This is a genomic window from Rhodoferax sp. GW821-FHT02C08 (assembly GCF_059421805.1).
In genome coordinates, this window is record NZ_JBWKVR010000020.1 from 1 (window position 1) to 110,544 (window position 110,544).

Annotated in this window: 92 protein-coding genes, 1 tRNA gene and 2 pseudogenes; 55 read left to right on the forward strand and 40 right to left on the reverse strand. The window is 61.4% G+C overall.

The features are described from left to right. Positions 1-94: 94 nt before the first annotated feature. A complete protein-coding gene (locus AC07VY_RS20365) occupies positions 95-1,525 on the reverse strand; it encodes a hypothetical protein (protein WP_495099054.1) in 1,431 nt (476 codons plus the stop codon). A 302-nt stretch (positions 1,526-1,827) separates the two neighbouring features. Between AC07VY_RS20365 and AC07VY_RS20370 the strand changes: the two genes are divergently transcribed. Next, complete coding sequence (locus AC07VY_RS20370) at positions 1,828-2,043, forward strand: hypothetical protein (protein ID WP_495099055.1); 216 nt, start codon at positions 1,828-1,830, stop codon at positions 2,041-2,043. A 22-nt stretch (positions 2,044-2,065) separates the two neighbouring features. On the opposite strand, the gene ppsR is transcribed toward AC07VY_RS20370, so the two are convergent. Next, positions 2,066-2,887 (reverse strand): posphoenolpyruvate synthetase regulatory kinase/phosphorylase PpsR, encoded by an 822-nt coding sequence (ppsR, locus tag AC07VY_RS20375; protein WP_495099056.1) that lies wholly within the window; start codon positions 2,885-2,887, stop codon positions 2,066-2,068. Then, on the reverse strand, positions 2,884-3,825 hold the full coding sequence (locus AC07VY_RS20380) for a LysR family transcriptional regulator (RefSeq protein WP_495099057.1): 942 nt from the start codon (positions 3,823-3,825) through the stop codon (positions 2,884-2,886). Before AC07VY_RS20380 ends, ppsR begins: the two co-directional genes overlap by 4 nt. 122 nt (positions 3,826-3,947) lie before the next feature. On the opposite strand from AC07VY_RS20380, the gene AC07VY_RS20385 reads away from it, so the two are divergent. Together AC07VY_RS20385 and AC07VY_RS20390 are read left to right on the forward strand one after the other, a co-directional pair. Continuing rightward, positions 3,948-4,319, forward strand: coding sequence for a DoxX family protein (locus tag AC07VY_RS20385; protein ID WP_495099058.1), 372 nt, complete (start codon positions 3,948-3,950; stop codon positions 4,317-4,319). Then, a complete protein-coding gene (locus AC07VY_RS20390; RefSeq protein ID WP_495099059.1) occupies positions 4,316-5,149 on the forward strand; it encodes a pirin family protein in 834 nt (277 codons plus the stop codon). The genes AC07VY_RS20385 and AC07VY_RS20390 overlap by 4 nt, the downstream gene beginning before the upstream one ends. On the opposite strand, the gene AC07VY_RS20395 is transcribed toward AC07VY_RS20390, so the two are convergent. Then, positions 5,146-5,814 carry a transaldolase family protein gene (locus AC07VY_RS20395; RefSeq protein ID WP_495099060.1) on the reverse strand — a complete coding sequence of 223 codons (669 nt, stop codon included), beginning with the start codon at positions 5,812-5,814 and terminating at the stop codon, positions 5,146-5,148. The genes AC07VY_RS20390 and AC07VY_RS20395 overlap by 4 nt on opposite strands. A gap of 14 nt (positions 5,815-5,828) precedes the next feature. Next, a complete protein-coding gene (locus AC07VY_RS20400) occupies positions 5,829-6,773 on the reverse strand; it encodes a carbohydrate kinase family protein (RefSeq protein ID WP_495099128.1) in 945 nt (314 codons plus the stop codon). Between the two features lie 376 nt (positions 6,774-7,149). Here AC07VY_RS20400 and AC07VY_RS20405 point away from each other — a divergent pair, with 376 nt between their 5' ends. Beyond that, positions 7,150-9,315: a sensor histidine kinase gene (locus AC07VY_RS20405; protein WP_495099061.1), complete on the forward strand. Its 2,166-nt coding sequence runs from the start codon at positions 7,150-7,152 to the stop codon at positions 9,313-9,315. 32 nt (positions 9,316-9,347) lie between these two features. On the opposite strand, the gene AC07VY_RS20410 is transcribed toward AC07VY_RS20405, so the two are convergent. Then, positions 9,348-9,980 carry a LysE family translocator gene (locus tag AC07VY_RS20410; protein ID WP_495099129.1) on the reverse strand — a complete coding sequence of 211 codons (633 nt, stop codon included), beginning with the start codon at positions 9,978-9,980 and terminating at the stop codon, positions 9,348-9,350. A 237-nt stretch (positions 9,981-10,217) separates the two neighbouring features. Here AC07VY_RS20410 and AC07VY_RS20415 point away from each other — a divergent pair, with 237 nt between their 5' ends. Together AC07VY_RS20415 and AC07VY_RS20420 are read left to right on the forward strand one after the other, a co-directional pair. After that, entirely contained in the window at positions 10,218-10,838 is a 621-nt protein-coding gene (locus AC07VY_RS20415; protein WP_495099062.1) for a response regulator transcription factor, read from the forward strand. A 122-nt stretch (positions 10,839-10,960) separates the two neighbouring features. After that, complete coding sequence (locus tag AC07VY_RS20420; protein WP_495099063.1) at positions 10,961-12,259, forward strand: MFS family transporter; 1,299 nt, start codon at positions 10,961-10,963, stop codon at positions 12,257-12,259. 58 nt (positions 12,260-12,317) lie between these two features. Here AC07VY_RS20420 and AC07VY_RS20425 read toward each other — a convergent pair whose 3' ends face one another. Beyond that, positions 12,318-13,235, reverse strand: coding sequence for a LysR substrate-binding domain-containing protein (locus tag AC07VY_RS20425; protein WP_495099064.1), 918 nt, complete (start codon positions 13,233-13,235; stop codon positions 12,318-12,320). A 104-nt stretch (positions 13,236-13,339) separates the two neighbouring features. Between AC07VY_RS20425 and AC07VY_RS20430 the strand changes: the two genes are divergently transcribed. The 6 genes from AC07VY_RS20430 (at position 13,340) to AC07VY_RS20455 (ending at position 19,865) form a co-directional block, all read left to right on the forward strand. Next, positions 13,340-13,984, forward strand: coding sequence for an NAD(P)-dependent oxidoreductase (locus AC07VY_RS20430; RefSeq protein ID WP_495099065.1), 645 nt, complete (start codon positions 13,340-13,342; stop codon positions 13,982-13,984). A gap of 209 nt (positions 13,985-14,193) precedes the next feature. Beyond that, on the forward strand, positions 14,194-15,147 hold the full coding sequence (locus AC07VY_RS20435; protein ID WP_495099066.1) for an ABC transporter substrate-binding protein: 954 nt from the start codon (positions 14,194-14,196) through the stop codon (positions 15,145-15,147). A 35-nt stretch (positions 15,148-15,182) separates the two neighbouring features. Then, positions 15,183-17,558 carry a putative bifunctional diguanylate cyclase/phosphodiesterase gene (locus AC07VY_RS20440; protein ID WP_495099067.1) on the forward strand — a complete coding sequence of 792 codons (2,376 nt, stop codon included), beginning with the start codon at positions 15,183-15,185 and terminating at the stop codon, positions 17,556-17,558. A 44-nt stretch (positions 17,559-17,602) separates the two neighbouring features. Beyond that, positions 17,603-18,091, forward strand: coding sequence for a hypothetical protein (locus AC07VY_RS20445; protein WP_495099068.1), 489 nt, complete (start codon positions 17,603-17,605; stop codon positions 18,089-18,091). A 429-nt stretch (positions 18,092-18,520) separates the two neighbouring features. After that, a complete protein-coding gene (locus tag AC07VY_RS20450; RefSeq protein WP_495099069.1) occupies positions 18,521-18,727 on the forward strand; it encodes a hypothetical protein in 207 nt (68 codons plus the stop codon). After that, a complete protein-coding gene (locus tag AC07VY_RS20455; RefSeq protein WP_495099070.1) occupies positions 18,711-19,865 on the forward strand; it encodes an HD-GYP domain-containing protein in 1,155 nt (384 codons plus the stop codon). The genes AC07VY_RS20450 and AC07VY_RS20455 overlap by 17 nt, the downstream gene beginning before the upstream one ends. A 26-nt stretch (positions 19,866-19,891) precedes the next feature. On the opposite strand, the gene AC07VY_RS20460 is transcribed toward AC07VY_RS20455, so the two are convergent. The 3 genes from AC07VY_RS20460 to AC07VY_RS20470 form a co-directional block, all read right to left on the reverse strand. Next, a complete protein-coding gene (locus AC07VY_RS20460; RefSeq protein WP_495099071.1) occupies positions 19,892-20,404 on the reverse strand; it encodes a hypothetical protein in 513 nt (170 codons plus the stop codon). Positions 20,405-20,479: 75 nt separating this feature from the next. Continuing rightward, a complete protein-coding gene (locus tag AC07VY_RS20465) occupies positions 20,480-21,163 on the reverse strand; it encodes an alpha/beta hydrolase (RefSeq protein WP_495076331.1) in 684 nt (227 codons plus the stop codon). A gap of 21 nt (positions 21,164-21,184) precedes the next feature. Beyond that, a complete protein-coding gene (locus AC07VY_RS20470) occupies positions 21,185-22,036 on the reverse strand; it encodes a dioxygenase family protein (RefSeq protein WP_495099072.1) in 852 nt (283 codons plus the stop codon). 96 nt (positions 22,037-22,132) lie between these two features. On the opposite strand from AC07VY_RS20470, the gene AC07VY_RS20475 reads away from it, so the two are divergent. Continuing rightward, the gene (locus AC07VY_RS20475) at positions 22,133-23,029 is read left to right on the forward strand and encodes a LysR family transcriptional regulator (RefSeq protein ID WP_495099073.1); all 897 of its coding nucleotides are present in this window, start codon (positions 22,133-22,135) and stop codon (positions 23,027-23,029) included. Positions 23,030-23,173: 144 nt separating this feature from the next. Here the strand turns inward: AC07VY_RS20475 and AC07VY_RS20480 are convergent, their stop codons facing one another. Next, positions 23,174-23,785 carry a DUF4142 domain-containing protein gene (locus AC07VY_RS20480; protein ID WP_495076334.1) on the reverse strand — a complete coding sequence of 204 codons (612 nt, stop codon included), beginning with the start codon at positions 23,783-23,785 and terminating at the stop codon, positions 23,174-23,176. 170 nt (positions 23,786-23,955) lie between these two features. After that, positions 23,956-25,602 carry a sensor domain-containing protein gene (locus tag AC07VY_RS20485; RefSeq protein ID WP_495099074.1) on the reverse strand — a complete coding sequence of 549 codons (1,647 nt, stop codon included), beginning with the start codon at positions 25,600-25,602 and terminating at the stop codon, positions 23,956-23,958. 478 nt (positions 25,603-26,080) lie between these two features. Between AC07VY_RS20485 and AC07VY_RS20490 the strand changes: the two genes are divergently transcribed. Together AC07VY_RS20490 and AC07VY_RS20495 are read left to right on the forward strand one after the other, a co-directional pair. Continuing rightward, positions 26,081-27,037: a diguanylate cyclase domain-containing protein gene (locus AC07VY_RS20490; RefSeq protein ID WP_495119502.1), complete on the forward strand. Its 957-nt coding sequence runs from the start codon at positions 26,081-26,083 to the stop codon at positions 27,035-27,037. 2 nt (positions 27,038-27,039) lie between these two features. Continuing rightward, a complete protein-coding gene (locus AC07VY_RS20495) occupies positions 27,040-32,652 on the forward strand; it encodes a PAS domain S-box protein (protein WP_495099076.1) in 5,613 nt (1,870 codons plus the stop codon). Positions 32,653-32,675: 23 nt separating this feature from the next. Here AC07VY_RS20495 and AC07VY_RS20500 read toward each other — a convergent pair whose 3' ends face one another. The 3 genes from AC07VY_RS20500 to AC07VY_RS20510 all read right to left on the reverse strand — a co-directional run bounded on the left by AC07VY_RS20500 (position 32,676) and on the right by AC07VY_RS20510 (position 36,156). Continuing rightward, a complete protein-coding gene (locus AC07VY_RS20500) occupies positions 32,676-34,085 on the reverse strand; it encodes a 3'-5' exonuclease family protein (protein WP_495099077.1) in 1,410 nt (469 codons plus the stop codon). A 75-nt stretch (positions 34,086-34,160) separates the two neighbouring features. Continuing rightward, complete coding sequence (locus AC07VY_RS20505; RefSeq protein ID WP_495099078.1) at positions 34,161-35,303, reverse strand: YncE family protein; 1,143 nt, start codon at positions 35,301-35,303, stop codon at positions 34,161-34,163. A gap of 40 nt (positions 35,304-35,343) precedes the next feature. Continuing rightward, complete coding sequence (locus AC07VY_RS20510; protein WP_495099079.1) at positions 35,344-36,156, reverse strand: creatininase family protein; 813 nt, start codon at positions 36,154-36,156, stop codon at positions 35,344-35,346. Positions 36,157-36,401: 245 nt separating this feature from the next. Between AC07VY_RS20510 and AC07VY_RS20515 the strand changes: the two genes are divergently transcribed. After that, complete coding sequence (locus tag AC07VY_RS20515; RefSeq protein WP_495099080.1) at positions 36,402-37,223, forward strand: HDOD domain-containing protein; 822 nt, start codon at positions 36,402-36,404, stop codon at positions 37,221-37,223. Positions 37,224-37,258: 35 nt separating this feature from the next. Here the strand turns inward: AC07VY_RS20515 and chrA are convergent, their stop codons facing one another. Then, positions 37,259-38,605, reverse strand: a complete 1,347-nt coding sequence (gene chrA, locus AC07VY_RS20520) for a chromate efflux transporter (protein WP_495099081.1) — start codon at positions 38,603-38,605, stop codon at positions 37,259-37,261. Continuing rightward, positions 38,602-39,546, reverse strand: coding sequence for a chromate resistance protein ChrB domain-containing protein (locus AC07VY_RS20525; protein WP_495099082.1), 945 nt, complete (start codon positions 39,544-39,546; stop codon positions 38,602-38,604). Before AC07VY_RS20525 ends, chrA begins: the two co-directional genes overlap by 4 nt. 71 nt (positions 39,547-39,617) lie before the next feature. Between AC07VY_RS20525 and AC07VY_RS20530 the strand changes: the two genes are divergently transcribed. Further along, the gene (locus AC07VY_RS20530; protein WP_495099083.1) at positions 39,618-40,664 is read left to right on the forward strand and encodes a DMT family transporter; all 1,047 of its coding nucleotides are present in this window, start codon (positions 39,618-39,620) and stop codon (positions 40,662-40,664) included. 66 nt (positions 40,665-40,730) lie between these two features. On the opposite strand, the gene AC07VY_RS20535 is transcribed toward AC07VY_RS20530, so the two are convergent. The 6 genes from AC07VY_RS20535 to AC07VY_RS20560 form a co-directional block, all read right to left on the reverse strand. Continuing rightward, positions 40,731-41,864: a HupE/UreJ family protein gene (locus tag AC07VY_RS20535; protein ID WP_495099084.1), complete on the reverse strand. Its 1,134-nt coding sequence runs from the start codon at positions 41,862-41,864 to the stop codon at positions 40,731-40,733. Next, on the reverse strand, positions 41,861-43,006 hold the full coding sequence (locus AC07VY_RS20540; RefSeq protein WP_495099085.1) for a tetratricopeptide repeat protein: 1,146 nt from the start codon (positions 43,004-43,006) through the stop codon (positions 41,861-41,863). Before AC07VY_RS20540 ends, AC07VY_RS20535 begins: the two co-directional genes overlap by 4 nt. A 140-nt stretch (positions 43,007-43,146) precedes the next feature. Further along, complete coding sequence (locus tag AC07VY_RS20545) at positions 43,147-43,404, reverse strand: hypothetical protein (protein ID WP_495099086.1); 258 nt, start codon at positions 43,402-43,404, stop codon at positions 43,147-43,149. 27 nt (positions 43,405-43,431) lie between these two features. Beyond that, the gene (locus AC07VY_RS20550) at positions 43,432-45,057 is read right to left on the reverse strand and encodes a DUF4331 domain-containing protein (RefSeq protein ID WP_495099087.1); all 1,626 of its coding nucleotides are present in this window, start codon (positions 45,055-45,057) and stop codon (positions 43,432-43,434) included. 238 nt (positions 45,058-45,295) lie between these two features. After that, positions 45,296-46,141 (reverse strand): HDOD domain-containing protein, encoded by an 846-nt coding sequence (locus AC07VY_RS20555; RefSeq protein WP_495099088.1) that lies wholly within the window; start codon positions 46,139-46,141, stop codon positions 45,296-45,298. 117 nt (positions 46,142-46,258) lie between these two features. After that, the gene (locus AC07VY_RS20560; RefSeq protein ID WP_495099089.1) at positions 46,259-46,879 is read right to left on the reverse strand and encodes a flavin reductase family protein; all 621 of its coding nucleotides are present in this window, start codon (positions 46,877-46,879) and stop codon (positions 46,259-46,261) included. Between the two features lie 285 nt (positions 46,880-47,164). Here AC07VY_RS20560 and AC07VY_RS20565 point away from each other — a divergent pair, with 285 nt between their 5' ends. The 16 genes from AC07VY_RS20565 (at position 47,165) to AC07VY_RS20640 (ending at position 65,046) form a co-directional block, all read left to right on the forward strand. Further along, positions 47,165-48,433 carry an ABC transporter substrate-binding protein gene (locus tag AC07VY_RS20565; protein ID WP_495099090.1) on the forward strand — a complete coding sequence of 423 codons (1,269 nt, stop codon included), beginning with the start codon at positions 47,165-47,167 and terminating at the stop codon, positions 48,431-48,433. Between the two features lie 63 nt (positions 48,434-48,496). Next, positions 48,497-49,390: a carbohydrate ABC transporter permease gene (locus AC07VY_RS20570; protein WP_495099091.1), complete on the forward strand. Its 894-nt coding sequence runs from the start codon at positions 48,497-48,499 to the stop codon at positions 49,388-49,390. Then, entirely contained in the window at positions 49,387-50,205 is an 819-nt protein-coding gene (locus AC07VY_RS20575) for a carbohydrate ABC transporter permease (protein ID WP_495076353.1), read from the forward strand. Before AC07VY_RS20570 ends, AC07VY_RS20575 begins: the two co-directional genes overlap by 4 nt. 20 nt (positions 50,206-50,225) lie before the next feature. Then, a complete protein-coding gene (locus AC07VY_RS20580) occupies positions 50,226-52,463 on the forward strand; it encodes a glycoside hydrolase family 2 protein (RefSeq protein WP_495099092.1) in 2,238 nt (745 codons plus the stop codon). A 41-nt stretch (positions 52,464-52,504) separates the two neighbouring features. Then, positions 52,505-53,587 carry an ABC transporter ATP-binding protein gene (locus tag AC07VY_RS20585; protein ID WP_495076355.1) on the forward strand — a complete coding sequence of 361 codons (1,083 nt, stop codon included), beginning with the start codon at positions 52,505-52,507 and terminating at the stop codon, positions 53,585-53,587. A gap of 76 nt (positions 53,588-53,663) precedes the next feature. Then, positions 53,664-54,359 carry a FadR/GntR family transcriptional regulator gene (locus AC07VY_RS20590; RefSeq protein ID WP_495076356.1) on the forward strand — a complete coding sequence of 232 codons (696 nt, stop codon included), beginning with the start codon at positions 53,664-53,666 and terminating at the stop codon, positions 54,357-54,359. 312 nt (positions 54,360-54,671) lie between these two features. Next, positions 54,672-57,065: a phosphoenolpyruvate synthase gene (ppsA, locus tag AC07VY_RS20595; protein WP_495099093.1), complete on the forward strand. Its 2,394-nt coding sequence runs from the start codon at positions 54,672-54,674 to the stop codon at positions 57,063-57,065. 100 nt (positions 57,066-57,165) lie between these two features. Beyond that, positions 57,166-59,469, forward strand: coding sequence for a VC_2705 family sodium/solute symporter (locus AC07VY_RS20600; RefSeq protein WP_495099094.1), 2,304 nt, complete (start codon positions 57,166-57,168; stop codon positions 59,467-59,469). A 67-nt stretch (positions 59,470-59,536) separates the two neighbouring features. Beyond that, entirely contained in the window at positions 59,537-59,905 is a 369-nt protein-coding gene (gene rpsF, locus AC07VY_RS20605) for a 30S ribosomal protein S6 (protein ID WP_092761765.1), read from the forward strand. Between the two features lie 32 nt (positions 59,906-59,937). Continuing rightward, positions 59,938-60,225: a primosomal replication protein N gene (gene priB, locus AC07VY_RS20610; protein ID WP_495076359.1), complete on the forward strand. Its 288-nt coding sequence runs from the start codon at positions 59,938-59,940 to the stop codon at positions 60,223-60,225. A 14-nt stretch (positions 60,226-60,239) separates the two neighbouring features. Then, positions 60,240-60,524, forward strand: a complete 285-nt coding sequence (rpsR, locus tag AC07VY_RS20615; RefSeq protein ID WP_092761761.1) for a 30S ribosomal protein S18 — start codon at positions 60,240-60,242, stop codon at positions 60,522-60,524. A 12-nt stretch (positions 60,525-60,536) separates the two neighbouring features. Beyond that, the gene (gene rplI / locus AC07VY_RS20620) at positions 60,537-60,989 is read left to right on the forward strand and encodes a 50S ribosomal protein L9 (protein ID WP_495099095.1); all 453 of its coding nucleotides are present in this window, start codon (positions 60,537-60,539) and stop codon (positions 60,987-60,989) included. Positions 60,990-61,164: 175 nt separating this feature from the next. Continuing rightward, complete coding sequence (gene dnaB / locus AC07VY_RS20625; RefSeq protein WP_495099096.1) at positions 61,165-62,580, forward strand: replicative DNA helicase; 1,416 nt, start codon at positions 61,165-61,167, stop codon at positions 62,578-62,580. 1 nt (position 62,581) lies between these two features. Next, positions 62,582-63,520: a threonine/serine dehydratase gene (locus AC07VY_RS20630; RefSeq protein ID WP_495099097.1), complete on the forward strand. Its 939-nt coding sequence runs from the start codon at positions 62,582-62,584 to the stop codon at positions 63,518-63,520. A gap of 15 nt (positions 63,521-63,535) precedes the next feature. After that, positions 63,536-64,876: a serine--tRNA ligase gene (serS, locus tag AC07VY_RS20635; protein ID WP_495099098.1), complete on the forward strand. Its 1,341-nt coding sequence runs from the start codon at positions 63,536-63,538 to the stop codon at positions 64,874-64,876. An 82-nt stretch (positions 64,877-64,958) separates the two neighbouring features. Then, positions 64,959-65,046, forward strand: a tRNA-Ser gene (locus AC07VY_RS20640). A gap of 830 nt (positions 65,047-65,876) precedes the next feature. Here AC07VY_RS20640 and AC07VY_RS20645 read toward each other — a convergent pair. Further along, complete coding sequence (locus AC07VY_RS20645; protein ID WP_495099099.1) at positions 65,877-66,188, reverse strand: hypothetical protein; 312 nt, start codon at positions 66,186-66,188, stop codon at positions 65,877-65,879. Between the two features lie 147 nt (positions 66,189-66,335). On the opposite strand from AC07VY_RS20645, the gene AC07VY_RS20650 reads away from it, so the two are divergent. Further along, positions 66,336-66,815: a low molecular weight protein-tyrosine-phosphatase gene (locus AC07VY_RS20650; protein WP_495099100.1), complete on the forward strand. Its 480-nt coding sequence runs from the start codon at positions 66,336-66,338 to the stop codon at positions 66,813-66,815. A 44-nt stretch (positions 66,816-66,859) separates the two neighbouring features. Here AC07VY_RS20650 and AC07VY_RS20655 read toward each other — a convergent pair whose 3' ends face one another. After that, positions 66,860-68,152: a lytic murein transglycosylase gene (locus AC07VY_RS20655; RefSeq protein WP_495099101.1), complete on the reverse strand. Its 1,293-nt coding sequence runs from the start codon at positions 68,150-68,152 to the stop codon at positions 66,860-66,862. A gap of 58 nt (positions 68,153-68,210) precedes the next feature. Between AC07VY_RS20655 and AC07VY_RS20660 the strand changes: the two genes are divergently transcribed. Beyond that, positions 68,211-68,450: a 4Fe-4S dicluster domain-containing protein gene (locus tag AC07VY_RS20660; RefSeq protein ID WP_495077064.1), complete on the forward strand. Its 240-nt coding sequence runs from the start codon at positions 68,211-68,213 to the stop codon at positions 68,448-68,450. Positions 68,451-68,460: 10 nt separating this feature from the next. Here the strand turns inward: AC07VY_RS20660 and AC07VY_RS20665 are convergent, their stop codons facing one another. After that, a complete protein-coding gene (locus tag AC07VY_RS20665; RefSeq protein ID WP_495099102.1) occupies positions 68,461-68,859 on the reverse strand; it encodes an OB-fold protein in 399 nt (132 codons plus the stop codon). A 297-nt stretch (positions 68,860-69,156) separates the two neighbouring features. On the opposite strand from AC07VY_RS20665, the gene AC07VY_RS20670 reads away from it, so the two are divergent. Together AC07VY_RS20670 and AC07VY_RS20675 are read left to right on the forward strand one after the other, a co-directional pair. After that, on the forward strand, positions 69,157-69,942 hold the full coding sequence (locus AC07VY_RS20670; protein WP_495077066.1) for a ParA family protein: 786 nt from the start codon (positions 69,157-69,159) through the stop codon (positions 69,940-69,942). Between the two features lie 229 nt (positions 69,943-70,171). Continuing rightward, a complete protein-coding gene (locus AC07VY_RS20675; RefSeq protein ID WP_495099103.1) occupies positions 70,172-70,978 on the forward strand; it encodes an SDR family NAD(P)-dependent oxidoreductase in 807 nt (268 codons plus the stop codon). Positions 70,979-70,988: 10 nt separating this feature from the next. Here AC07VY_RS20675 and AC07VY_RS20680 read toward each other — a convergent pair whose 3' ends face one another. Then, positions 70,989-71,948 carry a LysR family transcriptional regulator gene (locus AC07VY_RS20680; RefSeq protein WP_495099104.1) on the reverse strand — a complete coding sequence of 320 codons (960 nt, stop codon included), beginning with the start codon at positions 71,946-71,948 and terminating at the stop codon, positions 70,989-70,991. Positions 71,949-72,053: 105 nt separating this feature from the next. On the opposite strand from AC07VY_RS20680, the gene AC07VY_RS20685 reads away from it, so the two are divergent. From AC07VY_RS20685 to AC07VY_RS20715, 7 genes and pseudogenes are all read left to right on the forward strand, one after another. Continuing rightward, complete coding sequence (locus AC07VY_RS20685; RefSeq protein ID WP_495099105.1) at positions 72,054-73,505, forward strand: aldehyde dehydrogenase family protein; 1,452 nt, start codon at positions 72,054-72,056, stop codon at positions 73,503-73,505. Positions 73,506-73,547: 42 nt separating this feature from the next. Then, positions 73,548-74,229 (forward strand): annotated as a pseudogene (locus AC07VY_RS20690) (type 1 periplasmic-binding domain-containing protein). A gap of 16 nt (positions 74,230-74,245) precedes the next feature. After that, positions 74,246-75,316, forward strand: coding sequence for a multiple monosaccharide ABC transporter substrate-binding protein (chvE, locus tag AC07VY_RS20695; RefSeq protein WP_495077071.1), 1,071 nt, complete (start codon positions 74,246-74,248; stop codon positions 75,314-75,316). Positions 75,317-75,490: 174 nt separating this feature from the next. Further along, on the forward strand, positions 75,491-76,996 hold the full coding sequence (mmsA, locus tag AC07VY_RS20700) for a multiple monosaccharide ABC transporter ATP-binding protein (RefSeq protein WP_495077196.1): 1,506 nt from the start codon (positions 75,491-75,493) through the stop codon (positions 76,994-76,996). 23 nt (positions 76,997-77,019) lie between these two features. After that, the gene (gene mmsB, locus AC07VY_RS20705; RefSeq protein WP_495099106.1) at positions 77,020-78,222 is read left to right on the forward strand and encodes a multiple monosaccharide ABC transporter permease; all 1,203 of its coding nucleotides are present in this window, start codon (positions 77,020-77,022) and stop codon (positions 78,220-78,222) included. 47 nt (positions 78,223-78,269) lie between these two features. Further along, positions 78,270-78,808 (forward strand): annotated as a pseudogene (locus tag AC07VY_RS20710) (ABC transporter permease subunit); the annotation flags it as partial. Positions 78,809-78,818: 10 nt separating this feature from the next. Beyond that, positions 78,819-80,555, forward strand: coding sequence for an IlvD/Edd family dehydratase (locus tag AC07VY_RS20715; RefSeq protein ID WP_495077076.1), 1,737 nt, complete (start codon positions 78,819-78,821; stop codon positions 80,553-80,555). A 90-nt stretch (positions 80,556-80,645) separates the two neighbouring features. Here AC07VY_RS20715 and AC07VY_RS20720 read toward each other — a convergent pair whose 3' ends face one another. Then, positions 80,646-81,170: a hypothetical protein gene (locus tag AC07VY_RS20720; RefSeq protein ID WP_495077077.1), complete on the reverse strand. Its 525-nt coding sequence runs from the start codon at positions 81,168-81,170 to the stop codon at positions 80,646-80,648. 115 nt (positions 81,171-81,285) lie between these two features. Between AC07VY_RS20720 and queC the strand changes: the two genes are divergently transcribed. From queC to xdp1, 3 genes are all read left to right on the forward strand, one after another. After that, positions 81,286-81,984 carry a 7-cyano-7-deazaguanine synthase QueC gene (queC, locus tag AC07VY_RS20725; protein WP_495077078.1) on the forward strand — a complete coding sequence of 233 codons (699 nt, stop codon included), beginning with the start codon at positions 81,286-81,288 and terminating at the stop codon, positions 81,982-81,984. 178 nt (positions 81,985-82,162) lie between these two features. After that, complete coding sequence (gene prsT, locus AC07VY_RS20730) at positions 82,163-84,985, forward strand: XrtA/PEP-CTERM system TPR-repeat protein PrsT (RefSeq protein WP_495099107.1); 2,823 nt, start codon at positions 82,163-82,165, stop codon at positions 84,983-84,985. Positions 84,986-85,177: 192 nt separating this feature from the next. Beyond that, positions 85,178-86,035, forward strand: coding sequence for an exosortase-dependent surface protein XDP1 (gene xdp1 / locus AC07VY_RS20735; protein ID WP_495099108.1), 858 nt, complete (start codon positions 85,178-85,180; stop codon positions 86,033-86,035). Between the two features lie 707 nt (positions 86,036-86,742). Here xdp1 and AC07VY_RS20740 read toward each other — a convergent pair. The 5 genes from AC07VY_RS20740 to AC07VY_RS20760 all read right to left on the reverse strand — a co-directional run bounded on the left by AC07VY_RS20740 (position 86,743) and on the right by AC07VY_RS20760 (position 93,094). Then, a complete protein-coding gene (locus tag AC07VY_RS20740) occupies positions 86,743-88,419 on the reverse strand; it encodes a methyl-accepting chemotaxis protein (RefSeq protein ID WP_495099109.1) in 1,677 nt (558 codons plus the stop codon). Positions 88,420-88,484: 65 nt separating this feature from the next. Continuing rightward, positions 88,485-89,450 (reverse strand): galactofuranose ABC transporter, permease protein YjfF, encoded by a 966-nt coding sequence (yjfF, locus tag AC07VY_RS20745; RefSeq protein ID WP_495099110.1) that lies wholly within the window; start codon positions 89,448-89,450, stop codon positions 88,485-88,487. Further along, positions 89,447-90,508, reverse strand: coding sequence for an ABC transporter permease (locus AC07VY_RS20750; RefSeq protein ID WP_495099111.1), 1,062 nt, complete (start codon positions 90,506-90,508; stop codon positions 89,447-89,449). Before AC07VY_RS20750 ends, yjfF begins: the two co-directional genes overlap by 4 nt. 2 nt (positions 90,509-90,510) lie before the next feature. Continuing rightward, positions 90,511-92,052: a sugar ABC transporter ATP-binding protein gene (locus AC07VY_RS20755; RefSeq protein WP_495099112.1), complete on the reverse strand. Its 1,542-nt coding sequence runs from the start codon at positions 92,050-92,052 to the stop codon at positions 90,511-90,513. A gap of 76 nt (positions 92,053-92,128) precedes the next feature. Beyond that, on the reverse strand, positions 92,129-93,094 hold the full coding sequence (locus AC07VY_RS20760) for an ABC transporter substrate-binding protein (RefSeq protein WP_495099113.1): 966 nt from the start codon (positions 93,092-93,094) through the stop codon (positions 92,129-92,131). Positions 93,095-93,669: 575 nt separating this feature from the next. Here AC07VY_RS20760 and AC07VY_RS20765 point away from each other — a divergent pair. Then, the gene (locus AC07VY_RS20765) at positions 93,670-93,792 is read left to right on the forward strand and encodes a hypothetical protein (RefSeq protein ID WP_495099114.1); all 123 of its coding nucleotides are present in this window, start codon (positions 93,670-93,672) and stop codon (positions 93,790-93,792) included. A 103-nt stretch (positions 93,793-93,895) separates the two neighbouring features. After that, on the forward strand, positions 93,896-95,455 hold the full coding sequence (locus tag AC07VY_RS20770) for a DHA2 family efflux MFS transporter permease subunit (protein ID WP_495099115.1): 1,560 nt from the start codon (positions 93,896-93,898) through the stop codon (positions 95,453-95,455). Positions 95,456-95,503: 48 nt separating this feature from the next. Here the strand turns inward: AC07VY_RS20770 and AC07VY_RS20775 are convergent, their stop codons facing one another. Together AC07VY_RS20775 and AC07VY_RS20780 are read right to left on the reverse strand one after the other, a co-directional pair. Then, positions 95,504-96,289, reverse strand: a complete 786-nt coding sequence (locus AC07VY_RS20775) for a carbon-nitrogen hydrolase family protein (protein WP_495099116.1) — start codon at positions 96,287-96,289, stop codon at positions 95,504-95,506. Further along, on the reverse strand, positions 96,286-97,980 hold the full coding sequence (locus AC07VY_RS20780) for a flavin monoamine oxidase family protein (RefSeq protein ID WP_495099117.1): 1,695 nt from the start codon (positions 97,978-97,980) through the stop codon (positions 96,286-96,288). The genes AC07VY_RS20775 and AC07VY_RS20780 overlap by 4 nt, the downstream gene beginning before the upstream one ends. Positions 97,981-98,059: 79 nt before the next feature. Here AC07VY_RS20780 and AC07VY_RS20785 point away from each other — a divergent pair, with 79 nt between their 5' ends. From AC07VY_RS20785 to AC07VY_RS20800, 4 genes are all read left to right on the forward strand, one after another. Then, positions 98,060-98,650, forward strand: coding sequence for a cupin domain-containing protein (locus AC07VY_RS20785; RefSeq protein ID WP_495099118.1), 591 nt, complete (start codon positions 98,060-98,062; stop codon positions 98,648-98,650). Positions 98,651-99,005: 355 nt separating this feature from the next. Next, a complete protein-coding gene (locus AC07VY_RS20790) occupies positions 99,006-100,850 on the forward strand; it encodes a PAS domain-containing sensor histidine kinase (protein ID WP_495099119.1) in 1,845 nt (614 codons plus the stop codon). Between the two features lie 3 nt (positions 100,851-100,853). Next, a complete protein-coding gene (locus tag AC07VY_RS20795; protein WP_495099120.1) occupies positions 100,854-101,252 on the forward strand; it encodes a response regulator in 399 nt (132 codons plus the stop codon). Between the two features lie 17 nt (positions 101,253-101,269). Beyond that, positions 101,270-104,518: an EAL domain-containing protein gene (locus AC07VY_RS20800; protein ID WP_495099121.1), complete on the forward strand. Its 3,249-nt coding sequence runs from the start codon at positions 101,270-101,272 to the stop codon at positions 104,516-104,518. Positions 104,519-104,547: 29 nt separating this feature from the next. Here AC07VY_RS20800 and AC07VY_RS20805 read toward each other — a convergent pair whose 3' ends face one another. The 5 genes from AC07VY_RS20805 to AC07VY_RS20825 form a co-directional block, all read right to left on the reverse strand. Then, positions 104,548-105,354, reverse strand: coding sequence for a LytR/AlgR family response regulator transcription factor (locus AC07VY_RS20805; protein ID WP_495099122.1), 807 nt, complete (start codon positions 105,352-105,354; stop codon positions 104,548-104,550). 3 nt (positions 105,355-105,357) lie between these two features. Next, entirely contained in the window at positions 105,358-106,410 is a 1,053-nt protein-coding gene (locus AC07VY_RS20810) for a sensor histidine kinase (protein ID WP_495099123.1), read from the reverse strand. Beyond that, complete coding sequence (locus AC07VY_RS20815; protein ID WP_495099124.1) at positions 106,394-106,684, reverse strand: 2TM domain-containing protein; 291 nt, start codon at positions 106,682-106,684, stop codon at positions 106,394-106,396. The genes AC07VY_RS20810 and AC07VY_RS20815 overlap by 17 nt, the downstream gene beginning before the upstream one ends. A 33-nt stretch (positions 106,685-106,717) precedes the next feature. Further along, on the reverse strand, positions 106,718-107,140 hold the full coding sequence (locus tag AC07VY_RS20820; RefSeq protein WP_495099125.1) for a DUF2306 domain-containing protein: 423 nt from the start codon (positions 107,138-107,140) through the stop codon (positions 106,718-106,720). Between the two features lie 82 nt (positions 107,141-107,222). After that, positions 107,223-108,590, reverse strand: a complete 1,368-nt coding sequence (locus AC07VY_RS20825; protein WP_495099126.1) for a chloride channel protein — start codon at positions 108,588-108,590, stop codon at positions 107,223-107,225. Positions 108,591-108,647: 57 nt separating this feature from the next. Between AC07VY_RS20825 and AC07VY_RS20830 the strand changes: the two genes are divergently transcribed. Then, positions 108,648-109,136, forward strand: coding sequence for a MarR family winged helix-turn-helix transcriptional regulator (locus AC07VY_RS20830; RefSeq protein ID WP_490593281.1), 489 nt, complete (start codon positions 108,648-108,650; stop codon positions 109,134-109,136). A gap of 28 nt (positions 109,137-109,164) precedes the next feature. Further along, a complete protein-coding gene (locus AC07VY_RS20835) occupies positions 109,165-110,418 on the forward strand; it encodes a putative Na+/H+ antiporter (protein ID WP_495099127.1) in 1,254 nt (417 codons plus the stop codon). Positions 110,419-110,544 lie beyond the last annotated feature (126 nt).

The following is a 110,544-nucleotide window of genomic DNA, read 5'->3' on the forward strand; positions in this document are numbered from 1 at the left end:
CCTACCATCAAACCCGCCATGGGCAAGCTCAGCGCCCCCAAGGCCGCCAGCACCAACGACGACGACTGGACCAGCTTTTAAGCCGAGCCTGCCGTCAGGGCGTGCTGCGGTCTTCGACCAGCATGCCCATTTCGTAGTGCTGGACCCGGGCGGAGGTTTTCGCCGATTTGTCCACCACCACCTGCATACTTTGGTCCAGCTGCCGGGTCAGTGTCACCGTCAGGCTGTCCTGGTCGTCGATGCGGGTGTAAAGGTAGCTTTGCGATTTCTTTTCGCTGGTGAGCTCCAGCTTCGCGGAGGCGTTTAGCGCGCTGTGGTAGTTGGCCTTGAGCCGGGATGTCTGCCGCTGCTGGATGCTGTCGGGCTTGTCGGCCGGGCCAGTGGTGCTGGTGGTCTGCAGCAAACTGAAGTCAAAGCGGTCGGTTTCGTCCAGACGCATGGGGTTGGTGGCCTGGGTCATGCCGGTGATGCGCAGCGCAAAATCAGCCAGGCCAGATAACAAAGCACTGTCCTTGATGGTCGGTGTGCCGGTACTGGCCGGCACTTGGGGGCTGTCGTTGGCATCGACGCCGTAGGACCGCTGCATGGACGCAAATGCGTCCTGGACAATGCCTATCCATTCGGCATTGCCATGGCCGCGGCTGCCGGCCTGGCTTATCTTCTGCAATTGTTGGGCGATGGCCTGCTCCCGCTGGGCCGGGCTGCCCCATAAAGCTGGGTTTTGCAGATTGACTTTCATATCCACCTGGTCGGTGGGAGAGCTCATTTTTAGGCTGCGCTGGCTGGCGTCGGCATGGAAGTCCAGGCGGTAGCTGTCGCCGTTGCGCAGCATCTGGCCCTTCAGGTCGATGCTGGACAGGACCGTGCTGTCGTAGTCGCCCAGGCCCGCAATATCCACCGTGGGCGGGTCCGCAGTGAAGCCTTGCACCGCTCTTTCAAAGCTGGCGGATAACTGCGCAATGGCCTGGCTTTCGGTGGCGCTCAAGGGGCCATTGCTGTGTATTTCCACGCCCAGGCCATCGTTCTGGTTGGTCAGGGTCAGATTCACCACGGTGCCAGAGCGGGTGCGTATGCTTAAAGACACTTTGGCCAATGCGTTGTTGCCGATGCTGGACAGCGCGGTTTTGGCTGCGGCATCGACGCTGGTGTTGCTGCTGGGAACATAGTTCGCCACGGCTTGCTGGTAGTCACCCGGCGTGGTTTTGAAGCGCTCCAGCAAGGCGCCTGCAAGGCCATTGAAGCGGTTTGCATTGCCCGTGGACGAGAAATTACGTGCCATGAGCTTGCTGACCGTGTCCTCGGATCGGCTTTGCCAAGCCTGCATGCTGGCAGGCACATAGCGTGTGGGCGCCATGTAGGTCCAGCTGGCGGCATGGGCTTCCAGCGCAGTGGAGTTGCTGACAATGGTAGACGGAACCTCGGCCGTAGCCAGTGCGGGGCCATCCGTCTCTGCCGATGCCGCGCCCCTCAGGCTGGTGACCGGCGTGGGCAGTGTGCTGGTGATCAGGTCGGAGCGTACAAGCATGGGATAGGGCCGGCAGTGAATGTATCTACTTTGTTATCGGTTTGTATACATTTAAATTAAATGGAAAGCATGAAAACGCGTAGACAGAATTGATGATGAAATAAGCCTGCAGCGCTTATTTATTCTGTGCAGTCCGCTACTAAATGGATAGCAATTGAGGTGTGAACATATACGCCTAAGCGCAAGCAGCACTACCCTTGGCGCGATAGCTGTGGCAAGATGGTTTCATGAGCCAAACCTTCGGAATGGAAGCGCCGCGAGGCAACCTTCAGACGTCATACCGACTGCCTGTGCGTTACCTCATGCTCATCGATTCGGGCGGCTCCATGGTGGCGCGCCTGTTTCTGGAGAACCGTGAATTGGCCGCCGAGTTCGATGCCACTGCGGAAGAGGTCACTGCCATGACGCAGGGCTTGCCGCCGCAGCGTGGCGCCCAGGGCCGCGAGTGGGATGTCGCGCTGCAGGGCCACAACGCCGACGAGCGCGCCAGCGCCATGCTCTACACCATTGCGGTGTAGGCGCCAAGCACCTGCCCAAGCCTCAGTACACCAGCCGTTCCGGCCGGATTTCCTGCAGGATGGTGGTGGCAATTTCTTCGATGGATTTGGTGGTGCTGGACAGCCAGCGGATGCCGCTGCGGCGCATCATGGCTTCGGCTTCGCTCACCTCCATACGGCAGTTCTCCAGCGAGGCGTATTTGGAGTTGGGGCGCCGCTCGTTGCGGATCTCGCTTAGGCGCTCAGGCTGGATCGACAGGCCAAAGATCTTTTTGCGGTATTCCACCAGGGCCGGTGGTAGCTGGCGGCGCTCGAAGTCTTCGGGGATTAGCGGGTAGTTGGCAGCCTTCAGGCCGTACTGCATGGCCAGGTACAGGGTGGTCGGGGTCTTGCCGCTGCGGCTGACGCCGACCAGGATCACATCGGCTTGGGCCAGATCGCGGTGGGTCTGGCCGTCGTCATGCTCCAGGCTGAAGTTGATGGCTTCGATACGGTCGTGGTAGGCCTGGCTTTTGCTCACGTCGCTGAAGCGGCCGATGCGGTGGTTGGACTTGATGCCCAGCTCGTTTTCCAGCGGATTCACAAAGGTGCCGAACATGTCCAGCAGCATGCCCTTACAGTTGTCCGTGACCACCTTCAGCACCTCCATGTTCACCAGGGTGCTGAACACAATGGGCCTCTTGCCTTCCAGCTCCGCTGTGTGGTTGATCTGGCGTACCGCCTGGTGGGCCTTGTCTACCGTATCCGTGAAGGGCAGGCGCACATGGCGCGGCGCCATGGAGAACTGCGCCAGGATGGCGTTGCCAAAGGTTTCGGCGGTAATGCCGGTGCCATCGGAGATGAAAAAGACGGTGCGGTCGGTCATATGGGCATTCTGCAGGTGGATGGGGCTGGCTGGACGGTCATGGTGTAGTTCTGGACTTTGTCCATCGTAAACGCAATGAAGCTGGCTACAGCGCGCGGCAGGTGGTGCCGGCTCAAGTAGACCAGGTGGATGCCCACGCCGCGCACCCCGTAGGCGGGCAGCACGGGCAGCAAGCGGCCGCTGTCTAGCAGCGGCTGGGCCATCATTGCTGGCAGCAGCGCCACCCCCAGGCCGGCTAGCGTGGCCTTGATCACTGCGTCCATACTGTTGGCGCAAAACCGCCCGTTGACGCTGATGTCGACGCTGCCGTCTGGGCCGTCCAGCCGCCAGCTGCTTTGGCCGCTGGCGGACTGTCGGGACACCCGGGTCACGCAATCGTGCCGAGCCAGGTCGCTGGGCTGCTCGGGCATGCCGCGTAGCGCCAGGTAGGACGGGCTGGCCACCAGTATGGTGTTGCTGACGCCGATCTGGCGGGCCACCAGGTTCGGTTCCAGCACCGTGCCGGCGCGCAGGGCGATGTCAATGCCTTCCCCAATCAGGTCGGCGCGGGCATCGTTCAGTACGAACTCCAGCCGTACCCGTGGGTGTGTTGCCAGGAACTCGGCCACCCAGTCCATCTGGAACCAGTTGAAGAAATCCGCCGGGGCGGCCACACGCACCGCGCCTTGTGGCTGCTGGCTGCCATCGACCAGCTCCTGGGCGGCTTGCGCCAAGGTCCGCACCTGGTCGGCGCAGCGCGCGTGGAAGCCGCGTCCGGCATCGGTGAGGGTCAGTTTGCGGGTCGAGCGCTGCATCAGACGCGCACCCAGGTGCTGTTCCAGACCCTGTATTCGCCGGCTCACGCTGTTGGCGGGCATGCCTAGGCGCCGGGCCGCAGCGGCAAAGCTGCCGGCTTCGACTACCTGCACGAACAAAGCCACGTCATTCAGGTCCAGCATGCAATTACTTCAAATTTTGGATGAGTGAAATCAAATTCTACCGACTAGTCGCCGTATTCATGCCTGGCTACGCTTGCGGCATACGGCGGAAGAGCCGGTCTTCAACTTTCAAAGGATTGTGTATGGCTTCATCGGTAAAAAAACAGGGGCATATCGTCTGGGCGGTGCGGTTGTTATTGGCTCTGGCATTTGGTGCGGCCGGTGTGGCCAAGCTGGCGGGCGTACCTATGATGGTGCAGAACTTCGAGCAGATTGGCCTGGGCCAGTGGTTTCGCTATGTAACTGGCCTGGTCGAGATCACTGGCGTGCTGCTGTTGCTGGTGCCGCGCACCGGCTTCTGGGGCGGGCTGCTACTTGGTCTGACCATGTTGTGTGCAATTGCTGCACATCTGCTGGTGCTCGGCGGCACGGCGGTGCCGGCCCTGGTGTTGGCGCTGCTTAGCGGCTTTGTTGCCTACCGGCTGCGGCCGCGCACCATGGTGGTGGCGGTATGAACGCGGTCGCAAGCACCTTGCGCCGCATCGTGCACCGCACGTATGACCAGCGCCACGGGCCTATCACCCGGTTGATGAGCCCGTCCGACCTGGGGCAGTACCTGAAGCCATTTGTGTTTCTGGACTTGTTTGATGCCGATGCAAGCGCCTTCCAGGGCTTTGGCCTGCATCCGCACTCCGGCATTGCCACGCTGACGTGGAGCTTGCAGGGCGACATGGGCTTTGAAGACACGTCGGGGCGCAAGGGTGTGCTGGCCGAGGGCGGTGTGGAGTGGATGCAGGCTGGTGGCGGCGCCTGGCATGCGGGTGGCCCTGGTGGTTCGGACCGCATGCGGGGCTTCCAGCTGTGGGTGGCTTTGCCAGCGGCGCTGGAGCTGGCACCTGCGTTCAGTAGCTACGTCACGCCGGATGATATTGCGCAAGATGGACCGGCCAAGGTCTTATTGGGCGCCTACGGTGCAGCCCGCAGCAGCCTGCAAGCACCATCGCACATCAACTACCTGTCGGTGCGTTTGCAGGCCGGGCAGCACTGGGAATACCAGCCACCGACCGGCCACAGCGTGGCCTGGGTGGCCTTGGGCGAAGGGGGCTTGCGATTGCCAGACACGCTACGCCATGGCGAGATGGCGGTGTTTGATGCATCCGAAGACACCATTGTCTTCCAGGCCGAAACCGATTGCGTGTTTGTGCTGGGTTCTGCGGTACCGCACCCGCATGATTTGGTGCTGGGCCGTTATTCGGTGCACACCAGCCAGGCCGCGCTGCAAAATGGCCAGGAGCGCATCCGCCAGATTGGTCAGCGCTTGCGCGCCGAAGGCCGCTTAGTCTAACTGCCCAGTGCTGCCGCGTCGGCCAGGAAGCCGCGCTCGGCATCCAACGTGGCGCTGTGGTCGAACAGCTCGCTGAACAGCTTGGGTGGGATGGTGATGGAGCCCACGCCCAGTTCCAGCAAGGCCAGGTAGGCTGCGCGCGAACGCACGCTGGCCACCAGCAGCCGGGTGTTGGCGCCACTGCGGCTGACCAGGGACTGCATTTGGCCGATCAGGGCCAGACCGTCTACGCCCGAATCCTCCAGCCGGCCCAGGTAGGGCGCGGCATAGGCGGCACCCAGCTGGGCTGCGAAGTGGGCTTGCTCGGGCGCGTACACGGCGGTGTAAGTGACCGGAATGCCTTCCGCACTCAACTCGGCGCCTGCGCGCAGGCCGTCGCGGGTGGCGGGGATCTTCACCACCAGTTGGCTGGGGTTGAATTCACGCACCAGCTGGTGCGCGTCGGCCAGGATGCCCTCGGTATCGGCGGCATGCACCTGGGCCTGCACCTGGCGTGCGCCCAGCTTGATGCAGGTGTTCAGCAATTTGGGCAGCGTGGCGCGGGTGATGCCGGCGCGGCGCAGCAGCGTGGGGTTGGTGGTCACGCCGTGGACGGCGGGGTGGGGCAGGCAGGTTTGCAGATCGGCCAGATCGGCGCTGTCGAGGTAGAGATGAAAGGCTTGCATGGTGTTCGGTCGGCTCAGGAGGCGGCGTCCAGCGCCACTTGCAGCTCGGCGCGGGTGGGTGGGTTGGCACCTTCGCGGGTGCAGTTGATGGCAGCGGCACAGGCGGCGAAGCGCAGCACGGCCAGCCAGGTAGCGTCGGGTAGGCTGTCGAGCTGGGCCACCTGCTCCACGCCGTGCTCCAGCAGGCCAACCGTCAGGCCGGCATCAAAAGTGTCGCCCGCGCCTATGGTGTCGGCCACGGTGATCTTGGGGGCGGTGATCTCCAGCGGCGCCTTGCCACGGCGGAACAGCGTGGCGCCGTCACCACCACGGGTGATGACCACGGCGCGCGGGCCGCTGGCATCGGCCATGAAGCTGGCGGCCACCTCGGCCAGGCTGAGGCCGGGCGCCAGCGCGGCAGCGTCTTCGTCGCTGAACTTCATCAGGTTGCTGGCGGCGGCCCAGCGCTGTACGTTGGCACGGTAGGCCGGCAAATCCTTGATCAGGCTGAGGCGCACATTCGGGTCGAACAAGACGATGCGTTGGCCTTGCTGCGCCAGCACCAGATCGGTGATGCGGCTGGCCGCTGGCTCGTGCAGCAGCGCGATGGAGCCAAATTGCAGAAAGCGGCAGCTATCGGGCAGGGCGGGCAGCACGGCGGGGGCCCATTGCGTATCGGCCGTGCCCTGGGTGTAGAAGGCGTAGCGGTTGGTCTGCGGCGTACGTTCGACAAAGGCCAGCGTCGATGGCGCATCGCTGCGCAGCACCCAGTCGGTGTTCACGCCATTGCTTTGCAGATGCTGCAGCAGGCGTTCGCCAAACAGGTCGGTGGACAGCTGGCTGATGAAACCTATGGGCTGGCCCAGGCGGGCGGTAGCGATGGCGCTATTGGTCGGGGCGCCACCTTCATGGCCTTCAAAGTTCAGGCCGCTGATGGCGGTGAAGTCGATCAGGGACTCACCGACGATGGCGATGCGGATGGCTTGCATGGTGTGTTCTTGCCTCTTGTTGTACGTCAAGATGGTGTGGTGTATCGGGTGCTTGCAATGGCGGCCGGCGGGGCTGCGCGCATGGCCATCTTACCGTGCTGAGGGGGCCCTTGACAGGCTGCCAGGCTCTTTCGGGTTACATGGTGTTTTATGCCTCTCGTGCAGAGAATACTTGCGCTATAAGCTATAAAAATAATAGTAAATTGCCTGGGCGGACTAGCCCGCGTGGCGCACAAAAAATACGCTTGTTGTTTGGCTGCACGTGGGACTGGTACGCAGTTGCGCAAAGCCAATACTTTGTGACGGTGCGCAGGGCTGCGATGTTGCTCATGCACAATGATTCGGCCCTTTTTCCTGTTCTGCATCCATGCCCTCCGCTCCATCTGCACCTATCGCTGCCGTGCCCGCATACCGGGCGTGGTGGGCGTGGTGGGCGTGGGCCGTAGCGGCCGTGCTGGGCCTAGCCTTGATCGCCGCTGCCGGCCAGTGGGCGGCGCGGCGTGAGGCCAGCTTCCAGCTGGACTCCATCCACCGGGCCATTGAGGTGCATGCGCTGGGCTTGCGGGGTGCGGCGGCCAAGTACAGCTACCTGCCGTTTACCGCCGCGCAGCACCCGGACGTGCTGGCGGCGCTGGCCCAGCCGCAAGACCCGGTGGCCCAGCAGCGTGCCAACCACTACATCGAAGAGGTGAACCGCCGTGCCGGCTCGGATGCGCTCTACCTGATCGACCTACAGGGCATGACCCTGGCCGCCAGCAACTGGCAGACGGCGCAGAGTTTCGTCGGCCAGTCGTATGCGAACCGGCCGTATTTTCTGGATGCGCGGGCTGGCCGCAACGGCCAGTTCTACGGTGTGGGCCAGACCACCGGGGAGCCGGGGCTGTTCATCTCCGCGCCGGTGCAGCAGGGCGGGGCGGTGCGCGGCGTGCTCACCGTCAAGGTCAGCCTGCGCCAGATCCAGGACACCTGGGCCTATGTGCGTGACCCCATTTTGCTGGCCGATGCGCGCGGTATCGTGTTCCTGGGCTCGGTACCTTCCTGGATATACCAGGCTAAGCGCGCGCTGGGCGAGGACGACCTGGCCTGGGTGCAGCGGCACCAGCAGTACGGCGCGCGCCACAGCTTTGCGCAGCTGCCCTGGCAGCGCGATGCGACGCCGGATGCCGAGGGCTACCGCGTGCGCACCAGCCTGGCCGGCCAGCCGCGCGAATTTCTGGCGGTGGACGAGGTCCTGCCAGACCTGGGCTGGACGCTGACCGTGATGGCCGACTATGCCGCCGTCACTCATGCCCGCGAACGTAGCTGGATGCTGGGTCTGCTGTGCGCCGGCCTGCTGCTGCTGGGCAGCCTGTACTGGCGCCTGCGCGAGCGCCGCTTTGCCGAGCAGCGCGATGCCCGCCGAGACCTGGAAGTGCGCGTGCGCGAGCGCACGCTGGAGCTGGACCAGGCCCACGCCTTCCGCAAGGCCATGGAAGATTCGCTGCTGGTCGGCATGCGCGCGCGCGACCTGGAAGGCCACATCATCTACGTCAACCCCGCTCTGTGCGATATGACCGGCTACCGCGCCGACGAACTGCTGGGCCGCCTGCCGCCATACCCTTACTGGCACCCGGATGATGTGGAACAGCACTGGCAGAACAACGAGGCCACCATGAGCGGCCAGGCCGCCATGTCCGGCTTCGAGTCGCGTATCCGCCACCGAGACGGGCATGACGTATTCACCATGGTCTATACCGCCAGGCTGATCGACGCCCACGGCCAGCACAGCGGCTGGATGAGTTCGGTGGTGGACATCACCGCGCAAAAGCGCGCCGAGCTGCGCCAGCGCCAGAACGATGAGCAGCTGCAACACGCCCAGCGCCTGGCCAGCCTGGGCGAGATGGCGTCCACCCTGGCGCATGAGTTGAACCAGCCACTGATGGCCCTGAGCAATTTCGCCAGCGCGGCCAAGGCCTTTGCTGAGCAAGGCAACCAGGCACTGCTGGGCAGCAGCCTTGATGAGACCATGGCCCAGGCCCAGCGCAGTGCCGAGATCGTGCAGCGCATACGCGGCTTTGTGCGCCAGCGCACCGCTGGGGCCGAGGACTGCGCCGTGCCGGCCCTGGTGGCGAATGTGCTGGCCCTGCTGCAGGGCGAGATGCGGGCACAGCAGGCGCGCGCCGTGCTGCGTGTGCCGGCCGACCTGCCCATGGTGCGCGGCGACCGCGTGCTGTTGGAGCAGGTGCTGCTGAACCTGCTGCTGAATAGCTTGCAGGCCATGCATGCCACCGCACCGGAACGCCGGGTGGTGGAGATCGACGCGGCTGTGGTCGCCGGCCGCATGCAGATCCGCGTGGCGGACCGTGGGCCTGGCATTGATGCTGCAATTGCGGAGCAGGTGTTCGCGCCGTTCTTCACCACCAAGGACGGCGGCTTGGGCCTGGGTCTGAACATCTGCCGCACGATTGTCGAAAGCCACCGTGGGCGATTGACGTTTGCCAACCGGGCGGATGGGGGGACGGTTTTTACGTTGGAGCTGGAAGTCTCAGTGTGAACGGTCTTCTGGATGGCGGTTCCATCAGGAAATCACCGCCGACTCTCCATGGCCATGCGCGTAGCCAGTCCGCCCAATACGGTTCCCATGAGCCAGCGTTGAACAGTCTGCCAGGAGGGATGGGACGCGAGAAAAATCGCAATGGAACCCGCCAGCACGGTTATTACGGCATTGACGCTAACGCTGACAAAAATTTGCGTCAGGCCCAATAGGAGGGATTGCACCAGAACACTGCCATGGTCGGGATCAATGAATTGTGGCAACAACGACAGATACATGATCGCGATCTTGGGATTGAGTAAATTGGTGATGAACCCCATCGTGAAAAGTTTTTTAGGGCTGTCCTTGGGCAAATTACGCACTTCAAACGGCGAGCGTCCGCCGGGCTTAACAGCTTGCCAAGCCAGATAGAACAGATAGGCCGCACCTCCGAGGCGCAGTACGTCATATGCGTACGGCACGGCCATCACCAAAGCAGTGATGCCAAATGCAGCGCATAGCATGTAGACAACGAACCCGAGTGCCACCCCGCCCAGAGAAATCAGTCCGGCCGTTCTCCCTTGACAAATCGAACGCGAAATGAGGTAGACCATGTTCGGCCCGGGGGTGAGCACCATGCCGAGCGAGACAAGGCCAAAGGCAAGCAAACTGGGGATTTCTGGCATGGGATCAGTCATGTAAATGGGAAATGAGCCCAAGCATATGCAAGCTGGGGACATCCGAATAGATACAGATCTATCCAGTTTTAAACGCTACAGCGAGCCGATTCCTTGTTTCAGATTGGCTACCGGCCATGAACGGGTATCGTATCTACCTCATTCTCGTCAGATACCTGTTCTGCAATGTCTGTGCGTTGGTCTCGGTTAGTCTCTGCGAACTCCGTTCCCTGTCTCCTGCCCCCCATGAAGCCAAACCCTCTTCCCCTGAACCTGTACGTCGTCGACGACGACGAGGCGGTGCGCCGCTCATTGGGCCTGTTGCTGTTGTCGCGCGGCCATGCGGTGCAGGCTTTTGCTTCCGGCGAGGCGTTTCTGGCCGGCATTGATCTGCAGCGCCCCGGCTGCGCCATCCTCGACCTGCGGCTGGGCGGCATCAGCGGGCTGCAGGTGTTCGAGGCGCTGCGTGCGCAGCAGAGCCCGCTGGTGGTGGTGTTTTTGTCAGGCCACGGTGATATTGCGATGGCGGTGGAGGCCGTGCAGCAGGGCGCGTTTGGCTGGCTGGAGAAGCCCTGCAACGACGAGCGCCTGCTGAACACGGTGGCCCAGGCTTTGCAGAAGGCCAGCGCCATCGCCGCCGAGCAGCAAGCCCGGCAGGCCGCGCAGGCCCTATGGGCCAAGCTGACGCCGCGCGAGATGCAGGTGGCCCGCCTGGTGGCCGAGGGCAAGCCGAACAAGCGCATCGCGCTGGATCTGGCGCCGCTGGAACTGCGCACCGTGGAGACGCACCGCGCCCATGTGTTTGCCAAGCTGGGCCTTTCGAACAGCCACGAGCTGGAGCGATTTTTGCGTGAGAATGCGCTCTAGCCATCCCTAGGTAATTACCCTTGCGTAGAGCTACGCAGACGCCGGGGCGGATTGCTACGGACGACAGAAGCACGGCATTGCAAGACACTGCCGACTACAAGTTCACCGAGACAAGGACGCCCATGACTGCCGTACTGCCCCTTCCCTATACCTTTGAAGAAAAGCGCAAGCGCATCTTCGCCATCGTGGCCGCCTCGTCGGGCAATTTGGTGGAGTGGTTTGACTTCTACATCTACGCCTTCTGCGCCATCTACTTTGCGCCGGCGTTCTTTCCCAAGTCCGACCCCACGGCCCAGTTGCTGAACACGGCCGGCGTGTTTGCCGCGGGCTTTTTGATGCGCCCCATCGGCGGTTGGATCTTCGGTCGTCTGGCCGATCGCAAGGGGCGCAAGACCTCGATGGTGGTGTCGGTGATGATGATGTGCGGCGGCTCGATGCTGATTGCCTGCCTGCCCACCTATGCCAGCATTGGGGCACTGGCTCCGGTGTTGTTGCTGACGGCGCGCCTGTTGCAGGGCCTGTCGGTGGGCGGCGAATACGGCACCACCGCCACCTATATGAGCGAGGTGGCGATGCGCGGTCAGCGCGGCTTTTACTCATCTTTCCAGTACGTCACGCTGATCGGCGGCCAACTGCTGGCGGTGCTGGTGGTCGTGGTGTTGCAGCAGTTGCTGGACGAGGCTGAGCTGAAGAGCTGGGGCTGGCGCATTCCCTTCGTACTTGGTGCGTTGACTGCCGTGGTCGCGCTGATGCTGCGCCGCACCTTGCATGAAACCACCACCGCGCAGACGCGCAGTTCCAAAGCTGCTGGCAGCGTGGCCGAGCTACTGAAAAACCATAAGCGTGCTTTGTTGGTGGTGCTGGGCTATACCGCCGGCGGCTCGCTGATCTTCTACACCTTCACCACCTACATGCAGAAGTACTTGGTGAACTCGGCCGGCATGTCGATCAAGACCGCCAGCAACGTGATGACCGCCTGCCTGTTCCTCTACATGTGCATGCAGCCGCTGTTTGGTGCCTTGTCGGACCGCATCGGCCGGCGCAACAACATGCTGCTGTTTGGCGCGTTGGGCACGCTCATGGTGGTACCGATTCTGACCACGCTGCAAAGCGTGACCAGCCCGCTGCTGGCCGGGGTTTTGATCACCGTCGCGCTGGCGGTCGTCAGCTTCTACACCTCGGTAGGCGGCATCGTGAAGGCCGAGATGTTTCCGCCCGAAGTGCGTGCGCTGGGAGTCGGCCTGTCGTATGCGGTGGGCAACGCCATCTTTGGCGGCAGCGCCGAGTACGTGGCGCTGGGCCTGAAGTCGATGGGCCACGAGTCTTACTTTTACTGGTACGTCACGGGGATGATGGTTCTGGCCTTCGGAGTCAGCCTGCTGCTGCCGCGCCAGGCCACGTATCTGCACGACGATCATTAAGAACGAAAAGTGCCGCTGGCGCAGGTAATACCTGCGCAGGCTGCTATCAAAATAGGAATTAGTCTGCCACCACACCCGGGTACACCCGGTCAAAGTAGGTGGCCAGCAGGTCCAGCGTGTGCCGCACCTTGGCGGGTTGGGCATCGCGCCGCGGGGTGACGGCGTAGACCGGCATGGGGCTTTGCCGCCATTGAGGCAGCACGGGCACCAGCCGGCCGTCGGCCAGGGCCTGGAAGTCTTCCTGCCGCACGGCCACGCAAATGCCCCAGCCCTCCACGCACATTGCGTGCAAGGCCGATACCTGGCTGGCCTGCACCCGGCCGCGCAGCTGCACCGTGCAGTGCTCGCCTTTCAGTCCGTTCAGCCCGTGCAGCTCCAGCGTGTCGAAAGTGGTGTTGTCGGATGCGCTGCCCAGCCATACATGCTGTGGCAAATCCTGCGGATGGCCTGGCCAGCCGTGTTCGGCCAGGTAGGCTGGGGCGGCGCAGAGCTGGCGCTCCATGCTGCCCAGCTTGCGTGCTACCAGGCTGGAGCTGGGCATGGCGCCCACGCGCAGCGCAATGTCTACCCGGGCTTCGATCAGGTCGATCACGGTGTCGTCCAGCAGCAGGTTCAGCGTCAACTTGGGGTGGCCGCGCAGCGGCGCCAGCGCGCTGGCCAGCAGGCTGGCAAAGCCTATGGGCGCGGCCAGGCGCAGCTCGCCCTCGGGTTCGTCGCGCAGCCGGGCTAGAGCCGATTCGGCCGAGCGCGCGGCCGCCACCATGGCCGCGCAGCCCACGTGGTAGCGGGCGCCGGCCTCGGTCAGCGTCAGCTTACGGGTGGAGCGGTGCAGCAGGGCCAGGCCCAGGGCTTTTTCAAGCTGGCGCAGATGCTGGCTGACGGCCGAGGGCGTCATGTCCAGCTGCCGGGCGGCCGCCGTGAGCGAGCCGCTGGCCACCACCTCTGCAAAGATGGCCATGCGTTTGAGTTGATCCATAGGCTTGATTGTGTAGCAGAGCTTCAGAGTAATAGCGAATTAAACCGTCTATTCATATCTTGGTGAAGAAATCACACTAGAGCCCTTTTCCACAGGAGCTTGATATGAAGATTGCACTGATTGGCGGCACCGGCTTTGTCGGCAGCGCCGTGTTGACCGAACTGCTCAGCCGTGGCCACCAGGTGACCGCGTTGGCACGCAACCCTGGCAAGTTCAGCCCCCAGCCCGGCCTGACCGTGGTGCCCGCCGATGTGCTGGACCCTGCCCAGGTGGCCAAGGCCGTGGCCGGTGTGGATGCCGTCATCAGCGCCTACAACCCCGGCTGGACCGAGCCGCAGATCCATGACCTGTTCCTGCAGGGCAGCCAGGCGATTCTGGACGGCGTGAAGCAGGCGGGCGGCAAGCGCGTGCTGGTGGTGGGCGGCGCGGGCAGCCTGTATGTGGCGCCCGGTTTGCAGCTGGTAGACACACCACAGTTCCCTGCCGAATGGAAGCAGGGCGCGCTGGCGGCCCGCGAGCTGTTGAACCGCATCAAGCTGGAAACCACGCTGGACTGGACCTTCCTGTCGCCCCCCATCCTGCTGGCGCCCGGCGAGCGCACCGGCAAGTACCGTGTGGGTGCCGACACGCCGCTGCCCGGCGTGGGTGACGCACCTTCGGGTATTTCGGCTGCCGACTTGGCAGTGGCCATGGTGGACGAGATCGAGACGCCCAAGCATGTGCAAAAGCGCTTCACGGTTGCCAACTGAGTAGCCAGCAGTTTTTAGTGAAATTTGGCACTAGCGCAGGTAGTACCTGCGCTAGTTGCTATCAAATCAGGAGTTTCGGCTAGCGCTTGCCAGAGCTTGCTGTTGGCCGCGCAACAAGGGTATGCCCGTTTCGCTTGTATGCAGGGATAGCGTATCTTGTTACCTATAGCATGTGTCGCTATGGCGTAAGAACTCAAGCTGGAACGCATATGAAATCCCTACTCATCCTGCTATGGGCCTGCTGCGCAATGGGTCTGCCTGCTGCGCAGCCGGCGGTGAAAGATGTGCACCTGGTCTTCATCCCCAAGGCCAGTGACCAGGTCTTTTGGGACGTGATGCGCACCGGCGTGGACAAGGCGGTGCAAGAGGACGGGCATATCCAGCTGACCTGGCGCGGGCCTGCGCACAATGACGACATCGATTCGCAGATCAAGATACTGCAGCTCTACAGCAAGTCCGGGGTGGACGCCATCCTGATCGCTGCCACCGACAGGGCGCGCCTGGTGGCGCCGGTGCGGCGTGCAGTGGCCATGGGCATCCCGGTAGTGGCCGTCGATTCGGGGCTGGACGGCAACCAGCACAGCAATTTTGTGACCTCTAACAACTATGCCGGCGGCCAGCTGGCGGCCAAGTCCCTGGCCGATCTGCTGGATAAAAAAGGCCGGGTCGTGGTGTTGCGCACGGTGGCGGGCAGCGCATCCACGGATGACCGGGCCAAGGGTTTCCTGGACTATATGAAGGCCAATGCGCCAGCGATCACCGTGGTGGCGGACGTGTACGGTGGCGGCTCGACGGGCCGGTCACGGCAGAGTGCGGTCGCCTTGCTGGGGGGGCACCAACCTCTGGACGGGGTTTTCGCGGTGAATGAAACTTCGACCGATGGCATGCTGCGCGCGTTGCGCGACACGGGGCAGGCCGGCAAGTTGCGTTTCGTCGGGTTTGACGCGACCGATTTTCTGCTGGAGGGGCTGAAGAAGCAGGAGATCAGCGGCCTGGTGATCCAAAACCCTGCGCAAATGGGCTACAAGGGCGTGCAGGCGGCGGTCGCTGCGGCCAGGGGTCAGGCTCTCAAAGAGGCCACCATCTTCACCGACACCACTCTGGTGACGCGTGCAAATTTCCAGAATCCTGAAATCCAGAAAATGATGTGTAGCAAATGCTAAGCACGTAAACACCTTCCGCGGTTAATCTTTGGTCCATGCATTTCTTGCAACCCACCAAGCAACGCTTGCCTCCGTTGAAAACCCGGGACAGATTGCGCAGCCTGAGCGTGGGCATTGTGATTGCCATGGCGGCGGGGCTGTTTGTGCCTGCCCTGATTGGCGTGATGACGCTCACGGATTTGCGCCAGGCACAGATCAACAAGGAGCTGGAGCGCTACCTGGACGACAAGATTCTGCTGCTGTCCAACAGCCTGTCGGCACCGGTATGGAACTACAACACCGCCAGCGTGAGCACCATTGGGCATGCCACCTTGCTGGACCCCCAGGTGGTGCGCATCGTCATCCGTGATTCCGACAAGGTGCCCATGCTGACGCTGGAGCAGCCCGAGCGGCGGCGGGGCAGCTCGCGGGTGGTCCAGTGGCCACTGACGTTCCAGGAGGCGGGCAATAGCCGCCAGGAGGTTGCAGGTTTTATTGAGATGGAAGTCGATAACAGCCTGAAGCAGCAGGAGTTTGAAAGCGACCGCCGGGCCTATTCCTTCATTTTGTTGGGCCAGTTCGTGCTGTCGCTGGGCTTTATCCTGCTGGCGCTGCATGTGCGCGTATTGCGGCCCTTGAACCAGTTGGCCTTGTTTTCCAACCGACTGGCCGGCGGCGATTTTGACCAGGCTGTGGGCTGGCAACGGCCGGATGAAATAGGCCGGCTGGCGATGCAGATGGACCATATGCGCAGCGACCTGAAGGCCGCGTTTGCCGAACAGCAGGTGATACTGGGCAATGTGCCGGTGGGCGTTGTGTTTGTGCGCGACGGGGTGGTCCATCTGGCCAATCACTATGCCCAGGACATTTTTGGCTATAGCCAGTCGGACATGGCGGGCTTGTCCGCCGCATTGCTGTATCCGCCCGGCGCGTCCTCCCGCGCGCCGGAGCATGGACCTTCCGACGATGTGCTGTTCTTGCAGCGCCAGGACGGTTCGCAGTTCTGGGCCCATCTGCGTAGCCGCAGCCTGTACCCCGAAGCACCACAAGCCGGGTCCATCTGGGTCATTGAAGACTTTACCGAGCGCAAGGCCATCGAAGACGAGGTCAAGAGCCTGGCCTTTTACGACCCCCTGACCCAGTTGCCGAACCGGCGCCTGCTGCTGGACCGGCTGAAGCAGGCACTGATGGCCAGCATGCGCAGCGGCAGCCTGGGGGCCTTGCTGTTCATAGACCTGGACCACTTCAAGACCCTGAACGACACGCTGGGCCATGACAAGGGCGACCTGCTGCTGCAACAGGTCGCCCGGCGCCTGACCAGCTGCGTGCGCGAGGGGGACACCGTGGCGCGCTTCGGCGGCGACGAGTTCGTGGTCATCCTGGAGGGCCTGGGCGGCCATGTCGACGAGGCCGCCGCCCACTGCCGGGCTGTGGGTGGGAAGATATTCGACGTGCTGAACCAGCCCTATGTACTGGACGGCCATGAGCGCCGTAGCTCGCCCAGTATCGGCATTGCCTTGTTCGATGGACGACACAACGCCGTGGAGGAATTGCTCAAACAGGCGGACCTGGCCATGTACCAGGCCAAGACCTCGGGTCGCAATACCTTGCGCTTTTTTGATGCCGCCATGCAGGCCGTGGTGACCTTGCGCGCGGCGCTGGAGGCGGACCTGCGCGAAGCCCTGCTGCAGCAGCAGTTCAGCCTGTACTACCAGCCGCAGGTGCTGGGTACAGGGCGGGTCACCGGGGCCGAGGCCCTGCTGCGCTGGCAACATCCGCTGCGCGGTATGGTGAGCCCGTCCGAGTTCATTCCGTTGGCCGAGGAAACCGACCTCATCGTGCCGTTGGGCCAGTGGGTGCTGGAGACGGCCTGCCAGCAGCTGGTGGCCTGGGCGCAGCAGCCCGGCACGGCCGGCTTGTCGATTGCGGTGAATGTCAGTGCCCGGCAAATGCAGCGCGATGACTTTGTGGATCAGGTGCTGGCGGCCGTGCGCCGTACCGGCGCCCAACCGCAGCGCCTCAAGCTGGAGCTGACCGAGAGCCTGCTGGTGAACGATGTGGAGACCACCATCGCCAAAATGGATGCGCTGAAGGCCGAGGGCGTGGGCTTTTCGCTGGACGATTTCGGTACGGGCTATTCATCGCTGACCTATCTGAAGCGACTGCCGCTGGACCAGCTGAAGATCGACCAGGGCTTCATCAAAGACATTCTGGAAGACCCGAACGACGCGGCCATAGCCAAGATGATCATCGCACTGGCGGCCACTCTGGGGCTGGCGGTGATCGCCGAAGGTGTGGAGCGCGAGGAACAACGCCTGTTTTTGGCCCGCAACGGCTGCGATGCCTACCAGGGCTATCTGATGAGCCGCCCGCTGCCGATCGCTGAATTTGAGGCCGTGCTGGAGCGCAGTCTTCGCGTCATGGCCGAGTAACAAATACTTGCTCCAATCGCTCTTTGTCTTCAACGGGCGGACACATGGGGCTTCAAAAAACCGATAAGGCGCGTGCCGAACTGCAACCCGGATGCCGCAGTCTGGGCCAGCGGGAGCGTGCACTGCTGCTGTTGGCAGATGGGCGTAAGACCGTGCAGGAGGTGGCCGCGTATTTTGGCCACGAGGGCAAACAGCTGGTGTTGCAGCTCTTGCGCGACGGCTATCTGAGCCAGGACGTATCGGCTGTTGCCGCGGCGGTTCAATCCGCGGCGGTAGATCCGTTTGACGGCAAACGATCGCTGGCCACGACCCGTATGTTTCTGTTCGATATTTGCGAGCGCATGTTTGCCAAACGTGACCCGGCCCAGGCGGAGTTCTTTCGTGAGGCCTTGCGCAAGGCCCGCGATCGCGCGTCCATGCTGGAAGTAGGCCGCGCGATGCTGGACGAGGTGGAAAACACCGCAGGAGCCGAGCGCGCCGACTCCATCCGCGATCGCATCGCCATGCTGCTGCCGGAGGAGCTGGCGGTCTGAGGGTATTGCTGGGGTTGAGATTGAAGCGGTGGCATTGGATGGCTGAGTATTTGGCCCCAGGTCGCGTGCGCATCGCACCGCATGCCATCACGTAGTAGGCGGCGGTGTTCGGGTTGTGTAGCTGCTTGCTGCGCGTAGCAACCCTTGGCGTGTCTAGCTCCGGATGCTATGGATGCTTGCCAATAGAAGCTTGGCTACGCCACTGGCTGTTAAATAGGGTTTCCCCGTGGCTTCTCTACAGGCATCAGGTTCATACTAAAAGTTGACGATGCTTGTGTGCTGGTTGATTTTTTTGCTGGAATGGCATGGTGTTTTTGGGTGTTCGTTTGATATAAATTGATTGCGCGAAGCTGGCCAACGCGAAAGCCTGAGCCAGGGTCTGCGGACCACCGCCACGGGATTGAAAACTTCAACGCGCAGGGGTTATCCATGAGGCGAAATCTACCGGTTACGCAGCACGAGTACGTCTTTCCTGCTGAGCAGACCTCGGGCATTTCCCAGATCAACGAGGCGGTTTCTCAGATGGACTCTCTGACCCAGCAAAACACGGCCACGGTGGAAGAACTTGCCGCCACGGCCAAGTCGCTGCGTGGGCAGGTGGATGCGGCTTCACTGTGTTGTGAACATAAGAATTGATGTTCGTACCATGAGCCCAGTCCACTACTCACTGATGTCAGTTCAGCAGGATGAATTCAATATTTCAGTGCATCTGAAAACGATTCACTCTGCCATCGCTGCCAGATATCCTGCGATTGATCGTGTGTCGCTCGCCACCTACGATGAGACATCCGACATGCTGAAGACATTTGTCAGCAGCAGCATGGATGGCGTAGTGCTGGAGCACTACGAATCCAAGCTAGCCAATGTGCCCGCCTTGCGCTCGATTGCGCAGAATCGACAAATCCGTGTGGTGGACGACATTGCCCAGGAATTTACGTCCTCGAACCGGCACACTGAGTGGCTGAAGTCGCGTGGATACCGGTCCAGCCTGACGGTTCCTTTTTTTCTGGGTAGCAAGCTGGCGGGCTTCCTGTTTTTTGATTCCAAGCGGGTCCGCTCTTTTGACCCGGACATGACGGAGTTCTTGACGCTGTTCTCCAATCTGATTTCGCAGCTTTATCTACTCCAGCTGCAGGTGGTGCATGGCATCGTGGGCAGCGTGCACATCGCCAGTGGCTTGGCACGTATCCGCGACCTGGAAACCGGGGCACATCTGGACCGCATGGCGGCCTATTCCCGGCTGATAGCGCGCCAGCTGGCACAGTCGCATCAACTCAGTGATGAATTCATTGAATACATCTTTTTGTTTGCGCCACTCCATGATGTGGGCAAAGTGGGTGTGCCCGACAGCATATTGCTCAAACCAGGTCGGCTGGATGCCGACGAGTGGGTGTTGATGCGCAGGCACGTGGAAATTGGCGAGTCCATCGTTGTGCAAATGGGTATGGACTTGGGACTGGGCGATAGCATGGCTTTCGAAATCATGCGCAATATCGTGGCCTGCCACCATGAGCGGGGCGATGGGTCCGGCTATCCCAGGGGACACCTGATGGCGGACATTCCCTTGGAAGCGCGCATTGTCGCGGTAGCAGATGTCTATGACGCCCTGTCCAACAAGCGCCCCTACAAAAGTGCGTGGACCGAAGAGGCCGTCGTCGCCGAGATGCAAAAGGAGGCCGCTAGCGGAAGGCTGGATGCAGATTGCGTGGATGCATTGCTGAGTCTCCAAGCAGAGAGGCATGCCATCATGCAGCGTTGCAGTGATGAGGCATAGGGCTTAGCCGTCGGCGGCTTCAGTGGCTACCAGCGGATTTCCGCAAATCCCAGGTGGTGCATGAACTCCCGCAGTATCAGCAGCGTGGCGGCAAAGCTCGGGGTGTCTGGAATGCCCGCGCTTGCCACGGGCCGGCCCTGGGATAGGGCAGCGAGCAGATCGAACAGGCGTTCGATCGTATCGATCGACATGCTGCGACCACGTACGCCAACCAGGTCGGCCATGGCTTGCAGGGCTGGGTCGGCGCTGAACAATGCCATGTTGCCGGCAACGATGCTGCGGGCCAGGGTGACTTCATCCTCCACGACCATGATGGCGTTCTCGATTTCACCGGGCGTGGGCGGCGTGTGCTTGAAGAACGCGGCCGCCGTTTTCTGCGACCCGATGGCCAGCGACAGCACTGCGCTCGGCATTGCGTCGCGGCCTACGGCCAGCGCCGTGGCGGCCTTGCCGATATGCAGCACGGTGATCGCTGCACCCGGGGGGAGTTGGAGGCGTGCGGCGGCGTAGTCGCGCTGGATGGTGGTGTCGGCGTCCATGGTTTTCTTAAAGGAAATATGCCGCTGGTGCAGGTAATACGTGCGCTGGTAGCTATCAAATCAGGAGTATTCACCTCATTGCGCGGGCAACACCTTGTGCAACCAGGCCAGAAAGTCGGCATGCGTGGCCGCGCTGATACCGTGGTCCATGGGATAGAGCCGGGTCTCGTGGGCCACACCCAGCATGGTCAGCAGCTCGTCGGCGCGCTCGGCCCAGGCGACGGGCAGCTTGCTGTCGGCCGTGCCGTGGGCCACAAAGGCTTGCAGCTGGTGCAGGCGCGCTGGCGCGGCCAGGTGCGGCTCCAGCTCGGGCAGGATGCGCCCGGACAGCAGGCCGAAGCCCGCCACCCGCTCGGGCGTGCTCAGGGCCAGGCTGGCCGACATGATGCCGCCTTGGCTGAAGCCGGCCACCACGGTGCGCTGCGGGCTGACGCCATAGGCGGTTTGCAATTGTTCGACAAAGCGGATCAAGGTCAGCCGGCTGCTCTCGGCTTCGGCCGCATCGATGCGCGGCCCCTGCGCGCCAAAGGCCACGCGGAACCAGGCGAATTGCTCCGGGCCCAGCGTCAACGGGCCGCGCGCCAGCACCACCAGGGTATTGGGCGGCAGGTCGCTGGCCAGGTCCGCCAGGTTGGTTTCGGAGCCGCCCACGCCGTGCAGCAGTACTAGGCAGGCCTGGGGCTGGGCGGGGGCGGGTTGCAGCAGGCGGAATGCCAGGCTGAAGTCGGGACTGGTCTGCAGGGGGCTCAGGGTGGGCATGGCGGATGTTCCAGGTTGCATTCAGTGGGTGGTTTCAGTGCTGGCTGCGGGCAGACCCCAAGCATAAGACTCCATGGCCAGCACGTGGTAGGTGGTACCCCCATCCAGCACCTGCACGGGTTCGGCATGGCCGCGTGCGCCCATGGCCACCAGCAGCGGTAAAAAGTGTTCTTCGGTGGGGTGCGCCCGTTGTGCGTGCGGGGCTTGCTGGCGGTAGTCCACCAGCTTCTGCGTATCGTTCTGGCTCACGGCCTGGCGCACCCAGCGGGTGAAGTCTGTGACGTACTCGGCAGAGACGCTGTCCGGGCCGGCCTGGAAGTCCACCTCGTACAGGTTGTGCGTCATGCTGCCTGTGGTCACCACGGCCACGCCCAGGGTACGCACGGCGGCCAGTGCCTCACCCAGCTGCAGGGCGGTGCCAGCGTTCAGACCCAAGGGCAGGGACACCTGGAACACCGGCACATTGCCGGCGGGCAACAGGTGGCGCAGCGGAACCCAGGCGCCGTGGTCCAGACCGCGCTGCCCGTCCATGCTGGTGGGCCAGCCGGCGGCAGCCAGCAGCTCGGCCACCTGGGCCGCCAGGGCGGGGTGGCCGGCCACGGGGTAGTGCAGCGCGTACAGCGGCGCGGGGAAGCCACCGAAGTCGTGCACCGTCTCGGGCGCGGGGCTGGTGGACACGCGCACGCCACGGGTTTGCCAGTGTGGCGACACCACCAGCACGGCTTTGACGCCCTGCAACTGCTGGCCTGCGGCCTGCAGCAAGGGGCCGAGCCGGCCAGGCTCTAGCGCAAACGTGGGGGCGCCGTGGGAGATGAAGAAAACCGGGGCCAGGCTGGCGGTGGCAACGGCGCTGATAGGGGTGGCTGAGGTCATGGTGGTGTCCGGTGAAAGCATGGACTCCACTGTATCTATGGCTGTTGCGGAGATAAATGACCTGAAATAAGATTCATTGTTTCAGTGAGTAAGACAATGGACCGTTTCCTGGAGATGCAAACCTTCGCGGCTGTGGTGGATGCCGGCAGCTTTGTGAAGGCGGCTGACAGCCTGGGCTTGTCCAAGGCGGCGGTGTCGCGCTATGTGGCGGACCTGGAGGCCCGCCTGGGTGTACGCCTGCTGCAGCGCACCACCCGGCGCCTGTCGCTGACCGAGGCGGGCCAGGTGTTTTACGCACGCAGCAAGGAGCTGCTGGCCAGTGTGGACGAGGCCGAGGCGGAACTCACCTCGCGCAGCGGCGCGGCCAGCGGCCTGCTGCGCATCAATGCGCCGGTCACCTTTGGCATCCTGCACCTGGCGCCGCTGTGGGGGCTGTTCCGCAGCCAGTACCCGGATGTGGCGCTGGACCTGACGCTGGCCGACCGGGTGGTGGATCTGGTGGAGGAGGGCTACGACATGGCTATCCGCATTGCCACCCTGCCCAGCTCCACGCTGGTGAGCAAGCGCCTGGCCAGTACCCGCATGCTGCTGTGCGCGTCGCCTGCCTATCTGGCCGCGCATGGCACACCGCTGCATCCGCGCGAGCTGGCCCGGCATGCCGTCGTCGCCTATACCTATTGGGCGGCCAAGGACGAGTGGCATTTTGACGGCCCCGAGGGGCCGGTCAGCGTCACCACCCGGCCCTGCATCCATGCCAATAACGGTGACACCTGCCGCGCAGCGGCGCTGGCGCACCAGGGCATCATTCTGCAGCCGGGTTTTCTGGTGGGCGAAGACCTGGCCGCCGGTCGGCTGGTCGAGCTGCTGCCGGCCTATCGATCGCTGGAGATGGGTATCTACGCGGTGTACCCCAGTCGCAAACATGTGCCGCCCAAGGTGCGGGCGCTGGTGGACTTTCTGGCGACGGCGTTTGCGCAGGTGCGGGCTTGGTAATGTCGGTTGGGCCAGTTTGGCCGGTGTGATGGGCTGGGGAAGGCGGCCCTGTGTCCGCTGAAGGTTCAGTGTCAAAAAGGGCCGCTAGCGCACATTTTGTATGCGCAAGTAGCTACTAAAAATGTAGCGTTCGCACGGTGCCGCTTATGCGGGAACCAGCTGGTTGGCCGTGTCCAGGTTGCGCTGCATTGCCGGCAGCAGCTTGTCGGCCAGCAGTTTCAGCTCAGGGTCCTTGGCCGTTTTCTGGATCTTCTGCAGCAGCTCCACCGCGGTTTCGTGGCCACCCACGCCGACGCGCTTCAGGTACTGGCTGTCAAAGGTGTTGCCAGACAGCGCTTTCAGGGCGGTTTCCTTGGTCTTGTTCACCACGCCAACGCCTTGCGGAAGTTTCACGTTCTTGGCCGCACCCAGCTGCTCTACCTCGGTCAGAGCTTTGGTGTGTTCCTCCATGACGTCCTGGGCATACTTTTTCACATTGGCGTTCTGCGACTTTTCCAGGGCCAGCTTGGCGGCCTCTACTTCGGACCGCGTTGCTTGCGCCAAGTCGCCCAGCATGGCACTGTCGGTGAAACTGAGTTTGCTGCTGTCTGCCGTGGCGCCGGGGGGGGTATCGGCCATGCTGGGCACACCCGTGGTTTGCGACCAGACCGGTGAGGCCGATAGTGCCAGGGCAGATACCGCCAGGCCGGCCAGCGCAAGTTGGGCTCGGCGCTTGCGAGGCGACCGTGTCTGCAGGGGGGGAGATGGGTGGAACATGGAATACCTCCTTCAATCGGTGGAATGAAGTTGCAGTGGCAGCACCCACGCACATCTTTTGCCTGGGCCGCATGCTGCAACGGCTAGGGTTTCAGTGTCCCTCCAGGGGTGGTCCATGTCCGCAGGAGATGGCCTCCGTCCTGCGTAGGACATTTCTGGCGCTGAGCCGCTCAGGCGGCAGCGTAGAACCGGTAAGTGTTCTTGCCCGCGCGCTTGGCCGCATACATGGCGGTGTCGGCGCTTTGGATCAGGGTCGCTGGCGTGGCGCCATCCTCCGGGTGGAGGGCAATGCCAATGGAAGCGCCAATCTGCACGGTTTGCCCCTGCAGTACGACGGGCGTGCGGATGGTGGCGACGATACGGTTGGCGATCTGTGCCACGTCGTCCTGGTTCAGCGGGTTGTCCAGCAGGATGATGAACTCGTCACCGCCCAGACGGGCCACTGTGTCGTTCTGCCGTACCAGCGCCAGCAGCTTTTGCGCCACTAGTACCAGCAATTCGTCGCCCACGTCGTGGCCCAGTGTGTCGTTGACATGCTTGAATTGGTCCAGGTCCAGGAACATCAGGGCCAGCCGGCGTGGCTCGCGTGCGGTCTGGGTGATGAGCTGGCTGAGCCGGTCGGTCAGCAGCTGGCGGTTGGCCAGGTCGGTCAAAGGGTCGTGCAGCGCCAGGTGGCGGATGCGTTCGTCCTTGCGCCAGCGTTCGGTGATGTCGTTGAACACCGAGACATAGCGCGTAGCCGTGTCGGCCGAGCCCGGGATGGTGGTGATGCTCTGCCATTCCAGAAAGGCTTCGCCATTCTTGTGCCGGTTCCATAGCTCACCGGCCCAGTGGCCTTGCTGGGTCAGCGCGTGGCCAATGGCGGCGTAAAAGGCGTCGTCGTGGTGGTGCGAGCGCAGCAGCTGCGAGGGGCGGCCCACCACCTCGTCCGAGCTGTAGCCCGTGATGGCTGTGAAGGCCGGGTTGACCGACAGAATCATGCTGTCGGCATCGGTCACCATGATGCCGTTGACGGTGTTGCTGAACACGCTGGCGGCCAGCTTGAGCTCGCTTTCGGTGGTCTTGATGTAGGTCACATCGTTGACCAGCACAAAGAAGCCGGCCACTTCGCCCCGGTGGTTGTGGTCCGGGATGTAGTGGGTCAGGGTGTAGCCGGTGCTGCCATCGGCCTTGGTCATGGCGCGTTCGAACCGTTGCCGCTCGCCGGCCAGGGCGCCCTGCACATAGGCTTCGTTCAGCTCCCACATGGCCGTGCCTAGCAGCTCCAGCATGGTGCTGCCGATCACGTCTTCGGATTGGATGTTGAACCATTCCAGGTAGGGCTTGTTGGCAAAGTGGCAGCGCAGGTTTTTGTCCCAGTAGGCGACCAGGCTGGGCATGGCGTCGGTGATGGTCTGTACAAAGCGTGCGCTCTCGGCCAGCTCGCGGGTTATTTCCTCGGCGCGCCGGCGTTCACCCAGCAGCTCCATCTCGATCTTGTGGCGCTCCAGTGCCACGAAAAACACCCAGTAGTAGCAGTCTGCGCCGGCAAACATGCCACGCTGGCAGTTCACCATTACCGGGACGCTGGCCTTGTGGGCGTCCTGGATCTTGAGGTTCATTTCGCTGACCATGCCTTGGTTGCGTAGCAATGCCCATATATGGGTTTGTACAAAGATGCGGCTGGGCAGGGGGAGTAAATCTTCCAGCGCGCACTGCCTGAGCTGCTGTGCCGAGCGGCCCACCAGGCTGGCCAGACTGTGGTTGGCGGCCTGTATATAGCCTGCGTGGTCGGTCACCAGAACTGCGCAGGGTAACTGGTCCAGCGTGTCCATCATGCTGTGGTGCTCTGGCGGGTGGATAGGCTTCTCCTGGTGCGATGTTTTGCGTTGTAGCTTATCCCAGTCCCGCCGCGTTCGGCCTTGCGCTGGAGGGCTGCGGCAGAAAAATTGGGACCGCCCCTTGGAGCCAAATCCAGAGCCCAACCCATGGACCCCGAAGCCCTGCATGTGCTGCCCATGCCAATCCCTAAATTGCAAGTTTTTACATCCAGAACGGAGCTGGGAACGCCTCCTATATATTGGGTATGAATCAGGCTTGCGGCGCAGTTGCTGCGTGCGCGGGATGCTACTAAAAGTGTAGTATTTCCACGGTCACCCCAGGGCTGCAACAGGAGTGGGCCATTGCTACCCAAGTCGATGCAAAACAGAGATACTGCTGCGGTCACCCAAGTGGGCAAGTCGCAGCCGGAGCAGTTCGGTACGGGGTTCTGGCCATCCATCATTCCGCGGGACAATGAATAAGAGCAGCATTCTGTTGGTCGACGATGACCCCGTCATCATCCATCGCATCAGCCGCATTCTTTCAGAGGTGGCTATGCTGCGTTTCGCTACCAATGGTGAAGTCGCCCTGCGCCTGGCCCGTGAGGCCATGCCGGATCTGATTTTGCTGGACTCTGAAATGCCGGGCATGAGCGGCTTCGAGATATGCGAAATATTGAAGGCCGACCCCGAGTTTGCTGATGTGCCGGTAATCTTCGTCACCAGCCACAGCGATACGGCGGTGCATGTGGCGGGGCTGGAACTGGGGGCGGTGGACTTCATCGCCAAACCCATCAGCGAACCGCTGCTGTTGGCGCGTGTCAAAACCCAGTTGCGCATCAAACGCCTGACGGACGAACTGCGCCGTATTTCTACCGTGGACGCCTTGACGGGCCTGGCCAATCGCCGCCGCCTGGACGAACGCTTGGAGCGTGAATGGCTGCGCAGCATGCGTGACAAAGACCCCATCGCGCTGCTGCTGGTGGATGTGGATTTCTTCAAGCTCTTCAACGACCACTACGGCCACCCCGAGGGAGACGCCTGCCTGCAGGCCGTGGCGCGGGTGTTGATGGAAAGCTGCCAGCGCCCGGCCGATCTGGCGGCCCGTTATGGCGGTGAGGAGTTCGCGATTTTGCTGCCGCAAACCACGCTGGCCGGTGCCGAATTGGTGGCGCAGCGGGTGCTGGACGCCATGGCCCGCCAGGCTATGCCGCATGCGGCTTCATCGATCGCTGGCAACGTGACGGTGAGCGTGGGGATAGGCCATGTGGACGTGCCCGGCAGTGAGGGCCAGATGCGTGATCTGGTGGCTGCGGCAGACCAGGCCTTGTACGCAGCCAAGAGCGCAGGGAGGGCCCAGGCCTGGCATATGGGCGCTGACCCCCTGCAGCTGCCGGCACCCGGGGCTGCCATGCTTCGGCCACACCGCCCCCCGGATGTACCGGCTACCTGACCATGCAGTCCGCCACCCTGTGGAAGTCCACCCAGGAATGGCTGCGCCAGCCCAAGGTACGGGCTAGGCTGGTTTTGCTGCTGGGGCTGGTATTGACTTGCTGGGCCACCCTGTGGCAAACCCGGCAGAACGCGGCCAATGCAGCCAGCCACTTTGACAGCCTGGTTCAAAGTACCCTGGAGCAGTTGAACGACCGCCTGGGCATCTATGAATATGGACTGCGCGGCGCACGCGGTGCGGTACTGGGGGCCGGTTTCGACCGGCTGGACCGCCAGCATTTCCGTGAATACGCCGCGTCCCGGAATATAGAAAAGGAGTTTCCGGGGGCCCGCGGCTTTGGCGTGATACGCCGGGTGGCGCAGGCGGACGAGGCGGCCTTTGTGGCGTCGGCCCAGCGCGATGGCTGGCCGGACTTCGCCGTGCGGCAGTTCAAGCCGAATGCGGGCGAGCGCTATGTCATCCAGTTTTTGGAGCCGGTTGAGCGCAACCGAGTCGGCATAGGCATGGACGTGGCTTCTGACGCCAGCCGCAGAGCAGCAGCCGTCCAGGCCATGCGCACCGGCCAGGCAACCATTACCGAGCCCATCAGGCTGGTCCAAGACCCGGCCAATGCACCCAGTTCCTTTTTGCTGCTGCTGCCTATTTACCGGCCGGGTGCTTCCGTGGTGGGCCCGGCGGCACGCGAGGCGGCCCTGGAGGGCTGGTCTTATGCGCCCTTGATGATCTCGGAGATGCTGCGCAATATAGAAATACACCGCGACCAACTGGTTCTTTCGCTCAGCGATGTATCGGACAAGGGCGAGCAGGTTTTTTACCGTTCATCCTCTGCGGAGCCCGTCCCGGACTCGCTGGGCCAGCGCACCTCCCTTTCCATTTACGGTCGCACCTGGGTGGTGGATGCCAAGGTTTTGCCGCCGTTTTTCGACCACCTGGACCCGCTGGACCCGCGCTGGGTGGCTTTGGCGGGTCTGGTGATGAGCATGCTAGTGGCGGCCCTGGTCGGTATCCGCCAGAAGGAACTGGCGCAGGCCGAACTGGTGCGTCTGGAGCGCTCGCGCCGTGCCTCCATGGTGGACTATTCCGCCGATGCCATCGTGGGGGAGACGCTGGATGGCCGTGTGACTGACTGGAACCCGGCAGCCGAGCGCCTGTTTGGCTACACCGCAGAACAGGCCCAGGGCCAAATGCTGGCGGCGTTGCTGCTACCTCCGGAGCGGGCCCAGGAAGATGCCGACATTCTGACGCGTATATCCCATGGCGATGTGTTGCCGCTGTTTGACACGACGCGCATGCACCAGAACGGCAGCATGCTGGATGTGTCTGTGGCCGGGGCACCCATGCTGGGGGCTGACGGCCGCTGTATAGGCATCGTGAAAGTCATACGGGATATCGGGCCCACCAAGCGTGCCGAGCTGCGCGTGCGTGAGCTCAATGCCAGCCTGGAGCAGCAGGTGCTGGAACGCACCGCATTGCTGGATGCGGCGCGCCGTGACCTGCGGCTGATTTTGGACGCCGTGCCTTCGCAGATCGGATACTGGGACAAAGGTCTGTTGAACCGCATGGCCAACGAGGCCTATCGCAACTGGTTTGGCATCGACCCCATGGCGTTGCGCGGCACACATATGCGTGACCTGCTTGGTTCCGACCTGTATGAGCGCAGCCGTCCTGCCCTGGAAGCCGCTTTGGGCGGCCAGCCCCAGAGCTTCTTCGAGCAGGAAATCCCCAGGCCGGGTGGTGGCAGCAAGCGGCATGCCCTGGTGAACTATCTGCCGGACATTGTGGATGGCGAGGTGCGTGGTCTTGTCACGCTGGTGCATGACGTGTCGGAGCTGATGGATGGCCGCGTGAAGCTGGGCGCTTTGCAGCGCGAGAACGAGGCCCTGCTGCGAACCATCCACTTGCATGCGATTGTGTCGGTCACGGACCGCGCGGGCCGGATTACCGAGGTGAACGATGCGTTCTGCCTGGTGTCCGGCTATAGCCGCGAACAGCTGATAGGACAGAACCACCGGATGGTCAGCTCCGGCGTGCACGAGCCGGATTTCTGGACGGTGATGTGGAACACCATCGCCAGTGGCCAGCCCTGGCGGGGCGAGATCTGCAATCGCGCCAAGGACGGCGCTGTCTACTGGCTGGGCAGTACGGTGGCGCCGTTTGTGGGGGCTGATGGGCAGGTGGAGAAATACATCGCGGTGGGTACCGACATCACTGCGTCCAAGCTGGCGGAGCAGACCCTGCGTGCCAGCCAGGCTTTCCAGGAGCGTGCCAACCGTGTCGCCAAGATCGGCGCCTGGCAGGTGGACTTGGACCCGGTGCGGGTGGTCTGGTCACCCCAGCTCAAGCTCATCCACGAGGTGCCGCCAGACTACCAACCGGGGCTGGAGGAGGGGCTGAGCTTCTACCAGTCCGAGGAGCGGTCGCTCATCCAGCGCATGGTGGAGCGGTCCATGGCGTCCGGCGAGGGCTGGGATCTGGAGGTGCCGATGCAGACTGCTCGGGGGAGGCAAATCTGGGTGCGGATATTGGGCGAAGCAGAGATGGAGCAGGGACGCCCCGTGCGCCTGGTCGGTGTGTTGCAGGACATCACCACGCGCAAGCAGATTGAGAACACTCTGACCTACGAACGCCACCTGATGACATCGTTGTTGAACACGGTACCCGACCAGATTTACTTCAAGGACATGTCCAGCCGGTTTCTGCGCATCAATCCGGGCCTGGCCAAACGCTACGGGCTGCAAGACCCATCGGAAGCGATAGGCCTGTCGGACGCAGACTTCTTTACCCAGGAGCATGCCAACAGCACGGCGGCGGTGGAGCTGAAAATCATGGAGACTGGTACGCCCCTGATCGACCTGGAAGAGCAGGAGTTTTGGCCGGACCGGCCTCCGACCTGGAACCTGACGACCAAGATGCCCCTGCGCGACGTGCAGGGCAAGGTGATCGGCACCTTCGGTATCTCGCGTGACATCACCGCCCGCAAGAAAACCGAAGAACAGCTGCACGACACCAATCTGCGTTTTGAAATGGCGGCCGAAGGTGCAGGTCTGGGCGTGTGGGATCTGGATCTGGTCCATAACACCTTGAGCTGCGATGCGCGCGTGTACCAGCAGCTGGGGGTGGCCGCGGACACTGGCGAAGCGCCTGAGTCGCTCTGGGCGCGCTGTCTGCACCCGGAGGACCTGGCGCGCTACCAGTCCCATGTCGATGCGACGGTGCGTGGTGAACACCCCATGGACATTGAATTCCGCATCCTGCGCCCGGATGCCGAGGTGCGCTACATCAAGGCTGCGGGCCGCGTCTACCGCGATGCCTTGGGTATGCCGCTGCGTTTGACCGGGGTGAACCTGGACATCACCGAACGCAAGCGGGCCGAGCTGCTGCAGGTGGAGACCAACTCCTTGCTGCAGAACGTGCTGGAGTCCGCCTCCGAAGTGTCCATCATTGCTACCGACAACCAGTTGACCATCCGGGTGTTCAACGTTGGCGCCGAGCGCCTGCTGGGTTATTCCAGCGGCGAGATGGTGGGGCGTGAAACGCCCATGCTGATCCACGACCCCGAGGAGATCTGGGCGCGCAGCCAGGAGCTGAGCGACGAGGTGGGCCATCCGGTGCTGGGGGCCTCGGTATTTACCGAGCCGCTCAGCCTGCACCAGGCCCGCGAGTGGACCTATGTGCGCAAGGACGGCAGCCGGGTTACGGTGTCACAGGTGATTACTGCCATGCGTGCGGCCGATGGCAGCATCTTTGGCTACCTGGGGGTGGCCCACGACGTCACGCGGCAAAAGCAGGTGGAGCAATCGTTGCGCGATGCGATGCTCAAGGCCGAGCAGGCCAGCGTGGCGAAAAGCCAGTTCCTGGCGAACATGAGCCACGAGATCCGCACACCCATGAACGCGGTGATGGGGCTGTCCTACCTGCTGGGGCATACGGTGCTGGACGAGGAGCAGGCCGCTTTCCTGGAAAAGATCAAGCTGGCCAGCCAGTCTCTGCTGGCCCTGATCAACGACGTGCTGGATCTGTCGAAGATCGAGGCCAATGAAATGGCGATAGAGCAGGTGCCGTTCGACCTGCACACATTGCTGCGCAATGTGTCCGACCTGATGGCCATGCAGGCCCATGCCAAGGGGCTGGAATTTCTGCTGGACTGGCCCGAGGATGTGCCGGATGTGGTGACGGGGGATGCCACGCGGTTGCAGCAGATCTTGACCAATTTGCTGAGCAACGCCGTCAAGTTCACCGAGCAAGGTCATGTGCGTTTGTCGCTGCAACGTTTGCCGGCGGGGGCCGACCGCATCCGCCTGCGGTTTTCCGTGCGTGACTCGGGTCTCGGTATTCCGCCGGCGGTGCAGGCGCGTCTGTTCGTGCCCTTTGTGCAGGCCGATGCCTCCACCACGCGCCGCTTTGGGGGCACCGGCTTGGGCTTGCATATCGTCAAGCATTTGGTCACGCTGATGGGTGGGCATCTGGGCCTGGAGAGCACCGAAGGCGTGGGCAGCGAGTTCTGGCTGGAGCTGGACTTTGGTGCGGTCGCCGCCGACGCGGCCAAGGGCCACAAACGCCAGCATGCGGTAGGCACGGGCCGTGGGCTGCTCGGTGTGCGGGTGCTGGTGGTGGATGACAGCGAGATCAATCTGGAGGTGGCCAAACGCGTTCTGGAACTGGACGGTGCGCTGGTCACCCTGGCGGCCAATGGGCGTGAAGCCATCGATATTCTGCGGGCCCAGCCTGAAGCCGTGGATGTGGTGCTGATGGATGTGCAGATGCCCGAGCTAGATGGCCTGAGCGCCACCCGCATCATCCGCCAGGAGCTGGGATTGACCCGCTTGCCGGTGATTGCCCTCACGGCTGGCGCCATGCTGGAGGAGCACCACCAAGCCCGGGCTGCCGGCATGGACGATTTCATCGCCAAGCCGTTCGATGTGCAGCACCTGAAGCGCACCATCCTGCGCCACGTGTCGGCTTTCGGCAGCGTACAGGTGGTGGTGCCGGAGGCACCGGTGGCTGCGGCCGCAGCCGGGCCGGCGCAGATCGACTGGCCCACGATACACGGGGTGGATGCCCAGGACGCCTATGCCCGCCTGGGGGGCGACTGGATGCTGTTTTATGCCATGCTCAAACGCCTGCTGCGGGAGTTTCACGCCACCAGCCTGGCACCTGTCGATGAAGACCCAGCATCCTTGAGCACCCTGGCGCAGCGCATGCACAAGCTGCGTGGCAGCGCCGGCATGCTGGGCGTGAATGCCGTGCAGCACCTCGCTGGCGAGGCCGAACAGGCCTGTACGGAAGGACAGGCCAAGAAAGCCCGGCAACTGCTGCGCAAGCTGGATGCGCAAATGGACAGCCTGCAGCAGAGTGCCGCCCCGTACCTGGACGCCTACGACAAGCTGGTGGATGCGGTGCCGGCCGAGTTGGGCCCGCCATTGGCCCCCGAGGATCTGGCCGGCCTGTGTGATCTGCTCCAGCAGCAGAACATGCTGGCCATCCAACGTTTTGAGGAACTGGCGGCGCAGATCAAGGCACTGCTGGGGCCTGAGCGCTTCGCCCGTTTGCGTGACGATATGGACAATCTGCAGTTCAATGACGCGGCCCAGGTTTTGGGCGCTTTGCGGGCCTGACGCGGCTGTTGCGTGGATGGTATTTATTCAGCCCTGGGCTCAGCCAGGCGCAGCACCTGGCCCGGCTGGGCCTGGGCCAGGGCCTTGCTGATGATCTTGTAGCTATCAAAGTCGAATGCGACCTGGCTGCCTTGCAGCAGCTCCTGCACTTCTTCTTCGTTGCGGGCCGTGCCCAAGTGGCGCCAGGCGTGCAGCACATGCAGGTCATCCCCCTCGCGCAGGCCTATGGCGCCAGGGTAGGGCCAGCGCTTGACCTGGTGGCGGATCAGGGCGGTGCGCAGCGCCAGATTGTGCTGGGCCACGCTTTGTTCTCCCACGCAGGCCCCCGCGCATTGGCGGATTTGGTAGGCAAAGCAGGGCTTGCCGGATGCAATTTTTTCCAGGCCCAACACGGCCCGGCAAAGGCGCTGCTCAGTAGCCAGGTCTTCCAGCAATTGCAAGGCCGCGCGGCGTGAGCGGAACGGCCCGAACAAGGTGTCCTGCACGCCCAGGCCTATGTCCGGCCCATTCACCAGGCGTGGCACCAGGGGCGTGTGCACAGAAGCAGGATCGTCCAGCCGCCAGGCGTGCAGATCGTTTTGCCGGCGCAGCTGCACATTCAGGCTGGGCTGGTGCTGCTTGACTAGGCGGGCCTCCAGCAGCAGGGCGCCGATTTCACCGGCGGTCTCCACCCAGTCGATGTCGGCCACCTGCTGGCTTAGTCGCATCTCCTTGGGGTTGGACAGCGCGGCGCTGAAATGCGCCAGCACGCGGCCGCGCAGGTTCTTGCTTTTGCCTATGTACAGCGGGTTGCGCTGCGCGTCCCAGAACAGGTAGACACCTGGCGTTTCGGGTATGCGGTCAATGTGCTCGGCGTCCAGCTGCGGCGGCACGGCGGGGCGGCCGGACAGGCTGGCCACCGCGTCCTGCAAGGTGGCGGGGGCGAAGCGGGTTTGCAGCAGCTGCCAGAACTGCGCCAGCGCATCGGCATCGGCCAGCGCGCGGTGGCGCTCGGGCATGTGCAGGCCGTGGGTGGCGACCAGCGTGTCCAGGTTGTGCCGGGCCTGCTGGGGAAACAGCAGGCGCGACAGCTTCACGGTGCACAGCACGGGCGCCTGCCAGGCGATGCCGCAGGCCTTGAATTCGGCGCGCAGAAAGCCGTAGTCAAAGCGCGCGTTATGTGCCACAAAGAGCTTGCCGCGCAGCCGGTCCAGTATGTCGGCGGCTACATCCGCGAACGTGGGCTGGCCGGCCACCATGGCGTCGCTGATACCGGTCAACTGCTGAATGAAGCTGGGGATGGGTGTGCCTGGGTCCAGCAGCTGGCTCCAGCGGCGCACATGCGGGCCGTCGACCTCCACAATGCCCACCTCGGTGATGTGGTCCCGCCCGGCAGTGCTGCCGGTGGTTTCAATGTCCACAAAGGCCAGAGGTGGGAAGTCGTTGCTGCTCATGAGAAAAATAGAGCTCCAGCGCAGGTAATACCTGCGCTGGCAGCTATGAAAAACGCAGCACGCAGGCTGCAGGCATCAACGCATATTACCGGTGTGTCCCAGCGAGTAGCGGCCGGGCTGGGGCCAGACGGTCAGGCCATGCGGCTCGGCGCCGACCTTGATGGACTTGACCGCGCCGCTGTCGGTGTCGAAGGCATACACCACGTCGTCGAAGCGGCCGGACAGCCACAGCGTCTTGCCGTCGGCGCTGACGTTGCCCATGTCCGGGCTGCCGCCGCCGGGGATGGGCCAGGTGGTCAGCACCTTGCGGGTGGCGAAGTCGATCACCGATACGCTGCCCTTGCCGTGGCGCATGCCGTGCACCATATTGCTGCCGCGGTTGGATACGTACAGCTTGCTGCCGTCGCGGCTGGGGTACAGGCCGTGCGCGCCCACGCCTGTGGGTACGGTGCCGATCTTGGTGAAGCTGTCGCCGTCCACCAGGTAGACGCCGTCAGCCATCATGTCGGCCACGTAGAAGACCTTGCCGTCGGGGGCGATGCGGATGTCTTGCGGCATGCCCTTCTTGTTCAGCTCCAGGTAGCCCACTACCTTGCGGTTCACCATGTCGATCTTGGCCAGCTTGCCGCCGAACTCGCAGGTAAACAGGGCGTAGCTGCCGTCGATGGCGAAGTCGGCGTGGTTGATACCCTTGCACTCGGGCACCGACAGGCTGGACTTGAGCGCCATGGTGTGGGCGTCGCGGAAGTCCAGCCGCGCATGGGCCTCGGCCACCACGATGGCTTCTTTGCCATCGGGCGTGAAGTACATGTTGTAGGGGTCGTCCACCTCCACGTTCTTGCCGGGCTTGCCGGTGAGGGGGTCGATGGGGGTCAGGCTGCCGCTGTTTTTGCCTTCGGCGTTATTCGCCACCCACAGGGTTTGCAGGTCCCAGGAGGGCACCACGTGCTGGGGACTTTGGCCCACGGGGAACTTGTCTACCACCTTCATGGTGGCCGGGTCGATCACATACACATCGTTGGAGCGCAGATTGGGCACGTAGATGCGCGGCAGTGCCTTGGCCACGGCCGGGCTCAGGCGGTCGGTGCCGGCCTCGCCGTACAGATTGCTGGCGTTGACTACCGGCGGCATGCCTGGGACGGTCTTGATCGACTGGGCCGAGGCAGCGACAGCCATGGCTGCGAGGGCCAGAGAGGTGAGCGAGGTTTTGAAATGCATGGTGGTTTCCTGTAGAGATGCCGGTCGCGCAAGCGGGTGCCTAGTGCGCGGCCGTGCTGGTTTTGAGGGACTGGATGGTTTTGCTGACGATGGCGTCTATGCCCAGCTGGCCCAGTTCGGCGCTGGCGCGGTGCGGGTCGCCGCCGTACACGCCATCGGCCTGTCCGACCTTGGGGCCGCTGCGCATTGCGTCCTGGCGCACCATCTGGGGCGCCACGGCCATCAGCAGGGCGGTGTCGGCCAGGCCAGCATGGGTGCCGATTTCATCGTCGCGTATGCCGTGCTGGCGCAGGATCTGGGCATAGCCGTCGGAGCTGGTGTCGTAGTACACCGGTGGCACCAGTGCTTGTGCCGTGGCGCCCCAGCTCTTGTTCAGCTGGGCCACCACTTGCTGGATGTCCTTTTGGTAGCCACCGTGGTCACCTAGAAAGACGATGTTCTTGAAGCCATGTACCTTGAAGCTGTTGGCGGCCGACTCTAGCGTTTTCTTGAACACATCGTCCGGTACGGTGATGGTGCCGGGAAAGCGCATGTGCGAAGACGTGGGCGCCGTACCGCCCTCCGGCACATAGGCGACGACGGGTGCCACCAGTGCGTTGCCCAGGCCTTCGGCGATACGCTGTGAAAGGATTTTGACCCGCGCGTTGTGCTTGCCCAGCGCCACATAGGGGCCGCTTTGCTCGGTGCCGCCAATGGGCACCAGGATGGTGGTTTTGCCGGCCTGCACCTGGTCGCGCAGCTCGGTCCAGGTCAGGTCTTCCAGAAACACGGTTTTGGGGGCTTGGGCCCATACCAGCGGTGCTGCCAGCAACAGGGCGGCACAGGCCAGTGTGTGGCGAAAGCGAAGATGCATACAAATCCTTTGGAACGTGTTTGGGGTCGGTGGCCACCACGCAGCGCAATGGGGGCACAGTGTGCAGGTTTTTGGGAACCATGGTCTTGCGGCAAGTCAAAACCCGGCTGTATACGAACAGACTGCGGTCAGCGGCATTGGTTCCGACCAGCCATATGCAGGCAAACGGGCTTTACGTGGTGGAGACTGACTATATTGGGACTATATTGATGGCATTTTCCCGCAGTCCAATCCCGGAGAACGCCATGCAACTTGAAGAAATTCTTGCCTCGGACACGCTGATTCCGTCCTTGCCCGCTACGGTGGCGCAGATTCTGGGTGAGTTTCAGAAGGAAGAGCCCGATGTGCGCCGCATCACCGAGCTGGTCTCCAGCGAGGTGGGGTTGACGGTGCGCATACTGCGGCTGCTGAACTCCGCCCGTTACGGCGGTGGGGGCCGCATTGGTACCGTGGAAGGGGCGATTCCGCTGCTGGGCCTGAAGGCCACCCACCAGTTGATCAGCGCTGCGGCGGTGGGCGGGGCCTTCAAGCAGGTGCCGGGCGTGGACATGGCCGACTTCTGGCGCCACAGCCTGGACGTGGCCAAGATTGCCCAGTCCCTGGCCGACTCCATGCGTATCGACAAGGGCCTGGCTTTCACCTCCGGCCTGCTGCACGGCGTGGGCGACCTGGTGATGAAGATCGCCATGCCCAACCAGCCTTGTTTGCAAGCCAGCTTCACCTCCGACGGCGACCGCCATGCCCGGCAAGTGGCCGAGCTGGGCTATTCCTACGCCGACGTGGGCGCGGCCTTTGCCGCCAAGTGGCATTTCCCGCAGGCCATCGTGGATGCCATCCAGCACCACCCCAACCCCAATGAAGACATAGACAGCGAAACCCTGGCCGGCATCGTCTACCTGGCCGCCTGGGGTAGCCTGGCCCATGAAATGGACCTGGACGCCCCGGCCCTGTTCGACAAATACCCCAGCCGCGTGGCTGAATCGATTGGCTTTGCCGACCAGGAAATGCTGTGCTCTGAAAACCCCATCGAATGGACCGGCCCGGCCGAGGCCGGCGACTTTGCTTGAGTGGCTGCTTGAGTGGCGCCTGAGCCAGCCTGCCGCTACACCCCGGCCTGCTGCAGATACGTCCAGGCCAGGCCGGTTAGCCCGGCGGCCAGCACCACCGGGATCACGCCACGTTTGAAGCGGAACAAAGCCAACGCAGCACCCATGCCGATAAGGGCCGAGGGCCACTCGAAGTGCCCGGACAGCCCCTGCGGCCACAGCACGTGGTAGGCAAAGAACACCGCCAGGTTCACGATCACGCCCACCACTGCCGCCGTGATACCTGTCAGTGGCGCGGTGAACTTCAAATTGCCGTGGGTCGACTCAATGAACGGCCCACCCAGCAGAATGAACATGAACGAGGGCAGAAAGGTGAAGAAGGTCACCACGCTGGCCGCCACCGCACCCGACAGCAGCAGCGCTTCTGGCCCGAACAGCGCCTTGCCCCAGCCGCCGACAAAGCCCACGAACGACACCACCATGATCAGCGGCCCCGGCGTGGTTTCGCCCAGCGCCAGGCCGTCCATCATCTGCGGCGCGCTCAGCCACTGGTAATGCTCCACCGCGCCCTGGAACACATAGGGCAGCACCGCATAGGCGCCGCCAAAGGTCAGTAAAGCCGCCTTGGTGAAGAACCAGCCCATCTGCGTCAGCACCGCGTCCCAGCCGTACAGCGCGGTGAGCGTGCCCATGGCAGCCAGCCACAGGCCCAGGCATACCGCCAGCACCTGGCCAAAGCGCCGCCAATTGAACAGGGCGTGCGGCGGTGTGGGCGTATCGTCGTCAATGAGTGCGGGCCCGTAGGAGGCACCAGCCTTACCGTGGCCGCCGCTGCTGCTGAACCGCGCTGGCGCAAATCGGCCCCCCAGGTAGCCTATGCTGCCCGCGGCCAGCACGATCAGCGGAAACGGCAGTTGCAGCGCGAAGATGGCCACAAACGCCGCCACCGCGATGCCCCACAGCCAGGCATTCTTCAGCGCCCGTGAGCCCACCCGGTAAGCCGCATGCACCACCAGTGCGGTGACGGCCGGCTTGATGCCGTAGAACAGGCCGGCGATGGCCGGCACATGGCCGTAAGCCATATAGACCCAGGACAGGCCTATCAAAATGAACAGCGAGGGCAGCACAAACAGCACGCCCGCCACGATGCCGCCGCGCGTGCGGTGCAGCAGCCAGCCGATGTAGATGGCCAGTTGCTGGGCTTCCGGCCCGGGCAGCACCATGCAGTAGTTCAGCGCATGCAGAAAGCGCTTTTCCGATATCCAGCGGCGCCGCTCCACCAGCTCCTCGTGCATGATGGCAATCTGCCCGGCGGGGCCGCCAAAACTGATGAAGCCCAGCTTCAGCCAGTAGAGGAAGGCCTGGCCAAAGCTGACGGGCTGGGGGGGAGTTTGCGTATTCATGCGTCTGCTTTCATCGCGTTATACAGGCTGTCAAAAATCGGGAGGGACGCGGCCAGCAGCGCGTCGTCCGTGGCATGCAGGGCCTGCAGCCCGCGCACCAGGGCCTCAATGCCGGCGGCCTCGTCCACCGGGATGCCACCCACGTCGATGTAGTGCACCAGCGCAGCCAGGCGCTGGATGCCTGTGTCGGCATCCAAGCCAAAGCTGCGGGCCACCACCTCGAACGTCACCAGCGTGTCCACATGGCTGAACGTGGCGCCGTCAAAGTCGTAGCCCAGCGCGGAGGCCGGGCATTGCCGTGGATCTTCCAGCCAGACAAAGCGTGCGGCGGTATCCACAAAGCGCTGCACCAGCCAGGCGGTGGCCAGGCGGTCCACCCAGGGGCGTTGGCGCGTGGCCCAGGTGCGGCCCTGGTAGTCGGCCCGCGCCAGCAGGGTAATGGCTGCTGCGCGCGGGCTGGGTTCGCCCGGCGAGAGCTGGCGTTCCAGCGCCTGGCGCAGCGCAGACAGCGCGGCCTCTGCCTGTGCTTGCGCGGGGCCGGGGAAGAAGTCAATGCCCTGCAGGGCTTGCAGCTGTTGCTCCAGGCTGCGCAGGGTCTTGCGCAGGGTGGCCGCCGGTGCGGTTCGCAGGCTGGAGCGCGTGTGCTGGACGGACTGCAGCAGCTCCGTGTACAGGGCGGACCGGTCAAACAGGGCCAGGAACTGGCTCTCCTGCGCTGCGTTGCGTGCCGTCAGCACCAGCATATGGACGGGCGCGCCGGTTTCCAGGATGGTGTGCTCCAGGTTCCAGAGCGACTGTGCCGTTGGCGCGGTGGCGGGCAGCAGGTACACCCCTTCGCGCAGCGTGCCCGCGCCGGTGGCCTTGAGCGCGCGCCATACCCGCACGCGCAGGGCGCTGGGGTGGGTGGGCAGGGTTGTCGTCAGCAGCAGCCAGGAATTCATGTATCAATCATCGCATTACGTGATGATTGATACAAGATTATTATGTAAGCCTCATCTGCTCTGTACCCACCATGTCAATCAAACCCGCTATTCCCGCCCTGGCTGCTGCACTGCTGTTTGGCGCCAGCACACCGTTGGCCAAGTTGCTGGTGGGCGACGTGACGCCTTTGCTCTTGGCGGGGCTTTTGTACCTGGGTAGCGGCCTGGGCCTGGGCGTGTTGCTGGGGTTACGCAGCCTGCGGCAGTCGCAGAAGCTGCGCATTCCACGGGCCGAATGGCCCTGGCTGCTGGGTGCAATTGTGTTTGGCGGCGTGCTCGGGCCGGCGCTGCTGATGCTGGGCCTGGCGCAGACCAGTGCTGCGTCGGCTTCCCTGCTGTTGAATGTGGAGGGCGTGCTGACCGCCCTGATTGCCTGGATGGTGTTCAAGGAGAACGCCGACCGCCAACTGGTGCTGGGCATGCTGGCCATTGTGCTGGGCGGCGTGCTGCTGGCCTGGGAGCCGGGCGGGCTGGGCTTTTCGCGCGGCGGCTTGTTCATCCTGGGCGCCTGCCTGTGCTGGGCTGTAGACAACAACCTGACCCGCAAAGTCTCCACTAACGACGCGATGCTGGTGGCCGGGCTCAAGGGCCTTCTGGCCGGCATCAGTAACACAGCGCTGGCCCTGGCCGGCGGTGCAGTCTTGCCGGCCGCAGGCGTATGGGGCTCCAGCATGTTGGTGGGTTTTTTGGGTTATGGCCTGAGCCTGACGCTGTTCGTGGTGGCGCTGCGCACCCTGGGCACGGCGCGCACTGGCGCATATTTCTCGGTGGCGCCGCTATTCGGCGTGGTGATTTCGCTGCTGCTGTGGCCGGGCTTGCCGGGGCCGTTGTTCTGGGCGGCTGCGGCGCTGATGGCCGTGGGCATATGGCTGCATGTGCGCGAACGGCATGAGCATGCGCATACACACGAGGTGCTGGAGCACAGCCACACCCACCGGCACGATGCCCACCATCAGCACGCGCACAGCTTCGCCTGGAGCGGGCAGGGCGCCCATGCGCACCCGCACCGGCACGAGGTAATGACGCACAAGCACCCGCACTACCCCGACATCCACCATCGCCACGCCCACCCACACTGAATGCGGATGAAATAGGCCTGCAGCGCAGATACTACCTGCGCGAGTAGCTCCTAATTAAATAGCAAATCAAAACACCCGCACCCAGAACCAGTAGGCCGCCAGCAGCGCCAGCAGGGCCGAGCCACCGCGCACCACCACGCGGCCGTACCAGGGCTGGGTGACGACCAGCTGGGACAGCAGCACCCAGGCAGTGACGGCGGTCAGCTGGCCTGCCTCCACGCCCAGGTTGAAGCCGGCAAGCGCCCAGGGCAGCAGGCCGGACGGCGCGGCGGCCTCGATCAGCAGGCCGGCAAAGCCGTAGCCATGGACCAGGCCAAAACCCAGGGCCAAGCGCTCGGGCCGCAGCACAGGCACCGGGAAGATGTTCAGCAAAGCGGTTACTGCAATGGATGCGGCGATAGCCGGCTCCACCCACACCGGCGAGGCCTGGCTCCAGCCAAAGGTGGCCAGCATCAGCGTGATGGAGTGGCCAATGGTGAAGGCGGTGATGGTGCGCAGCAGCGACCACCAGGGGCTGCGCTGTCCCGCCGCCGTGGCGCCTCGGCCCAGCCGCAAATGCAGCGGCAGCACCAGGGCCAGCAAAAAGGCCATGTGGTCATAGCCCTCCAGCAGGTGGTGCATGCCCAGGCCCAGATAGTCGAGCACGGTGGCGGCGATGCCGCGCTGCGTGGTGGGAACGTTGGGGCTGGCGGAGTGGCTGGCTTGGCGCAGTTGCAGCGGCTGGGCTTGCTGGGGTGATGCTGTGGCCAGCAGGTCGTGGCCGTCCAGGGCGCCGGTCACGATCAGGCGGTGGTTGGCGTCCTGTTCGCGGAATAGGGTGTAGCGCCAGGCCAGGGCCGCGCCCGCAGCGCAGTGCGCCTGGGCAGCGGCGCGCAGGTAGGCGCCGTCGCTGCGCCGCTCCAGGCCGTCGTAGCGCCAGGTCAGCGGGCAGCCGGGGGCAGCTGTGTTCAGCCCGGTATGGGCTTGCAGCAGGGCCAGCACGGCGGGTGTGGCCGCCTGTATTTCAGTCCAGGTGAGCTGGCCGTCGGCATTGGCGTCCAGCGGCAGCAGCAGGTCCAGGTCTTTCAGGGCCACGGACAGGCGCAGGTTCAGCGCGGCATCTGCCTGGCGCACGTCCAGGTAGGCGTCGCTGCCCTTGTGGGCCCAGGCCGGGGCGCTGCACAGCAGCAGGGCGCAGAGTAGCGTGAACAAGCGTTTCATCGTGCCCCCCCGGTGCTGCGGGCATCGACCAGGCCGATGCCGTGCATGTCCGCCTGCAGCTGTTGCAGGGCCACCGTGTCATGGGCCTGGCGGGCGCTTTGCAGGGCCACCCACCAGTCCACCGGTTCGCGCTGCAGGCCCAGGTTGCGGCGGGCGATGGCCAGGGCGCCGGGCGCGTCGTCGTCCAGCCAGAGGGCCACCAGGGCTTGCTCGCGGCCGTGCAGCGTCAGGTCGTCGCCACGCTGGGCGAGTTCAGCGTTCCATTCGCGGATGGTCTGGCGCAGCGCTTGCCAGCCGGGGTCTTTCAGCTGGCGCAGGGCGGTGGCCTGGCGCAGCAGCACGGCGTCGGTCAGCGGTAGGGGTTTGAGTACGGCCAGGGCCTGGGCCGGTTTTCCGGTGCGCAGCAGCAGGTCGCTGAGCGCAATGCTGGTGTAGAGGTCAGTCTCGCTGTGCAGGCTGCTGCGGTAGGCGGCCAGGGCGGCGGCGTCATGGCCTGCGCGCTCCTCGCTCTCGGCCAGCAGGGACAGCAGCCAGCTGCGTTGGTCGGCATCCTGGGTTTGCGCCAGCAGGGCGTTCAGGCCGCTGCGCACAGCGGTGTTCTGGCCTTGCAGCGACTGTGTTTCCAGCACGCAGGCCTGGGCGTACATGTTCTGGCCGGCGCGGGCCACGGCCTTGCAGGCCAGCAAGGCCTGCGGGTACTGGCCGGACAGGCGCTCCAGCGCCGCCAAGTTCAGCCAGCCCTGGGCACTGCCAGGGTCTCGCTTCAGGGCGGTCTGCAGCACGCTGCGCGATGCGGCAAATTCGTGCCGGCCCTGCTGCACCGTGGCCTGCAGAATGGCCAGCTCCACCGGGGCATTCGGCTGGTTCCACCAGGGCGCCAACACGGCCTGGGCGCGGCCCCAGTAGCGGGTGTCGCCGCTTTGCCGGGCGGTGGCGATGTGGGCGCGGGCCTGGGCCGCTGCGGCCACCGGGTCGGCGGGCTGCACCGGGGCCGACACATTCGGCGCCGCCGGTCGTACACGGGTGATGGTGGGCAGGCGTTCCACCACGTCATCGCCCCGGCTGGGGTGCAGCTCGGTGGTGGCATGGGCGGCGCTGCACGCCAGCAGGCCGGCAAGCCACAGGAAGTTTATGAGGCGCATGGGTGTGCGGCGTCTGGTTTGCTATATAAACAGTAGCTGCTAGCGCAGGTATCTTCTGCGCTGGCGGCCACTTTCATGTAAATGTTGAAATGCCTTGCACCGCTGCCGCCAGGCTGGAACGGTGCAAGGCTTTAGGCGGGTCAGATGTCCGCCGGTTCGTCCGAGTCGCTGGTGGCCAGCGTGGCGCTGCCCAGCACCAGCGGGTCGCTGCTGTCACTGGTCGTGGCGATCTGCCTTTGGGCGAACGAGATCACGTTGCCGACATTGGTTTCTGCCGCGACGGGCACGTCGGTGCCGGGCACGGTTTGCGCCAGGTCCGCGCCGCCGCCACCGCCTCCGCATCCCACCAGCAGGCCAACTGCGACCACGGTGGGGGCTATCCATTTGTACTGAGCCATGGTGTGTCCTTTCGTGCCGCTGGGGGCTTAGTTAGAGCCAGCGTTGGGCGTGTTGAGGTAGGGGAAGCGCGTGAGGAAGGGCACGGTGGCCTGGTCCACGCCGTCGTGGATATTGGCCGACTGCGCGCCCAGTGGCACGCTGGATGCCTTGCAGGCGGATGTCAGGCTGGGCACGCCGGGCACGCTGTTCAGGCCCAGGCTGTTGTTGTCGCCGTTGATCACGCACAGGCCACCCAGCACGGCCACCAGGGCGATGTCCACCACGTCGTCCTTGGGGCGGCGGCCGTTGGGGAAGCCGGCCAGGTCCACGGCCTGGGCCAGGTTGGCCGTGCCACCCACGCGCAGTACTTCACCGGCCACGCCCAGGCGGTTTTGCGTGGCGAAGGGCACGGGGCTGATGGCGGTGTTCAGGCGCAGCACTTCCGACGGCGTGGCGTTGGCCGGCTTGTTCACGCCGGTGATGCCGGTCAGGAACACGGTGGCTAGGTCGGTGCGGGGCAGGTTGGTCGGCGCCAGGGCGGTAGCGCTATTGGCCAGGGTGATGCCCAGCAGCGCCGGCAGCGTGGGGTTGGTCACATAGGTGAGGAACTGGCCGTCGTCCTGCGGCTTGGAGGCGTTGAACTTGTCCTTGTCGGGCAGGCCGATGACCAGCTCATTCACCAGCGGGTTGCCCAGGCGCGACACCTGCACCCAGGCGCCACCGGCTTTCTCGCTGGCCTGGTGGCCCGATGGCGGCTTGCCGTTGAGCAGGCGGGCCTGGCGCAGGCTGGCCGTGGTCCAGCCGCCGATGACGGTCTCGGAGCCGGCGGTTAGGCAGCCCTTGTTTACCTCGAGTGCGATGGTGGTGATATTGGTCTTCTGCACCGCAGCCTGGCCGCTTTGGCCCACGGCATCTTTGTTGTTCGGGTCGAGCAGGGAGGCGGCAGGTGCGTTCACCAGGTCAAACACCGGGCCCAGGTTCACTGCAAAGCCGTCCTGGCGCTGGCCGACGAAGACTTTGCCGGTGTCCATGCCGGCGGGGCAGCCGGGAATCTTGATGTCGAAGACGTGCTTTTGCGCATAGGTCTCGTAGGCGGCGGCATTGCCCAGGGTCTTGGCGCCGATGTAGTCCACTGGCTTTTCAAAGGTTTTGCTGCCGTCGGTCTTGGTCACGTCGGACACGGCGCCTTTGCGGCGGTCGCCGCGCACCACCTTGACGGTATAGGTTTCATTCAGGTTCAGGTTGGCGTCGTTCACATTGCTCACGCCACCGGCCTGTATCAGCGGGATGGCGACGCTGGACGCGCCAATCGGCAGGGCCACGTTGTTGAGCTTGTTGTTGAAGCGGAACTGGAAGCTCATGTGCTCCTTGGCGTCGCCCACGTTGTCGATGTGGATCTCGTACAGCGCGTTGGGGTCCATGGAGAAGTAGTTGGGACCGCCGTACGGAGCCTGCAGCGGCTGGTAGTTGGCGATCATGGTCACGTAGTCCGAGCGGCCACCGCTGCCGTTGCTGGCCACGCCTTCGTAGCTGCGGAACATATAGAAGTCGGTGCCGTCCACCTTGGGCGAGGTGGTGATGAAAGGCGCTTCGCGGTGGCTGGATGCCAGCGCCGCGTTGCCGAGGGCCAGCAGTACACAGGCTGCTGTGATGGGGCCGCGTTTGAATTGCATGTTGTGCTCCTGAGGGTCATGTCCGTTGATGCCAAGCTGGCTTGCAGAGGCCCGGTACACGCTGGTACAGGACATCCATCACGGATACGCAGGAAACTTTGCTTTGGATTCACGCAGCATTTACCCGACCGCGCGAGTCGGGATTGCGGGCGGTTTGTTGTCTGCTATTCTTTTGATAGCTTCTAGCGTAGGTATTACCTGCGCTGGAGGCGGATTTTTGCGAGCCTTGGGCGGGCTCTCAGGCCGAGGTGTCTATCTTGTGTAGATAGGCCAGGGCGATGCGTGGCGCGGCGTTGAGCAGCTCGGCGATGTCGTTCACATCGTCTGGCAGGGCCGGGTTGTCCCAGCCGTGCATGGTGTGACGGGCGACCCGCACGGCCAGCACCACATTGCGCACATTGGCCTGGTCGGCATGCTTGGTATCGCTGATGCGCACCAGCAGCGAGGGCAGGTGCCATAGCTTCATCAGGGCCAGGGCCAGGTCGTCCAGTTCGATGTTGAGCAGGCTTTGCTGGATGCTGGCGCTACGCAGGTTGGGGTCGGCTTTTTGGGCCTGGCGGATCTGCAGCTCCAGCGTGGGGGCGTGGCACCACATCAGCATCTCGGCAAAGTCGTGCAGAAAGGCGGCGCGCTGGATCACGTCCACGTCCATGTCGTTGCGGTGCACGGCAAAGCCCAGGGCGAACAGGCGGGCCCGCTCTGCACGCTGCAGCAGCTCGCGCAGGCCGGCCAGCGCCTCGGGCTGGTCGTGCAGCCGGTCTTCGATGGTGGGCTGCAGGCCAAAGTGGCGGAAGAAGGGGGCGATGCCAGTCATCACCAGGGCGCTGGTGATGCTCTCGGTCTCGGTGAAGTCGCCGGGCCGGCGCTGCTTGGCTGCGTAGGCCATGAGCTTGATGGTCATCAGCGGGTCGGGCTGGATGGCCTCGGTCAGCATGGCGGCATCCACATCGTCTTCTATGGCGCGCAGCGCCTCCAGGGCCTGCGAGGTGGTGGCCAGCACGGGGATTTCGGCGTCGCAGAAATAGCGCGTCCAGGCGGCCAGGTCGGCCAGTGGCTCGGTCAGGTACGGGGTGGATTCAGGCATAGCCGCCAATGTACTGCAGCCACGCAAAGTTTGCCGAAGTTTGCGCTCAAACTGGCCGGCAGCGCAGGTAACACCTGCGTAAGCCGCTATCAAAATAGGAAAGCAGCCGTGCTGCGTTCAGCGCGGGCGGTGCATGCGAAACAGCTGTTCCGGTCCCACGCTGAAGTAGTCGGCCGGGCCGCCGCCGCGCAAGATGTGGCCGGCTGCGGCGGTGTCGTACACCCCGTTTTTCAGCAAGCTCTTGGCGATGTGCACGGCCACCACTTCGCCCAATACCAGCCAGGTGCTGATCTGCGCGCCGCTGGCGGCCTGCAGTTGCACGATCTGGGTGCAACGGCATTCAAAGGACACCGGGCTTTCTTGTACCCGGGGCACGGCCACCACGCGGCTGGGCGCGGGCGTCAGGCCGGCCAGCGCGAACTCGTTCACCTCGGGGGGCACGGCCTGGCAGGTTTTGTTCATGGCCTCGGCCAGGTCGCGGGTGGCCAGGTTCCAGACGAATTCGCGGGTCTGCTCGATGTTGCGCAGCGTGTCCTTGTAGCCCACGCTGGCAAAACCGATGATGGGCGGGATGTAGTTGAAGCCGTTGAAGAAGCTGTAGGGCGCCAGGTTCAGCGCGCCTTCGGCGTTGTGCGAGGCGATCCAGCCGATGGGGCGCGGCCCAACGATGGCATTGAACGGGTCGTGCGGCAGGCCATGACCCAGTCGGGGTTCGTAGAAGTGGATGCTGTCAGGCATGTCGTTACTTTAAAAATATGATGATTAAGCCAATTCCATGGGCAAGAGGGGTGGCGCTCACACTCTGTTACTTTTACGAATGCGGCAGTGCTCACTGGAAGGGCCAAAGTAGCCAAGGGTAATCCCCGGTGAGCTGGTTAGAGGTTATTTGTAATATGAATGTGGGTCGGCGGCCTTGGCCAGCGGACCTGCACTGCCCCGCTACCGGGCGCCCTGTGTTCCGTACACGGGCGTGGGTGGCCGGCGCAGACACGTCAACCATAGTACAAGAGACGAAAGAGCACCATGCATTTTGCAAAACCAACCACCGCCGTGGCCAGTCTGGCTTTGGCATCCATGGGCTTGATGACCGCTGCTGCGGTGTCGGCCAAGGAAGTCACCGTCTGGGCCTGGGACCCGAACTTCAACATTGCCATCATGAAAGAGGCGGCGGCCCGTTACACGGCCAAGCACCCTGATGCGACGTTCAAGATCGTGGACATGTCCAAGGCGGACGTGGAGCAAAAGTTGCAGACCATGCTGGCTTCCGGCGTGACCAAGTCCTTGCCCGATGTGGTGCTGGTGGAAGACTACAACGCCCAAAAATACCTGCGCTCCTTCCCTGGTGCGTTCGAGCCCATGTCGGGCGTGGTGAATTACGCGGGCTTCGCCAAATATAAGGTGGACCTGATGACCATCGACGGCAAGACCTACGGCCTGCCGTTCGATTCGGGCGTGACCGGCATGTACTACCGCAAGGACTTGCTGGCCAAGGCCGGCTTCACCGACAAGGACATGGAGAACATCTCCTGGGACCGCTATATTGAAATCGGCAAGAAGGTCGTCGCCACCACCGGCAAGAAGATGCTGGGCATCGACCCCAATGACAACGGCCTGATCCGCGTGATGATGCAGTCCGCCGGCCGCTGGTACTTCGACAAAGACGGCAAGCTCGACATCAAGAACAACCCCGCACTGAAGGCCGCGCTGGAAACCCAGGGCAAGTTGTTCAAGGCCGGCATCGTCAAGCCCGTAACCAACTGGGCCGAATACGTGGGTGCGGTGAACAAGGGCGACGTGGCTTCCATTACCACCGGTGTGTGGATCACCGGTTCGGTCAAGTCTGAAAAAGGCCAGTCCGGCCAATGGGGCGTGGCGCCCACACCGGCGCTGGACATCCCGGGCGCCGGCCATGCGTCCAACCTGGGCGGCTCCAGCTGGTATGTGCTGAGCGGCGGCAAGGAGAAGGCACAGGCCATCGACTTCCTGAATGAAATCTACGCCAAGGACGTGGACTTCTACCAGAGCATCCTGACCGCACGTGGCGCTGTGGGCACGCTGCTGGCATCGCGTAACGGCAAGGCCTATGCCGAAGCTGATCCGTTCTTTGGCGGCGCCCAGGTGTGGCAGCGCTACAGCGACTGGCTGGGCAAGATCCCCAGCGTGAACTACGGCATCTACACCTACGAGGGTGATGCGGCTGTGTCGGCCCAGCTGCCGGCGCTGAACCAGGGCGTGCCGGTGGACCAGCTGCTGGACAAGATCCAGCAACAGCTGTCGGCGCAAATCAAGTAAGCATTTTTTTGAGTGGGGGCGGCGCTGGCGCTGCCCCCGTGTGTATTGTTCCCGGGAGCCTTTATGCGGCAAGCAAGCAAGCCGAGTTCCAGCCGCTTCTTTGATATCAACGGATGGGCCTTCGTCTCCGTGGCGATGGCCTTGATCTCTGTCTTCATGCTGTACCCCATAGGCAAATCGCTATGGATGTCGGTGCAGTCTGGGCAGGGCACCATGACCAGGTTTGTCGGCCTGGGCAATGTGCAGCGTCTGCTGGACGACCCCATGTTCCTGCGGGCCTTGACCAATACCTCCATCTTTCTGGTGGTGCAGGTGCCCATCATGATCGTGCTGGCCCTGGTGATGGCCTCGTGCCTGAATATTCCCAACCTCAAGGGCCGCGGCCTGCTGCGTACCGCCGTGTTTTTGCCCTGCGTGACTTCTCTGGTGGCGTATTCGGTGCTGTTCAAAAGCATGTTCTCTTATGACGGCGTGGTCAACAGCACGCTGATGGGGCTGGGCCTGGTTTCTGAGGCCGTGCCCTGGTTGACCGACCCGTTCTGGGCCCGCGTGGTGGTGATCGTCGCCATCACCTGGCGCTGGACCGGCTACAACATGATCTTCTATCTGGCGGCCATGCAGAACGTGGACAAGTCGATCTACGAGGCGGCACGCATCGACGGCATATCGGCCACACGGCGGTTCCTGTCGATCACCATTCCGGTGCTGAAGCCGGTGATTTTGTTCACCACGGTCACTTCCACCATCGGCACGCTGCAGATGTTCGACGAGGCCATGAACATCACCAACGGCGGGCCGGCGGACAGCACGCTGACGCTGTCGCTGTACATCTACAACCTGTCCTTTAAATACGTGCCTAACTTTGGCTACGCCGCCACGGTTTCCTATGTGATCGTGGTGCTGGTGGCGATTTTGGCCTTTATCCAGTTTTATGCAGCCCGGGAGCGCGAGCAATGAGCCAATGGAGCGGAAAGTTACGCACGGCCCTGGTGTATGGGTTCTTGTGGTTGATGGCGCTGCTGTCCATCTTCCCGTTTGTCTGGATGCTGATCAGCGCCACCAATGAAAGCCACGACATCACCAAAGGCAAGATGAGCTTTGGCAATGCGCTGGCCGAGAACTACCACAAGTTCGCCGAGCTGTTCGACGTGGGCCTGGTGTTCTGGAACTCCGGCAAGGTGGCGATTCTGGGCTCGTTCCTGACGCTGGCGGTATCGTCGTTGGCAGGCTATGGCTTCGAGATATTCCGTTCACCCGGCCGTGAGCGTGTCTACCAGGGCGTGCTGCTGTCGATGATGATTCCGTTCTCGGCGCTGATGATTCCGCTGTTCATCCTGCTGGCCTCGTTCGACATGCTGGACACGCACATGGCGGTGATCCTGCCGGGCATTGCGTCGGCGTACATGATTTTCTACTTTCGCCAGAACACCAAGTCCTTCCCGCTGGAGCTGCGCGATGCGGCGCGGGTGGATGGCTTGAAGGAATGGCAGATCTTTCTGTTCGTCTATCTGCCGGTGATGCGTTCCACCTACGCGGCGGCCTTCATCATCGTCTTCATGACCATCTGGAACAGTTTTCTGTGGCCGTTGATTGTGTTGCAGTCGGTTGAACTGAAGACCATCACCCTGGTGCTGTCGTCACTGGGCTCGTCGTATACGCCGGACTTCGGCGTGATCATGGTCGCCACCATCCTGGCCACCATTCCCACCCTGGTTGTTTTCTTTGCCATGCAGCGCCAGTTTGTTGAAGGCATGCTGGGCTCCGTTAAATAGGTTTTCCATATATGCGTACCGTGACTCCATTGACCGCCGGCTGGGTATTCCACGCCGATTTTTCCAGCGATCTGACCACCCAGCCCAAGGCGGGTGCCGCCGTTCGTCTGCCGCACAACGCGGTGGATCTGGACATGAACTACTTCGACGAGCGCAGCTTCCAGAAGGAATTCGGCTACCAGTACCAGCTGGCCTGGCAGCCCGGGTTTGCGGGCAAGGAGGTGACGCTGCAGTTCGACGGCGCCATGGCCAATACCGTGGTCTGGCTCAACGGCCACCAAGTGGCCAGCCACAAGGATGGTTACACCCCGTTCCAGGCACGCCTGACCGACTATCTGAAAGAGGGCGACAACCTGCTGACCGTGAAGGTCGATGGCAGCGAGAACCCGGAAATTCCCCCCTTCGGCGGCCAGATCGACTACCTGACCTATGCTGGCATCTACCGTGACGTATGGCTGCAGGTGACGGACCCGGTATCCATCGCCAACTTGAAGATTGAAACCAGCGGTGTGCTGAGCGACGCCAAGAGCGTGACTGTGGCCTGCAGTCTGGCCAACCCTCGGGGTTTGGACATCAGCGGCAGCCTGCGTGCAGAGCTATGCACGGCCGACGGAACGGTGCTGCAGCAGGCCTCAGCCTTGGTTAACAGCGACAAGGTCAGCTTGCGCTTCGACAACCTGGCCGGCCTGCAGCTATGGACGCTGGATAGCCCCACCTTGTACAGCGTGCGCCTGCACCTGGAGACAGCGCAGGGCAATGACAGCCTGGCGTCGCGCTTTGGCTTCCGTACCGCAGAGTTCGCGGTGGATGGCTTTCGCCTGAATGGCGAGCTGCTGAAGATACGCGGCCTGAACCGCCACCAGTCCTTTCCCTACGTGGGCTACGCCATGGGCCGCCGCGCGCAGCAGAAGGACGCAGACGTGCTGAAGGACGTGCTGAAGTGCAACCTGGTGCGCACCTCGCACTACCCGCAGTCCAGCTATTTCCTGGACCGCTGTGACGAGATCGGTCTGCTGGTGTTTGAAGAAATTCCGGGCTGGCAGCACATTGGCGGCGCGGCCTGGAAGGACGAGTCGGTAGAGAACGTGCGTCGCATGGTCGAGCGCGACTGGAACCACCCCTGCATCATCATGTGGGGCGTGCGCATCAATGAGTCGCAGGACGACCACGACTTCTACACCCGCACCAACGCCATGGCCCGTGCGCTGGACGGTACGCGCCAGACTGGCGGTGTGCGCTACATCGAGAACAGCGAGCTGCTGGAAGACGTCTACACCGTCAATGACTTCTGCCACGTGGCCACGCCCGAATGGATGCGCGGCCAGCCACCCGCGCCGCTGCGGCCACCGCGTTATGTCACCGGCCTGGACAAGGATGTGCCTTACCTGGTGACAGAGTTCAACGGCCATATGTTCCCCACCAAGCGCATCGACCCCGAGGTGCGCCAGGCCGAGCATGTGACCCGCTACCTGGATGTGCTGAACAAGGCCTACGGCAACCCGCAAATTGCCGGCTCCATCGGCTGGTGCATGTTCGACTACAACACGCACAAGGACTTTGGCGCGGGCGACCGTATCTGCCACCACGGCGTGATGGACATCTTCCGCGAGCCCAAGTTTGCTGCCTTCGCCTACGCCAGCCAGTGCGCTCCGCAAGAGCAGGCGGTGCTGGAGCCGGTGACCTACTGGGCGCGCGGCGAGAAAGACCGCTGCGAGGCCTTGCCCCTGATCGTGCTGACCAACTGCGACTATCTGGAATTCCAGTTCGGTAGCTTCCCGGCCATCCGTATCGAGCCCGACCGTGCGCAGTACCCGCATTTGCCGTATGCGCCGGTGGTGATTGATAGCCGCCACGTCGACCCGCAGGAGCTGGGCGCCTGGGGCATGCAGTGGATGGACGGCCGCTTGACCGGCTATGTGGGCGGCAAGCCCGTCAAACAGGTGCTGCTCAGTGGCAACCCTCTGCCGACCACGTTGGAGGTGCAGGCCGACAGCAGCGAGCTGATCGCCGGCGAGAAGGATGCCGTGCGCTTCATCGTGCGTGCGCTGGACCAGCATGGCCGCGTGCTGCCGTTCCTGGATGATGTGGTGTCACTGCAGGTATCAGGTGGCGCCAGATTGCTAGGCCCTGCGGCCCTGGCATTCAAGGGCGGAGTGGCCGGTTTCTGGGTGGAGAGCACGGGCGAGCGCCGCGACAGCGTGGTGACCGTGTCCACGCAGCGCCTGGGCCTGCACACCACGACGCTCACCACATGCTGATGCAACTGGATTAAGAGGCAAAGCGCCTGCGGGAAATAAAAATGGCAGATGTCAAATTAAGCAACGTTAAAAAATCATTTGGCGGCACGCATGTGATCCGTGGTGTGGACCTGGAGATCAACAAGGGCGAGTTCGTCGTCTTCGTCGGGCCTTCCGGCTGTGGCAAGTCCACGCTGCTGCGCATGATCTCCGGCTTGGAGGACATTACCGACGGCGTGATGGAGATTGGCGGCCAGCGCGTGAACGAGGTGGACCCATCCAAGCGCGGCATTGCCATGGTGTTCCAGTCGTATGCGTTGTACCCGCACATGACGGTGCGCGAGAACATGGGCTTTGCGCTCAAGTTCGCCGGTGTGCCCAAGGCCGAGGTAGCCAGCAAGGTGGACGCCGCCGCCAAAATCCTGGGCCTGGGCCCGCTGATGGACCGCAAGCCCAAGGCTTTGTCCGGTGGCCAGCGCCAGCGCGTGGCCATAGGCCGTGCCATCGTGCGCGATCCCAAGGTGTTTTTGTTCGATGAGCCCTTGTCCAACCTGGACGCCGAGCTGCGCGTGCACATGCGCATCGAGATCGCGCGCCTGCACCGCGAGCTGGGCTCCACCATCGTGTACGTGACGCATGACCAGGTCGAGGCCATGACCCTGGCCAACAAGATCGTGGTGCTGCGTGCCGGCCTGATCGAGCAGGTAGGGGCGCCGCTGGAGGTATACGACAACCCGGCAAATACTTTTGTGGCCGGTTTCATCGGTTCGCCGAAGATGAATTTCTTTGACGGGCGGGTGCTGGGCAGCGATGGGCCGCTATGCCATGTGGCCCTGACCGGTTTTGGCGAGCTTGTGGTGTCCGTGCCCCTGAAGGGCACGGTGCCTGCGGTGGGCACCGAGGTGCAACTGGGCGTGCGCCCCGAGCATTTCCGCGAGGATGGCGATGGCCGCCTGCCACTGACCATCGACATGCTGGAACACCTGGGCGGCGAAACCTTTGCCTATGCACGTTCCGCCGCGGGCGGCACCATCGTCATCAAGACCGAGCATGGCCGGGCACTGAAGACCGGCCAGGCTTATGAGGCCTGCTTCCAGACGCGCCTATCATTGCTCTTTGACAAGCCCGGTAATCGCATTTATTAGGTATTTATTAGGCATTTACGAGGCGCCATGAGGCGCGGCACCCTGCATGCATCCTGTACTTCCCCATTCTGCTTCGATGTATACCGGCCGTAACCTGCACGGCCAAGTGGTGAGTGAGTTGGGTAAGCGTATCGTCGGCGGCATCTATCCCGCCGAGGCGCTATTACCTAATGAAGAGCAGCTGTGCCAGGAGCTGCAGGTCAGTCGCACGGCGCTGCGCGAGGCCGTCAAGGTATTGGCGGCCAAGGGATTGCTGGAGTCGCGCCCGCGCATCGGTACCCGTGTACGTAACCGCGAGTTGTGGAACCTGCTGGACCCGGACATTTTGGCCTGGCGCTGTGCGATCGGGGCCGATGCCGAGTTTTTGCGCCACCTGACCGAGTTGCGTGAAATCATCGAACCGGCGGCCGCCTCGCTGGCGGCTGCCAGCCGCAGCCCGGAACAGCTGGTGGTGATACGCGCGGCCTTGAAGTCCATGGAGGCTTGCACCTCCATCGGCGAATGGGTGGAGGCTGACCTGGCTTTTCACACCGCCATCCTGAAAGCCACCAACAACCCCTTGCTGATGCCGCTGGCCGCCATCATCGGCAGTGCGTTGGAGTCCTTGTTGGATATTACGGCGCGCAATGCCGGCGATTTCAAGAATGCCCTGCCCGAGCACCAGAAGGTGTTTGCCGCCATCGAGGAGGGCGATTCGCAGGACGCCCTGCATCGCATGGCCGGCATGCTGTCGGACACGCGGGCGCTGATGAAGCGCTCGGTCTTGTTCTAAGGCGCGGCCGCGTCGACGCTGATGGTTTTACTATTTAGCTATTAAAAATATAGCTGCCAGCGCAGATTTTTATTGCGCTAGGGCGCGATTTCATTGTTTTTTCTAAATTTCGTAACGCGGCGGTAACTTGCATGTGACGGAGCGCCGAGTTCTCTACAATCGCGCCATTCGAAATTATTTCGACACCCCACACACCATGCCCCGTTGCTACCCAGACCAACAACAACACCGTCGCGCGGCAGGCATGTGCAGCGACGTCCAAGGCCAGGCCCTTGGACGCGCAGACCCGGTTTTAACCTTCGGAGTCTTCCCATGTCTGCACTATTCAGCCCGACCGCCCTGGTCGTACCCTTTGAACAACTGAGAATGGACGACGTCGAGTCGGTGGGTGGCAAGAACGCCAGCCTCGGCGAGATGATTTCCCAGCTGCCCACGGGCGTGCGGGTACCTACCGGATTTGCCACCACGGCGCATGCCTTCCGGGCCTTTCTGGCGCATGACGGCTTGGCCGACAAGATCAGTGCCCGCCTGGCGCGCCTAGATATTGAAGATGTGCGCGCCCTGGCCGTGGCCGGTGCAGAAATCCGTGCCATGGTGGAAGCCCAGCCTTTCCCGGCCGATCTGCAAGCGGCCATTACCGAGGCTTTTGCCAAGCTGAGCGCGGGCAACCCCGAGGCTTCGTTTGCCGTGCGTTCCTCGGCCACGGCCGAAGACTTGCCGGACGCCTCGTTCGCGGGCCAGCAGGAAACCTTCCTGAACGTGGTCGGCATCGACGACGTGCTGCACAAGATGAAAGAGGTGTTTGCCTCTTTGTACAACGACCGCGCCATCAGCTATCGCGTGCACAAGGGCTTTGCCCACGACATCGTGGCCCTGAGTGCCGGCGTGCAGCGCATGGTGCGCTCCGACCTGGGCGCTGCCGGGGTCATGTTCACCATCGACACCGAATCCGGCTTCGACCAGGTGGTGTTCATCACCAGCAGCTACGGCCTGGGCGAAACGGTGGTGCAGGGCGCCGTGAACCCGGACGAGTTCTATGTGCACAAGCCCATGCTGCAGGCTGGCAAGCGCGCGTTGATCCGCCGCAACCTGGGCTCCAAGATGGTCCAGATGGAATTCACCACCGCAGCCGAAAAGGCCGCCACCGGCAAGCTGGTGAAGACCACTGACGTACCTACCGAGCAGCGCAACCGCTATTCGCTGACCGACACCGAAGTCGAACAATTGGCCCATTACGCCCTGGTGATTGAGCAGCATTACGGCCGCCCGATGGACATCGAATGGGGCAAGGACGGCACCGACGGCCTGCTCTACATCCTGCAGGCGCGCCCTGAAACCGTCAAGAGCCAGCAGAAAGACAAGGCCGAGCTGCGCTACAAACTCAAAGGCAAAAGCGCCATCCTGGCCGAAGGCCGCGCGATTGGCCAGAAGATCGGTACCGGCCCGGTGCGCCTGGTGCACAGCATCAGCCAAATGGACGAAGTCCAGCCCGGCGATGTACTGGTGACCGACATGACCGACCCGAACTGGGAGCCGGTGATGAAGCGCGCCAGTGCCATCGTCACCAACCGTGGTGGCCGTACCTGCCATGCCGCCATCATTGCGCGTGAACTGGGCATTCCAGCGGTGGTAGGTTGCGGCGACGCGACCGAAAAGCTCAAGACCGGCACCCTGGTGACCGTGAGCTGCGCAGAGGGTGATACCGGCCTGATCTACGACGGCCTGCTGGAAACCGAGGTGACCGAAGTCGAGCGCGGCGCCATGCCCGAGATCAAGACCAAGATCATGATGAATGTGGGCAATCCCCAGCTGGCCTTCGACTTCTGCCAGTTGCCCAACCAGGGCGTGGGCCTGGCCCGGCTGGAGTTCATCATCAATAACAACATCGGCGTGCACCCCAAGGCCATCCTGGATTACCCGAACATCGATAGCGACTTGAAGAAAGCCGTCGAGTCTGTGGCCCGCGGCCACGCCTCGCCACGCGCCTTCTATGTGGACAAGGTAGCCGAGGGCGTGGCAACGATTGCCGCCGCCTTCTGGCCCAAGCCGGTGATCGTGCGCCTGTCGGACTTCAAGTCCAACGAATACCGCAAGCTGATTGGCGGCAGCCGCTACGAGCCGGAAGAAGAAAACCCCATGCTGGGCTTCCGCGGCGCGGCGCGTTACATCAGTGCCGATTTCGGCGAAGCCTTCGCCATGGAGTGTGCCGCGCTGAAGCGTGTGCGCCAGGACATGGGCTTGAGCAATGTGCAGGTGATGGTGCCCTTTGTGCGCACCCTGGGCCAGGCCGAGAAGGTCACCAAGTTGCTGGCCCAGCACGGCCTGCAGCGTGGTCAGGATGGCTTGAAGGTCATCATGATGTGCGAGGTGCCCAGCAATGCGATCCTGGCGGACGAGTTCCTGCAGTACTTCGATGGCTTCTCGATCGGCTCCAACGACCTGACCCAGCTGACCCTGGGTCTGGACCGGGATTCTGGTTTGGAATTGCTGGCCGCCGACTTCGACGAACGTGATCCGGCCGTCAAAGCCATGCTGAGCCGTGCCATCACCGCCTGCAAGGCGCAGGGCAAGTACGTTGGCATTTGCGGCCAAGGCCCTAGCGACCACCCCGACTTCGCCCAGTGGCTGGCCGACCAGGGTATCGAATCGATCTCGCTGAACCCCGACAGCGTGGTGGCGACCTGGAAGCAACTCGCAGGCTCCTAGGGCTGTTGCGGATAGGCCCGGGCCTGCGCCTGGGCTAGGATGAAGGACCCACCAAGGTCGCAATGTCTGCGGCTTTGCGGTGGGTCTTTTTCTATCTGCTGTGCACGTATCTCCACTGGCCACACTTCCCCGCTTTGACCGTTTGCGCACTGGCTTGCTGGTGCTGTGGACGTTGCTGTCGTTTGGCGTGGTGTTCTTCGCACGCGACCTGAGCTGGGTGGTGGCGGGTTGGCCATTCAATTATTGGTTTAGTGCCCAAGGCGTGGTGCTGTGCTATTTGCTCATCGTCGGCCTCTATGCCTGGCGCAGGCGCGGTGTGGGGGCCGACCAGGAGGTGGCGGCGTCCGTCCAGGCAAGCTATCGCCGGGGACTACACCGCAATTTCTCGCTGTATGTGGCGTGTGTGCTGTGTTTTCTGGCGCTCATGGCCTGGGCGGAGCACCAAGGTTTGTCGCGCTACTGGATAGGCGGCATTTTCCTGTTCGCCACGTTGGCGCTGTATGCGAGCATCGGCATCTACTGCCGTACCTCGGACCCTTCGGAATACTTTGTGGCAGGGCGGCGCATTCCGGCTGTCTACAACGGCATGGCAACTGCTGCCGACTGGATGAGTGCCGCATCCTTTATTGGCTTGGCAGGCGGCTTGTACCTGAATGGTTTTTCGGGGCCGGACGGGCAACCGGGGGGGTTGGCATACATGATGGGCTGGACGGGCGGCTTTTGCCTGGTGGCCTTGCTGATCGCACCGCGCTTGCGTCGCCTGCAGCTCTATACCGTGCCCGACTTTTTTGGTCAGCGCTATGGAGGGCATTGGCCGCGCTGGATTGCCGCCGGAGCGGCCGTAGTGTGCTCGTTCACCTATGTGGTGGCTCAGATTTACGCCGTGGGTTTGATCACCTCTCGTTTGACCGGGGTGCAGTTCGAGATCGGCATTTTGCTGGGTCTGGGAGGTGTGCTGGTGTGCTCGTTCCTGGGAGGTATGCGTGCGGTGACCTGGACCCAGGTGGCGCAGTATGTGATCTTGATCCTGGCGTTTTTGATCCCCGTGTCCTGGCTGGCCTATAAGCAGCTGGGTAATCCTTTGGCGACCTTGGTCTATGGTCAGCAACTGCCCAAGATTGCCGCCTTGGAAAAGCAACTTACCGAGTCTCCTGCGGAGACGGCCGTGCTTGCCGAATACAGCCGCAGGGCGGCGCGGTATGAGCAAATGTTGCTCGATGTGCCTAAGACCTTGGAGCAGGAGCGTCTGGCTGCGCAGGCGCATCTGCGGCAGTTGAAGGCCGACCGCGCGGATACGGCGCTGGTGCGCAAGGCCGCGCGTGAACTGGCCATACTGCCGTCCGACGTAGTTTCTGCGCGTGAGCAGTGGAGCAGGGCCCGGCAAGATAACCTGGACCGAGCCCGGCCGCTGGCTGGCATGTCCCCGCATGCCCAGGTGTTTGCCGGCAACCCGGACGGAGCTCCTGCCGAGGCGGCCTTGTTCAACACCAGTCGTTTGAACTTCCTGGCGCTGGTGTTTTGCCTGATGACCGGCACCGCGGGTCTGCCGCATTTGTTGACGCGCTTCTACACCACCCCTTCGGTGGCCGAGGCCCGTAGCTCGGTGGCGTGGTCGCTGCTGTTCATTGCCTTGTTGTATCTGGCGGCGCCGGCTCTGGCGGTGCTGGTCAAATTCGAGGTGATGAGCCATCTGGTGGGCCAAAGCTTTGAAAGCCTGCCGACCTGGATAGCCCAGTGGGCTCAGGTGGATCCAGGCTTGCTGGCGGTGAACGATGTCAACGGTGACCATGTGCTGCAATTCGCTGAACTGAAGCTCGGGGCGGACCTGGTGATGCTCGCAACCCCCGAGCTGGGCGGTTTGCCCTATGTCGTATCTGGCTTGGTGGCTGCGGGGGGCTTGGCGGCAGCCCTTTCCACGGCCGATGGCCTGTTGCTGACCATGGGCAATGCCCTGGCCCATGATTTGTATCTGGAGGGAAAGGGGGGGCGGTCCGATCCCATGGTGCGGGTGCTGTTGTCCAAGTTCGCCTTGTTGCTGCTGGCCCTGGTGGCGGCCTACGTGGCCGCGCAAAAGCCTGCAAACATCCTGGTTCTGGTTTCGGCCTCGTTTTCTCTGGCGGCTGCAGCCTTCTTTCCGGCCATGGTGGCGGGTATCTTCTGGCAGGGCGCGACCCGTGCCGGTGCGGTAGCCGGCATGCTGGTGGGCTTGGCGGTGACCACGGGGTATATGGCCTTGAATGCATCCGTAGTTCGGGCATTCCTCGGCCTGCATGAGAGCGGACTGTGGTGGGGTATTCAGCCGGTTTCTGCGGGGGTGTTTGGGCTGCCAGCCGGCGCGCTGACGGTCTGGCTGGTCAGCCTCTTGTCGAGGCGCCAAGCTGTGGGCGAAAAAGCCGCGCTATAATACTTGGCTTTGCCCTTGCTACACCACTACAGACGCAGTGGGTGGCTTTACATCCCTAAGGAGAAATATGCGTCATTACGAAATCATTTTGATGATCCACCCGGATCAAAGCGAACAGGTTCCAGCCATGCTGGAGCGCTACAAGGGCATGATCACTGCCGGCGGCGGCAAGATCCACCGCGTGGAAGACTGGGGCCGCCGTCAACTGGTGTACCTGATCAACAAGCTGGCCAAGGCCCACTACCTGTGCGTCAACATCGAAGCCGACCAAGCCATCATGGCTGAACTGGAACACGCGTTCAAGTTCAACGACGCCGTGCTGCGCCACCTGACCGTGGTGATGAAGAAGGCCGAAACCGGCCCATCTTCGATGATGAAGACCGTTGAGCGTGAAGAAGCCCGCAAGACGCAACAGGCGGAGTACGCAGCCCACTAAGGTGGTGTGCTTACGCGGAGTCACCGAACGGAGTGAACCACGTTGTTTTGACGGCCTGTATTGCAGAGCTTAAAAATCTGCGCTACACGCCCGCCGGGCTGCCGGCCCTGGATATGGTGCTCGAACACGAGTCCAGTCTGGAGCAAGCAGGCCACACACGGCAAATCAAACTCGTGGTCAAGGCAATTGCCTTTGGCGCGATAGCCGAGCGAATCCAGCAGCAGCCTCTGGGCAGCCGTTGGCAATTCACCGGTTTTCTAGCCAGTCCCCGATTGGGTAAAAACCCCGCGCTCCATATTCAAGAATTTCAACCAGATTAATTCAGGAGTCCATCATGGCCGGACCAAAACGTTTCAATAACAAAGACAAGCGCCCGAAGCGCAACACCCAGTCCCTGCTGTTCAAGCGCAAGCGCTTCTGCCGCTTCACCGTGACCGGTGTGGAACAGATCGACTACAAGGACATCGACACGCTGCGCGATTTCATTGCTGAAAACGGCAAGATCATCCCCGCACGCCTGACCGGCACCCGCGCGATTTTCCAGCGCCAGCTCAACACCGCTATCAAGCGTGCGCGTTTCCTCGCCATGCTGCCGTACAGCGACCAGCACCGCATCTAAGGAAGTACGAACATGCAAATCATTCTGCTCGACAAGGTTGTGAACCTTGGAAACCTCGGCGACATCGTTAAGGTCAAAGACGGCTACGCCCGTAACTTCCTGATCCCTTCTGGCCGCGCACGTCGCGCTACCACCTTGGCCAAGGCCGAGTTCGAAGCCAAGCGCGCCGAACTGGAAAAGGCTGCTGCTGCCAAGCTGGCTGAGTCGCAAGCTCTGGGCGAAAAGCTCGGCGGCACGACCATCAAGCTGACGCAAAAGGCTGGCGTGGATGGCCGTCTGTTCGGCTCCGTGACCAATGCGGACATCGCCGAAGAGCTGAACAAGCAAGGCTACAAGGTTGCCAAGGCCCAGGTTCGCCTGCCCAACGGCATGATCAAGACCATCGGCGACAACACCGTGAACGTGGCTTTGCACACCGACGTGGTTGTGGAAATCACCGTTTCGGTCTACGGCGAAACCGCTTAATCAGCGTTTCTCTGTAAGAGGCCGCCAGGGCGTAAGCTCTGGCGGCCTTTTCCTTTGGAGCCGGGTTTTATACCGGGTTGTCCAGAGCTTATCCACGGCTTGCGCACAGACTTGTGCCTGGCCGTTCCCGGCGCCACCGCGTAGCATCCAGCCTCACCCCAGGAAGCAAGCCCCCATGTCTGCCGTTTTCCCCCCCTTGGACGAGTCCCCCAGCCACGACCGCGAAATTGCGCAACTGCGCATTCCCCCCCATTCCATTGAGGCCGAATCCAGCGTGCTGGGTGGCCTGCTGCTGGACAACAACGCCTGGGACCGGGTGGGAGACTTGCTCAAGGACGATGACTTTTACCGTTACGAGCACCGGCTGATCTTTACCGCAGTGCGCGAGCTGATCAACGCCAGCAAGCCGGCCGACGTGATCACCGTGTTCGAGCGGCTGCAGGTAATCGGCAAGTCCGACGAAGTAGGGGGCTTGGCCTACCTGAACTCGCTGGCGCAGTACGTGCCTAGTGCCAGCAATATCCGCCGCTATGCTGAAATCGTGCGTGAGCGCGGCGTGCTGCGCAAATTGGTCACGGTCAGCGATGAGATCGCCACCAATGCCTTTAACACCCAGGGCCGGCCGGTGGAGAAGATCCTCGATGAGGCCCAGCAGAAGATCTTCAATATCGGCGAAGAAGGTGCGCGCAACAAACAGGGCTTCCAGGCCATGGACACCCTGGTGGTTGACCTGCTGGACCGCGTGCAGGAGATGGCTGACAGTGCTGGCGACGTGACCGGTGTGGCCACGGGTTTTCCTGACCTGGACCGCATGACCTCTGGCCTGCAGCCGGGCGATATGATTGTGCTTGCAGCGCGTCCGTCCATGGGTAAGACGGCTTTCGCGGTGAACATCGCCGAACACGTGGCGCTCAACGAAGGCTTGCCGGTTGCCATCTTCTCGATGGAAATGGGGGCATCCCAGTTGGCTGTGCGTATCGTGGGTTCGATCGGTCGCGTCGACCAGGGGCATTTGCGCACCGGCAAGCTGACCGACGAGGAATGGCCGCGCCTGGCCGAGGCGGTGGAGCGCCTGCGTACGGTGTCGTTGCATATCGATGAGACCCCGGGCCTGTCGCCCAGCGAGCTGCGTGCCAACTCGCGCCGCCTGGCACGCCAGTGCGGCAAGCTGGGCCTGATCGTGGTCGACTACTTGCAGCTGATGAGTGGCTCCAGCTCCAGCGGAGGTAGCGACAACCGCGCCACCGAACTGGGCGAAATCTCGCGCGGCTTGAAGATGCTGGCCAGAGAATTGCAATGCCCGGTGATCGCCTTGTCCCAGCTCAACCGTTCGGTGGAGCAACGCCCGGACAAACGTCCCATGATGAGTGACTTGCGTGAATCCGGCGCCATCGAGCAGGATGCGGACATCATCATGTTCATTTACCGCGACGAGTACTACACCAAGGACGCGTGTAAAGAGCCGGGCGTGGCTGAGGTCATCATCGCTAAGCACCGTAACGGGCCCGTCGGCACCGTCAAGCTGGCGTTCTTGCGCAATATCACCAAGTTTGAAAGCCTGGCCAGCGGCTATGGCAGTGACGGCTACTAAGATGAATCACTCTGAAATTGATAGCGCCTTGCGCAGGTTTGATGCGCGCCACGGCCATTTTTTACGTAAAACACCGTTGTGGAAGCTATCCGGCGCAGCGCTGGGCCTGGGCTGTGCCGAGGTCTGGCTCAAGTTGGAGCACACCCAGGTGGGCGGCAGCTTCAAGGCCCGCGGCATGCTGAACCGTCTGTTGGCCAACAACATACCGGACGCGGGCGTGGTGATCGCCTCAGGCGGCAATGCGGGCATTGCCACGGCGGCGGCGGCGCAGGCCCTGGGCGTGCGCTGCGAGGTATTTGTGCCCACGGTCTCACCCGAAGCCAAGCGTGCCCGCTTGCGTGATCTGGGGGCCGAGGTGGTGGTGACCGGGGCGGTGTATGCGGAGGCTTTCGAGGCCTGCATGGCGCGCCAGCAGATCACCGGCGCCCTGTTGACCCATGCCTACGACCAGCCGGAAGTGCTGGCTGGTGCCGGCACCCTGGCCCACGAGATGGAAGCCCAGGGCGGTCTGCCTGACAGCGTATTAGTCAGCGTGGGCGGCGGGGGCCTGATCGGCGGCGTGGCGGCCTGGTTTGAGCAGCGTAGCCGCGTGGTAGCCCTGGAGCCTACCTTGGCGCCAACGCTGTACCGTGCGCGTCAAGCGGGTGAACCGGTGGATGTTGCAGTGGGGGGTATCGCCGCAGATTCATTGGGCGCCAAGCGCATCGGGCAGCTGGGTTGGGAGGTCACGCAACGTTTTGTACGAGACGCCTTGCTGTTGGACGACGACGCCATCCGAACCGCGCAGCGCTGGCTGTGGAAGGAGTTGAAGCTGGCCGTGGAGCCCGGTGCGGCCCTGGGTTTGGCGGCCTTGCAGTCTGGCGCATACCAGGTACGTGTGGACGAAAAAGTGGCTTTGATACTCTGCGGCGGCAACGTCGATCCAGCTACGCTGGCGTGAAACTAAAATGGGGGGATGCTAGACATCACCTTCCTCCGCAAAGACCTTGACGCCGTCGTAGCCCGGCTGCAAACGCGTAAAAATCCGCAAGCCTTCCTGAACGTGGATTCGTTCCGCGCGCTGGAGTCCGAGCGCAAAACCATACAGACCCGTACCGAGGAGCTGCAGGCCCAGCGCAACGCGCTCAGCAAGCAGATCGGCCAGCTCAAGGCCAAAGGAGAGAGCGTCGATGGCGTGATGGCTGCCGTGGCGGCCATCAAGGACGAACTGGAAAGCTCGGCCCTGCGTCTGGACCATCTGCAAGCCGAGCTTCAGGCCCTGCTGCTGGCCGTACCCAATCTGCCGCACGCCAGCGTGCCGGTCGGCGCGGACGAATCTGGCAATGTGGTGGTGCGGACCTGGAGCCCCGCCGAACGTGCGCCAGGTGCTATGGACTTTGTAGCAAAAGACCATGTGGATCTAGGCGAACCCCTGGGCCTGGACTTTGAAATGGGCGTCAAGCTCACTGGCTCGCGCTTTACCGTTATGCAAGGTCCGATTGCCCGTCTGCACCGGGCTTTGGCGCAATTCATGCTGGACGTGCAGACCACCGAACATGGCTACACCGAGTGCTATGTGCCTTACATCGTGAATGCTGACTCCATGCGCGGCACGGGCCAGTTGCCCAAGTTCGAGCAAGATCTGTTTCATGTTGGAGCGGGAGACGGTTTGGCTTCAATGTTTGACGCTTCTTTAGCTGAACTTGCAAAGAAGAAGTTGTATTTGATCCCCACCAGCGAAGTGCCGTTGACCAATTTCGTGCGCGACACCATTGCTGCCGAGACCGACCTGCCCATCAAGTTGACCGCCCATACGCCTTGCTTCCGCTCCGAAGCCGGCAGTGCCGGACGCGACACGCGCGGCCTGATTCGCCAGCACCAGTTCGACAAGGTGGAGATGGTGCAAATCGTCCATCCCGACCACAGCTACGAGGCTTTGGAACAGATGACCGGCCACGCTGAAGCCATTCTGCAAAAGCTCGGTTTGCCGTACCGTGTGATGTCCTTGTGCACCGGCGACATGGGCTTTGGCGCGGCCAAGACCTATGACCTGGAGGTTTGGCTGCCTGCGCAGAACACCTACCGTGAAATCAGCTCGGTCTCCAACTGCGAAGCCTTCCAGGCCCGCCGCCTGCAAGCCCGTTTCAAGAATGCGCAGGGCAAAAATGAATGGCTGCACACCTTGAATGGCTCGGGTTTGGCCGTGGGCCGTACGCTGGTAGCTGTGTTGGAGAATTACCAGAATGCCGATGGCTCGGTCACCGTGCCGCAAGCGCTGCGTCCTTACCTGGGCGGTTTGGAAAAATTGGGCGGCTAAGCCGAATATGGCCGCGCCAGCTGCTAGAATGGCGGGCGTTGCTTAGTCCCAAGGCCACCAGGACCAAGCTAAAGACACACCAGGAAAGGTGGCAGAGTGGCCGAATGTACCTGACTCGAAATCAGGCGTACCGCAAGGTACCGTGGGTTCGAATCCCACCCTTTCCGCCAAGAACCGGTTCCAGGAAGTTCGTAGAAGTTCAGGAACCACGCTAAAAGCCCCGCTAGTCGGGGCTTTTTCGTTCGTGGAGGTTCAAAGTAGTTCGTTGACAGCCAGCATTTTGTGGGGGCATATTTGGGGGCATAAATCCAGTTTTTTTGTGCCCCCAGAAAATATGCCCCCAAACGCGCCTGTATGCCCCTGACAAAACTCCAGTGCGACCGGGCCAAATGCCCCGCCGACCGTCCCTATATCCGCCTGGCTGACGAAAAGGGCATGTATTAAAAAAACCCGTTAAGAGTAAGCTAAATCAATAGCTTACGATTAATGGTTTTTTGCTTTTACCATGTTGATTATTGCTTGTGCTTGGCAGTCGTCTAACAGATTCGTATGGTTTTTGTACGGGGGCGCAAAGGCGTGATCAGGCATGCTGTGCCTAAACCCCTGCGGGGGGACTGAATCCTCCCGTCGACACCAGCGGAGGCTGGTTGGCGAGTTGCTGATTTCAACCAATCGGTTGATGAAATCGCCCGAACTGGCTGCTGCATCACCACAAGGCCGAGTCGCGCATGCTAACCAATCGCTTGCGTTCCTGGCGTTTGCGGTAGCGTAGTACGCAGGCTGTGCAGGCCCATGCCAAACCGCCGCAAAGCAATACTTCCCAGACACTGAGACTCCTGCCCAACAAGCTTGGAGCCATAGCGGATGCTCCTGTGGCTGCAAGGGCTCCGGTAACGGTTGTGAAGAGAAGATTCAACATGGGCTTCGGAACGATGTATTTCGGTGCTGGCGTTTCTCTGGATTGCAGCAGCCAAAGTTTTGCAACGTTTGAGGGGGCTGCTTACAAGACACGGACATCAAACCAGGCTTCTGGTAGATCCCCCAACCCTTGCAAGCCCGCAGTTCGTGCCACGTTACACGCAAGATGCCAATGGCTTACCAGCTTACGCGTTTCATCGCTGGGTTCTTGTACATCACTGTCGTCTGTCAGACGCTCTATTGCTTTGAGTACATGCGCTACGTCTTCCGGCGGGCCTATACGCCGCTCTAACGCTTTGCAGTAGCGCGCTTCCGCAGCCATGCGTTCCTTCTCGGGTAGATCGGGGTAGTCGCTGAGAGTGACGGTGTACAGGGTTTCGATCATGGTTTCCATGCGGGCTCTCACATCTGTAGTTGGGCTAAATACTGTTTTAATATACAGTATATTTGTCATCCTAGTGTAGAAGCATGGCCCGATTGGGAACTCTGGTACTGTTGCTTCCCGCTTGACCAGGATTGGGCATCCCGCACGACGACGATGATGAAAACCTTCTCTGTTCTATTTGTCTGCATGGGCAATATCTGTCGCAGTCCGACCGCCCATGGCGTGTTCCTGCACAAGGTCACTGCACAGGGCTGGGGGCACCGAATCCATGTGGATTCCGCCGGCACCCACAACTACCATCCCAATAGTCCCCCTGACACCCGATCGCAGGCGCATGCATCCCGGCGTGGCTACGACCTGTCTCGTTTACGGGCGCGTCAGATCCGGAATGCAGACTTTGACGCATACGACCTGATTCTGGTGATGGACTGGGACAACCTGGCTTTGACGCAGAGTGAAAGCCCGTCCCGTCACCACTCCAAGATCCGGCGCTTGACCGAGTTCTGTGAACACTATGACAACCCGGTGGTCCCGGACCCCTATTACGGTGGGGAGCAAGGGTTTGAGGCCGTACTGGACCTGGTCGAAGATGCCTGTGAAGGCTTACTCAAGCATGTACAACGCCAGCTGGCTTGACGCTCGGGCTACCGGTGCATTGCGGATGTCCTGAATCCGCAATGCTATGGCGCTTGCAAGCGCTGCAACAACTCCAGGTCTGGATAGCCATCTGCAGGCAGGCCCAGGCTGCGTTGGTACTTTCTCAGGCCGTCGCGTGTGGTGGGGCCCATCAGGCCGTCGGCGCTGCCGCTGGCAAATCCACGCTGGTTCAGTGCTGTTTGTAGCTCCCGTATTTGGCTGCGCGTGAGGGCTTGCAGATCACGCGGCCACGCCGCTTGTACAGCGGGCCCATTGTCCAGGCGCTGGGCTAGCAGACTGACCGCGAGCGCGTAGCTGGTGGAGTTGTTGTAGCGCAGGATGGCGCGAAAGTTGGGGCCCACCAGAAAGGCGGGTCCGCGTGCGCCTGCAGGCAACAGGATTTCTGCCGCGTCCAGCGCGGGCAGGGCTGCGCCGTCCATGCTGCGTACGCCCTCCAGCGCCCATAGCTCGGCGGTTTGCCGTATCTGGGTGTCGGCGCGGCCGAAGTCGAACCCTGAGGGGAGCTGCACCTCAGTGCCCCAGGGCTGACCTGGTTGCCAGCCAGAGCGGACCAGGAAGTTGGCTGTCGAGGCCAGTACATCGGCCATGCTGCCCCAGATGTCGCGGCGGCCGTCGCCATCGGCATCTACGGCGTAGGCCAGAAAGTTCGATGGCAGGAACTGGGTCTGGCCCATGGCGCCAGCCCAGGATCCGATCATGTGGGCACGGTCGATATCACGGTTTTGCAGAATCTTCAACGCTGCCAGCAATTGGCTACGGGCCCAGTCTTCGCGCCGCCCTTCGAAACCCAGCGTTGCCAGCGCGTCGATGGTGGGGATGTCACCGTAGTTGCTGCCGTAGTTGCTTTCCATGCCCCAGATGGCGACCAGGGTGCTGGCCGGTACGCCGTAGCTGGTGGCGGCTGCATCGGCTTCAGCCCGGACTTGCAGGAGTTTGTCCTGGCCGCGCACCACGCGTTGCGGGGATACGGCTGAGTCCAGATAGTCCCAGACCGTACGCGTGAATTCGGGCTGTGCCTGGTCCAGTTGGACCACACGTGGCAGGTAGCGCACATTGTCGAAAGCGATATGCAGGGTGGCATCGCTGATGCCGGCGGCAAGCGCCGGGGCGCGGACGCTATCGACCCAGCGGGCGAAATCTGATTGCAGGCTCTGTGCTTCGGCAGAGGGTGACGCTGGTGCGGCTTGGGTAGCGGCTGGCGAGACAGCTCGCAGCGGCTGCTTGGGTGGTGTGGAGGCGCAGCCCGCCAGGAATGCGACTAGTGTTGTGGCGTGCCACCAGAAGCGGGGTATGGAGCGAGGCGAAGGTTCTTGCATCTTTGGATTTTCGTCTGTGTGGTGAACAAGGTTGTGCCGGTTCTATGATGTAGGTTCAATGGGTAGACCACGCCAAGTACCGAAACCGGTAATAGACACCACACGCTGCACTGGCTGCGGCTGGTGCGTGCCCACTTGCGACCTGCATTTGCTGTCCTTGGAAAGGCAGGGCTGGAAGAAGTTCTCTGTTCTTAGCGATATAGATGCCTGTACCGGTTGCAGCAAATGCGCACTGCGCTGCCCGTTTGATGTGATCACGATGCACAAGGGCGCGCAGGGGCCGGAGCCAGGGATTTAAATACCAGCTTTTATAAGCTGACCATGTTGCAAAGCTCCAGCCCCGGGGAGCCCAGGCTGTAACCGTCACCTTTGCAGAGCAGATGGATGGTCTGGCCGCGTTTTAGCAAGGTGACGGCTTCTTCCGCTGGAAGCCGCCGGATTTTGACGGTGTTGGTGCTACTTTCCAGGCCTTCGACCAGGGTGACCTTGGTGTCGAAGCGGGCTGCAACCGGCATAAAGGAGCCTGATTTAAGGTACACCACCAGGGCGCCGACCATGTCGCGTGATACCAGGTCCACCGCAGTTTCCACCAGCAGTGGTTTACCTTTGTATTTTTGGTCGGCGGCAGCCTCGTTGGATTTGTAGGCTTGCATCAGGGTTTTGCTGCTGACGCGCAGGATCTTGCCTGCATCGGCTTCGGCCAACATGCTCCGTACGAATTTCTCTGCTTCCGGGGTTTCGAATGTGGGGGGCGTAGCTGCCAAGCAGCAGCTGAATGCGCAAAGACTGAGGTGGGCAGCAATGACTGCGGGCCGGATGCAGGCGCGGTTGAACATGTCTTCATGCTACCAAATCGCCGTAGTTGGGCCGGTAGCCATCTGCGATGGTCAGCGGCTTATTTTTGTCGCAGTGGGCATGCGATTTGCTGCTGGCCTGCGTTGGGCATGGACCGTGGACAATAGCCCGAGTTTTAGCCCCTGTCTCTTTGTACGAGGAACCGTGCCATGCCACTTGTCGTTTTCAACCAGAAGGGTGGGGTGGGTAAGTCCACCATTACCTGCAACCTGGCCGCCATCAGTGCCAGCCAGGGTTTGCGCACCCTGGTAATCGATCTGGACCCTCAGGGAAATTCCACAAGTTATCTGTTGGGATCGCTGGCACGCGAAGACCAGCCCACTGTGGCCGGGTTCTTTGAACATTGCCTGAGCTACAGCCTGCGCACGGTACCGCCCACGGATTTCATCGTACCCACGCCACACGAGAACCTGCATGTGATGCCGTCCAGCCCGGCGCTGGGCGAGCTGGAGGGCAAGCTGGAGTCGCGTCACAAGCTGTACAAGCTGCGTGAAGCCTTGCAGCAATTGGGGGCGGACTACGACCGTATTTACCTGGATACCCCACCCGCGCTGAACTTCTATACCCGTTCCGCCCTGATTGGCGCGCGTGCTTGCCTGATCCCGTTCGACTGCGACGAGTTTGCCCGCAAGGCCCTGTACACCTTGCTGGAGAACGTGCAGGAAATCCGCGTGGACCACAACCCCGGCCTGGTGGTGGACGGAATTGTGGTGAATCAGTTCCAACCGCGCGCCAACCTGCCGCAGCGCATGGTGAACGAATTGGTGGCCGAGGGTCTGCCTGTGCTGCAGCCCTATCTGTCCTCTTCGGTCAAGATACGTGAATCGCACGAACAATCCTTGCCCATGGTCTATCTGGACCCGCAGCACAAGCTGACCCAGGCTCTGGTGGCCTTGCATGCGGCGCTGGACGCTAACCGGGCCGCAAGCGTTTAACGTAGGACGGGTGATTGCTATTTATTTCGTAGCTGCTGACGCACGTAATACATGCGATAGAGCCATATTTTTTATAAATCTTGCGGCGGCTGATGGTGTGTTGGTTGAAGTGAAAAGCTGCGCCTTGTTCGGCGCGTAAATAGGTCCGGTGCTTGACGTGGATGGGGTGCGCAGGGCATAGTTATATCAAAATGCATTATTTTTTGCATTTAAAGATATATATTTTGCAATGACAAATAACATTAACTCGCAGGCGACATCTTCCGGCGCCGCATTGGACTCCTCCTACCCCAGTTTGCGTAACCTGCCGGTCTTTGTGACTGGCGGTGGCGGCGGTATTGGCGCGGCCATCGTCTCGGCATTTGTGGAGCAGGGCGCACGGGTCGCCTTTGTGGATGTGGCCGAAGATGCCAGCCGTGCGCTGGCGCAGCAGTTGCAGGACGTCGGCCATGCCGCGCCCTGGTGGCGTACCTGCGATGTGCGGGATGTGGCTGCGCTGCAAGCGGCCATACAGGATGCCGCTGCGGTTCTGGGCGACTTCTCGGCACTGGTCAACAACGTAGCCAGTGACGACCGCCACACGCTGGAGTCGGTCACCCCCGAGTACTACGACCAGCGAATGGCTATTAACGAGCGGCCGGCATTTTTTGCAATCCAGTCGGTGGTGCCGGGCATGCGCCGGCTGGGCGGTGGTTCCATCATCAACCTGGGGTCCACCGGCTGGCAGACCAAGGGCACGGGCTACCCCTGCTATGCGATCGCCAAGTCGTCGGTGAATGGCCTGACGCGTGGCTTGGCCAAGAGCCTGGGCCAGGACCGCATCCGCATCAACACCGTCTCGCCAGGTTGGGTGATGACCGAACGCCAGGTCCAGCTGTGGCTGGATGCCGAGGGCGAGGCCAATTTGCAGCGCACCCAGTGCCTGCCCGACAAAATTTTGCCCGCAGATATCGCGCGCATGGTTTTGTTCCTGGCCTCCAGTGACGGCGCCATGTGCACCGCCCAAGAGTTCAAGGTGGATGCCGGCTGGGCTTGACAGCTTAGCTTTATTCGGCCTCCAGCTTGCATCCGTATAGTGACAGACTGGCGGTCTTCAGGGCCTTCATCATCACCTTGGCTGCGGGGGAGGGGAGGCGGTCGGTACGGGTGATGATGCCGAATGCATCCATATGGCATGGTATTTCCAACGGCACTATGGAAACAATGCCGTGGGCAGCATAGTACTTGGCTACATCGGCGGCAATTACGGCCACCATATCGCTTTGCTGCAGCATGCGGGTGATGAAGAGCAGGGCGGCGCTTTCAACCACATTCAACGGCGTGGCCAGCCCTACCTCCTGGAACATCAGCTCAAACCGGTGGCGTAGCACACTGCCGGCCGGCGGGACGATCCAGCCGGCGCTCACTACGTCGCGCAAGGTCAGTCCTGTCATGCCAATCAGCGGGTGGCCTGGTCGGACGACAGCGCATACCGGCTCTTCTACTAAGGGTTCGTAACGCAGATTGGTCTTATCGTGTTCGGCGAACAGGCGGGCCACCAGGATGTCGAGTTTGCCCTGTTGTAGTCGCTCAATCAGCGCCGGGCTTGTATCGATGTCCAGTGCAATACGCAGCGTGGGTTGCTCCTGCTTGACCAGGGCAACAGCCGACGGCAGCAGTGTGAGCCCCGGTGAGGTGATCGCACCGATGCTGACTTGGCCAAAGCGTCCGGCTTTGAGCGCGGTGAGTTCTTCGTGTGCCTGGTTCAGGCTAGCCAGGGCTACGCGAGCATGGCGGATCATGGTTTCGCCATACCAAGTGGGCTGCATGCCGCGTGGCAGACGGTCGAATAGCGACACCTCCAGCACGTCTTCCAAGTCTTTGAGCAACTTTGACGCAGCGGGCTGAGTCATGTTGAGCACTTGGGCTGCCCGGTGGATGTTGCCTTCTTCCGCCAGGGCCACCAGCAACAAAAGCTGTCGGGTTTTCAGCCGGGCGCGGATGAACCAGTGGGTGTAATTCGTCATGGGGTTTTCCAGAATGCAGACATTGATATGTATTTTGTTGAAAAAATGATTAGATTGATATGAATTTTATTTCTAAACTGCTCGCACATTGGCAATCACATCTACATGACATCAGGCGAAAAACTGCAGACTGCCCGGCAATACATCAATGGTCGCTGGGAGACGGGTGTCACCACCGGCATTAGTGAAAATCCGTCTGATACCCGTGAAGTAGTTGCAGAGTACGCACGTGCTGATCGTAACCAGACCGAACTGGCGATACGTGCCGCTGCCGAGGCTTTGTCGCATTGGAGTCAGAGTACACCGCAGCGTCGATTCGACGTACTGGACCAAATTGGCAGCGAAATCCTGGCTCGCAAAGCTGAGTTGGGCAATCTACTTGCTCGGGAAGAGGGTAAGACTTTGCCAGAAGCCGTGGGCGAGGTCACACGGGCGGGCCAGATATTCAAATTTTTTGCCGGCGAGGCCTTGCGCATTGCGGGTGAGGCCATGGCCTCTGTGCGGCCGGGTGTGCAAGTTGACGTGACGCGTGAGCCGGTGGGGGTGGTTGGCATTATCGCTCCGTGGAATTTCCCGTTTGCCATTCCTGCATGGAAGATTGCACCGGCGCTCGCTTATGGTAATAGCGTGGTATTCAAGCCCGCTGAGTTAGTGCCAGCCTGCGGTTGGGCGTTGGCGGAGATCATTAGTCGTTCTGGTCTACCGGCAGGCGTTTTCAATCTGGTCATGGGTAGCGGCCGTGAGGTGGGTCAGACGCTGGTCGATAGCCCGCGCGTAAATGCTTTGAGCTTTACTGGTTCGGTGGCGACAGGTGAGCGCATTTTGCAGGCCGCCTCGGCGCGGCGCGCGAAGGTGCAGTTGGAGATGGGCGGCAAAAATCCTTTGGTGGTGTTGGCCGACGCGGACCTAGACCAAGCGGTGGATTGCGCTGTGCAGGGCGCATATTTCTCAACGGGCCAGCGCTGCACCGCATCCAGCCGGTTGATTGTGGAAACGGCGGTGCATGACGCATTTGTATCGCAGCTGCGTCAACGGATGATCAAGCTGAAGGTTGGGCATGCGTTGGAACGGGATACGGCCATAGGTCCGGTGGTGGATCGCAGTCAGTTGGTACAGCACTTGGCCTGGATGGAAATCGCCCGTGCAGAAGGTGCGGAGCATATTTTTGGGGGCGCTGTCTTGGAGCGTCCTACACCTGGACACTACATGAGTCCTGCATTGTTCCTTGCGAAGCCAGAGCACCGCTTGGCCCGCGAAGAAATTTTCGGCCCCGTTGCCTGCGTGCTGCGTGCAGATAGCTACGAGCATGCGCTGGCTTTGGCGAACGACACTCCATTTGGCTTATGTGCCGGTATATGCACTACATCGCTGAAAACCGCGATGCATTTCAAGCGCCATGCGGATGTGGGGATGACCATGGTCAATTTGCCTACAGCGGGTGTCGATTACCACGTGCCTTTTGGCGGGCGCAAGGGATCCAGCTACGGTCCGCGCGAGCAGGGGCGCTACGCAGCAGAGTTCTACACCACGGTGAAGACCGGCTATATGCTGGCCTGAAATAGCAGGCCGGGCAAACTACGAAATCAATTAGGAGGCGCTATAAAAATCAATTGCCGTACCCTTACAGCTGTACTGGCTGCTGTGTTTTTTATCGGCCTGCTGCCATCCGCTGCATTTGCACAGGAGAAAATTATTCTGGGTTTTAGCCAAGTGGGTGCCGAAAGCGAATGGCATACCGTTAATGCCGATTCCATCAAGGCTTCTGTCGCAGAAGCCGGAATTGAGTTGAAGTTCTCTGATGCACAGCAAAGGCAGAAAAATCAGATCAAGGCCATTCGTTCCTTCATTGCTCAGAACGTGGATGGCGACTTCACCCGTGCCAAGGGGAAGGAAGTCATGGAGGTATTTTTAAAGGCCGAGGGCAAGAAGATCAATGTGCTGTTTGCGCGCAACGAGGGCATGGCGATTGGTTCCAGCCAGGCGGTTGAAGAAGCTACGTTCAAATCCGTCAAGGACATCATGATTATGTCTATCGATGCGGTGAAGGGCGCGTTCGACGCCATGATTACTGGTAAATTGAACGTGTCTGTTGAGTGCGGGCCGTTACTGGGCTCGAAGCTCATGGCCGTCATGATAAATTTGAAGGCAGGCAAGACTTTGCAAAAACGCATTCTGACTGAAGAAAGTATCTTTCCGATGGAAGTGGCTGCAAGAGTTCCCCAAGCGTAAATACTTATCTGCGCGAACCACGACGCCCTTGATACTGGGGGCGTTTTTTTAACCAACGGAGACATCCAATGAAACGTACGTTTATCAAAACCTTGCTGGCCAGCATGGCCCTGGCCGCTATGGGTTTCGCACCCCAGGCCAATGCACAAGACAAGGGAACCATCGGCATTTCCATGCCCACGAAATCTTCGGCCCGCTGGATCGCTGACGGCGACAACATGGTCAAGGTACTCAAGGAGCGCGGCTACAAGACCGATTTGCAGTACGCTGACGACGACATCCCTAACCAGCTCGCCCAAATCGAGAACATGGTTACCAAGGGTGCCAAGGTCCTGGTGATTGCTTCGATTGACGGCACCACGCTGTCCAAGGCGTTGCAAAACGCTGCCGACAAGGGCGTCAAGGTCATTGCCTATGACCGTCTGATCAAGGGGTCCAAGAACGTGGATTACTACGCTACGTTCGACAACTTCCAGGTCGGCGTGTTGCAAGCCGGCACCATTGTGGACAAGCTGGGCCTGAAACAAGGCAAGGGTCCGTTCAATATCGAGTTGTTTGGTGGTTCGCCAGATGACAACAACGCCTTCTTCTTCTACGACGGCGCGATGAGCGTGTTCAAGCCTTACATCGACAGCGGCAAGCTGGTGGTGCGCAGCAAGCAAATGGGCATGGACAAGGTCGGTACCCTGCGTTGGGATGGTGCTGTGGCCCAGGCCCGTATGGACAACTTGCTGTCCGCCTTCTATGCCAAGGACAAGGTCGATGCCGTGCTGTCCCCTTATGACGGCATTTCCATCGGGATTCTGTCTTCCCTCAAGGGTGTGGGCTACTGCACCAAGACCCAGCCTTGCCCGATCGTGAGCGGCCAGGACGCGGAAATACCTTCGGTGAAGTCCATTCTGCGTGGTGAACAGTACTCCACCATCTTCAAGGACACCCGTGAGCTGGCCAAGGTGACCGCCAATATGGTGGATGCCGAGTTGTCCGGCAAGAAGCCTGAAATCAACGACACCAAGACCTATAACAACGGCATCAAGGTCGTGCCTGCTTACCTGCTCAAGCCAGTGGCTGTAGATGCTTCCAACTGGAAGCCAATCCTGATTGACAGCGGTTACTACAAGGAATCGCAAGTCAAGTAAGCCGTGACGGCCGACGATCCTGCGCCTCGCGGAGCAGGATCGTTGTGCCTGAGATGCAATTTGCTTTCAACTGAAGCACGGTTTACGCAGCGCCCGAGGGCAGGTGAGTATCACCGCGCCCACGGGCGCTGCGTAAGTCTAAAAGAGGAATAGGCGTTGAAAACAATTCTGGAGATGCACGACATCCGCAAGACATTCCCCGGAGTGGTTGCGTTGAATAAGGTCAATCTGCGTGTGCATGCAGGCGAGATACATGCCGTGGTGGGTGAAAACGGCGCAGGAAAGTCAACCTTGATGAAGGTCTTGTCGGGTGTCTATCCCCATGGCACCTACAGCGGAGAGATCCGCTACATGGATGAGGAGCGCCGATTCAGCGGCATCCACGACAGCGAGCAACAGGGCATCATCATCATTCACCAGGAGCTGGCTTTGGTGCCGCTGCTGTCGATTGCCGAAAACATCTTTTTGGGCAACGAGACCGCGCACAACGGAGTGATCGACTGGATGGCGGCACACAGCCAGACCCAGGCCTTGCTAAAGAAGGTCGGCCTCAAAGAATCCCCCAACACGCTGATCACCAATATCGGCGTGGGCAAGCAGCAATTGGTCGAAATTGCCAAGGCGCTGTCCAAAGAAGTCAAACTGCTGATCCTGGATGAGCCTACGGCCAGCCTGAACGAAACCGACAGCGATGCGCTGTTGATGCTGCTGCTAGAACTCAAAGCCCAGGGCATTGCCTGCATTCTGATTTCGCACAAGCTCAACGAAATCTCCAAGGTAGCCGACTCCATCACCATTTTGCGTGACGGCACCACGGTGGAGACGCTGGACTGCCGCGCCGAATCCATTAGCGAAGACCGCGTGATTCGCGGTATGGTGGGCCGCGAAATGGCCGACCGTTACCCCAAACGTACGCCGAATATTGGTGAGACCGTGTTCGAGCTGCGCGACTGGCGCGCCTACCACCCACAGCATGCCGACCGCGAGATGGTTAAAGGCATCAACCTGACCGTCAAGCGTGGCGAAATCGTCGGCATTGCCGGCCTGATGGGCGCGGGCCGCACCGAGTTGGCGATGAGTGTGTTTGGTAAATCCTGGGGCCAGCGCATCAGCGGCAAGGCGATGCTGCACGGTAAGGAAATCGACGTGTCCACGGTGCAAAAAGCCGTGGCGCACGGCCTGGCCTACGTCACCGAAGACCGCAAGGGCAACGGCCTGGTGTTGAACGAAGACATCCAGTGGAACACCTCGCTGGCGAATCTACCTGGCGTGTCCAAAAACGGCGTGATCGACGATGGTCGCGAGTTTGCCGTGGCCCAGGGTTACCGCGAAAAAATGCGCACTCGCTGCTCGGGTGTAGACCAGAAAGTGGTCAACCTGTCGGGTGGCAACCAGCAAAAAGTGGTGCTGAGCAAATGGCTGTTCACCAACCCCGAGGTATTGATTCTGGACGAGCCCACACGCGGCATTGACGTGGGGGCCAAGTTCGAAATCTACACACTGATTGCGCAACTCGCGGCCGAGGGTAAGTGCGTGATCGTGATTTCGTCCGAAATGCCTGAGCTGCTGGGCCTGTCGGACCGCATCTACGTGATGAACGAAGGGCGGTTTGTGGCCGAAATGCCAACCGCCGAGGCGAGCCAGGAAAAAATCATGCGTGCCATCGTCAGCGCCAACTAGAGCATTACTAGAACATTCAGATCATGGAAAAAACAACTGCAACCCCTGCGGCCTCTGCTGTCACCGCTGCGCCTTCGGGCCTGAGCTTCTTTAAAAGCAACCTGCGCGAATATGGCATGCTGCTGTCGCTAGTGGCCATCATGGCCTTCTTCCAGTTCATGACCAACGGCACGCTGATGCAGCCGTTGAACCTGACCAACCTGGTGCTGCAAAACAGCTACATCGTCATCATGGCGCTGGGTATGCTGCTGGTGATCGTGGCGGGTCACATCGACTTGTCGGTCGGCTCCATCGTCGGCTTTGTCGGCGCGGTGGCTGCGGTGCTGATGGTCAATTACGAATGGCATTACCTGCCCACGGCCATTCTCTGCCTGGCTGTAGGTGGGCTGATCGGGGCCATGCAAGGTTACTTCGTCGCCTTCTTCCGCATTCCCTCCTTTATCGTCACGTTGGCGGGCATGCTGGTGTTCCGGGGGTTGGCGCTGGCGTTGCTGCAAGGGCAGTCGGTGGGGCCATTCCCAGATACTTTTCAGATGCTCAGTTCGGGTTTCATCGGCGATCTGTTCAGCTCCGACGGTTTGCGGATGACCTCTTTGCTGTTGGGTGTATTGGTGGCCCTGGCACTGGTGGTGGCGGGTATACGCGCACGTGCCAATCAGCAAAAACACGGTGTGACTGGCGAACCCACGGCCTTCTTTTGGGGCAAGATGGTGATTTTCTCAGCCTTGCTGATCACCTTCAGTTACCTGCTAGCGTCCTACAAGGGCCTGCCCAATGTGCTGATCGTCATGGCGCTGCTGATTGCGTTGTTTGATTTCGTGACCAGTCGGACCACCATTGGCCGTCGCGTTTACGCCCTGGGCGGCAACGAAAAGGCCGCCAAGCTGTCGGGTATCAAAACCGAGCGTCTGGCCTTCTACACCTTCATCAATATGGGTGTGCTGGCTGCGCTGGCCGGACTGGTGTTTGCCGCGCGGCTGAACACCGCCACGCCCAAGGGCGGGTTGGGATTTGAGCTGGACGTGATTGCAGCCTGCTTCATCGGTGGCGCTTCGGCATCCGGTGGCGTTGGCAAGGTGATGGGGGCGGTGATCGGTGCCTTCATCATGGGCGTGATGAACAACGGTATGTCCATCATGGGCATCGGCATTGACTACCAGCAGATCATCAAGGGCCTGGTGTTGCTGGCGGCCGTGTTTGTTGACGTCTACAACAAGAACAAATAATGTTAGGCACCAGTGCCAACCCAGCGCTGCAGCTTACGCGGATAGACCGCCTGCAGCATTTCAGGGTGACTCTGGCAGGCATGTTCTTGGTGTACGGCTTGTGCTACCTGATTAGCATTGATTCAATTAGTATGACCCGTGAGTTTTACCCGGCGGTATCGCAAATACGTTTGTCTGTATGGGCTGACGCATCCATTTTCATAGGGACCGTCATCGTTTTGGTGGCGTTGCTGGGGGCATTTCCTTGGCGTACTGCGCATCTTTGGGGTGCAACGTGTATGCCGTCGGCGGCAGCGAATACTCTGCCATGTTGATGGGCTTGTCAGTGCGCTCTGCGCTGATTGGCGTGTACATACCGTCTGGTTTTTGCTCTACGCTGGCTGGTGTCATGTTCATCTTCTACATGCTTTGCTACGGTATGCACGCAGTGGGCATCATCCAAGCATTGATTTCTTTTGATGAGTCTTTGAGTTCGTGGTGGACGCGCATCGTGGTGGGCGCGCTGCTTTTCCTGTTCTGCTTGTTGCAGCGCTTTTTACCGCCCGCAAATCCCCCGCGGCTGATTTCCGTAGCCGCTCTTCTTTGAAAAATTTACTATGACTGATACCCCGAAAAAAATGCGTTCTGCGGAGTGGTTTGGCTCTGCTGATAAAAACGGCTTCATGTACCGCAGCTGGATGAAGAACCAGGGTATTCCTGACCATGAGTTTGACGGCCGCCCCATCATCGGCATCTGCAATACCTGGTCTGAGCTGACCCCCTGCAACGCCCACTTCCGCAAGATCGCCGAGCATGTGAAGCGCGGCATCTTCGAGGCTGGAGGCTTCCCGGTCGAGTTTCCGGTGTTCTCCAACGGCGAATCGAATCTGCGCCCTACCGCCATGCTGACCCGCAATCTGGCCAGCATGGACGTGGAAGAAGCCATCCGTGGCAACCCCATCGACGCGGTGGTACTGCTCACCGGCTGCGATAAGACCACGCCGGCTTTGCTGATGGGCGCGGCCAGCTGCGATATCCCGGCCATCGTCGTCACCGGCGGCCCCATGCTGAACGGCAAGCTGGATGGCAAGAACATCGGCTCCGGTACTGCCGTCTGGCAGCTGCATGAATCGCTGAAAGCTGGCGAGATCAACGAACACCAATTCTTTGCCGCCGAAGCCGGCATGTCGCGTTCCGCCGGCACCTGCAACACCATGGGCACGGCCTCCACCATGGCCTGCATGGCCGAAGCGCTGGGCACCTCGCTGCCGCACAACGCCGCAATTCCCGCAGTGGATTCGCGTCGCTACGTGCTGGCCCATATGTCGGGTTCGCGCGCGGTGGAGATGGCCCGCGAAGGTCTGACCCTGTCCAAGATTCTGACCCGCGAAGCCTTCGAGAACGCCATCCGCACCAACGCCGCCATCGGTGGCTCGACCAATGCCGTCATCCATTTGAAGGCCATTGCCGGCCGTATCGGTGTGCAGCTGGACCTGGAAGACTGGACCCGCATCGGCCGTAACACCCCAACTATTGTGGACTTGCAGCCTTCGGGCCGCTTCCTGATGGAAGAGTTCTACTACGCCGGTGGCCTGCCCGCCGTGCTGCGCCGCCTGGGCGAGAATGGCCTGCTGCCGCACCCCGATGCGTTGACGGTGAACGGCAAGTCCATGTGGGACAACGTGCGTGAAGCACCCCAGTACAACGACGAAGTCATCCGCCCCATCGATAACCCGTTGATCGCCGACGGTGGCATCTGCATCCTGCGCGGCAACCTGTCGCCACGCGGCGCGGTGCTCAAGCCATCGGCGGCTACGCCCGCGCTGCTCAAGCACCGCGGCCGCGCCGTGGTGTTCGAGAACCTGGAGCATTACAAGGAACGCATCGTCGATGAAAACCTGGACATCGACGCCAGCTGCGTGATGGTGATGAAGAACTGCGGCCCCAAGGGTTACCCCGGCATGGCCGAGGTCGGCAATATGGGCCTGCCACCCAAGCTGCTGCGCCAGGGCGTAAAAGACATGGTGCGCATCTCCGACGCCCGCATGAGTGGCACCGCCTACGGCACCGTCGTGCTGCACGTGGCACCTGAGGCCGCTGCCGGTGGCCCGCTGGCCGCCGTGCGCGATGGTGACTTCATTGAGTTGGACTGCGAACAAGGCCGCTTGCATCTGGACATCAGCGATGCCGAGCTGGCCGAGCGCCTGGCCGCCCTGGCAGGCAACGTACCCAAGCCGCTGTCGGGGGGCTATGCCCGCCTGTACGTGGACCACGTGCTGCAGGCCGACGATGGCTGCGATTTCGACTTCCTGGTGGGCTGCCGCGGTTCGACCGTGCCACGCCACTCACATTGAGTTTGATTTCTAAGTACTATCGTTTTTATAGCTGCTAGCGCAGGTAGTATCTGCGCTAGAGCCCTAAAAAGCTTATAAGACCTTTGAAGGCTAGCGGAAGGCCTGGCGCAGGGTTTCCAGCAGCTTGCGGCTGACTTGGCGCACAGCGCGTGAGGTCGCGCGTGCGATGCGCCAGGGCCTGCTGCTTCTGACTTGGGCGATCAATTCGTCCTTCCATGCTTTCCAGCGTTGGTAAAGGCGGTTGAACCAGGGCAGTTGCATCAGTGCGGGCTGCGTCAGGTGGAATAGGCGGGCTACTATCGCTGTGCCTAGCAGCTTGGCTGCCAGCACCACCAGCAGGCCCAACAAGGCATGCCCTTTGCTGATCCAGTAGAAGGCCAGCAGCTTGATGGGCAGCAGCGTCAACATGGGCACAAAAAATACCAGCAGGGCGGCATACGGCGGCAGGCGCCGTATAAGGCGCTCCAAATGCGACCAGACCGGCAAATGCGCCAATCTGTCCATCCACCGGGCCAGCGGTTCCCACCCCCATTCTTCGAATACAAGCAGCAGGGCGATCAGGGGCGTCAGTGTGTATCTGAACAGTGTGCGGACCAGGTGCAAGAGAAATTTCATTGCCACATCCTACCTGCCCCGGCCAGGGGCGACCTGCCAAGGTGAACTGGCGGGTGGCTGTCGTCTTCTACGAAAATAGCCTATAAAGATCAGTTACTGTTATTGAAATCCGACCATGCATTCCCGCGCTCTTGTTTTGTTTTCCGGTGGGCAGGACTCCACCACCTGCCTGGCCCAGGCTTTGTCCAAGTACGACCATGTGGAGACGGTTGCGTTTGACTATGGCCAGCGCCACCACGTAGAGCTGCAGGTCCGTCTGCGTGTGCTGGAGCAGATCAAGCTGCAATTCCCGCAGTGGGCCGGCAAGATGGGCGAAGACCATCTGCTGGATTTGTCCGTTCTGGGCCAGGTGAGCGAGACCTCGCTGACCCGTGACATGGCGTTCAAGATGGAGGAGAGTGGCCTGCCCAACACCTTTGTGCCCGGGCGTAATCTGTTGTTTCTGACCCTGGCTGCAGCCCTGGCCTACCGGCGTAATCTGGAAGTCATCGTCACCGGCGTGTGCGAGACCGATTTTTCAGGATACCCGGACTGCCGCGACGACACCATGAAAGCCATGCAACTGGCTTTGTCCTTGGGCATGGACAAACGGTATTTGATCGAAACCCCGTTGATGTGGATAGACAAGGCGCAAACCTGGGAGTTGGCGCGGCAGCTGGGTGGCCAGGCGTTGGTAGACCTGATCGTGGAGCACACCCACACCTGCTACCTGGGCGACCGCGGCCACCGCCAGGCCTGGGGATATGGCTGTGGCGAATGCCCGGCCTGCGTGCTGCGGGCGCGTGGATTCGAGCGTTTTGCCGCTTCGGCGTGATATCGGTCTGCCGGTCTGCATCACGCAGATTTTGGGTGTTGTAGCGGGATGTGAAGCAAATCACCGATAGCCCATTTCCTCACGGAGTGGGGAGATTCCTCCTGTAAAGGCTTTGTTACATGGGCTAACATTCCTGGATTGGGCCGCACCGTGCGCCCGCTGCCAAGAGTTGCCCTCCATGAAGCTATTTCCCCTTTCTAGCAGCGCGGCTTTTGCCGGGCGCGCCACGCTTTTGGCTTTGCTGTGTGCCACCAGCCTTTCCTCCTATGCGGTGTCAGACAGCAAGGCATCGCGTTATTACGAAGATGCGCTGAGTCGCTATGAGCGTCACGACATGCCCGGCGCCATCATTCAGCTGAAGAATGCGCTGCAAATCGACAAAAACATGCTGCCCGTCCAGGTGCTGCTGGGCAAGGCTTTGCTGGCGAATGGCGAGGCGGTGGCTTCCGAGGTTGCGTTGAATGAAGCGCTGCGCCTGGGCGTGAACCGGGCCGAAGTCGTGGTACCGCTGGCCCAAGCGTTTATCGCCCAGGGCAAGCACAAGTTGATGCTGAGCCAAGCCTTGTTCAATCCCACCGGTTTGCCGCCTGCCACGCAAATCCAGCTTTTGCTGCTGCGTGCATCTGCCAGCGCAGACATTGGTGAGCCACGGGATGCGTTGAAAGCCATCGATGAAGCCCGTATCGTGGACGGCCGCAGTGCGGAAGTCTGGCTGGCCGAGGTGCCGGTGCGCATTCGTTCGCGCCAGTTCAGCGAGGCCAATTCGGCCATAGACCGGGCCTTGGCCCTGGCACCTAATTCAGCGGAGGCGCGTTATCAAAAGGGTTCTTTGGCCCACGTCCAAGGTGACTTGCGTGGCGCCGTGGCGGCCTATGACGCTGCCTTGCAGCTGGATGCGAAACATGTGGAAGCACGCGTCGCCCGTGCGGGTATTGCTATCGATTTAGGAAAGTATGCAGAGGCCGCCAAGGACGTGGCTGAGGTGCAGCGCCTGTCTCCAAGCGAGCCGCGCGCGGCTTATCTCAAGGCCCTGCTGGCTGAGCGCGACGGCAAACCTGTTGCCGTGCGCTCGGCCCTGGCTGAGGTCACGGCTTTTCTGGACCCTGTGCCGGTACCCTTCATCCAGTACCGTCCACAGCTGCTGATGCTCAACGGGCTGGCGCATTTTGGACTGGGCGAGACCGAGAAGGCCAAGCCTTATCTGGACTCCTTCCAAAAGATCCAGGGCAATAGCCCGGTGTCCAAGTTGCTGGCGCAGATCAATATGGCCGAGGGCAATTTCGGGCGGGCCACCGATCTATTGGAGGAGTATGTCAAGGCGCAGCCTGGGGATGGCCAGGCCATCACCATGTTGGCTGGCGCCCATATGGCCCTGGGGCACAACGCCAAGGCGACAGCTTTGATGCAGCAGGCTTTGGCGACTAAAAATGCACCCGAATTTCACACCGCATTGGGTATGAGTTTGCTGGGCGGTGGCCAGACCGGCGACGCGATTGCTCAGCTGGAAACCGCCTTCAAAGACCCCAAGCAAACGCAGGCGGGTACCGGCCTGGTGATTTTGTACCTCCGGGATGGACTCTCTGACAAAGCCTTGGCCATTGCCGACAAATTGGTGAAGCAGCAGCCCGGCAATGCTGGTTTTTTGAATATGCTGGGCATGGCCCAGGCCCAGGGCGGCAACCGGGTAGCCGCCAAGGCCAGCTTCGAGCGCGCTCTGGCACTGGATGGTAGCCTGCTGCAGCCCAAGCTGAATTTGGCCCGGCTGGATATGTTGAACAAGGCCTATGACTCGGCTGCCACCCGTTTGGCCGCTATCTTGCAGTCCGACGACAAGAATGTGGATGCCATGTACGAGATGGCCAATGTGTCCGATCGTCGTGGCCAAACCGCGGAAACGCAGCGCTGGCTGGAAAAAGCCAACGATATCTCCGGCCCTGGCGAATTGCGCCCTGGTACCTCGCTGGTGGAGTTCCATTTGCGCAACCTCGCGCCGGCATTGGCATTGGAGGCCGCCAAGCGTCTGTCTGCCAAGGCGGGCGACAACTTGCCTGTGATGCTGGTGTATGGCCGTGCTCAATTGGCCAACGGCGATCTCGAAGGTGCGCGTTCCACCTTCTCTGGCGCAACCCGTTTCGCCGACTTCAACGCACCTCAGCAAACCGAAATTGCAACCTTGCAAATGGCGGCGAACAACCCTGCAGGTGCCGCCTACAGTCTGGAAAAAGCCTTGTCCAGCAAGCCTGACTTCCTGCCTGCTTTGGCCTTGATGACCGACGTGGAGTTGCGGCAGGCAAATCCTGCCAAGGCCGAGCAACGTGCACGCCAGGTTCTCGCGTTGGCGCCGAAACGGGCGATTGGCTACAGCCTGTTGGGTGACGTGGCGCAGGCCCGTGGCCAATCTGCAGCTGCAATCGACAACTACCGCCGCGCCCACCAGATCGAGCCGAGCTCGGACACGCTGCTGCGCTTGTTCCGCGCCTTGTCAGGCCAGGACGGCGGTAAGCCCGCCTTGCAGTTGGCGGAGCAATGGTTGAAAACCCGGCCACAGGATGCTCCTGTGCGTCGCGCTTTGGCCGATGGCTATGCGCGTGCTGGCAACTACGCCGCGGCCCGCACCAGCTATGAGTCTTTGCTGGCGCTGTCTCCTGACGACGCTGATGCCTTGAATAACCTGGCCAATGTGCTGTTGCGCTTGAAAGATCCCTCGGCGGTCACCGTGGCCGAAAAGGCCATGGCTAAGGCACCCAGCAATGCCAACGCGATCGACACACTGGGCTGGGCTTTGTTTCAGAACGGCCAGGTGGATCGCGCCTTGCAACTACTGCGCGATGCACGCCTGCGCGAGCCCGGCAACCCGGACATCCGTTACCACCTGGCGGCGGTTCTGGCCCAATCGGGACGCAAAACAGAGGCCCGTGATGAAGTCGAGGCCGCACTGAAATCCGGACGCCGTTTCGAGACCATGGCCGAGGCCGACAGCTTGCTCAAAAGCTTGCGCTAAATCGCGTTGTATGGACTTTATTTTGTGTCGAAATCCTTTACATATGTAACACATCAAATGGCAATGAATTGCATAAGTTATTGATAATAAATGGTTTATTTATTTGGCATGAGTGTTGCTTTGTTGTTTACATATGGCCGACAGATTTTTTGCAGCCGTCGCTTCGCTTAATTCGGTTCAAGAGGAAAAATGATGAAAACCCATTCTGCAAACCACGGTTCCGTCAAACAATGGTTGTTGTGCGGTGCATTCGCTCTGTTGTCCGCACCTAGCTTTGCAGCGGGTACTTGGGCGCTGGATTCTGGTTGCAATAACTCCACGAGCATTGGTAATACCCTGACCTGCGGCTCTGCTGGCGGTACTACGCTGAATGCCCAGGCTTACTCCACAGGTACGGGTACTGTCGCGGCTCCGACCACGGGCACCGCATTTGCAGCAGCAAACGTTCGTAACTGGGGTTCTGGCTTGGGTTTGGGCGTAGTGTCTGTCAACGAAGATGCGACCAGCCCCACGCACACGGCTGACAACCAGAATGGTACGGATCTGATCCTGCTGAGTTTTGGTTCGGCCGTGAACATCACCAGCCTGACCCTGGGCTACTGGGCTAGCGATGCGGACATCACCGTATTGGCGTACACCGGTGCGGGCACCCCAACCATTACGGGTAAGACCTTGACCGGTACCAGTGTGGGCCAGGCAACCAATTCCACTACCTTGAACGCGGCCAATGGCTGGACTTCGGTCAAGAACTACGGAACGGCAGGCACAACGACGGCTACCAACACCGGCGGTACAGGCACTGATGTCACCTACAACACGACAGACAGCACTACTTATTCCAGCTGGTGGCTGATCAGTGCATACAACTCCGGCTACGGCGGTGGCGCAATGGATGCTATCAATGACTTTGTGAAGCTGTTGTCTGTGGCTGCCAATGTGAAAACCACGACCAGCAAGGTGCCTGAACCAGGTTCCCTGGCTCTGATGGGTGCTGGCCTGCTGGGCATTTTGGGCACCTCGCGTCGCCGCAAGGCTGCTGTTTCTGTCTAGGCCGTAACGCCAAAGCTGCTTGCGGCAATATAAAAAAAGCACCAGAGTCTGGTGCTTTTTTTATTCCCGAGGCGCATAAATGCGCGACAAGACTTCCCTTGATTGTGTAATTTCTGAGCCTCACTGAATTACAGTCTGCTGTACTGGGCGCCCTTCACCCGACTCGTGGACGAGACAGGCAATTACCCTAGGACAAGGTCAAATGATCAACACGTCATTTTTTCCGAGAGCGATCCAAACTCTCCCGCCAAACCTGGTCACGACGTGTAGTCCAGCGCATGGGCCGTGATCGAGTGCAGAATCGAGCACTGGCGTTGCTGAATAGCCTTGCGTAGTTCTGCGTCCAGTTCCTTGACTTCGCATTAGATGTCGACGACTTTGCCGAACGGCTCCAGCGTGAACTGGGCAATCAGGCTCTTGTTCACTCCGTGCTGGCCCAAGAATTTATGCCAGACATGCCGTGCCGCCAGACAGCCCACTTTGGTTACGCCACTGGTCACTGACGAGCAGGCGATGAAAACATCGTATGGGATGCGACTCTTCCAGTTGCCCAGCAACTGCAGCGGAGCAACCCTACACTGTCATCTTGCAGCGTGGCCAGCATCTGGCTCTGGCGTTCTTCGTACTTCCATCAATACACCAGTTTGGGATTAATCCCGTAGCCCAGGGTTACTCAGGTGTAGCCTCCAGCATTCAATATGGGTACATCAATCGGCAGCCCCCAATTTGAACACCTCAACCATTTGCACCAAACCACCGGCCTGGTTTCTCAGACTGCTGGCCGCGGCCGCCATTTGTTCGACCAAGGCAGCATTTTGTTGCGTGGTTTTATCCATTTGTTTCATCGCCTCATCCACCTGAGAAACGCCATCGCTTTGCGTGGAACTGGTTGCGCTGATGTCACCCATTAATTCAGTAGCTTGGCGAATGGAATTTACCACTTCGGTCATAGTGATTCCTGCCTGATCAACCAAAATAGAGCCGGAACCCACGCGCTGCACACTGGCATTGATCAGGCTCTTGATTTCTTTGGCCGCATCCGCGCTGCGGCCGGCCAGACTGCGCACTTCCGACGCAACTACGGCAAAGCCACGCCCTTGCTCGCCAGCACGCGCAGCTTCCACTGCGGCGTTAAGTGCCAGGATGTTGGTTTGAAAAGCGATGCCATCAATCACGCCAATAATGTCCGCAATTTTGCGAGACGCGTCATTGATTCCCTTCATGGTCTGCACTACCTGGTGCACCACTTCGCCACCACGCTGCGCCACCGTCGACGCATTCATGGCGAGTCGGTTTGCCTGCTGGGCGCTTTCTGCGCTGTTTCTCACTGTGTTGCTGAGATCCGCAATAGAGGCAGCCGTCTCCTGCAAAATGTTGGCCTGCTGCTCAGTGCGACGGGACAGGTCGTGGTTACCGGCTTCAATTTCCTTGGATGCCAGTTCTACCTGTGTCGCCGAATCACGCACGTCTTTCACCAATTGGCTCAGGTTGACCGATACGTCCGACAGCGCGCGCACAGTGTGGCCTGCGACGTCATGGGGTTCGATATCCGATCGGCGGGTTAAATCACCCTGTTCAAGCGCTGCCGCAATCACACTGGCTCGTTTCAAAATTTGTGTCAGGTAGCGCGTGCAGGTCCAACTGATCAGTGCCGAGAGCAACACAGATAGGACAACAAAGCCGATGATCAAGCGGGTGTTTAGTGTGGCCAATGCATCACCGTTGCTAAGCGAGGCTTGGGCGGCACTAGCTTCCCGGCTGAGCAAAATGGCAATTTTGTCTGCCGCGACACGATGCGCGTCGTTAAGCATCGTCAACGCATTGGCTGCACCGTTGTTGTCTCCGGATGCTACGGTGAGTGTTTTGTCAAACTCTTGTCGGTAGGTTGCGATGGCTTCGGTGATGGCCTGCAAATCGTCTACCAACTCCGTGTCTACGTTGGAATCAACATGTGTTGCGACTGCCTTGCTGGCACCTACAATCGCCTGCTCCAGTTCTGTCAACTTGCCACCGAGACGCGCTTTCATCGAGTCAGTGACGACGGCATCCTTTTGCAGAGCCAGCGCAGCCACCAATTGGGATGCGCCCAGCTGTAACTCTTGTAAAGCTGCTTCATACTGATGCGCCTTGTCGATGTTGACCATGCCAGTGTCGGCCACGTTGTGTAATTCGCGCGTGAGACCACTGTTTGCAAACCAGGCGATGCCTGAAATGAGCAGCAAACAGATGATCACAAACATTGGCGGCAGCGCGATTTTTACCCCCAGTGGCAACCGCAGAAAACAGCCTTGCAACCATATCAACGGATTGAGCCTTTGTATGAAACGTGGTCGATATTTCTGCTGAGTCTTAGGAGATGCGTCCACGATCAAGGTATTGCTCATCGGTAGTTCCTGGGTTGGGGATCGGTATTACATACATTTACAAGTATGTTGTGTCCGACCTGGCATTAGGAGGTCTTTCTCCCTGACTCGAACACGCGTTGCAACACGCAAAACACAAATAGCAATGCGCCAATCACGATGCGCGTCCACCAGGAACTGAGCGAGCCATCGAACATGATGAGGGTCTGGATGATTCCCAGGGTTAGCACACCAAACAGAGTGCCCAGCATATAGCCCACACCTCCGCTAAGCAGCGCGCCACCAATCACTACTGCAGCAATTGCATCAAGCTCTAAGCCTACTGCGTGCAAGCCATAACCCGACAGCATGTAGAAGGTGAACACTACACCACCCAACGCAGCACAAAATCCGCTCAGTGCATAGACCGTCACGTTGGTACGGGCCACCGGTAGCCCCATTAGCACAGCCGAATGCTCCGAACCGCCAATGGCGTATACGGTACGGCCAAACTGCGTGTTATGCGCAAAAAATACTGCAACGGCCAAGACCACCAATGCAAGGATGGCGCTTATGGACAGCATGGGCCCATCCGCCCAGAGGTGGATACGTGTTTGTGCCAGCATTGTGTAGGTTGGGTCGGTAATGCTGATTGAATCAATACTGATGAGATAGCACATGCCACGCGCCAAAAACATGCCAGCCAGAGTGACGATAAAGGGCTGCAGGCGAAAGCGCTGGATCAACCAGCCCATGAATGCGCCAAAAAATGCTCCCATGCATAGCACCAGGGGAATGGCTAGCGCCAGATGCCAATGCAAATGCTCTACCAGTTTGGCCAGCACAATGGTGCTAAGTGCCACCACCGAACCCACCGAGAGATCAATGCCTCCGGACAGAATGACAAAGGTCATGCCCACGGCCACGATGACCAAAAAGGCGTTGTCGATCAGCAGGTTCAAAAATACCTGTGTTGAGAAAAAACCGTTGTAAGACACCGAGCCAAACACCGACATGACTGCGAACAGTGACACCGTGGCCGCTAAGGGGATATATTTGCTTGCTAATTTCATGCTTTGCTCCCTGCGCTTGGGCGCACCACCCAGCCGCGTACCGCACGGCGAAACTCCGCTGACTGCATCAGCATGACTACGAACACCACAGCTGCCTTCACCACCAAATTGATCTCAGGTGGAACACCAATGGAATAGATGGTGGAAGTCAGCGTCTGAATGATGAGCGCACCAATCAAGCTGCCCGCCAGGCTGAAGCGTCCACCGGTTAGCAAAGTGCCGCCTAGAGTGACAGCCAGAATTGCATCCAATTCCAGCAAGTTACCTGCGTTGTTGCCGTCCGCGCTCTTGACGTTGGAGCTAATGATCAAACCCGCCACACCGGCGGTGAGGCCGCAAAATGCATACACGCAGATGCTGATCAAACGCTCACGCACACCTGCCAAGCGGGCCGCTGCGGGGTTGATGCCAATTGCCTGGATAAACAGCCCCAGTGCCGTGCGCGTTACCGCCAGATGCATTACAAGGTACACAAATCCGGCAATGAACAACGCAAACGGCAAACCCCAAAGATAGCCACTGCCAATAAAAAAATAGGGTGGGTAGTACACCGTGACAATTTGTCCGTCTGTCAGAAGCTGGGCTACACCGCGGCCTGCCACCATCAGGATCAGTGTGGCGATGATGGGTTGCAAGCCAATCTTGGCGACCAGCACCCCGTTCCATAGCCCGCAGGCCAGTGCCGTGAGCAGGGCGCAGCTAATTGCCAACCACATCGGAAATCGACTCACATGCTGGGCCACGCCGTCGTTGATCACCAGCGTGCCACCTACCATCAATGCAGCCACTGCGGCGCTAATGGCCACTGTGGCACCTACCGAAATATCGATACCGCGCGTGGCGATTACCAAGGTCATGCCCAGAGCCACCAGCATCAGTGGTGAGGCGCGATTTAGGATGTCGATGACGCTGCCATAAAGGTGACCGTCACGCCATTGCAGCATCCAGAAGCCCGGATTCAGACTGGCATTGACCATCAAAATCAGCGCCAAGGTAACCAGTGGCCACAGCAAATGGTGCGTTTGCACCCGTACCAGCCAAGAAGATTTGTTTGTCATGCTTATGCCTGCCCTGCAATCATGGCGTAGACCGCATGGTCTTCCGTTCCGCCGGGCAGTTCGCCCACTTTGGCGCGGTCGCGCATCACGACAATGCGATCCGATAAGCGCACTACTTCTTCCATCTCTGAGGAGATGAATAACACAGCCATCCCTTGTTTTGCCAATACCAATATTTCGTTCATGATTTCCTGCTTAGCCGCAATATCAATGCCGCGAGTAGGTTCGTCCAGAATCAATAGGCTAGGCTTGGTAGCCAGCCAACGACCCAACACTGCCTTCTGCTGGTTACCACCTGAGAGCTGACCAATAGGCGTTTCAATGCTGTTGGTTTTGATGCCCAAGTTCTTTACGTAGTACTCAGCCATTTCAATTTGCTTGGCCCGTGAAATGCAGGGCCACAGACCTTGGCGTGCCTGCAAGGCAAGCGCAATGTTTTCGCGTACCGAGAGTTCGCCAATGATGCCTTCGGCCTTGCGGTCTTCTGGACACAAACCCAGACCCAGACGAATTGCCTCCACGGGCGAATCCATCTTCACTGGGCTATCGTTTATCACCAACTCGCCCGCGTCGCTTTGGTCCAGGCCAAAGAGCACACGCGCTAGTTCCGTACGTCCCGAGCCCAACAGGCCACCCAAGCCCACCACCTCTCCGCGATGCAACGTCAGGTCCAGTGGCTTGACACTGCCCGCACGGGCGAGGCCACGCGTTTGCAGCAATACAGATTGTTCTTTTTGCACGTTGGCGCTCGCGCCCGCTGCTTGTGCAGGATTTGCCACCATTTCACGTCCCACCATGGCAGCAATCAGCGCGTTGTGCCCCAAGTCAGCGGCCAGATACTCGCCCACCAATTCGCCATTGCGTAGCACGGTGATACGGTCGCACACCGCATATACCTGATCCAGAAAATGGGTGACAAACAAAATCGCCATACCCTGATCGCGCAATTGGCGCAGTACGCCATAGAGGCGCTCTACCTCTTCGTCGTCCAGACTGGAGGTTGGTTCGTCCAAGATCAATACTTGAGCCGAGATACTCAGGCCCCGGGCAATTGCCACCATCTGCTGTACTGCTACGGAGTAGCTGGAGAGCGTCTGGGTAACATCAATATCCAAATTCAAACGCGCGAGCAGTTGCCGTGCTTCGCGCTGCATGTGTGACCAATCAATGGCGTAAGCGCCCGATAAACCTTTGCGCGGATAGCGGCCTGCAAAAATGTTTTCTGCTACCGACAAATTGGGGCAGAGGTTGACTTCTTGGTAGACCGTGCTAATGCCCAGATGTTGGGCTTCTAGCGTAGACGCGGCGTTGATGGGCTTTCCACCTAGGCGCATTTCACCGTCGTCGGCACGATACACGCCGGTCAATACTTTGATCAGTGTGGATTTTCCAGCGCCGTTTTGCCCCATCAAGGCGTGCACTTCACCCGCAAATAGGCGCAGATTCACGCCAGAAAGCGCCCGCATGGTACCGAACTGTTTGGCTATGCCAGACAGCTCTAGTACAGGAGTGACAGTGCTGGAAGCCTGTGTTGTGTGTGTCATGTGTCTTGAAAAAAAGCCCACGGCCAAGGCCGTGGGCTAAATCCTAGTAAATGAAAAAATCCCGATTGAACCGCGATCAGTATTTGCGGTTTGGGAACTCCTTGGCTGCAACTTCCATGGGGTAAATGCCATCTTTACCCTGAATATCTTTGGGTACGGGCTTGCCAGCAACAATGTCCTTGGCGGTCGACATGACCAGAGGGCCGAGCAGGGGGCTGCACTCTACGGTGACATTCAGCTTGCCAGCGATCATGGCTTCAAATGCACCCTTCACGCCATCGACGGAGATGACCATGATGTCTTTGGCGGGCTTCAGACCAGCTTCTTCGATAGCCTGGATAGCACCGATGCCCATGTCGTCGTTATGCGCGTAGAGCACATTGATCTTTTTGCCTTCGGCTTTTAAGAAAGCCTCCATGACTTCTTTGCCCTTCGCACGGGTGAAATCACCGGTCTGCGAACGGATGATTTTGATCCGGGGTTCGCTCTTGATTGCTTCTTCAAAGCCTTTCTTGCGATCAACGGCGGGAGCAGAGCCAACGGTGCCTTGCAGTTCCACCACGTTCACATCGCCCGTGGTGCCCTTCACTTTTTCGACCAACCAACGGCCGGCCATGCGACCTTCTTCTACGAAGTCAAAACCGATGTGAGTAACATACAAAGATGTATCTTTGGAGTCGACAGAACGATCCACCAGAATCAGAGGAATCTTGGCGTCCTTGATTTCCTTGAGTACGGTGTCCCAGCCAGATTCAACGACGGGGGTCAATGCGATTACATCCACTTTTTGAGCAATGAAAGAGCGCAATGCCTTGATCTGGTTTTCTTGTTTTTGTTGAGCATCGGAGAATTTCAAATCAATGCCGGCAGCAGAGGCTGCTGTCTTCATGGAGTTGGTGTTGGCGGTACGCCATTCGCTTTCGGCACCGATCTGGCTAAAGCCCATTACGATTTTCTTTTGAGCGAATGCGCTCATGGGAGCTGCTACAGCAAAAGATGCAGCCAGCAAGGTGGCCAACAGGGTACGTCGGTTGTTCATCATTAGTGTCTCCTCTATGTCTATCAATGGATAACGGGTGTCGGGCGTTAGTGAGGCCGCCCGCGTTCAGCCTCCCTGCAACCCCTTGGGGTTAGGCAACGATTTCAGGTTGCATCACTTCAAGAAGTAAGCGGATGATACATATCAAAAACGTATGAAACTAATAGAGTTTTGGGTATTATTCATATTGATATTCAAATTAAGGAAAACCCTCGGTAGGTGTTTCCTAGGGGAGGTTTCGGTTTTTTGAAGATGATGAGTCCGCAAAACCACTTTTTTTCTGATACCTATCTAAATATCAGAAATAGTCATTTTTTTAAATTTTGTTATGGGTCGCGTTGCTGCGTCGCATGGTTCTGAAAAATGGTCGGGGAAGGCGCTTGTGCGCAGGGCTTGGTGAACAGGTTATTGAGAACAAGTGCCTTTGTCGGTACGTGTCTGGGCGGCAGAGCATTTCGTTCACAGCGACCAGTACGACGTAGGATGGATAGGACACCGGCACTTATCTATCTATATAGTGCGTTTGTGTCCGTGCTGCTGTTGACCAACTGACTGCAGTGGACGTAGGTCAAAACTTGGTGGAAACGCTGCAGCCTTTGCGCCGCCAGCAATACAGGGCGCTCTGGGCCGGGTTTTCTGAAAAAGAGATGGGTCAGATGGATGCGCTGCTGCGCAAATTGCTGGGCGTTCTGGATGGCTGAAGCTCTTTTTTGCCTAATTAGTAACCTGCGTCACTATCACCGGGGTTGCTATTTCGCAATCCGTGGTGTCCATCCTTCCAATTGCCTGCAAGACAGAACTCCCATGCCATCCGCAGATTCTGCGACCGCCGCACCCGCAGCCCCTGACGTCGCCAGGCATCGCGGGCTGGTCACCGTGGCCATCATGCTGGCCACCATCATGCAGACGCTGGACAGCACCATTGCCAACGTGGCCTTGCCGCACATGGCGGGCAATCTGTCGGCTTCGCAAGACCAGATTTCCTGGGTGCTGACCTCTTATATCGTGGCGGCTGCGATTGCCACACCGCTGACCGGCTGGTTGAGCGGGCGCTTCGGACGCAAGCGTATCTTCTTGGCTTCGGTGGTGGGCTTCACCTTGGCCTCAGCGCTGTGCGGTCTGTCCAACTCATTGACGGAGATCGTGTTGGCGCGCTTGCTGCAGGGCTTGTTTGGCGCGGCTTTGGTGCCCTTGTCGCAGTCCATCATGCTGGACACCAACCCCAAGGAAAAGCATGCCCAGGCCATGGCGATCTGGGGCATGGGGGTGATGATCGGCCCCATCCTCGGGCCTACCTTAGGTGGTTGGTTGACCGACAACTTCAGCTGGCGCTGGGTGTTCTTTGTGAATATTCCAGTGGGTATCTTGTCCTTCCTGGGTATCAAGGCCTACATCCGCGAAACCGCCATCCAGAGCAAACTGCGTTTTGACGTCTATGGCTGCATCGCGCTGAGCCTGGCGATTGGTTTGCTGCAGATGTTCCTGGACCGCGGCGAGCTACTGGACTGGTTCAGCTCCACAGAAATCGTGCTGGAGGCGGCAGGCGCGCTAGTCAGCTTTGCCTTCTTTATTGCGTTGACGGTCACGGCCCGGGGCGCCACGTTCTTCAATGTGCAGCTGTTGAAAGACCGCAATTTCGTCACCGGCCTGACGCTGTACTTCATGGTCGGTCTGCTGCTGTACGCAACCCGCGCTTTGCTGCCACCGCTGCTGCAGTCGCTGATGGGCTACCCGGTGGTGACGGCCGGCCTGGTGATAGGCCCCAGCGGCATAGGCACCATGCTGTCGATGATGGTGGCGGGGCGTATTGCGACACGGACCGACCCACGGGCCCTGATTGGGCTGGGTTTTGGCCTGACCGCGTTTTCGTTATGGCAGATGTCGGGCTTCAGTTTTGATACCGGCGAATCCGCTGTGGTCTGGTCGGGTTTTATCCAGGGCCTGGGTTTGGGCTTTGTGTCGGTGCCGCTGACAACCATCTCGTTTTCCACCCTGAATCCGATCTACCGGTCGGATGGCACCTCCATCTACAGCCTGTCGCGCAATATCGGCAGCAGTATTGGTATCTCGGTGATGCAGACGGTATTGACCCGCAATACCGCGTTGTTCCATTCGCAGATGGTGGAGCACATCAACCTGGCGAGCCCGGCCGTCCAGGCCGGCCTGCCCACCGTCTACAACCTGGCCACGCCGCAGGGTTTGGCCGCCTTGAATAGCGAAGTCACCCGCCAAGCTACTTTTCTGGCCTATATCAACGACTTCAAGATCATGATGGTCGTCACCTTGCTGTCCATGCCCTTGCTGCTGTTGATGCGTAAGCAGCGCCGCACGGCACCACCGGTGGACGCGCACGTGGTGGAGTGATGTGTGAGCGAAATATGCCTCCAGCGCAGGTTTTATCTGCGCTGGCAGCTATGGATTTAATAGTAATTTCACGTGGCAGTTCAAGGTGCGACCACGGGCCAGGCCGGTTCGCGTCACCTCTGCCAGTAGCAGTTCGGCGCCACGCCCTGCGTGTACCAGACCAGCGCCATCGGCGGCTGCCACGCAGCTGAGCCCGCCATAGGCCAGCTCGCCTTCCTGCCCGCAGAAGTTGGCGTAGGCTACATACAGCTGGTTCTCGTAGGCACGCGTGGCTACCAGGTGCTGCGCCACGAAGTCGAAGCCCTGCATATTCGCTGTGGGCACCACGATCAGGTCAGCGCCTTGCAGGGCCAGGCGGCGGGTGTTTTCGGGGAATTCCACGTCGTAGCAAATCAGCAGGCCGAGCTTCCAGCCATGGAGTTCGAACAGTGGCTCGTCACCCGCGCCGGGGCTGAACATGCTGCGGTCCAGCGCGCCGAACAAATGGGTCTTGCGGTACGTGCCCAGCGTGCGGCCTTGGGCATCCACGCATTGGGCAGTGTTGAAGATGTGGCCGGCGGCATCGTGCTCGGGATGGCCGAAGACGATGGCGATCTGGTGCTGGCGGGCGATGGCGGCGACGGCCTGGGCGCGCGGGCCGTCTGCCGCTTCGGCCAGTACTCTGGCTTGGGTGGCACCGATGTTGTAGCCGGTCAAAAACATCTCGGGTGTGACCAGCAGCTGCGCGCCGGCCGCGGCGGCATCGGCGGCGGCGTGGTCCAGGCGCTGCAGATTGCCCAGCACGTCGCCCGGTTGGGATGCGCACTGCAGCAGGGCCAGTTTCAGATCGGTCATTCGGGCAGCTCCATCGGGCCAATCTCCTTGAACACATCGCCGGGGCCGGGGTTCTCCGCGTGGGTCTTGCCGCCAAAGTGGTGCAGGATGCCCCACACCGCGTTCAGCGAGGTCTGCACCGCGCCTTCGACCCACGCCGGCGTCCACGACACATCGTCGCCGGCAATGAAGATGCCGCGTTGGGCGGCGGGCATGCCGTCCTGCATGAAGTGGGCAAACATGCGCTGGTTGTAGCGGTAGTGGCCGGGCAGGGCGCCTTTGAAGGCACCCAGGAAGTGCGGGTCGGCCTCCCAGGAAATGGTGATCGGGTCGCCGATGATGTGGCTGGCGATGTCAACGTTCGGGTAGATCTTCTTCAGCGCATCCAGGGCCAGCTTGACGCGCTTTTCGGGTGGCTGGGGCAGCATCTTCAGCGCGTCGCCCATCCATGCATAGGACAGGCAAATCACGCCGGGCTTGCCTGGCCCGTTGTCGAACAGATAGGTGCCGCGGGTCAGCCGGTCGGTCAGCGTCATGCTCATGGTGTCGCGGCCGGTGACGGGGTCTTTGTCCTTCCAGAAAGGGCGGTCCACCATGACGAAGGTTTTGCTGGACTGCATGTAGCGGGTGCGGTCCAGCGCCATCCACATCTTGTGTGAGAACAGCGATTCCTCGCAGGCGATCTGGGTGGTCAACAGCCAGCTTTGGCAGGTGGTGAGAACGGCCGCATAACTGCGCTTGTCGCCCCAGCGGTCGGTCACGGCAAATTGTTTATCGAATGGGCCATCAGCCTGGCGGTGGATGGCGGCGACGCCGGCGCGCGGGGCGCCGCCGTGCAGGCTGGCCAGGCTGGTGCCGGCGGGCCAATGCGCCATCTTGTCTGGCGCGTGCTGCCACAGGCCCAGCGGTACCTGGTCGGCACCGCCTTGGATCAGGCGCTGCTCGTCGTCGCAGTTGGTCATGACTACGCGCAAGATTTCGAGCATGGAGTTGGGGAAGTCCGAATCCCAGCCGCCGGTGCCAAAGCCGACCTGGCCGAACACCTCGCGGTGCTGGAACGACAGGCCGGCGAAGGCCTTGGAGGTGGCCACGAAGTCGTAGAAAGTGCGGTCGTCCCACAGCGGCACCAGCTTGTTCCACAGGGCCTTGAGCGCGGACACGTCGCGGCTGCGGATGGCGTCCTGCACGGCCTGGAAACTGGCGCCGTCTTCCAGCGCCTGGCTCCAGGCGTCGGCGACTTCCTTGAACATGGGCGGCAGATCGGCCAGTTTTTCGGCGTAGTAGGTCTGGCCTTCCAGGTCCACCACAGTGCTGCCGGAGGCGGGGGTCAGCGGATTCGGGAAGGGTTGCGACGCCAGCCCTAGCTGGTTCACATAATGGAAGAACGCGGTGCTGGACACCGGGAAGCGCATGCCGCCCAGCTCGGCGATCACGCCCTGGCCGCCCTCGAAGGGCTGCGAGCGCAGGCGGCCGCCCATTTTCGAGGCTTCGTAGATCACGGGCTTCAGCCCCAGCTTCATCAGCTCGTAGGCCGCCACCATGCCGGCCATGCCGGCGCCGACGATAGCCACCTCGGCACCCAGGTGCTCGGCGGGCAGGCTGCCCAGGCCGGCCGGGTGGCGAATCCAGTCGTCGAAAGCGAAGGGAAAATCGGGGCCGAAGATGGTGACCGGCGGCTTGTCGGACGGGGCGGTGGTGTGGTCTAGTGGCATGGCAACGCTCAAGTGATCGGTATAAGCGTATATTTTGCTCATAATATTGAGCAAGCGGGTAACAATTTAGGAAATATCCATGGCAGATGCCCAGTTTGATGTGGGAAGCCGCTTGCGGCAAGTGCGCACCCAGGCGGGCTGGTCGCAGCGCCAACTGGCGGAGCGGGCCGGCGTGCCGTCCAGCCAGATATCCACGATTGAGCAGAACAAAAGCAGCCCCTCGGTGGCCTCGCTGCGCAAGATATTGAATGGCATTCCGCTGACCATGGCGGAATTCTTCGAGCCCGACCAGACACCGACCGACAGCGTGTTCCATAGCCCGGCCGACCTGGTGGACCTGACCTCCCGCCTGACCCAGCACGCCCCCGGCGCCAGCGGCGACCGCACCTTGACCTTGCGCCAGGTCGGCAATGCGCGCGCGCACAACCTGCAGATACTGCAGGAGCGTTACGAGCCAGGGGCCGACACCGGGGTGGACATGCTGGAGCACGCCTCGCACGAGGGTGGCATCGTGCTGTCGGGCGAGATCGAGTTGACCGTGGGCGAGCAGGTGCGGGTGCTCAAACCGGGCGACGCATATTTGTTCGACAGCAGCCTGCCGCACCGCTTTCGCAACGTGGGCGACCGGCCAGCAGAAATCGTTTCCGCCTGCACGCCGCCGTATTTATAGGATTTGCTATTGAATAAATAGCGTCTTGCGCAGATTCTATCTGCGTAAGAGGCCTATTTGGCCTAAGAATTTTTGTCCTAAAAAGATAGCGCAATGTGTGCCGCGGGATGGTGCGGCCGGTATCCCCCATTTGTGGGACTGATGTTCTTCGATGCTCTGGACGTATCGCGCGCGATAGTGTTACAACGAGTCAAAAGGGCTGGCGTATTGCACACCTTTGTGGCGCCAGCAGACTTGCTTGCTGGGGCGTATGCATGGGGACCGAGAGCACACTGAGTCTGAAAGGAATTGCGATGGGCCAACAGCTGTTGTTCTGCGTAGACGTGCAGTCAGGCGTTCTGGTGGCGTGCACTGCATGAAGCTGGATGCCAGCGATCCTCTATGGGTCTTGAACCCGGACGCACTGTTGACCATCACACCGGATGGCCGTGTGCTGCAGTGGAATCCGGCCGCAGAATTGCTCTATGGTTACCGCCCCGACGAGGCCGTGGGCCAGTCCTTGGTGGCGCTGGTGGTGCCCCATGACCACGTACAGGAAGAGCAGGGCCGGCTGGACGATGTGCTGCGTATGGGGCTGGTGGTCTACGAATCATTGCGTCGTCGCAAGGACGGCACCCTGGTGCATGTCAGCGTGTCTACCCGCGCGGTCTACGGTGAAGATGGCAGGTTGGCGTACTTTCTGTCCAACCAGAAGGACGTCACGCACCTGAAGGTATTGCGTGATGCCAAGCTGGTACAGGCGCGCTTCCTGGACCTGCTGGAGTCCACGCCGGACGCGATTGTGATGGTGAATGTGACGGGGCGTATTGTGTTGGTCAATTCTCAAGCCGAGAACGTGTTTGGGCATACGCGTGCCGAGTTACTCGGCCAGCCGGTGGAGATTCTTCTCCCCAGCCGTTTCCGCAGCGCCCACCTGGGTCACCGTGGAGATTTCTTCAAGCAGCCGCGTACCCGCACCATGGGGGCGGGTCTGGAGTTGTATGGCTTGCGCAAGGGCGGCGAGGAGTTCCCGGTCGAGATCAGCCTGAGCCCTCTGGATACCGAAGAAGGCACGATGGTGATGAGTGCCATCCGCGATATTTCGGACCGCAAGAAGGCCGACCAGAAGTTCAAGGACCTGCTGGAGTCTGCCCCGGATGCGATGGTCATCGTCAACCGGGACGGCATCATGGTGCTGGTCAACTCCCAGGCGGTGCAGCTGTTTGGCTGGACCCGCGACGAGTTGCTGGGTGAACGCATCGAACTTTTGGTGCCCGAGCGCTTCCGCCTCAAGCACCCGGGCAACCGGTCCGGGTTTTTTGTGCAGCCGCGGCCCCGCTCCATGGGCGCCGGGCTGGAGCTGTTTGGCCTGCGTAAAGACGGCTCGGAGTTTCCTGTCGAAATCAGTCTGAGTCCGCTGGAGACGGAAGACGGGTTGTTTGTCTCCAGCGCCATCCGCGACGTGACCGACCGCAAGCTTATTGAGCAGACCCTGCGCGACAAGAATCGTCAGCTGGAAGAGACCGCCTTGGCGAAAGACCTGTTTTTCGCCAGCATGTCGCACGAGTTGCGCACGCCTTTGAACGCCATCATTGGCTTTACCGGCACCTTGCGCATGAAGCTGCCCGGCCCACTGAATGCCGAACAGGACAAACAGTTGCAAATCGTGCAAACCAGCGCACGCCACCTGCTGTCGTTGATCAACGACCTGTTGGACCTAGCCAAGCTGGGCGCCAACAAGATGGATCTGACCTTGGAAACAGTGGACTGCAGCGCGTTGCTGGACGAGGTGGGCGCCGCCCTGCGCCCCGAGGCCGACAAAAAGGACCTCGACTTCAGTCTGCATCTTCCGCCCGCTGCGCTGCTATGGCACACCGACAGTCGGTCGTTGAAGCAGATCGTTATGAACCTGCTGGGCAATGCCATCAAGTTCACCGAACGTGGAAGCGTGCACATGCGTCTGGAGTCGCGGGTGGGGCCGAATGGGCCTACCCTGTTCATCAGCGTGGAAGACACGGGCCCCGGCATTCCGGTGGAGGACCAGGGGCTGCTGTTCGATGCCTTTTCCCGCCCCAGGGCGGCCAATAAGCGCAAACTTGAAGGCAGCGGCCTGGGCTTGCATCTGAGCCGCAAGCTGGCCGAGGAGCTTGGAGGCCAGCTCAGCTTCCATAGCGTCCATGGCCAAGGTAGCACTTTTACTCTTGCATTACCGGAGGGATAAGCCGTGCCAGCTCGTATTTTGATCATTGAGGACGATGATTTCAGCCGGGATCTGGTGCAGTACCTGTTGCATGCTGCGGGCTATGTCACGCTGGATGCGGTGGATGGTGGCGTGGGCTTGCAATATGCATTGGAAAAGAACCCTGATCTCATTCTTTGCGATTTGCAAATGCCGGTGCTCAACGGCTACGATGTGATCAGTCGCTTGAAAAACGACCCGCACTGGCGCCAGGTTCCCATCATCGCCCTCACTGCCTTCTCCATGGCGAGCGACCGGGACAAGGCTCTGGCGGCCGGCTTCGACGACCATGTCACCAAACCCATAACCCCGGAGCACTTTATCCAGCAGATCGAGTTATTGCTGCCCCCCACTTTGCGTGCTTTGCGGCGCATAGATACATAGAACGCTGGAACTGACGCATGGCAAAAATATTGGTGGTGGACGACCAAGCTCCGAACCGTGAACTGCTAGTTACCCTGATTGGCTACACCGGGCACCAAGCCCTGGAAGCATCGGATGGCGCCGAGGCTCTGGCCATCGTGCGGGAGCAGCGGCCTGACCTGGTGATTTCGGACATTCTCATGCCCACCATGGACGGCTACGAGTTCGTGCGCCAGCTACGCGCCGACCCGCTGGTGGCGGCCACCGAGGTGATCTTCTACAGCGCGCACTACCGCGAGCGCGAGGCACGCAACTTGGCCAAGAGCTGTGGCGTGACGCGCGTTCTGGTCAAGCCCAGCGAGCCCGAAGAAATCTTGCGTGTCATAGAGCAATCTCTGCAGCGGGTGCCTGAGCCCGTCGCGCCACCGGATGTGGAAGCCTTTGACCGCGCGCATCTGCAGGTGATGACCGACAAGCTGTCCGAAAAGTTGGATGACCTGCGCGCCACCAACCGCCGCCTGGAAGCCCTGAGCACGCTCAATCTGCACCTGGCATCGGAGCAAGACCCCTACACGCTGCTGGACAAGGTGTGCCGTGGCGCCCGTGATTTGATGGGGGCCAAGTATGCCGTGTTGTGCGTGAACGGCAAAAACGGTGGCCCGGCCGTGTTCTTCACCAGTGGCATAGACCCCAGCTTGCTGCAGACGCTGGAGCACCCGCATGTGGAAACCGGCGCTTTGGGACTGGTGTATTCCCGGCGCCAGTCCGTGCGGATGGACTGCCCGGGCGGTGAGCCCACGGCCATAGGACTGCCGGCCAACTACCCGCCGCTGCACAGCTGCCTGCTGGCCCCGGTGGCATCGATTTCACATTGCTACGGCTGGATTTGCCTGGCAGACAAACTGGGTGCCGGCGGCTTTAGCGAGGAAGACGAAAGCATGGTGGCCACCATGATGGCCCAGGTCGGTCGTATTTACGAAAACGGCAGCCTCTACACCACGGTACGCCAGCACGCAGAGCAGTTGCAGATCGAGATTACACAGCGCCAGCTGGCCTCAGAAGCACTGCAGGCCAGTGAAGAGCGGCTGTACCGGGCGCAGATACTGGCCAAGCTGTCCCACGTCATCACCGGACCACAGGGTGTGGTGGAAAGCTGGCCTGACACCTTGCCGCCTTTGTTGGGTCTCAAGCCCGAAGAAATGGTGGACTCTGCCCGCGCCTGGTTGACGCTGGTGCACCCGGATGACCGCGCGCTGGTCAGGGCCAAGATGCAGGAGGCCGATGCGACTGGCACGCGGGTGGACTTCACCTACCGCATGCGGCACAGCAATGGCTCGGTGATCCATATCCGCCAGGTCACAGAGCAATTGATGGACTCCGAGGGGCGGCCAGTGCCGGTGCGCTGGTTCAACACCATCCAGGACGTAAGCTACCAGAAGGAGGCCGAGCGCCGTATTCAGCGGTTGAACCGTGTGTACGCGGTGCTCAGCGGTATCAACACGCTGATTGTGCGTGTGCGCAAGCGCGATGAGCTGTTTAACGGAGCCTGCCAGATTGCGGTCGAGCATGGCCGTTTTCAGATGGCGTGGCTGGGCGTGGCGGACTGGCATGCCATGCAACTGATTCCGGTGGCCTGTGCCGGGGCACCTCCGGATTTTTTGGCCTCCTTGCAAAACCGCTTCAGCCTGGAGGAGTGTGCTCCCATGGGTACACCCATCTCCGTGCGCGCAGTGCAGGGCAAGCGCCCCATTGTGATCAACGATATGCAGGAGTACGCAGGCAGCTTGTACTTCCTGCAGACCATGGACCCGAGCGTCCGCTCCCTGGCCTATCTGCCACTGATGGTGTCCGACAAAGCCTTGGGGGTGCTGGTTCTTTCGGCAGACGAGACCGGCTTTTTTGACGACGAGGAAAAGCTGCTGCTGACCGATCTGGCCGGTGACATCGGCTTTGCCATGGACCACCTCGACAAGGAGGAGCGGCTCAACTACCTGGCCTACTACGACGTCATTACCGGCCTGCCAAACCGCAGCCTGTTCCTGGAGCATGTCAGCCAGCATTTCCGCCCGCATGACAGCGGCAAGAGCGTGCTGGCCATTGGTCTGGTGGATATTGAGCGCTTCCGTGTCATCAACGACACCATTGGGCGGCAAGCTGGCGACGCCTTGCTGCGCCAGGTGGCCGAGCGCATCCGTGCCAGCCGCGTGGGGTTGGACGCCGTGGCGCGGGTGGGGGTGAACTGCTTTGGCGTGGTGGTGCATGACCAGCGTGACGAGGGCGCGGTCGCGTTGATCCTGGAGCAGTTGTTGCGCGACTGCTTTGCCAAGCCCTACCTGGTGGACGGCACCGAGCTACGCATCGCCGGCAAAGCGGGCATTGCGCTCTACCCTGTGGACGGCAACGATGCGGAGATGCTGCTGCACAATGCCGAAGCAGCGCTCAAACGGGCCAAGAGCTCGGCCGAGTCTGTGCTGTTTTATGCACCCGAGATGGACACCCGTGTGGCCAAGGCGCTGGACCTGGAAAGTAGGCTGCGCACGGCACTGGAACTGGGACAGTTCGTGCTGTATTACCAACCCAAGATCAGTCTGGTGAATGGCCTGCTGACCGGTGCCGAGGCGCTGATACGCTGGAACGATCCGCAAACCGGCCTGGTGCCACCCGCGAACTTCATTCCCCTGCTGGAAGAAACCGGCCTGATTTACGAGGTGGGTCTGTGGGCCATGCGCCAGGCCATCCAGGACAATATGCGCTGGCGTGCCGAGGGCCTGACGCCCGTGCGCATTGCCGTCAACGTATCGCCCCTGCAATTACGGCACCGCAATTTTGTGGCCGCGGTCCAGCAGTCCATCAGCGTGGACGACAAGGCGGCGGCCGGACTGGAGCTGGAGATTACCGAGAGCCTGATCATGGACGACGTGCAGACCAATAGCGAGAGCTTGCGGGCGATACGCGCCATGGGGGTGAGCATTGCCATCGATGACTTCGGTACCGGCTATTCCTCGCTCAGCCATTTGTCCCGGCTGCCGGTGGACACCCTGAAAATCGACCGCTCCTTTGTGCTGGAGATGGTGGCCGGTCCGCAAGGCCTGGCCCTGGTCTCCACCATCGTCACCTTGGCGCATTCCTTCCGCCTCAAGGTGGTGGCAGAAGGGGTGGAAACCAGCGAGCAGGAGCGTCTGCTGCGCCTGTTGGGCTGCGATGAAATGCAGGGCTATTTGATCAGCAAACCGGTGCCGGCCGATGTCTTCGAGTCCCGCTACCTGGCCCAGCTGGCCAGCGGCTGAACGGCGGCTGAGTTCGCGGGCGGGCCACCCTACATGGCTTTGAACAAGTGCGCGTACAGGCGGCTCACGGCCAGCTTTTCGGGCCTGGCACGCAGCGTGAGCTGTAGCTTGCCGCTGGCGTCGCGCAGCACGCTGTCTATGCCCTGGGCCTGCACCACGGTGCCACGGTGTACCTGCCAGAAGCTGCGTGCATCCAGCTGCGGCAGCAGCTCCTTCAGTGGCGTGCGCAGCAGGTATTCATGCTGGGCGGTGAGCACGCGCACGTATTTGTCGGCGGCTTCCAGGTAGACCACTTCGTCCACTGGCACCAGGCGGATGGTGTTGCCATTGCTGGCCTGCAGCATCTTCAGCGGGGCCGGTGTAGCGACCGCCGGGCTACCCAGCAGGGCGCGCAGTTGCCCCAGCGTGGTTTCCAATTGGTTTGCTTCCAAATGTGTAGCGGCTGGCGCAGATGCCACCAGCGCCAGCTGCAGTTTTGCCACTGTTTTTTGCAGGCGGGTGGTCTGTACTGGTTTCAGTAGATAGTCCACCGCCTGGGCCTCGAAGGCCTGCACGGCGTAATCGTCGAACGCAGTCACAAACACCAGGGCGGGGAAGGGCGTGCCTCCGGGCCACTGGTCGGCCAACTCGGCGGCGGCCTCCAGTCCGTCCAGGCCGGGCATGCGGATGTCGAAAAACAGCAGCTGGGGCTGCAGCTGCAGGGCCTGGGCCACGGCGGACGCCCCGTCGGCCACGCTGGCGACGATGCGCAGTTCCGGCCAGGCCTGGGCCAGGGCGGTTTGCAGTGCCTGGGCCAGCAGGGGTTCGTCTTCGGCGATCAGGGCGGTGGCGTGCATGCTTTATTGATTTATGAAAAATGAGGCTCTAGCGCAGGTGCCACCTGCGCTGGTGGCTATTAACTCGATAGCAGATTGGGGGCCGTAGGCGGTCGTCAGCTGTTCGCGCGCCAGGCCCAGGCCGAAGCCGCCACCGGCCGCTGCGGAGGGCATGCCCGCTGGCGGCAGGCCTGCGCCGCTGTCCACCACCTCCAGCAGCACATGGTCGCCGCTGCGCCGCGCGCTGACCAGGATGCTGCCGCCCGCCACCTGCGGCTCCAGGCCGTGGCGTATGGCGTTTTCTACCAGCGGTTGCAACAGCAGGCTGGGCACGGGCAGGTCGACCAGCGCGGCGGGTAGGTCCAGCGTGTACCGCAGGCGCGGACCCATGCGCACGGCCATCAGCTCCAGGTAGTCCTGCAGGCGGGCGAATTCGGCGCTGAGCGGGTGCATGGTCTGGCGCGACGCGCTCAGCGTGGCGCGCAGAAAATTCACCAGGCGGTCCAGCATGGCAGTGGCGCGTGCCGGGTCCAGCGTGATCAGCACGCGCAGATTGGCCAGGGTGTTGAACAGCATGTGCGGCTCCAGCTGGGCCTGCAGCAGCTGCAGCCGGGCCTCGGCCATATGTAGCTGCTGGGCGGCGTTACGCTCCCGCGCCTGGCGCAGCAGCAACTGGCTGATAAAGTAGTAGGTGCCGCCGGCGCCGGCAACCAGGCTGAGCACGAGGTAGGGCAGGCGGGCCAGGCTGTGCCAGTCCAGTGGCAAATCCAGCAGCAGCCGGGCCAGCACACTGCCGCCCAGGTAGCCCAGGAGCACACCGGCCGGCACGATCAGCAGCAGGCGCCGCCATTGGCGCTCGATGTCGCAGACCCAGAGGCGCGACACGGGTTCTATCGCCGCCCAGATGCCCAGGCCTATGCAGTGCGAAAACACCAGGTTGCTGGCCAGGTCGTAGGGGCCGGCCAGCGTCAGGCCCAGGGCGATCAGGGTGTTCAGTGCCAGCGCGGGGACCAGTACGGCCAGCACACGCGGCAGGGGCAGGCTGCTCAGGCGCATGCGGCTAGTTTTGCCGCTCACGCTCACGTAGCAGGCGTGCGCGCTCCTGCTGCACCAGGCGTTCACGCCAGCCGCTGCCCGGTGGCAGTACGAACACCACCAGGCCATGGATCAGCAGACCCAGGCCCCAGCCAAAGGCCGAGGTCAGCACAAAGTGCCGGCCGTTGTAGAGCGACAAAAAGGCCAGCCCAGTGTTCACCACCAGAAACACCAGAGCGTGGATGTACCAGCCAATCTTGCGGCCCGCGCGCCGGCGGGCCAAGGTTTCCAGATCATCGTAGTGGTCAGCAGACATGGGGGCTCCGGGGTAGGTGGGGATTGTGCATGCTCATAGCCAGCCCAGCCACTGGTCCCACACCAGTTGGCCTAGGGTACGCCGCGGCAGCAGGGTCAGCAGTCCGGTCACCACGCAGGCTACGAAGTACAGCCTCTGCATGACACGGCGGTGGGTCGCAATATCGCCGCCTGCCAAAGCGTGGAATGCGCGAAACAGGAAGACAGCGATGACCACGACCAGCAGGTGAATGGGGGTGTACCCCGCCACGTTGGGCAGCTGGAAATCGCGGATGAACAGCGCGGACGTGGCGGTGATCAGCATCAGCGTCACCCAGGCATAGCCAAAAGCCCGGTGCAGGCGTGGGCGCTGGCTGCGGCCCTTGCGCGCCCACAGGGCGACAGGGCCGGTGGCCACGGCCAGCAGGGCGGCGGTCATGTGGACGGCGATCAGGGGTGTGAGCGTTGCAATCGGCATGGCGGGCGGCAGTGAAATGGCAATGCCCGCACTGTGCCGGCGGCCGCGCGCTACGGCTAGCGGGCTGCGACGAACTGCAGATTCAGTGGTGCAAGCTGCTGCTATGCGGTGTGGGTGGCATAGGTAAAGGCTCGGGCAGGCGCTCCAGTTGCAAATTTGCCAGCGACGCGTAGAGCGGTGCGCTGACCAGGCGTGATACCCCGCTGGCCACCAGCGCGCTGGTCATCAGGCTCAACACCAGGCCGTGGCCGTCCACCATCTCCATGACGATGATGAAAGAGGTCATGGGTGCCTGGGTCACCGCCGCCAAAAAGCCCACCATGCCCAGGGCAATCAGGGTGGGGGCGTTGGCATAGTGGGTCAGTTGCGCGATGTCGTTGCCCAGCGCGCCGCCAATTGCCAGCGAGGGTGCAAAGATGCCGCCGGGCACGCCGGCCCAACTGGTGATCCAGGTGGCGCAGAACTTCAGCAGCACATACAGTGGCGCCAGGGCCGATGCATCGCCTGCGCCTTCCAGCATGGCCCGCGTGTGGCCGTAGCCGCTGCCGTAGGCCGTGCCCTGGCTGGCGCAACCCAGCAGCGCCACCAGAAAGCCGCAGCCTGCGGCGAAGCCCACCGGTGACTGTTTGCGCCAGCGGCTGAACCGGTCTTTGGAGCTGCCCGCCAGCGACACCGCCAGCAGCCGCGCAAACAGCCCGCCCGCGGCACCACTCAGCACCGCCACCAGCAGGCCGGGCAGCAGCAGGGCCCAGCCCAGGTTCTCCACCCGTATCACGCCGAAGTAGGTGGCGTTGCCGTAGACCGACACGGCCATCAGCCCGCTCAGCACGATGGCCGCCAGCACCAGGCCATTGCTGCGCTGCTCGGGCTTGCGCGCCAGCTCTTCGATGGCAAACATCACGCCGCCCAGCGGGGTGTTGAAGGCCGCGGCGATGCCGGCAGCGCCGCCGGCCAGCAGCAGGCCGTAGTCGGACACGCGGGCACCGCGCGGCAGCCAGCGCCGAGCATGGTGCATCACGCCCGCAGCAATTTGTACCGACGGGCCTTCGCGCCCCAGCGACAAGCCGGCCAGCAAACCCCAGGCCGTCAGCAGCATCTTGGCTACCGATAGGCGCAGGGACACAAACAGCGCCCGTGCACCCGTGGGCACACCGGGCGTCATGGCCGCCATCACCTGCGGAATGCCCGAGCCCGCCGCACCAGGCGCAAAGCGCCGCGTCAGCCACACAATGGCCGCCGTGCAGGCCGGCGTCCACAGCAGGGGCAGCCACCAGGCATATTGGTTTAGTTGTGAGAAGTACGCTAGCGCATGCTCCGTCAGCCAGGTGAAACCTACCACGATGAGCCCGGCGAGTGCGGCAAAGCCCAGCACCACCGCGCGGCCGGCCCATAAGCGCCAGTCGGCGACCTCGCGCTGCAGCGCGGAAAAAACACGGGGATGTGGGTCCATGGGGGAGGGGGTGGAGAGGCAGTGCCTGATTTTATATTGCCCCAAATATAATTAGACATGACCCGTAAAAAGCAGACCGTTGTGGACCCCGCCAGCACCGCCCAGGTGCTACGCCGCTTTCGCGTGGTGTTCAACGCCGTGCGCAGCCATTTCCAGCAGGTGGAGAACCAGGTGGGCCTGGGGGGCGCCCAGGTGTGGGCGCTGGGAGTTGTGCGCGACAGCCCGGGCATAGGTATGGGGGCTTTGGCCCAGCGCATGGACATCCACCAGTCCACCGCCAGCAATCTGGTCAAAACCCTGCAGCGCAAAGAACTCGTTCAGCTGGACAAGGCGCCCGAGGACCGGCGCAATGTGCGCCTGACCGCGACGCCCGCCGGCCTGGCCGTGCTGCAGCAGGTGCCCGGCCCGTTTGAGGGCGTGCTGCCGCAGGCTCTGGGTAAACTGCCTGCAGCCAGCCTGCAAAGGCTGGACCAGGATTTGGCCGAGCTGATAGGGCTGCTGAAGGCCGATGAAGAGGCAGGCAGCATTCCGCTGGCCGAGCTGTGATGTATCCAACCTACTTACTACCCATGCCATGCAAGCCTCACTGATACAGACCGTCGCCGCCGCCTTGTTCGCGCTGGCGCTGCTGCACACCTTTGCCGCCAAATGGTTTGAGGGCCTGGCCCACCGCCACCCGCGCCATGCTGGCTTGTTCCACATCCTGGGCGAGGTGGAGGTGGTGTTTGGCCTGTGGGCTTTTGTGCTGGTGGTGGCGATGGCGCTGCTGACTACAGGCGCCGAGGCGCTGGCCTATGCCGAGTCGCGCCACTACACCGAGCCCTTGTTTGTTTTCGTCGTGATGGTGGTGGCCGCATCGCGCCCGGTGCTGGCGCTGGTGCAAAGCAGCTTGATGGCCGTGGCACGTCTGGTGCCTTTGCCCACACCGGTGGTGTTGGCCTGGTTGGGCCTGGCCCTGGTGCCGCTGCTGGGTTCGCTGATCACCGAGCCGGCGGCCATGACGCTGGCCGCGTTGATTCTGGCGCCGCTGGTGTTCCGCCAGGGCCCGCCCGTATGGCTGAAGTACGGCGCGCTGGGCGTGCTGTTTGTCAACGTGTCGATTGGCGGCACGTTGACCTCGTATGCCGCGCCGCCGGTGCTGATGGTGGCGGCCGCCTGGCAGTGGGACAGCGCCTTCATGGCCAGTACCTTCGGCTGGCGCGCCTGCGTGGCGGTGCTGGTGAATGCGACCGTGCTGGTGTTTCTGCTGCGCCGCCACTTGCACACACCTGCCGCGGGCAGCGTGGGTCCTGGTGCGCCGGTGCCCTTGCTGGTGAGTCTGATTCACCTGGGCTTTCTGGCTGCGGTGGTGGTGTTTGCGCACCACCCGGTGGTGTTCATCGGCCTGTTTCTGTTCTTCATCGGCTACACCCAGGCCTATGCGCAGCACCAAAGCCCGCTCATTCTGAAAGAAGGTTTGCTGGTCGGCTTCTTCCTGGCCGGGCTGGTGGTGCTGGGCGGCATGCAGCAGTGGTGGCTGCAGCCCATCGTGTCCAGCCTGGCGCCCACGGCGCTATTCTTTGGCGCGCTGGGGCTGACCGCGCTGACGGACAACGCGGCGCTGACCTATCTGGGATCGCTGATCGAGGGCATCTCCACCCAGTCGCAGTACATGCTGGTAGCCGGTGCCGTGGCCGGCGGGGGCTTGACGGTGATTGCCAATGCACCCAACCCGGCGGGTGTGGCGCTGCTGCGGCGTGGTTTTAATGAAGAGTCCATCGGCGCACTGGGCTTGCTGGCTGGGGCGCTGGTGCCTACCGCCGTGGCGGCAGCCATGTTTTTGCTGTAGATTTGATAGCAGCTGGCGCAGGCAATACCTGCGCTAGCAGCCATTTTTGCCTGATTAGCTACTTGCCTCAGAGTATCGAAGAACAGTCAATGGAAGTGGCTGGGTCGTCACAGCCGCGCGCAGCAG

Bases quoted from the DNA above. Each gene is read 5' to 3' on its own strand.
- AC07VY_RS20365 (WP_495099054.1), bottom strand. From the start codon at position 1,525: ATGCTTGTACGCTCCGACCTGATCACCAGCACACTGCCCACGCCGGTC.
- AC07VY_RS20370 (WP_495099055.1), top strand. From the start codon at position 1,828: ATGCTCATCGATTCGGGCGGCTCCATGGTGGCGCGCCTGTTTCTGGAG.
- ppsR (WP_495099056.1), bottom strand. From the start codon at position 2,887: ATGACCGACCGCACCGTCTTTTTCATCTCCGATGGCACCGGCATTACC.
- AC07VY_RS20380 (WP_495099057.1), bottom strand. From the start codon at position 3,825: ATGCTGGACCTGAATGACGTGGCTTTGTTCGTGCAGGTAGTCGAAGCC.
- AC07VY_RS20385 (WP_495099058.1), top strand. From the start codon at position 3,948: ATGGCTTCATCGGTAAAAAAACAGGGGCATATCGTCTGGGCGGTGCGG.
- AC07VY_RS20390 (WP_495099059.1), top strand. From the start codon at position 4,316: ATGAACGCGGTCGCAAGCACCTTGCGCCGCATCGTGCACCGCACGTAT.
- AC07VY_RS20395 (WP_495099060.1), bottom strand. From the start codon at position 5,814: ATGCAAGCCTTTCATCTCTACCTCGACAGCGCCGATCTGGCCGATCTG.
- AC07VY_RS20405 (WP_495099061.1), top strand. From the start codon at position 7,150: ATGCCCTCCGCTCCATCTGCACCTATCGCTGCCGTGCCCGCATACCGG.
- AC07VY_RS20410 (WP_495099129.1), bottom strand. From the start codon at position 9,980: ATGCCAGAAATCCCCAGTTTGCTTGCCTTTGGCCTTGTCTCGCTCGGC.
- AC07VY_RS20415 (WP_495099062.1), top strand. From the start codon at position 10,218: ATGAAGCCAAACCCTCTTCCCCTGAACCTGTACGTCGTCGACGACGAC.
- AC07VY_RS20420 (WP_495099063.1), top strand. From the start codon at position 10,961: ATGACTGCCGTACTGCCCCTTCCCTATACCTTTGAAGAAAAGCGCAAG.
- AC07VY_RS20425 (WP_495099064.1), bottom strand. From the start codon at position 13,235: ATGGATCAACTCAAACGCATGGCCATCTTTGCAGAGGTGGTGGCCAGC.
- AC07VY_RS20430 (WP_495099065.1), top strand. From the start codon at position 13,340: ATGAAGATTGCACTGATTGGCGGCACCGGCTTTGTCGGCAGCGCCGTG.
- AC07VY_RS20435 (WP_495099066.1), top strand. From the start codon at position 14,194: ATGAAATCCCTACTCATCCTGCTATGGGCCTGCTGCGCAATGGGTCTG.
- AC07VY_RS20440 (WP_495099067.1), top strand. From the start codon at position 15,183: ATGCATTTCTTGCAACCCACCAAGCAACGCTTGCCTCCGTTGAAAACC.
- AC07VY_RS20445 (WP_495099068.1), top strand. From the start codon at position 17,603: ATGGGGCTTCAAAAAACCGATAAGGCGCGTGCCGAACTGCAACCCGGA.
- AC07VY_RS20450 (WP_495099069.1), top strand. From the start codon at position 18,521: ATGAGGCGAAATCTACCGGTTACGCAGCACGAGTACGTCTTTCCTGCT.
- AC07VY_RS20460 (WP_495099071.1), bottom strand. From the start codon at position 20,404: ATGGACGCCGACACCACCATCCAGCGCGACTACGCCGCCGCACGCCTC.
- AC07VY_RS20465 (WP_495076331.1), bottom strand. From the start codon at position 21,163: ATGCCCACCCTGAGCCCCCTGCAGACCAGTCCCGACTTCAGCCTGGCA.
- AC07VY_RS20470 (WP_495099072.1), bottom strand. From the start codon at position 22,036: ATGACCTCAGCCACCCCTATCAGCGCCGTTGCCACCGCCAGCCTGGCC.
- AC07VY_RS20475 (WP_495099073.1), top strand. From the start codon at position 22,133: ATGGACCGTTTCCTGGAGATGCAAACCTTCGCGGCTGTGGTGGATGCC.
- AC07VY_RS20480 (WP_495076334.1), bottom strand. From the start codon at position 23,785: ATGTTCCACCCATCTCCCCCCCTGCAGACACGGTCGCCTCGCAAGCGC.
- AC07VY_RS20485 (WP_495099074.1), bottom strand. From the start codon at position 25,602: ATGATGGACACGCTGGACCAGTTACCCTGCGCAGTTCTGGTGACCGAC.
- AC07VY_RS20495 (WP_495099076.1), top strand. From the start codon at position 27,040: ATGCAGTCCGCCACCCTGTGGAAGTCCACCCAGGAATGGCTGCGCCAG.
- AC07VY_RS20500 (WP_495099077.1), bottom strand. From the start codon at position 34,085: ATGAGCAGCAACGACTTCCCACCTCTGGCCTTTGTGGACATTGAAACC.
- AC07VY_RS20505 (WP_495099078.1), bottom strand. From the start codon at position 35,303: ATGCATTTCAAAACCTCGCTCACCTCTCTGGCCCTCGCAGCCATGGCT.
- AC07VY_RS20510 (WP_495099079.1), bottom strand. From the start codon at position 36,156: ATGCATCTTCGCTTTCGCCACACACTGGCCTGTGCCGCCCTGTTGCTG.
- AC07VY_RS20515 (WP_495099080.1), top strand. From the start codon at position 36,402: ATGCAACTTGAAGAAATTCTTGCCTCGGACACGCTGATTCCGTCCTTG.
- chrA (WP_495099081.1), bottom strand. From the start codon at position 38,605: ATGAATACGCAAACTCCCCCCCAGCCCGTCAGCTTTGGCCAGGCCTTC.
- AC07VY_RS20525 (WP_495099082.1), bottom strand. From the start codon at position 39,546: ATGAATTCCTGGCTGCTGCTGACGACAACCCTGCCCACCCACCCCAGC.
- AC07VY_RS20530 (WP_495099083.1), top strand. From the start codon at position 39,618: ATGTCAATCAAACCCGCTATTCCCGCCCTGGCTGCTGCACTGCTGTTT.
- AC07VY_RS20535 (WP_495099084.1), bottom strand. From the start codon at position 41,864: ATGAAACGCTTGTTCACGCTACTCTGCGCCCTGCTGCTGTGCAGCGCC.
- AC07VY_RS20540 (WP_495099085.1), bottom strand. From the start codon at position 43,006: ATGCGCCTCATAAACTTCCTGTGGCTTGCCGGCCTGCTGGCGTGCAGC.
- AC07VY_RS20545 (WP_495099086.1), bottom strand. From the start codon at position 43,404: ATGGCTCAGTACAAATGGATAGCCCCCACCGTGGTCGCAGTTGGCCTG.
- AC07VY_RS20550 (WP_495099087.1), bottom strand. From the start codon at position 45,057: ATGCAATTCAAACGCGGCCCCATCACAGCAGCCTGTGTACTGCTGGCC.
- AC07VY_RS20555 (WP_495099088.1), bottom strand. From the start codon at position 46,141: ATGCCTGAATCCACCCCGTACCTGACCGAGCCACTGGCCGACCTGGCC.
- AC07VY_RS20560 (WP_495099089.1), bottom strand. From the start codon at position 46,879: ATGCCTGACAGCATCCACTTCTACGAACCCCGACTGGGTCATGGCCTG.
- AC07VY_RS20565 (WP_495099090.1), top strand. From the start codon at position 47,165: ATGCATTTTGCAAAACCAACCACCGCCGTGGCCAGTCTGGCTTTGGCA.
- AC07VY_RS20570 (WP_495099091.1), top strand. From the start codon at position 48,497: ATGCGGCAAGCAAGCAAGCCGAGTTCCAGCCGCTTCTTTGATATCAAC.
- AC07VY_RS20575 (WP_495076353.1), top strand. From the start codon at position 49,387: ATGAGCCAATGGAGCGGAAAGTTACGCACGGCCCTGGTGTATGGGTTC.
- AC07VY_RS20585 (WP_495076355.1), top strand. From the start codon at position 52,505: ATGGCAGATGTCAAATTAAGCAACGTTAAAAAATCATTTGGCGGCACG.
- AC07VY_RS20590 (WP_495076356.1), top strand. From the start codon at position 53,664: ATGTATACCGGCCGTAACCTGCACGGCCAAGTGGTGAGTGAGTTGGGT.
- ppsA (WP_495099093.1), top strand. From the start codon at position 54,672: ATGTCTGCACTATTCAGCCCGACCGCCCTGGTCGTACCCTTTGAACAA.
- rpsF (WP_092761765.1), top strand. From the start codon at position 59,537: ATGCGTCATTACGAAATCATTTTGATGATCCACCCGGATCAAAGCGAA.
- rpsR (WP_092761761.1), top strand. From the start codon at position 60,240: ATGGCCGGACCAAAACGTTTCAATAACAAAGACAAGCGCCCGAAGCGC.
- rplI (WP_495099095.1), top strand. From the start codon at position 60,537: ATGCAAATCATTCTGCTCGACAAGGTTGTGAACCTTGGAAACCTCGGC.
- dnaB (WP_495099096.1), top strand. From the start codon at position 61,165: ATGTCTGCCGTTTTCCCCCCCTTGGACGAGTCCCCCAGCCACGACCGC.
- AC07VY_RS20630 (WP_495099097.1), top strand. From the start codon at position 62,582: ATGAATCACTCTGAAATTGATAGCGCCTTGCGCAGGTTTGATGCGCGC.
- serS (WP_495099098.1), top strand. From the start codon at position 63,536: ATGCTAGACATCACCTTCCTCCGCAAAGACCTTGACGCCGTCGTAGCC.
- AC07VY_RS20645 (WP_495099099.1), bottom strand. From the start codon at position 66,188: ATGGAAACCATGATCGAAACCCTGTACACCGTCACTCTCAGCGACTAC.
- AC07VY_RS20650 (WP_495099100.1), top strand. From the start codon at position 66,336: ATGAAAACCTTCTCTGTTCTATTTGTCTGCATGGGCAATATCTGTCGC.
- AC07VY_RS20655 (WP_495099101.1), bottom strand. From the start codon at position 68,152: ATGCAAGAACCTTCGCCTCGCTCCATACCCCGCTTCTGGTGGCACGCC.
- AC07VY_RS20660 (WP_495077064.1), top strand. From the start codon at position 68,211: ATGGGTAGACCACGCCAAGTACCGAAACCGGTAATAGACACCACACGC.
- AC07VY_RS20665 (WP_495099102.1), bottom strand. From the start codon at position 68,859: ATGTTGGCCGAAGCCGATGCAGGCAAGATCCTGCGCGTCAGCAGCAAA.
- AC07VY_RS20670 (WP_495077066.1), top strand. From the start codon at position 69,157: ATGCCACTTGTCGTTTTCAACCAGAAGGGTGGGGTGGGTAAGTCCACC.
- AC07VY_RS20675 (WP_495099103.1), top strand. From the start codon at position 70,172: ATGACAAATAACATTAACTCGCAGGCGACATCTTCCGGCGCCGCATTG.
- AC07VY_RS20680 (WP_495099104.1), bottom strand. From the start codon at position 71,948: ATGACGAATTACACCCACTGGTTCATCCGCGCCCGGCTGAAAACCCGA.
- AC07VY_RS20685 (WP_495099105.1), top strand. From the start codon at position 72,054: ATGACATCAGGCGAAAAACTGCAGACTGCCCGGCAATACATCAATGGT.
- chvE (WP_495077071.1), top strand. From the start codon at position 74,246: ATGAAACGTACGTTTATCAAAACCTTGCTGGCCAGCATGGCCCTGGCC.
- mmsA (WP_495077196.1), top strand. From the start codon at position 75,491: ATGCACGACATCCGCAAGACATTCCCCGGAGTGGTTGCGTTGAATAAG.
- mmsB (WP_495099106.1), top strand. From the start codon at position 77,020: ATGGAAAAAACAACTGCAACCCCTGCGGCCTCTGCTGTCACCGCTGCG.
- AC07VY_RS20715 (WP_495077076.1), top strand. From the start codon at position 78,819: ATGACTGATACCCCGAAAAAAATGCGTTCTGCGGAGTGGTTTGGCTCT.
- AC07VY_RS20720 (WP_495077077.1), bottom strand. From the start codon at position 81,170: ATGAAATTTCTCTTGCACCTGGTCCGCACACTGTTCAGATACACACTG.
- queC (WP_495077078.1), top strand. From the start codon at position 81,286: ATGCATTCCCGCGCTCTTGTTTTGTTTTCCGGTGGGCAGGACTCCACC.
- prsT (WP_495099107.1), top strand. From the start codon at position 82,163: ATGAAGCTATTTCCCCTTTCTAGCAGCGCGGCTTTTGCCGGGCGCGCC.
- xdp1 (WP_495099108.1), top strand. From the start codon at position 85,178: ATGAAAACCCATTCTGCAAACCACGGTTCCGTCAAACAATGGTTGTTG.
- AC07VY_RS20740 (WP_495099109.1), bottom strand. From the start codon at position 88,419: ATGAGCAATACCTTGATCGTGGACGCATCTCCTAAGACTCAGCAGAAA.
- yjfF (WP_495099110.1), bottom strand. From the start codon at position 89,450: ATGAAATTAGCAAGCAAATATATCCCCTTAGCGGCCACGGTGTCACTG.
- AC07VY_RS20750 (WP_495099111.1), bottom strand. From the start codon at position 90,508: ATGACAAACAAATCTTCTTGGCTGGTACGGGTGCAAACGCACCATTTG.
- AC07VY_RS20755 (WP_495099112.1), bottom strand. From the start codon at position 92,052: ATGACACACACAACACAGGCTTCCAGCACTGTCACTCCTGTACTAGAG.
- AC07VY_RS20760 (WP_495099113.1), bottom strand. From the start codon at position 93,094: ATGATGAACAACCGACGTACCCTGTTGGCCACCTTGCTGGCTGCATCT.
- AC07VY_RS20770 (WP_495099115.1), top strand. From the start codon at position 93,896: ATGCCATCCGCAGATTCTGCGACCGCCGCACCCGCAGCCCCTGACGTC.
- AC07VY_RS20775 (WP_495099116.1), bottom strand. From the start codon at position 96,289: ATGACCGATCTGAAACTGGCCCTGCTGCAGTGCGCATCCCAACCGGGC.
- AC07VY_RS20780 (WP_495099117.1), bottom strand. From the start codon at position 97,980: ATGCCACTAGACCACACCACCGCCCCGTCCGACAAGCCGCCGGTCACC.
- AC07VY_RS20785 (WP_495099118.1), top strand. From the start codon at position 98,060: ATGGCAGATGCCCAGTTTGATGTGGGAAGCCGCTTGCGGCAAGTGCGC.
- AC07VY_RS20790 (WP_495099119.1), top strand. From the start codon at position 99,006: ATGAAGCTGGATGCCAGCGATCCTCTATGGGTCTTGAACCCGGACGCA.
- AC07VY_RS20800 (WP_495099121.1), top strand. From the start codon at position 101,270: ATGGCAAAAATATTGGTGGTGGACGACCAAGCTCCGAACCGTGAACTG.
- AC07VY_RS20805 (WP_495099122.1), bottom strand. From the start codon at position 105,354: ATGCACGCCACCGCCCTGATCGCCGAAGACGAACCCCTGCTGGCCCAG.
- AC07VY_RS20815 (WP_495099124.1), bottom strand. From the start codon at position 106,684: ATGTCTGCTGACCACTACGATGATCTGGAAACCTTGGCCCGCCGGCGC.
- AC07VY_RS20820 (WP_495099125.1), bottom strand. From the start codon at position 107,140: ATGCCGATTGCAACGCTCACACCCCTGATCGCCGTCCACATGACCGCC.
- AC07VY_RS20825 (WP_495099126.1), bottom strand. From the start codon at position 108,590: ATGGACCCACATCCCCGTGTTTTTTCCGCGCTGCAGCGCGAGGTCGCC.
- AC07VY_RS20830 (WP_490593281.1), top strand. From the start codon at position 108,648: ATGACCCGTAAAAAGCAGACCGTTGTGGACCCCGCCAGCACCGCCCAG.
- AC07VY_RS20835 (WP_495099127.1), top strand. From the start codon at position 109,165: ATGCAAGCCTCACTGATACAGACCGTCGCCGCCGCCTTGTTCGCGCTG.